Here is a 114,032-nt window from a genome sequence, read left to right as displayed (position 1 = left end):
GCGGCGGCCGACTCCCACACGCCCTGCTCGTCCTCGGTGCGGCTGGGCTTGTAGTCGAAGTGCCGGGGGCCGTCGTAGGCCGGGCCCCCGCCGGGGCCGCCGTGCTCGAGCAGGTCGACCAGCGCGAACGCGTTGTGCAGGTCGCCGTGGCCGAAGACCAGGTCCTGGTCGTACTTGATGCCGCGCTGGCCGTTCAGGTCGATGTGGAAGAGCTTCCCGTGATACAGGGCCTGGGCGATACCGGCCGCGAAGTTGAGGCCCGCCATCTGCTCGTGCCCGACCTCGGGATTCAGACCGACGAGGTCCGGGCGCTCGAGCGAGTCGATGAACGCGAGGGCGTGGCCGAGCGTCGGCAGCAGGATGTCGCCGCGCGGCTCGTTCGGTTTGGGCTCGATGGCGAAGCGGATGTCGTAGCCCCGGTCGGTCACGTAGGCGACGAGGAGATTCACCGCCTCGCGATAGCGCTCGAGCGCCAGACGGATGTCCTTGGCGGAATCGTATTCGGCGCCCTCCCGCCCGCCCCACATCACGAACGTGGTGGCCCCCAGCTCTGCCGCCAGGTCGAGGTTGCGCAGCACCTTTCGAAGCGCGAAGCGACGAACCCGACGGTCGTTCGAGGTGAACCCGCCGTCCTTGAAGACGGGAGCGCTGAAGAGGTTCGTCGTGACCATCGGGACGACCATGCCCGTGTCGGCGAGCGCGCCCGTCAGGCGATCGATCTGCCTTCGGCGCTCGAGGTCGGTCGACCCGAACGCGAACAGGTCGTCATCGTGGAAGGTCAGGCCGTAGGCACCGAGATCAGCGAGGTTCTCGACCACGCGCACGACGTCCAGCGGTGATCGCGTAGGGCCGCCGAACGGATCCGCCCCGTTGTACCCGACGGTCCACAGACCGAAGCTGAACCTGTCCTCTTTCGTCGGCTCCATGACCAGAATTCCCGCCTTCGCAAATTTGTTGTTGCGCACAACATATCATCGACGGGCGGCCCACCCAAGGACGGCCGCCGACCGGCGGATATGGTGGTGTCGCACGACGGCGGTGAGGAGACCAGATGAGCCGGCCCACCCCCGCCCCGCGCTCGGACGGCATCCGGCGGGCGAACCTCTCGGTCGTACTGCGCCTGATCCACGAGCGCGGACCCCGGTCGCGCGCCGAGCTCACCCGCGAAACCGGCTTGAACCGGTCGACCGTGGCTCACCTCATCGCAGCGCTCTCCGCTCGGGGACTGGTCGCCGAACGCGACCCCACCCCCCAGCGCCGCGTCGGGCGACCCAGCCCGGTGGTCGCCGCGAGCGACGACCTCGTCGCTCTCGCGGTGAACCCGGAAGTCGACGCCATCGAGGTCGCGGCCGTGTCCCTCGCGGGCCGTGTGCGGGAGCGCAGCCGGGTCCTCTGCCCTGAGGCGCCGACCGTCGCCGAGGTCGTGCGCGTCGTCGACTCCGTCCTCCGGGAGTGGCGCTCCGGCCCGCTCCGGGCGGCCCGACTGGCCGCGGTCGGCGTGGCCGTCCCCGGACTGGTCCAGGCTCGGACCGGAACGGTGAGATTGGCCCCGCACCTCGGGTGGCACGACGCGGATCTGGCGAGCCCGCTCGCGGCGGCGATCGGCGTCCCGGTCGCGGTCGACAACGACGCCACGCTGGGCGTGCTGGCCGAGCGACTGTTCGGCGCCGCCGCGCACGACGACGACGTCATCTATCTCAACGGTGGAGCGAGCGGCATCGGCGGCGGGATCGTCCTGCGCGGCATCCACATCCGCGGGGCGGACGGCTACGCCGGAGAGTGGGGCCAGGTCTCCCTCGGCGGGCCGGATTCCGGCGTGCTCGAGGACGAGGTCAGCCGCGCGCGGCTCCTGCGGATCGCTCGACTCGGCCCGGTCGACGACCACGCCCTCGCCGCTGCGCTCGCGGATGCCTCGCCCGCGCTCCGCGCCGAGGTGGACCGCCAGCGCTCGCTCCTCGCCGTCGCACTCGGCAACGCCGTCAACGTGCTCAACCCGTCGAAGGTCGTGCTCGGCGGCTTCCTCGCCCTCCTCCGCGAGCGCGGAGCGGACGAGTTCGATGCGCTCGTCCGCAGGCGGGCCATGCCCGCGCCGGCCGAACGCGTGACGCTGACGTCCGCGGCGCTCGGGGCGGACCGGCTCCTCATCGGCGCGGCCGAGGCCGCGTTCGCCGAGCTGCTGGACGACCCCCTGGCCATGTAGCGCGAGCCCGGCCCCGCCACGGCCCCGACCTTCCCGTCGCTTCAGCGGCTGCGGGGCCTCCGCCGCCGACGCGCTGCGGCGAGCGCGAGCGCACCGGTGCCGAGCAGGAGCACCCCCGCCGACATCGCGGGTGCGGTGAGGCCTGCGCCCGTCGCCGGGAGACCGCCGGCAGCGGGCGCCGGGCTCGGGCCGGGTGACGGGCTCGGCCCTGGTGACGGGCTCGGCTCGGGCGTCGGGGTCGGCGTCGGCGTCGGCGTCGGCGTCGCGGCGACGTAGAGCACGCGGACGACGTTGTCAGCGATCACCGGGGACGCTGCGGGGAAGCTCGCCGACCCGGGCCCGTATCCCGCGGGCTTTCGCGCGTCGACCCATCCCGCGCCGAGGTCGGCCGCGACCGTCTCCGCCGTCAGCGGTTCGATGTCGTCGGTGAGGAACGCCGTCCCGTCGGCCGCCGCCCCGATCTCATTGGCCGGGGCGATGCTGTCCTGGTAGTACTCCACCCGGTAGCTCGCCGGGATGTAGTCCACGTAGTGCCCGTCGTTCGTGCTCGCGTAGTCCACGAGGTGTTCCGGCTGCCCGTAGACGTACGGAGTGTTGTGGAAGTACTGCCCGACCGGGAGCGTGGAGAGCGCCGGGTCGTACGGCTGGTACTGGGTGTACACCGGGTCGTCCGTGCCGAGGAACTGGCGGATCGCGATGTTCCCGAGCGGCGCTGCGGCACCGCTCATGATGTCGGTGAAGGTGTTCTCGGTGATCGCCGGGTCGATAGCGGAGTAGTCGACCAGGATCGGGTACTCCGTCGCCCCGGAGAACTCGTTGCCCACGACCTTCACGTGGCCCCACCTCGGGTCGTACCAGCCCCAGGAGTTCGCGAGCGAGAACGGTGCGATGCCGTCGAAGCGATTGCCGGTCACGACGACGTTGCCGTCGAGGCCGGAGAACAACGACCCCGACAGATACGTGCCGGTGATGGTGTTGTCGGAGATCTCGGAGTCGGCCACCCCCGGGTTCACGACGATGGCCCGGTCAGCGCCGGTGGCCGGGTCGACCGGGTGGATCGTGTTGCCCGAGATCGTCAGGTTCGTGATGTAGATCGCGCCGGGCTGCGTGGGGTCCGCGATGTTCGTGATCGCGGTGACGATGCCCTGCCCCGAGTTCGCGCTCGGGTCGTCCCCGAAGAAGCCGGGCTGGATGTCGTTGTCGAGGATCTGGACGTTGTCGAGATACGAGGACGGGTCGACGGGATGGAACGGCGGGTCGTACGGCACCACGTAGATGCAGACCGACGCATCCTCCCCGGGCACCCCTGCGGGCTCGGGGTAGCCCTTGATCGTCAGGTTCTCGATGATGACGTCGCTCGATTCGACCCAGATGCCACGCGGGCCCGGCGCCGTGTACTCGGTCTGGATGACCGCGGCCTTGCTCGTTCCCGTCAGCGTCACCGGCTTGAGGATCCGGAAGCTCCCGACGTAGACGCCATCATCCACGTGGATCGTCTCGCCGCCGGTGGCGAGCGAGTTGTTCGCGTCGATCGCCGCGTTCACCGTGGTGAAACAGTTCGCGGCCGCAACGCCCGGCGGGCACACGCCCGCTTGGCTGACGTAGAAATCGGCGGGGTCGGCCGGATTCGGGAAGGCGGCCTCGGCAGCGACCGCGGGCGCGAGTGCACCCGCGACCACCCCGGCGAACATGGCGAGCAGCCCGACACCGACCCACCGCCTCGTGCGACGCCCATCCAATGACGTGATCATCTCGACTCCTCGCCGCCTATCGCGACGCCCCCCGGCGCGCGCCAAACTTTAGTCCTCTGTCTGCTCCGCGGAAAGGGCGAATTCTCGTCCCATCGGAAAAGGGGGGAGTTCCCAGTTTCATCTCCGCGGCCCTGGAGTACGCTACGGGGGTATGCGTCAGCAGGACCGGATGCGCCGACGCGCCACGCGATGAGGAGGTGACCATGGAGTTGAGTGCGATCCGCACCCTCGCCAGGCCTCGTCTCGACGGCGTCACCCGCACCCTCTTCGCAGTCCTCGGCATGGCGGCGATCCTCGCCGGCATCCTCGCGATGCACGCCGCCGGTGCCGGAGGCGAGCACGCGAACACCGCCGCCCCGATGTCGGCCGTCAGCGCGAACGCCACCCAGCAGAGTGCGCCCGAGACGGCAGCGGCGACCTCGCTGATCGGCGCGCACTGCGACGAAGCGTGCCTGCACGGCTTGATGGACTGCGCACTCATGGTGATGACGTGCGCCACGCTGCTGATCTTCGCCGCGCTCGCGCTCCTCGCCGACCGGCCGGCGATCTTCCGTCGACTCCTCGACGCCGGCGGCCGTGCCGTCGCCATCGTTCAGACCTTCCCGCTACACCTGCACCGCCCGAGTCTGGCCGTGCTCTCCATCAGTCGCACCTAGGCCGATCCTCGCGCCCGCCGACCCCGGGCGTGGCTTTGCCATGCCCGTCGGTCGACCTCGGAAACGACCCACCGAAGCCATCGTCGCCATGCAGACCGACGAGATCACCCGGATGCAGGAGCTCCTCGCGGGCCTCTGATCCCTCTTGACTGGGCGCGAATCCTCCCCCTGGGTATCGCGACTCAGAGGGCGGGGGCCCGCACGTGCCAAGTCCAGGCTCCCGCCCGCATCCCTCGACGCAAGGAACCCCCATGTGCACCCTCCCCGACGAAACGATCCCGCGTGGATAGCCGGCCCGTGCAGCCCACCACCCGCCGGGCGGCCCGCGAAGCCGAACGTCGCGGACGCAGATCGAATGCGACTCGCCAGCCCGGCCCCCGCCGGACCGGCTCCCACGCTCCGGCGACACCGACCACTCCGGCAGCACCGACCACTCCGGCAGCACCGACGCGTGCGCCCGGCCTCCGCCGTGCGGCGACGCCCGCCCGGCCGCTGCGGCGCCGCGCCACGGCGGCTGCCGCACTCGCCTCGGCGGCGCTCATGCTGATCAGCGTCTCCGTCCCCGCCCTCGCGGTCAATCCCGCCGACCCGCTCGCGTTCGCGAGCGACGACATGTTCCGTGACGGGCAGCGGCTGTCCATGGACGGCGATGTGATCAGCGCCCCGGCCGTCTCCTCCGAGAACTACACCACCGGATACGCCCAGACCTCCGGTTCCTACGCGCAGACGGCGTCGACGTTCGTGAACTTCTCCGGCCCGATCCAATGGCCGTTCCTCACCGGCGTGCCGATCAGCACCGACTTCGGCCCCCGGATCGCCCCGTGCGCGGGCTGCTCCACCTTCCACAAGGGCATCGACATGAACCCCGGCGACGGCTCGGCCATCCAGGCCGTCGCCGCCGGAACCGTCCGCGAGGTCTCCGCATCCGACAACGGCGGACTCGGCGTGTACGCGGTCATCGACCACATGATCGACGGGGAGCTGGTCTCCAGCGTCTACGCGCACATGCGGGAGGGCTCCCTCGCCCTCTCCGTCGGGCAGACCGTCGACGTGGGCGACCTCGTCGGCAACGTCGGCAACACCGGCCAGTCGACCGGCCCGCACCTGCACTTCGAGATCCTCCTCGGCGGGGACACCCCGACCGACCCGGTGGCGTGGCTCGAGGAACGAGTGGGACAGTGACCGCCCCCGATCGCCGGCGGCGCCGGTTCCTGCCAGCCCTCTCGATCATCGTCGCGGTCACGGTGCTCGGGAGCGTCGCGCCCGCGAGCGCGACCTCCGACTACCCGTCCTGGGCCGATGTCGAGAGCGCTCGGGCGTCCGAGTCGGCCAAGCAGGCGCAGATCGCCGAGCTGCAGTCACTGATCGCCGCGCTCACCGCCGAGGTGGCCGCTGCCGAGGAGCTCGCGACCACGCGGGGCGCCGAGTACGAGCAGGCGCAAGCCGCGGCCGACGAGGCCGGGTACCGCTCAGACCAGTTGGAAGATGCCGCCGCGGATGCGACGGCGAAAGCCGACGAGTCGGGGCGTCAGGCCGGGCAGATCGCCGCAATGCTCGCCCGAACCGGTGGGGGCGGGGACCTGTCGCTCTCCCTCTTCCTCGACGCCGACGGCGCGGACGGGCTGCTGTCCAAGCTCGCGTCGATGGACAAGCTCACGGAGCGCACGACGCAGATCTACATCCAGGCGGACGCCGATGCGAAGGACGTGGCGGCACTCACCGACCAGGCCAAGGTCGCCAAGCAGGCCCGGCTCGAGTTGGCCGCCGCTGCCGAGACCGCATTGCAGGCCGCGGTCGAAGCCCGCGATGCGGTGCGGACGAAGCTGCTGCAGCAGCAGGAGTCTCAGGCGACGATGCAAGCCCAGCTCGCCGTCCTGACCGACAACCGAGCAGCCACCGAAGCCGACTACGCGAAGGGCGAAGCCGCACGACGCGCCGCCGAGGAAGCCGCCCGCCGCAGTGGCGGCGGTGGCGGCGGCGGTGGCGGCCTGGACTCCGGGCAGCTGAGCGGGCAAGGCTGGGCGCTGCCCGTCTCTGGCTGGATCAGCGACCCGTTCGGGCCACGACCGAACCGGCCGGTCGCCGGCGTCGGCGCGTTCCACTACGGCACCGACCTCGCCGCCGGCTGCGGCCGCGGTGTCTACGCCGCGACCGGAGGCACGGTCGTCTACGCCGACTGGCTCGGCAGCTACGGGCTCTGGGTCCTCATCGACCACGGCAACGGCGTGCAGACCGGGTACGCCCACAACAGCGAGCTGTACGTGAGCCCGGGCCAGCAGGTGCCCGCCGGCGCGAACATCGCCGCGGTCGGCACCACCGGCGCGTCCACCGGCTGCCACCTGCACTTCGAAGTGCGCGTCGACGGCGCACGCATCGATCCCCAGCCGTTCATGAGCAACAGAGGAATCACCCTTGGCTAACCCCACCATCGCCCGCGTGCTGCCTGCCGCCGCCGTCCTCCTCGCCGGCGCGGTCGCCCTCTCGGGCTGCTCCGCCGGAGATCCCGGCGTCCCGTCCGCGGATCTCGGCCACGTGCACGGGCTCGGGGTGGACCCCTCGACCGGGGAGACCTACGCCGCCAGCCACAACGGGGTCTGGACCGTTCCCACGGCGCAGCTGCCGGACACCTACCCGGCCACGGAGCCGGACTCGTCCGGTGCCCCCCGCCGGATCGCCGACCGGGCGCAGGACACGATGGGGTTCGTCGTCGCCCGCCCCGGGCTTCTGCTCGGCTCCGGACACCCGGACCCGGCCGATCCGGGCCTGCCCGGGAACCTCGGCCTGATCTCCAGCACCGACCGCGCCAACACCTGGGACTCGGTCTCGCTCAGCGGTGAAGCCGACTTCCACGACCTCGACGTCGTGGAGCTGCCCGGCCAGCTCCGCGTCTACGGGTACCACGGCGGGATCGTGAAGGTCAGCGACGACAGCGGACAGACCTGGACGGACCGGGCCGGCATCGAAGCGCGCGACCTCGCCGCCGACCCCGGCAACCCCGACCGGCTGTACGCGACCACCGAGCAGGGGCTCATGGTGAGCGACGACGCCGGCGCCACGTTCTCCCGCGTCGACGGCGCGCCCCCGCTCTACCTCGTCACCGTCGCCTCCGACGGCACGGGCGTCATCGGCGTCGACACCGAAGGCATCATCTGGACCAGCGACGGGGCCAGCTGGTCCAAACGCGGCACCACCGTCGGCGTCCCCGAAGCCCTCGCCTTCGCCGGTGGCGACGGCGTGCACTGGCTCCTCCTCGCCGACGACCGCGGCGTCGTCGCCACCGACGACTTCGGCGAGACCGTCACCGTCCTCCTCGGCAAGAAGTGATGACCCTGTTCGCGACATCCAGCGCCCGAGCATCCTGGATGCCCTCATCGGAACCGTCCTGAAGGAGCAACCGTGATCTTCACCGCGATCCCCAGCCCCGACCTCACCGGCTTCGAGCTCGGCCCGTTCACCATCCGGTTCTACGCCCTGTTCATCCTCGCCGGCATCGTCATCGCCACCTGGCTCACCTCGCATCGCCTCACTCGGCGTGGTGCCGAACGCGGCGTCGTGCTCGACATCGTGCTGTGGGCGGTCCCGCTCGGCATCGTCGGCGGACGCCTCTACCACGTCGTCACCCATCCCACCGACTACTTCTACCCGGGTGCCGACCTGTGGAAGGTGCTCTACGTCTGGGAGGGCGGCCTGGCGATCTTCGGCGCGATCCTGCTCGGCAGCGTCGGAGCGTACATCGGGTGCCGCCGTGCCGGCATCCGATTCCTCTCGTTCGCGGACGCCCTCGCCCCAGGCATCCTGATCGCGCAGGCCATCGGCCGGCTCGGGAACTACTTCAACCAGGAGCTGTTCGGCACCCCGACCACCCTCCCCTGGGGTCTGCAGATCGACCCGTCGAGTCCCGCGTTCCCGCCCGGCCTCCCCGCCGACACCCTGTTCCATCCGCTGTTCCTGTACGAGATGCTGTGGAACCTCACCGGCGCCGCGGTCATCCTGCTCATCGAACGGCGGGTGCCGTTGCGATGGGGCAAAGCGCTCGGGGCCTACCTGATCATCTACGGCACCGGTCGGGCCTGGTTCGAGTCGTTCCGTCTCGACCCGACGGAACTCCTGGTGTTCGGGGTGAAGATCAACCTGCTGACCGCAGCCCTCGTCGCCGTCGCAGGTCTCGTGCTCGTCATCATGCAGACCCGCCGCCACCCGGAACCGGAAACCAGCCCCTACCTGCCCGGGCGTGAACCGGTCGCGGCGGCCCCTGCTGCCACACCGGCCTCGAGCCGCGCCCAGCAGTCCCCACCAGAACGGAGCGCCCCATGAAACGAACCGCAGGCAAGGACCTCGACGGGGCGGAGAAGTACCGTCGCCGCCGGCGCTATCTCCGCATCGGGCAAGGCATCATGGCGGTCGGCTTCGTCGTCGCCGCCGTGCACTGGCTCAGCCACCTCGAAGCCTTCGGCCCCGCACAGCCGGAAGGCTGGGTGGACCTCGTCGCCGGGTATCCGATGGGGATGCTGCTCGTCATCGCCGGCGCCATCGTCGCCAGCCGCAAACCGGCATGAACTCCACAGCCGGCTGCACCGGTCGGGGCGGGATGAGCGTCCGTGCGCACCTCGCCTGAGCTGAGCCCCGCGCCACCCGTCGCGGCGACCCGCCGGGACCTCCGCCGATGGTGGCCAGTGCCGGTGGCCGTGGCCGGCGGCCTCCTGAACGCGGCCGCGTTCCCCGGGCTCGGCTGGTGGCCGCTGATCCTGCTCGGCACCCCGCTGCTGCTGGGCGCGCTCACCGCCCGGCGACTCCCGGTCGCGCTGGCGTCCGCCGCAGCTGGAGCCGCGGCATTCTGGGGGACGCACACCTTCTGGTTGACGGTGTATCTCGGTGCTGCACCGTGGCTCGGGCTCGCCGGGCTGCAGACCCTGTTCAGCGCCGCCGCCGGCGTGCTCATCGCGATCACCTGGCGGGCGGCGGAAGTCGTCCTGCAGCGTGAGGCGGCCCGGCTGCTGGTCATCCCCGCCCTCGTCGCCGGGATCTGGGTCGCCCGGGAACTGGTCGCCGGGACCTGGCCGTACGGCGGGTTCGCGTGGGGCAAGCTCGCGTTCTCCCAATCCGAGAGCCCGCTCGGACAGCTCGTCGCGTGGGTCGGGGTGGGCGGGCTGAGCTTCCTCATCGCCGCCGTCAGCGCCCTGATCGTGCAGGTGGTGCGCGACCGGAGCCGGCTCCCGCGGCCGATGCTGCTGTCCCCCGTCGTGCTGCTGGCGGGGCTGCTGGCGGTCCCTCCGTTCCCGGTCGAGACGACCGGCACGCTCAGGGTCGGCGCGGTGCAGGGCAACTCCGAGGCGGGCCTGCTCGCGCAGAACCGGCCCGGCCGGATCCTGGAGGATCACCTGGAAGCGACTGCGCCGCTTCGAGGTGAGGACCTCGATCTGCTCGTGTGGCCGGAGAACGCCGCGGACCTGGATCCGCTCCGGGACCGGGCCGCCGCCCGGGTCCTCGACGAGCTCACCGCCGAGTTCGACGCCCCCATGCTGGTCGGGGCGATCACCGTCGACGGCGACCGCATGTACAACAGCGCGTTGCTCTGGGAGCCGGGCCGAGGAGCGACCGCCCAGTACGACAAGATGCACCCGGTCCCGTTCGCCGAGTACCTTCCCGATCGGGAGTTCTGGTATCCGCTCGCGCCGGATCTGTTCTCCATGATCCCTCGAGACTTCAGCATCGGCACCCGTCCGAACGTGCTCGACATCGAGGGGGTCCGCGCAGGCGTCGCCATCTGTTTCGACATCGTCGACGACGCGCTCATCCGCGAGATGGTCGAGGGCGGCGCCCAGCTGATCCTCGCGCCGACCAACAACGCCGACTTCGGCAGGACCGACCAGAGCGCCCAACAGCTCGCGATCGCCCGGCTCCGCGCCATCGAAGCCGGCCGGTCCGTCGTGAACGCGTCCACCGTCGGAGTGTCGGCGATGATCGACCCCTCCGGGGCCACCATCAGCCAGGTGGCCCCGTTCACCCCCGCCGCGATGGTGGGCGAGGTCCCCCTCAGCTCGACCATCACCCCGGCGATGTCGTTCGGCGCCTCGCTCGCGGCAGGACTGGCGGCGGTCGGGATCGCGGGCAGTGCGGCGTTGCTGCTTCGTGCGCGAGGGCGGGGTGGTCGCCTCCGTCGCCCCGGAGCGTGAGGATCGAGACCAGGTACGACGAAGGCCCCGGCATTCCTGCCGGGGCCTTCGTCTCATGGTGAGAAATTCACGAAACTCCTTGTGCCCTGTCATTCCGGGGCTGTTGCTGGGGCTTGAAGCTGGGGATCCTCCGCTAATGGACGGTGGATCCTCTCGTGAAACCATGTACGTGGTGAGTCACAGGAGCTGCGGTCTTCGACGTCGTGGAGTGCTTCTGCCGACTGATGATCGTTGCGATACGGCAATCGCGAGGACGCGATAGTTCGTGCGGTGTGGACCACCGCGCTTGCCATCCGGCACGATGGATCGGCAGGCGTGCTGGGGCAGTGATGGTCGCGGTAGTCGATATCATCTGGCCATGAGTAGGTGCACCGCCCCGATCCAGGGCCATCGAACGTCGAGCGCTGCGGCTGCCTGCCCCGCGTGTGGCAGCCGCGGATACGGCAGGTACTACTCGCCGCCCCCTTCGTACTATCGTCCGTCGGCAGTCGCCCCTCGGAGCAGCAGTGGAGGCGCCAGTTCAAACGGGGGCAGGACTCAGCCACGGTGGTCGCCAAGCGAGTCCTCCGTTACCTACACTCCGGCGGAGGTCCGGGCGCTAACGCCTGTCCGGCGGAAGGTTGAGATCCGTGCCAGGGAAGAGCCTGACCTGCGCGATGTGTTCCTCTGCCACGCGTGGGATGACCGGCGTGCAGCGGCGAAAGAGTTGCACGATCTACTCGTGGACCAGGGCGTGTCCGTCTGGTTCAGTGAGAAGGACATCGTTCTAGGTCAGCCATTCCTGCGGGAGATCGACCGGGGTCTGGCGAAGTCGCGGACCGGCTTGGTGCTCGTCACGCCGGCGCTGCTCAAGCGGGTCGACCAGCGAGGGATCTCGGACAAGGAGCTTTCGGAGCTTCTGGCTCGTGATCTGTTGATCCCGGTGATGCATGAGACAAGTTATGACGAGCTTCGGCGGGTCAGCCCGCTGCTTGGTTCTCGGAACGGTTTGGACACAGCGGAGGACTCGATGACAGACATCGCGATGAAGATCGCTGAGCTCGTCACTGTGGAGGAGGACCTGGCCGTCGCGGTCAGCTGATCCGCTGTGGCGTTCGTCTTGACGGGCTAGCTACGTCCAGAGGTGTTTGACGTCTTCCGGACGAATCGCGGTCCCCTCCAAGGCACCTTCCCATTGGTTGGGGGTGAGGCCGCTGACCCAGCCTCGAATGTCGTCGAAGGAGCGCGGGGCGTCGCGTCCTTCTTCTCGCCAGATGTCAGCAGCGCCTCGGGCGACATCGCGCGGTAGCCCTGCCATTCGCATCCAGGTGGCTTCCGGGGTGTTGACACCGTAGAACACCATGGTGGGGACGTAGCGTGCGGTTTCGTCCCTTGCGGGTTCTTTGCCTGCGAAAGCTACCTTCTCCAGGGCTCCGAGCCCCCAGCTCGCGTTCTGCGACAGCCTACCGAGTAGGTAGGTGACGAAAGACGCGTGGGTAGCGGCGGCATCCTTCCTCACCTTGGCGTGCTTTGCGACAAGTTCGGGCAGCGGCATGCCGTTCACCCAGTCGCGGAGGATGAGGGCGGCACGTCGCGGGTTGAAATCGCCTCGCTCTTCGTCGGGTGCCAGCCGGAGTTCAGGCATCTTGGACACGAGTTCGAGTCGTTGCGTGAGGGGGTCAAGACTTGATCCGAACAGCGCATGCGGTTCCCAGTTCTGAGGGTTTCGCATGTCGGGGTGCTCACGAAGCCCGCCCAGGAGCAGGTTGATCGCGGGCGTCGAGAATCCGGTGCCGTCGGCGAGTGAGACGAGTGAACCCTTGCCCTGCAAGGAGTCGAGGTAGCCACGGCACAGTTGCACGAGCTGCTGTGCCGCCTTCCGCGAGACGCGTTCGGTCTCCGCGAAGATCAGGCTGGATCGCAGGAGGTCTTCGATCTCATTGGCGGAACTCAATGCGCCGGATACACGCAGGGCATGCGCGAGGTACTGGAGGAACTCGGAAAGGCTCTCGACGTCAGAGCTTCGGTTCAACGCGCTGAGGAAGTCGGTTCCGATGCTGTCAGCGTGTTCAACGACGGCGGCGAGGCGGCTGGCGATGTCGGCGGCGTCGTCCTCGAAGAACGTCTGCCATTTGGCGCGTTGTTCGGCGGTGGTTACAGGGAAGCCGACGACCCCCATTCCGCTGAGCATGCCTCTTCCAGCGCGTCCCGCGATGTTCCAGAACTGGGCGTGAGTGATGTCACCGTCGCCCATCCGGAAAGACTCGATGATGACGTTCGTGAGGGGGAAGTTCGCCCCCTGGGCGAGGGTGGTCGTGCCGCAAACGACGTCTACATCGCCGTGCAGGACGAGTTCTTCGACAAGTCGTCGGGTATCGCCTGACATGCCTGCATGGTGATACGCGACACCGCGTCGGATGCACATCGCGAGCGGGCTGTCTTCACCGAGTTCGGTGACGACGTGGCGATGGACGGCTTCCGCACGCGGGCTGAGCGGGCGGTCCAGCCGCTCCTTCGCGATCTCCACGGCACGCTTGGTCGCTTTGGGTTTGCCGTTGCAGACCAGCAGGGTCGCGCCTCGACTCTCGAGTCGTTCGTGTGCGGCGGCGGCGATGTTCGCTAGCGATGCCGTTGGCATGGTGACTTGCCCGAGCTCGAGCACGCTATCCGATGGGAGATGGTAGTTGTCGGCGGCCTTGATGGGCGACAGGGTGAGGAAGCTGTCCTTTCGTCGGCCATCGTGGGGGTTTCTCTGCTTGCGGATGGCGAGCTCTCCGATGAGCTTCTTGTTCGGCTTCCAGTCGACGCGGATGCTGGAGCCTCGGTCGCCGCCCAGCCAGTCCGATAGGGACTTCGCGTTCGGCACGAACGGTGAAAGCAGGAGGAACCGAGCGGAGGGCTTGTCGCGGCGGATGGTCGCCAGGACGAGCTCTAGACGCGCGCCTCGGTTCGCTTCTCCGAGGTTGTGCGCTTCATCGACGACCACCATCGCGAGGTCCTCGATCACTGGGTGGGCGGTCCGCACGAGGAGGTCGAGCTTTTCAGGTGTGGTGACAAGCACGTGCGGGAGACTGTTCAGAAGCAGGTCTTCGGTCGGGTCGAGGTCAATGACCGGGATCGCTTGCTCAACCGAGTAACCGAGTGGTTTAAGGTCGCGTCGCAGCTCATCGGTGACCTGATTGACGAGTACTCGCGTCGGCACAATGTACGCGACGCGCCCCTTCTCGTTCAGTGAGAGCGTCTGCACTATGGAGAACTCGGCGAGCAGCGTCTTGCCGGCGCTGGTGGGCATCTGGACGACGACCGCCCGACGGTATGCGTCGAGCAGGTTCTTGTTCATCGCTTCGACTTGGCTGGGCCAGAGTTCGAGCATCGGGCTGGGGTTTTCGCGGTGTGCCAACGCTCCCGCCAAGCGTCCAACCTTAGACCCGAGAGTCTCAACTTGTGCCCAGATGGATCGCTCCACGAGCGGACGAAGACCGAGGTGGACCAGGTCGATGACCCGCGCCAACGTTCCGTCGTTGATTTCGGCAACGGCCCGAAGCGCCTGCGAGCGGTGGGTGTCCAGGCGCGTGACGGCCTGCTGGGTCGACCCTTGTCCGGTTTCGATGTACTTGCCTGCGGTCGTGGCCAGCTGAGCTAGGTGGTACCCAGCCACCAGCCGCATCACTCCGATACGCGGGTCTGCGCTGTCCTCACTCGCTTCTTCCGCGCCTGAGACTGGCGCCGTCTGCAATGGCTGGAGGAACGCCGGTTCGTGGTCTGCTTGACGGTCGCGGAGTGACTGGAGCAGCTCCAGCGCGAGCCCAACGTCGTTCCACCCACCGTGCTTTCGGGTGAGCAGGGCGAACGCAAGGACCGTATCGGAGATGACAGCTCGGGCCCAATCCGGGTCCTGAGATTGGATGAGGTCGGACGCTGGGGGCAGGAAGCGGATGAGCGCCTGCCTGGTCTCGGTTACCCGGTCAGCTGCAGTACCGGTCGCCGCGAGGTGCAGTACGACAGCGAGCTCTGCGGGCACGGCCCCATCCGCTAGCGGCGACAGGTCCTCGCCGAGCGCAAGCCGAATCCAGCAGGAGAACGCGTCTTCCAGCAGTTGCTTGCGGCGGGCGGGGTCGCGCTCGTCGAGAGCCTCGAGTTCGAGCATCTCAGCGCTGAGGACGAGGTCCTCAGCGTTCTCGCTCGCTGCCCCCTGCCCGAGCACGCTGACCAGTGTGGTGTCCCGCTCGGCGTCGGCCGCGACCGTGAACACGCCGGTGGCGTGGAGCATGCTGTCGAACTCAGACCGACGGTTCATGCTGCTTCCTGGCGTGCGAGGGCGAGGAACTCATCGACGAGCTCCTCGATGTCGCCGGTGTCGATGACCAGGATCGTGAAGTCGATGTGCCCGGATCGTAGTCGGACGGCGAAGCCCGGAACGACCCGAAGTCGGTGGGCTGATGGTTGCGGTCGCGGACCAGCATCGAGGTGCTGCGCAGCGTGACCTTGTCGGAACCCTGACGCCACAACATGCCGGCCGCGAACAGTTGCCGGGCAGTATCCCGATCCGCCGTGTGTCGGGCGGCGCCGAGGACCTTTTGGATCGACTCTGCAGACTCGGTGAGGTGTCCTCGATGCTGAACGCGAAGGCAGTCCTTCGAGCCGTCGACGACCGCGGGAGGTGAGTTCTTGTCGATAGAAACCTTCGCTTCGCCGAGCGAGAGGACGTAGGCGCGCTCCCCGTTGGTGAGATCCAGTTCGAGAACGCCGATCTGATCGATGCCGCGACCTGGGAGCTTCACCAGCTCACGGTCACGCACGGACCGGTACCCGTAGTTGTAGCCGTACTTCAGCTCTCCGATGAGCGCGAGCACGAGCTCGCCGATGTCAGAGCGTTCGACCGCCATGTGCTTCACCTTCGGCGATCCACTGTGGCGCGTAGGGACCTGTGTTGCGACGAGGGCAGCCTGGAGATCTTCGACATCGAATCCCTCAAGGCCGGTGAGGCCAAGGTCACCGATGGGAACACGAGAGGCGGTGCGCAGCTCTCGGTAGAGCTCGGCGAGTCCGGTCAGCCAATCGGCGTGATCCGGCGTGATCACCCTGAATCGGTGGACACCGTCGTCCCACTCGCCGACCGTCTTGAAGTACTCGCTGATCGCGGGCACGCGCACCTCCACCCCCCGGTTGCACGTCCTGCGTGCTTGAGGGCGAGTGTATCGGGCACGCCGGACGTGGTGGCGCGACCCACGTCCGGCGCGTCGAACCGTGTCTGTTTCCGCTAGTTTCATAGCGCTACTATTCTAGCGATGATGTCTGACATCCAGAAGGTTCGAGCCGGCGCTGCGCTTGGTGAATGTGTTCGCGGTGCACGGCGGGCCGCGGGGCTTCGCCAAGAGGATCTCGCCCGCAAGGCTGGGGTTGGGACGTCCACACTTCGCCTGATTGAGTCGGGGTCGGCAACGGGCACGAGCCTCTTCGCGATCTTCCGGCTACTCCAGGCCTGCGGCGTGCCGCTCGCTGCCTTGGAGGATGTGTACCGGTTGGCGGCGCCGCAGCCGGCGCGGGCGAAACCTCGGCCACGGGGTACTGCTGCTGGGGCTGTGGCGGGCGCGGCAGGTGGCCGACGGCAGCGCTGAGGTGGTGGACACGGTCGCTCCGATAGGCGACCTCGCAACGCTTCCGACTGAGGGGCGCCTGGCGGTGCGGCTACCCGAGCGTAACGCCGCGGTTCGCCACGGCGAGCTCGACGTACTGGCTCTCCACACTCAGCCCGCACTCGTTATCTGAATTCATACGCAGATATATGCATTTTGGGCCTGAGAACGCAAGCCTCCGGTTTGGACGAAGACGCCCGACCCGCGCGTATCCAGCGTCGAGACCAGGGCGGATCGCCGGCGCTCCGGTGATGAGGGACAATGGCTGCATGTCCGGTCGGTGGAGTCGCGTCGCCCGCGGCGTCGCCGTCGCCTTGGCCGCAAGCTACGTCGCGGTGTTCGCGCACGTGCTCGGAGGCGGGCCGGTGCCGTCCTGGCAGGGAATCCTAGCGACAGTAGTGCTCGGCGTCCCGATCTGCACCGCCCTGTCCGGGCGCCGGCTGCGGTGGCTCCAAACCGCCGCCGGGGTTGCCGCCAGCCAGTACCTGTTCCACGGGCTGTTCTCGGTCGCTCCGTCGCGCTTCGGCGATGAGCCCGCGGTCGGGCATGGTGCGCACGGCATGGTTCAGCTTCCGTTGGCCGCCGACCTCCCGGTGGACGGGATGGCGCTCTCGCATGCGGGCGCCGCGGTGCTCACGTTCGGCCTCTTGCAGCTTGCCGAAGCAGTCGCCGACTGGCTCAGCCGCGTCGCGACGCGCATCCACGAGCGGGTCGTAGCGTCGATTCGCCTCATCGCGGTCGCCCCGGTTTCGCGGCCAGTCCGCACACTCCTGAGCTGGCTTGAGCGTCCGGCACTCACCGCTCGAACGGTCCTCACCGCGCCACGACGTGGGCCACCGGTGGCCGCGTAGCCCGTTGCTTTCCTGAACGCGTCGCCCGACGCGTCCGTCCTGCGCGCCTGACGCGCCCACGGACTCTTCACGCTCACCCTCTCCATCAAGGAGCCCCGTTTGCCTGCACGTTCACGTGTGCGCGGGGCGGTTCTCACCGCGATAGCAGCGGCGGCATTCATCGCCGTCGCGCCTGCGGCGCCCGCCATCGCCCACGAATCCATTCAAAGCACCAGCCCCGCCGAAGGCGCTGTCGTCGATGTCTCACCGAAGGAGGTCGTGCTCGAATTCACCGATGAGGTCCTCCCGCTTGGGGCGATCATCATCGTCGACGACGCCGACGGCACTGACTGGGTCGACGGCGACGTCGTCGTCGATGCGAACACCGTCACGGCCGCGCTCGAGGACGGGATGCCCGACGGCGTCTACAGCGTCCGCTGGCGGGCCATCTCCGGCGACGGCCACCCCATCAGTGACATCTTCCAGATCGGCATCGGCGCAGACACGGTCATCCCGACCACCGCGCCGAGCGCGCCGGCGAGTGCCGACCCATCCAGTGCGGCCGGAGACGAGGAGAAGCCGGCGCCGTCCACGGACACCGGGTCCGAGACTTGGCTCCGGGTCGGCCTGGTCGCCGCGTTCGGCGCGGCCCTCGCGCTGGGCCTTGTCATCGTCGGGATCACGCTCGGCCGCCGCCGCCCCCGTTCCGACAACTCCGACAACTCCGACAACTCCGACAACTCCGACCAGTCCGACGGCTCCGAGCCGTCGGACTCACCCACCACTTCGAAGGACTGACATGAACCTCACCCGCCGCACCACCACCATCGCCGGCATCGCGATTCTCGCGCTTGCCCTCACCGGCTGCGCCGCCGCCGGAACCCCGGAGGCCACGGAGCCGAGCCCGGCGACCGCCGCCGAGTCGCTCACGGTGACGGACGCATGGGTCAAGGCGACCGATACCGACATGACCGGCGGTTTCGGGCTGCTCGAGAACACCGGCGACGCCCCGATCACCATTGAACGGGCCAGCGCGGACTTCGCCGGCATGATCGAACTGCATGAGACCGTCCAGAACGAGGGCGGCGAGATGGTGATGCAGCCGAAGAAGGGCGGCTTCGTCATCGAGCCCGGCGACACGCTCGCCCTCGAGCCGGGTGCCGACCACCTGATGATCATGGGACTGAGCGAACCGCTGGTGTCAGGCACCGACCTCACTGTCTCGCTGGAGTTCTCCGACGGGAGCACGTCCACGTTCTCGACCGTGGTGAAGGACTACTCCGGCGCGAACGAGAAGTACACCCCGGAGACCGAGATGGACATGGGCGATGCGCCGAAGTAGCCAGACCCAACCGGGCGGGTTGAGCCGCCGCCAACTACTCCTCGGCGGAGCGGTTGCCGGCGCCGGCGCCGTCAGCGCGGTGGCCGCGGATCAGGTCCTCAACCCCGCGCCCGCGAAGGATGCGGTCGCCGACGTGTTGAACGGCACCGGGGTGGTGCCGTTCCACGGTGCACATCAGGCCGGGATCGATACGGCGCCTGCCGCACACGCAACACTCGTCGCCCTCGATTTGCGCGACGGCGTCGACCGGTCCCAGCTCGCGTCCATGATGCGGTTGCTGTCTGATGATGCGGCCCGGATGGCCCAAGGGGTGAACCCGCTCGCCGACACCGAGCCCGAGCTGAGCTTCGTCCCAGCGAACCTCACCATCACTTTCGGGTTCGGGGCGGAGTTCGTCCGCCGTGCGGGGGCGGACCCGGCGGCCCACGCCTGGGTGCGCCCGCTGCCCGCGTTCAAAGTGGACCAGCTCGACCCGGCCTGGAACGACGGCGACTTGCTGTTGCAGGTCTGCTCGGATGATCCGCTGACGGTTGCGCACACCCTGCGGATGCTGCTGAAAGACGCCCGCCGGTTCGCGACGATCCGGTGGACGCAGCGGGGGTTCCGGCGGGCGTACGGTTCAGAACCGACCGGGACGACGATGCGGAACCTGTTCGGGCAAGTCGACGGCACCACAAACCCCGCGCTCGGCAGCCCGGAGCTCGCTGACGTCGTCTGGGTGAAGGATGCCAGCTGGCTTGCTGGCGGCACCGGGATGGTCGTTCGACGCATCCGGATGGATGTCGACAAGTGGGACCGGCTGGACCGGCCCGGGCGGGAGTTGGCCGTCGGCCGGCGCCTGAGCAACGGCGCGCCGCTGACCGGGACCGCGGAGCGCGACACCCCGGACTGGGAGGCCACAACAGCCATCGGATTCCCAGAGATTCCGGAGTTCTCCCACATGCGCCGCGCACGCCCGGAAACGGCGGACGAGGTGATCTTCCGCCGTTCGTACAATTACGACGACACCCCGGACGACCCGGAAGCGATCTCGAACACCGGGCTCGTGTTCATCTCTTTCCAGGCAGACGTCGACCGACAGTTCGTCCCGATCCAGACCCGGTTGGATGAGCTGGACCTGCTGAACGAGTGGACCACCCCCATCGGATCCGCGGTCTTCGCGATCCCGCCGGGCTGCGAGCAGGGCGGCTACGTCGGCGAGACCCTGCTCGCCTGACCTACGGCCCGGGCTATCGGGTTCCGCACCCTCATCTCATGGGTGCGGAACTCATGGGTGCGGAACCCGATGGCGTGCACGGCCTGCGCGGCCTCCATCGACGTCACGATTGGGGCCTAGGGCGCGCTCAACCCGTTTGGCTATTGGTCTGAGAGGCGGGGGACGAGTCACATCGACTGGGCGACTTCGCGGACCGGCTCCGGCCGGTTCCGCGAATGACGCGTCAAGACCCGCGGAAACAGGGACGAGCTAGCCCCTGACAGTGTCGAGATTAGTCAGTGAATGCTGTATGGTCATTGCGTGCTGACTATTGCGTCTCGACTTGATGTGCTCAACCGGCTTGGCCGGGCGATGGCCGATCCCACCCGGTCGCGGATCCTGCTTTCGCTGCTGGATGAACCCGGCTACCCGGCGGAGCTGGCCCGGCAGTTGGAGCTCACTCGCACGAACGTGTCGAACCATCTAGCCTGCCTTCGCGGCTGCGGGCTGGTAGTCGCCACGCCTGAGGGGCGACAGACGCGGTACGAGATCGCTGACCCTCATCTGACCCGAGCGATTGGCGAGCTCGTGAAGACTGTGCTCGCCGTCGACGATGGTGAGCCCTGCACGGACGAGTACTGCGACGTACCCCTCTGCTGCGGCCCGGGGGCTGAGGAGCTCACCGCCGGGACAGGCGTGACGGCATGAGCGAGGAGTGCTGCGGCCCAGACGTGCCGCGCGAGCCCAAGATCCGCCGACTTGAGCTGAGGGCCCGGCCCGTCGAAACTGACGCGTGCTGCCCGCCCGAGCCGGCCGAGACCAGCCGCCCGTCCCTCGCGCTACGAGCCCCCGTCGATGACGGGGACGCATGCTGCGGCCCAGGCCCCGCCTCCCAGCGGGAGGCGCCTGAGGCCACCGAACACGAAGTGCGCCCACCCTGGTGGCGCGACGTGGCGCTGCTTCCCTCAGCGATCTCCGGCATCACGCTCGCCATGGGATACACGCTCGAGTGGTCCGGGCTCGGTGTTCCCGCGCTGGTGTTCCAGTGGGTCGCGCTCATCGCCGGCGCCTACACGTTCGTTCCTGGAGCTGTTCGCCGTCTCGTGCGTGGCCGGCTCGGAGTTGGCCTGCTCATGACCATTGCCGCGGTCGGTGCCGTCGCGCTCGGTCATGTCGGAGAGGCCGCGGCGCTGGCGTTCCTGTTCTCGCTCGCCGAAGCGCTCGAGGACCGGGCCATGGATCGCGCGAAGGAAGGACTGCGCGCGCTCCTCTCGTTGATTCCCGACACGGTCCGGGTCTCGCGGCTAAGCGGAGACGTCACCATCCCCGCTGCCGACGTCCGTGAACTCGACCTCCTGGTCGTCGGTGCAGGCGAGCGGGTCGGCACGGACGGTGTCGTGGTGGATGGGCGCTCAAGCGTCGATACCTCGGCTGTCACCGGTGAGTCGATCCCTGTCGCTGTAGGACCTGGTGACGCGGTGCCCGCAGGGTCGATCAACGGCTCCGGCACTCTGCGGATCGAAGCCACCGCGGACGGCCGCGACAACTCGTTGACCCAGATCGTCGCCCTCGTCGAACAGGCTCATGCCCGGAAGGGTGAGCGAGCTCGTCTCGCGGACCGCATCGCCCGCCCGCTCGTCCCCATCGTGCTCATCGTCGCGGCCCTCGTCGCGGTGTTCGGTTTCGTGGTCGGCGACCCGTCGACGTGGCTCGAACGGGCGTTGGTGGTCCTCGTCGCCGCATCACCGTGCGCGCTTGCCATCGCCGTGCCGGTGACCGTCATCAGCGCTATCGGCTCGGCCTCAAAGCTCGGTGTCATCATCAAGTCCGGTGAAGCGTTCGAGCAGCTCGGCACCATCCGCCAGATCGCCCTGGACAAGACCGGCACGCTCACCCGCAACGAACCTCGGGTCGTCGACGTCCGCAGCAGCCCGGATGTCGGACGTGAGCGGGTACTCGAGCTCGCGGCCGCTGTCGAGGTCGGTAGCACGCATCCGCTCGCTGCTGCCATCCTCGCCGCGGCACCCGCCCGCCCGGCCGCCACCGGCGTCGTTGAAGACGCCGGGCACGGCCTAACCGGCCTGGTCGACGGTGCTGAGGTCCGCGTCGGCAACACCCGCTGGCTCAGCCCTGGCGTCCTCGCGGGCGACGCCGAGACCCTCGCAGCAGAGGGGATGACGGTTGTCGTAGTCCAGGTGGACGGGGAAGTCGTTGGCCTCATCGGCATCCGGGACGAACTCCGACCCGAAGCTGCCGAGACTGTGCGGATGCTGACCGATCAGGGCATCCGCCCCGTCATGCTCACCGGCGACAACACCCGAACCGCTCAGGCGTTGGCCGCGCAAGCCGGCATCACCGAGGTCCGCGCTGAACAGCTGCCGGCCGACAAGGCGACCGCGGTCACCCAGATGCTCACCGATGCGCCCACCGCGATGGTCGGTGACGGCATCAACGACGCCCCGGCGCTTGCAACAGCTACGGTCGGCATCGCGATGGGCGTCACCGGTTCCGCGGCGGCGGTTGAATCGGCTGACGTCGCGTTCACCGGGCAGGACCTGAGGCTGCTGCCGATGGCGTTCGCTCACGCCCGCCGTGGTCGACGCATCATGACGTGGAACATCGGCCTCGCCCTCGCGATCATCATCGGGCTCTTCCCGCTCGCCCTGTTCGGGGTACTCGGGTTGGCTGGTGTCGTCTTGGTGCACGAGATCGCGGAAGTCGTCGTCATCCTGAACGGCGTCCGCGCGGCTCGGCGGCCGGCACGGGCGAAGACGGCCGAGCTTCTTTCGGGAACTCCTGAACCCGCTCGGGTCTGAGCTGGCCACCGCGAACGAGGTCAGTTCCTCCCAGCATCCGTCTGTTATCTTGGCCGGGACCTCCCCGACAAATGAGGAACTGTGAACGCATCAACCCGATTGCTGACGCGGCTGCGTCACGCTCTCATCGCGTTGGTGATCGTTTTCGGCGCCAGTCTTGCGCTGCTGTTCTGTCACACGGCGGAGGCGGCCGAGCCGACGTCTGGGCAGGCTGCTCTCGCGCAGGTCTCCATCCCAACCATCGAGGTCGGTGACGCCGCGGCTGCCGAAACGCGAGTCGCTCCCGGCGAACGTTCGGCCCCGGACGTCTTGGCGCTCTGCGTCGGTCTGGCCTGCCTCGTCGCGTTGTTCGTAGTTGCGCTGGTCACGCGTGCACTCCCGCAGCTCGCGCTCCTCCTCCCAAGCTCCGAGCGTATGACGCTGCGTCCAGTTGGCCGTCGTCGCCCCATCCCCCTCGCGCTGAACCAGATCTGCATCAGCCGAACGTAGGCCGTACTCCGAATCGGCCTGCCGTCGCCAGGTGAGTTGCGACGGATAGGGCGCCACGTGCCATCCCATCGCCGAGGCACCCCCTCGCGAACTCCCTCCCCGCGATACACCGCGCGAGCTTGCAGTCTCGCGTCCATTCGGAGACCACATGCGTTTCATGTCGCGACGACCCGCTTCGTCGCAGTCCGCTGTCCATCCCGTTGCGCCGGCCTGGCGCAGAGCGGTAGCCGCCGCGATCACTACACTCGCCGCCACGAGCCTCGCCCTCGCAGGCTGCTCGGCCGCGTCGTCAACGTCCGGAGACTCCGCCGGCACGACATACGAGTCCGGCGATTTCAGGGTCGTGGAGATCCCGCCGGACAAGCGCGGCGAACCGGTGTCGTTCGAATCGACCACGGAGCGAGGTGCGCCCGTTTCCAGCACCGACTACCGGGATCGGGTGTACGTCGTGAACTTCTGGTACGCGGCGTGCGGGCCATGCATCGTCGAAGCGCCCTTCCTCGAAGAGGTGTGGCAGGAGTATCAGAACGACGACGTCGGCTTCCTCGGCGTCAACATCTACGACCAGCCGGCGACCGCGATCTCCTTCGCGGAGGAGAACGGCGTCACCTATCCCAGCGTCATCGACGTGAACGACGGCACCGTCAAACTCGCATTCGCCGCGGTGACTCCGATCCAAGCGACACCGACCACCCTGGTGATGGACCGCAGTGGACGCGTCGCAGCGCGGGTGATCGGGCAGCTGCAGTCGGCATCCATCCTCGCCTCACTTGTCGACACCGTCCTCGCGGAGAGCTGATGAACCCGTCGTTGCTGATCTTCGATGGGGCACTCTGGCTCGCCGCCCTCGTCGCATTGCTTGCCGGGCTGCTGTCGTTCGTCTCACCGTGTGTGCTCCCCCTCGTGCCCGGCTACTTCGGGTACCTCGGGAGCTCCCTCGGGGTCCGCGCCGACACTCGCCCGGACAGCAAATCGGGGCGGGAGCGGAACCGACTCCTGCTGGGTGTGTTGCTCTTCATCGGCGGGTTCACCCTGGTGTTCATCGCGGTCACCGTCGTCGGCGGAGTCCTCGGCCGCTTCTTCCTCGAGTACTCGAACGTCATCACCCGGTTCCTCGGCGTGATCGTGATCCTGCTGGGTCTGGCGTTTATCGGCGCGTTCCGCCCCATGCAGCGAGTGTTCCGGTGGCGGGCACCGGAACGCGTGGGCCTGATCGGGGCGCCGCTTCTCGGTATCGCCCTGGGCGTCGGGTGGACTCCGTGCATCGGCCCGACGCTCGCTGCGATCATGTCCGTCTCCTGGAACCTCGGCGACCCCGTTCGCGCTGGCCTGCTGGGCTTGGCGTACTCACTCGGTCTCGGCATCCCGTTCATACTGCTCGCCCTCGGCCTCGGATGGGCGAGCCGGTCCCTCGGCTTCCTTCGCCGGCACATCCGGGTCATCAACGTCGCCGGAGGGATCCTACTCATGCTCCTCGGTGCGCTCATGGTCAGCGGCGCTTGGACGGCACTGATGTCCTCCCTCCAGGGGGTGATGCTCCGTGTCACGCTCCCCCTCTGAACCCACCATGACCGATCCGGCACGTCCCGGGGATCACGTCGACGCGACCCCCTCTACCACCCCCGCGGCATTCGGCTGGCGTGGGTGGCTCCGGTGGGGCTGGCGGCAACTGACCAGCATGCGCACCGCATTGCTGCTGCTGGTGTTGTTGGCAACGGCTGCCGTTCCCGGCTCGATCTTCCCGCAACGTTCCGCCGACCCGAACGGGGTCGCCGCCTACTTCCGCAACAACCCGGGCATCGCGCCGGTCCTTGACGGGCTGCAGATGTTCGACCTCTACAGTTCAGCGTGGTTCTCCGCGATCTACCTCCTGCTGTTTCTGTCGCTGATCGGGTGCGTGATTCCCCGAATCCGGCACCACGCTCGTGCGCTGCGGTCCCGCCCGCCACGTACCCCACGAAACCTGGGGCGACTCGACCAGCACCTCGTCGACGAACACGAGTTCACCGAGCCCGCAGCAGCTCGGGACGCCGCGGACCGATCCATCGACGCCGCCGAACGAGTCCTCAAGGACCGCGGGTACCGGGTTGAGCGGTACTCCACCGCGGGTTCCGACTCCGTCTCAGCCGAACGCGGCTATTTACGAGAGACCGGGAATCTGGTCTTCCACGTGGCTCTGGTCGGTGTGCTCGTGGCCGTGCTCGTCGGCAGCGGAAACGCCTACACCGGGCAACGAGTGATCGTCGAAGGCACCTCCTTTGTAAACACGCTGAGTGACTACTCGTCCTTCTCACCCGGTCGTTTCGTCGACGACGGCGAGCTCGCCCCGTACTCGCTCACCCTGGACCGCTTCGATGTGACGTACGAGGCGCCCGGCACACCAGCGGCCGGGCAAGCCGGAAACTTCGCTGCCCAGCTCATGGTGCGCGACACGCCCACGGCGGAACCTCGGACGGCGACCGTGCGCGTCAACGCCCCCATCGACGTCCGTGGCGACCGCATCTATCTCCTGGGGAACGGGTACGCCCCCACGATCACGGTCCGCGGTGCCGACGGCACCGTCATCTACCGGGAGATGCAGCCGTTCCTGCCGCAGGACTCGATGATGACCTCACTCGGCACCATCAAGATCCCGGACGGGCTCCCCGAACAGGTCGGACTGGTCGGCTTCCTCTACCCCACCCAGGATGCGCTCGCCTCCGGGGCCTACACGTCCGTGTACCCCGCTCTGGTGAACCCAGTCGTGACGTTCAACGTTTTCGCCGGCGACCTCGGAATCGACGACGGCACGCCCCGCTCGGTGTACAGCCTGGACACCTCGGGCATGACACAACTCACCGGCGGGGACAGCGGGGCGGCGTCCATCGAGCTCCGGCCCGGGGAGACCGCCGACCTGCCGAACGGGTGGGGCACCGTCACCTTCGAGGACATGAAAGTCGAAGGCGCCCCCGAATCCGTGCTGCGCTTCGCCTCGCTACAGGTTCAACGAGACGCCGGCGCCACCTGGGTACTCGGGTTTGCGGTACTGGCAACGTTGGGCCTCATCACCGCGCTCCTAGTCCCCCGCCGCCGCATCTGGGTGAAGTGCAGCCTCGTCGAACCCACCACCGTGCGCACCGAGTTCGCGGCGCTCGCACGAGGTGAGGACCCAAGCCTGGGCCGTGCACTGTCCGACATCCAATCCCGCCACCACGCAGCCCTCACCTCCCAGACCCCAACCCAAGGAGCATCATGAACACCTCAAAATCCAAGCGCCCCTCGCCCGCAACTCAACCTCGCCGACGGATGACGCCGTTGAAGATCGGGATCATCACGGCAGCGGTCGCTATCATGCTGCTGCTTGTCGCACTCATCGTGGGGATCGCCGCGCAGCCACGCACTTCCTCGGATGGGCCCACGTCAACGACGCCCGCAGCAGCCGACGGCGAACTGCCGGGCACCCGCTCCAACACCCACGTGCTCGATGAGGTCGGTCCGGACGCACCAACGCTCGTCGAGTACCTCGACTTCGAGTGCGAGGCCTGCGGCGCGTTCTACCCGTACATCGAACAGATTCGGACGCAGTACGACGGGAAGCTGAACTACGCCTTCCGATACTTCCCGCTTCCTGGACACTTCAACTCGATGAACGCTGCCATCGCCGTCGAGGCCGCCGCCCAGCAGGGCCGGGTTGAGGACATGTACAACAAGCTCTTCCAGACCCAGACCGAGTGGAGCGAGCAGCAAGAGTCCAGGGCGGACACGTTCCGCGGGTACGCCGAAGCGCTCGGCCTGGACATGAGCGCGTACGACGCCGCGGTCGCCGACCCGGCAACACAGGCTCGTGTGCAGCAGGACGTTGACGAGGGACGCTCGCTGCAGGTCAGCGGCACGCCCACGTTCTACCTCGATGGCGAGTTGCTCGAGCTGTCCAAGTACACCGACCTCACTGATGCTCTCGACCGCGCCATCGCAGACTGAGGCCCGCCCCCAGCAGCGACGACCGCCGGCACCAGTTCTCAACCTCGCTCCGGCCGTCGCCGCTTCCACGGTGGGTGGGTTCCTGCTCGATGTCGCGTTCCCGTCGGTGGGTTGGTGGCCGGTTGTCTTCCTCAGCGTGCCGCTCGCGCTGGTCGCGCTGATTGGACGCACCGTTTCGGGTGCCGCCCTGGTCGGCTTCAGCTACGGTGCGGCGTTCTCGTTCGCGCACCTGGTTTGGATCGGCGAGTTTCTCGGCCCCCTGCCATGGGTCGCCTTGGCGGTGCTGCAGTCCGCTCTCGTCGCGTTCGGTGCGGTGCTGATCACGTTGACGTACCGGTGGCTGCCGGAACTGGCACCCGGCCGGGTCGGCCAGCTGCTGCTCACACCGGTGGTCGTCGCGGCGATCTGGACTGGGCGGGAACTGCTCGCCGGGGCGTGGCCGTATTCCGGCTTCCCTTGGGCGCGACTCGGGATGACCCAGGTGGAGAGCCCATTGGCGGAACTCGTCTCCTGGACTGGGGTGACCGGTCTCAGCTTCGTCCTCGTCTGGGCTGGCGCGGTCATCATTGAGGGCTTCCGCCACGCTCCTCCCGTTCGTCTTGCGATGCTCGGTGGTCTGACCGCGGTGTTGACGCTGATCGCGCTCGTCCCGCAGTTCCCGACGGTCACGGCGGGAACGTTCCGCATCGGGTGGGTCCAGGGCGACGGGCCAGCGGGGTACTTCGATGCGCGTCGCCCTGGCGACATCTTCACCGCGCAGGAAGAGGCGACTGAACCACTGCTCGGCACCCGGATGGACCTGCTCGTCTGGCCTGAGGGCAGCGTCGACGGCGACGCCGTGAACGACCCGGCGGTTGCCTCACGGCTCGACCGTCTCGCGACGCAGACCGGCGCCCCACTCCTGGTGAACGGCGCGACTGCCCGCGACGGGCGCACCTTCAACACGACCCTTCTCTGGGGGGACGGAAACGACGCCGGCCCGCAACTGCATGACAAGGTCAACCCGGTCCCGTTCGGTGAGTACGTTCCGGATCGCTGGTTCTACGAGCTTCTGGTCCCAAACCTCACCGAACTCATCCAGCGTGAGTATTCGCCCGGAAACAACCCGCCCCTCGTCGACGTCGGAGGCACACCGCTCGGGCTCGCGATCTGCTTCGACGTCATCTACGACGACGTCATTCGAGCGGGAGCTGTTGGCGGCGCGCAGGCGTACGTCTTCCAAACGAACAACGCGGACTTCCGCGGCACCGACGAGAACTTGCAACAACTCGCGTTCGCACGAATGCGGGCAATCGAGACCGGCCGAGCGGTCGTGAATGTATCGACGGTTGGCACCAGCCAGGCCATCGGCCCCGACGGATCGGTCCTCGACACGCTGCCAGCCGACGAACCCGGTGCGCGGGTCACGACCGTTCCGCTTCGAACCGGAGTCACCGCCGGCACGATCCTCGCCCCGTGGGCGGAATGGACCATCGGGGTGGCCGGCATCTTCGTGCTCGGGTTCGCCGGGCTGGTGCGCGCACGCAAACGCAACGAGAACAGGAGAACAACCGGATGAACACCCCAACGCTGGATTCGGCGTCGTTGCTGGCCGTATGGACTGCCATCGCCCTCTACGTCCTCGCGTTCACGGCCTACAGCATCGATCTGGCCCGCCGGGCCGGTGCGTCGCAGCCGCGCACGGCGGAACTTGTCGGCGCCCGGGCAGGTGGCGGGGATCGGCCAGTCTCTCAGTTGGACGAACCGGACCCGTTGCGACTCCCGCCGCAGCTGCGCCCGCGGGCGTTCTGGGCACGTCTGGGCACGGCATTCACTGCGCTCGGCCTGCTCTTCCATCTCGCCGGCACGGTGACACGCGGGGTGGCCGCGGCTCGAGTGCCGTGGTCGAACATGTACGAGTTCGCGCTCACTGGCACGACGTTGGTGATCGCGGTGTACCTGGTGGTGCTGCGTCGATACGACCTTCGCTTCCTCGGCTCGTTCATCGTCGGCATGGTGGCGCTTCTCCTTGGCGGGGCAACGCTCGCGTTCTACGTCGACGTGGTGCCGCTGATGGATCCGCTGAAGAGCATCTGGCTGGTCATCCACGTCTTCGTCGCCTCCCTGGCGACGGCACTGTTTGCCATCGCGTGCGGGCTCTCGGTGACCCAGCTGATCCAGGCACGGCGTGAACGGACGAGCATCCGGCCGTCCGACGCTCGACCCGGTGCGTTCCCTTCGGCTGACACCCTGGAAGCGTTGGCGTACCGATTCGCCATCGTCGGGTTCATCTTCTGGACGTTCACGCTGATCGCCGGTGCGATCTGGGCGAACGAATCGTGGGGCCGCTATTGGGGGTTCGACACGAAGGAGGTCTGGACGTTCGTGATCTGGGTCCTGTACGCCGGCTACATCCACGCTCGTGCCACCCGAGGTTGGCGTGGAACGCGGTCGGCGTGGCTGTCGATCATCGGTTTCGCCGCGGTGCTGTTCAATTTCACCATCGTCAACCTCTTCTTCAAGGGTTTGCACGCCTACTCGGGTCTCAGCTGATGAGCGACCAGGTCCTGACCGGACAGACCCGCCGGTGGTCGCGACGACGGGCGTTCCTCGTCACGGCACTCATCGGCCTCGCCATGGCACTCGTGGATCAGACCAGCAAACTCCTCGCGCTTGGCACGCTCTCCGAAGGTGAGCGGATCCCGCTCATTGGTGACGTGTTCGGCCTGCAGCTGGCGTTCAACCCCGGCACCGTCATGTCATTCGGCGCCGGGTCCACATGGGTGTTCACGACGATCAGCGCTCTGGCAACCATCGGGCTCGGCGTCGCCGCGACCCGGGTTCCGTCGCTTCCGTGGGCGGTTGCGGTCGGCCTGATCTGGGGCGGCGCGATGGGCAACCTCTGGGATCGCCTCGCGGCGCCGCCCGGCTTCGGGGTCGGCCACGTCACTGACTTCCTCGCGTACGGCGACCTGTTCATCGGCAACCTCGCTGACGTCGCACTGGGGGTCGGCGTCGCGCTCTCGTTCCTGCTCCGGCTCCTCGCCCGCCGAGACTCCCGGGTCCCAACACCGCAGTGAGTGGGTCACTCGTGCGGGTGCGCCTCCGTGGCTTGGTGGGCGACCGGCTCGAGTTGAAACGTGGAATGCTCCACGTTCACATCGAAGTGCTCGGCAACGCATTGTTGCAGGTCACCAAGAATCGCCGGAGCGTGCCCGTCGCGGAAGCACTCCGGTTGAACCACAACGTGAGCACTCAACACCGGAAGGCCCGTCGCGATCTGCGAGGCGTGCAGGTCGTGTACGGCGACCACATGTTCCATACCCAGGATGTGCGCACGCACTTGGCCCAGATCGAGCCCTTTCGGCGTGGACTCGAGGAGGACGCTGACGGACTCCTTCAAGAGAATGAGGGTCCGCGGGATGATCAGGGCGCTGATGAGCATTGCTGCGACGGCGTCGATCTGCACCCAGCCGGTGGTCGCGATGACGATGGCGCTGACGATGACGGCCACCGACCCAAGCGCATCGTTGATCACCTCGAGGAACGCGGCCCGCATGTTCAGGCTCGCTGAACGTCCGGACGTCAGCACCAGGATGGACGCGATGTTGCCGACCAGGCCCACGATGCCGAACACGAGCAGACCCGTCGAGGAGACATCCGGTGGCTCGAACAGCCGTTTGACGCCTTCGATGAACGCGTAGATCCCGACGGCGAGGAGCACTGACGCTTGCGCCAGCGCGGCAAGCACCTCCGCCCGTTTGAACCCCCAGGTGTGCCGCGGGGTCGGCGGTTTCAGCATCCATGAGGCCGCGATCAACGCCATCAGCAGTCCGGACGCGTCGGTCAGCATATGACCGGCGTCGACAAGGAGCGCCAGGCTTCCGGTCCAGATTGCACCGATGACTTCTGCAACCAGGATCGTCGCGGTGATCGAGAACGCGATGGCGAGTCGTGTGCGGTTGTTGGATACCGCGTGGTCGTGTTCGTGGGACATAGTGAGCCTTCTTCGCCGTTCAATCGAGCCGGTTGCGCCGGATCATCCGGAAGAACGCAATCCCGATACCCAGGAACACCACTCCGAAGACGCCGGCGAGAACAACCAGGCGAATGGTGGCGGCCTGTGCGCGCTGCTCATGGTCCGGCGCTGGCGAGCTTGGCGTGTCGACTTCGATGACCGAGGAGGCTGGTATCACAGCCGATTCGCCCGGGGCAGCTTGCGCTGGCAGCGGGGCGGCGAGGGACAGTCCGATGCAGAGCGTGAGGATCGGGAGGACGCGTCGGCGCCCGGTGTGGATAGGCATGGTGTTGGTTTCGTCGTGGCCGGCATTCGCCGGCGGAGGTGAACGGGGTCGTGTGCGCTACAGCGCGAACACGACGACCGGCGGGCCCCGACGACGAACCGATGCACCCAACCACCGAACCCGGAGCGGGCGGGGGACGCACTCAATGACCTGCCTGGTATCGGGCGTGAGGACCCGCGGCAGCCTGCACCATGCTCTGTGGGCGAGACGCCTAACCGCCGCGGCGATGACCGCCGTCAGGTGGTTCCCGAACCCCAGATAAGCGGCGGTGACAACAGACGCGACCACATGCGGGACCCAGAGGGCGGCGGCAACGGTGAACTGGTTACCTTCGACGATGAACGACGCCCCGCACACCCCCTCTCCGACGCGGAAGAACGCGTGGAAGACGAGCTGGCTGGCGACGACTCCAAGCAATGCCCGGGAGATCGTGAAGCTCCGACCGCGGAACACTCCGTACGCTGCTGCGGAGAACGCCACAGACAACGCGAACCCCACGAGCGTCGGCGCAGCCCCCACCAGGACCAGGTTCGCGAAAGCCATCATGCAGGCAGCCGTGACGGCGACGAGTGCACTCTCGCCGATCCGCCGGTGCATGCCGCCCATGCCGACTCCGCTCTCTTCCCCTCATCTAACCACCGGTGACCTGCTGATCGCGGTGAACGACAACTGCTCAGGATCGGCAGAATGTCGTCTGCTATCTTGACGGTGTTCCCGTCCAGTTGCGAGGTCCCCCTTGGCTACGCCCCCACGATCCCACGCGCGCCTGCGCAGGGTCCTGGTTGCTGCGCTGCTCATTTTGGGGACCTGCGTGGGATTGCTCCTGGCGCACTCGTCGGACTGGCAGCATTCGGGATCCGCGACCGCCAGCGTGACCTCCGCTGATCACGGTGTCGTCGACGAACCGGCGGTCTCTGCGAATCCGGCCGATCTGCTCGCGGGGTACGACTCACTCGCGCTGTGCTTGTCCATCGGGATCGGCTGCGTGATCGCGTTGCTGATTGCCGGTCTCACGTTCCGGCGAAGCCCGGTACTCGCGCGCGGCCCGTCCCCTCAACGCACGTCACCGGTGCGCGGAAGCACCCGGTTCACCGCGCTTTCGATCTCTCTCGACACCCTCTGCGTTAGCCGGGTATAGGACCCGGCGGACTCCGCCACCGACGCCGGCCTCGGACCGGCTGTTGCAGCGTCGTCCCGTCCCGGTCCTTGCCCATGCCGTCTCCGGCCTACCCGCAGAGAACCATGTCGTCAGATTCAATTCCCCCGCTTCCATCCCGCCGCGAACTGCGTGCCAAGCGTTCCCGGCCTCGGCGCGGTGCCCGGGCTCCTCGCCCACGACCCGAGCGGAGCCAGGGCCCTCGCCGGCAGACGGTACCGCCCCGGCGACCTCGCGCCCGGCCCCGCATTCAGGGGTTTCTCGGGCTGGTCGCGGCAGTCCTTCTCGCGAGCGCGACAATGCCGGCGGCCCTCGTCAGCGCGCCAGCGGTAGCGACGGCTGATACCTCGGTCCACGCGTCCCAGTCCGTCGAAGTCGACGCGTCAGCGCTGTCCGCCCCAGTCAACGGGGAGGCTTACGCGGCGACGTCCGGCAAGGAGCTCCGCGCGGCGGCGAACATGCGAACCGCCGACACCTTCGTCAACGATCTGAGCTCCCCCGTGCAGTGGCCGTTCCCCGTCGGGGTTCCGATCAGCGACGACTTCGGGCCGCGCGCGGCCCCCTGTTCCGGGTGTTCCACCCAGCACAAAGGTCTGGACATGACGCCCGGCGAAGGCACCCCGATCTCCGTGATCGCAGACGGCGTCGTGCTCGAGACGCAGGAGTCCGACTCGGGCTTGGGGGTCTCGGCGCGGATCGAGCACATCGTCGACGGCGAACGCTACGTCAGCGTGTACGCGCATATGGGGTTCGGGTCTCTGCAGATCCAACCTGGCCAAGTGGTCCGCGTCGGTGACCAGGTCGGCGAGGTCGGAAACTCAGGGCAGAGCACCGGCCCGCACCTTCACTTGGAGATCTGGCGCAACGGCACCGAGGCCATCGACCCGTACGCGTGGCTGACCGAGCAGGTCGGGCGATGACCGGCCCTGTTCGCGGGCGCAAGCGACCGCGACCTTCAGAACAGGAGAAGCCACCGAGACGCGCCCTCTGGACCACCCTCGCGCTCATCGGCTGTTTCCTCGCAGCCGTCGCCCTGATCCTGCTCCTCATGCGCCCAACCTCCGCGAACTCAGAACCGGCGAACTACGAGCCGTCAAGCCAGGCAACGCTCCAGGCCGGAGGGCCCCTGCTGTGACCGTGTCGCTGGCGTTTCCAGTGCGGCGCCGATTGGCTGCGACGTCAGCTGCGACGTTGGGGGTGCTCACCCTTGCGGCGGTGATCGCGGCCACGATAGCCACCGCTCTGACCGCCACCGACCCGGTGTTCCCGGTGCCGGAGGTGGTCGAGTTCGGGCTACCCCTCGTGAAGACGTTGACGACGTTGGCGGCCTCGGTCACCGTCGGTGCTATCGCAGTCGCCGCGTTCATGCCCCGAGCCAACCCGGCACGGGACGCTGCACTCGACATCGGCGCCAGCGCAGCGGTGGTGACGGCGGTACTCAGTGGCGGGACCGCGGTCCTCACCCTGCTGGCGCTCGCTGGGGAGGTTGCAGCAACGACGTTCGCTGCGACGCTCGGCCAGTTCTTCACGGAGATCGCTGTAGGCCAGGCGTGGCTTGCGACGCTCCTTGCGTTCGCAGGGCTTTCGGTCCTCTGCTTCGCGGTTCGTGAGGAGGGGGCAGTTCGGTGGATCGCGGTGATCGCCGTGCTCGCGTTGATCCCTGTCTCACTGCAAGGGCACGCCGCCGGCGCCGGCAGTCACACGGTCGCAGCGACCGCGCAGTGGCTGCACTCGGCCGCGAGTGCGGTCTGGATCGGCGGGCTCGCGGTGCTCGCCACGGTTCGGCACCGGCTAGGGAACTCGACCACGCAGGTGCTCGCCATCTACTCGCAGATCGCGCTTGTCTGCTTCATCGTAGTTGCCGCCGCCGGGGTCAGTGGCGCTGTAGTCCGCTTCGAAAGCCCGGGCCAGCTCTTCACCACGACCTACGGCGTCCTGCTGCTCGCGAAGGTCGCGTTGCTCACCGTGCTGGGCGTACTTGGCGCCTGGTACCGGCGGTCTCTGCTTCGGTCGAACCCGCCGAAGCCGGCGTTCTGGAGAACCGTCGCCGCCGAGCTGGTGATCATGGGCACCGCCATCGGACTTGCCGTGGTCCTCACCCGGACCGCACCGCCCGTCGGAGAACGGATTGCCGCGACCCCGGCACAACGGCTGACCGGGCTCGACCTTCCGGCCGAGCCGGATCAGTGGGCAAGTGCGACGAGTTGGGTGTTCGACCCGTTGTGGATCCTTCTCATCGGGTTCGCCGCGTTCAGATATGTCCGCGCGGTCATCACGGCTCGACGTCACGGACGATCCTGGCCCCTGCTTCGCATCATCGGCTTCCTTGCCGCGCTCATGCTGCTCCTCTTCGTGACCTGCGGCTGGGCCGGCGTGTACGACACGTACCTGCTCAGCGTCCGCATGGTGGTGCTCGCAGCACTGACCGTGGTGATTCCACTGCTGATTGTCCTCGCTGCCCCGCTCAAGCTGCTGCGCCCCTCCGAACACCCCGGCCCCGCGCTGGTCCATCCGTTGGTGTCAGCCGGGCTGCTCGCGTTCGTGGTGCTGCTCTGGGCATCGCCGGTCACGTTGAGGTGGGCTGTTGAGGATCCCGTCGGCTCGCAGTTGATGCTGCTTAGTTCATTGGCCGCAGGGCTCTACTTCTGGGCGTCGATGCTCGCTCCCGCCCGCCGGCACATCCGGGCGGTCGCGGCAGGTGCGGTCACCCTCGCATTCGCCGGTGCTGGCATCCAGCTACTGAGCGTTCCAGGGGTGTCGCCGGACTGGTACGCAGTCATCACCGAGGGATGGGAGCTCGACCTCGTTCAAGACCAGGCGAACGCCGGGATCGTCCTGTTCTCCGGTGCGGCGGCGGTGCTCGTCGCTGCCGCGTTCTTCCTCCGACGGAAGCTGAGCGATGCGGTGGACTGAACCATCCGCGGTCGAGCCACCAGACCTGGCCGCGTTCCTCGCCTGGACGCCGCCGGAGCTGCCGCTGCTCCCGGCGCTCGGCGGACTACTCGCTCTGGCATACATCGCCGGCTGGCTCCAAATGGTCCGAACGGAGCGGCGGTGGCCGGCCTGGCGAGGACTGCTGTTCCTACTCGGGTGTGCGCTCATCGTCGCGACAACGGGAAGCGGGGTCGACCGCTACGGCCAGGAACTGTTCTCAGTGTTCATGTTCCAGCAGCTGACGTTGATGATGGCCATCCCACCACTACTCGTGCTGGGGTCCCCGGGCACGCTTCTGCTCCGCGCGACACCGCGCCGCTGGCCGGGTAAACTTCCCGCGGTCGTCGCAGTCTGGGGCCTGCGGTCCAGGTTCACTCGCGTGCTGCTTCATCCCGGCTTCATGATCCCGCTGTTCCTGTTCACCTTCTACGGGATTTACCTCAGCCAGATCGGCGACGCCGCACTCCGCACTCCCACCGGTCACATCTGGCTCGAGCTGCTGTTCCTCGCCTCAGGAGTCCTGTTCACCGTCCCACTCATCTCCGCCGACCCGCTCCCGGTTCGGCAGACCCATCTCGGCCGGATGGTGGACCTATTCGCTGAGATGCCGCTGCACGCCTTCTTCGGGGTCATCGTCATGATGGCCGTCGCACCGCTCGTTCCATACTTCGGCGAACAAGGCAACCAACTCGGCGTCGACCCCGTCGTCGACCAACAGATCGCCGGTGGCCTTGCCTGGTCATACGGAGAGGCCCCCTCGCTCATCATCGCCCTCGTGCTGCTCGCACGCTGGTACACCGACGACACCCGACGCGCCCAGGCTCGCGACAAACGCGTGGAACGAGACGGGGATCCGGAACTGAGCGCCTACAACGAGTACCTCGAACGCCTCCACGAACGGGACCGCACATGAACAACAACCGGAATCACGCACTCGGCTTCGTCGCCGTCGTGAGTACCCTCGCGCTCCTCAGCGGGTGCGCCATCACCCGCGAGCTGAGGACCATCGACGGCGCCGTGCCAAGCTCCACACTGGGGGAAATCCACCGCATCGCCGCATCCGCCGAGGGAGACCAGCTGCTCATCGCCGCGCACACCGGTGTCTGGACGACCACCTTCGACGGCACGAGCTGGCAGGCACCACAGCCGTCAGGGTCAACCGAGGACCTCAGCGAGCTCGCCGTCCTGAGCGACGGCACCCTCGTGGGCATCCGTCACGAGGACGCCAGCCAACTGCTCACCAGCGACGACGCCGCGCGAACATGGACGACATCCCAGATGCCGGCCGGGGCCGCATACTCGGAACTCACCGCGGGCGGCGGCACCCTCTTTGCCTCCAATGCCGGCAAGCTCCAGACATCCGATGACCTCGGCGAGACATGGACCACCTTGGGCGAAACGGAGATCGGGTCGATGTCCGCGTCGCAAACCGATGGCCAGCTGCTCTGGATCATCGGTTCCGACGGTCTGGTCGAAAGCCGCGACGGCGGGGAGCGCTTCTCCGACGTTCCGGATTCCCCGCAAACAACTCTCGTCACCTCCACCGCAGACGAGTCACACCCCGGATCCATCGCGACCACCGGCGGCGACCGGCGGATCTGGACCCGCGAAGGGGCTGACGAGCCGTGGCGTGCGAAAGGCCGCTACGTCGGGACAGCGCGGCTGCTCACCTACGTTCCCGGTGACACCCCGTACCTCGCCATCGTCGACGACCGCGGCCTCATCGTTTCACCTGACTACGGATACAGCTGGACTGCGCTTACCGAGGGGACCAAGTAAATGCCAACCGAGAAACAAGCCGTGTATCAACGAAACGCCCTCGCACCCTCACTGCTGGCCGGCCTGATCCTCCTCATCGGCATCGCCGCGGTCGGCGGAGGCGCATTCCTCCTGTTCCAGTTCCTCATCACAATCCTCGCGCTCATCGTTGGGTGGTTCGCGATCCAAGCCAAACAGTGGTGGTGGGCCCCCGCCTTCCTTGCCGTCGCTGTCCTCTGGAACCCCGTGTTCCCGATCACGCTCCCCGAACAATGGTGGGTTGGTGTGCACTACGTGGCGCTGCTGCTGTTTGTGCTCGCAGGGCTGCTCATCAAGACGCCGCGCGCCACACGCGCCTGACGAACACGGAACCCCGGCCGCACCGGCCGACGCAGCCTCCGAATCCGCTGCAGGATTGAGGATTCGCCAGCGGAAGCGTAGCTTCTCCACCGCAAAGGCAATCCGGCTCCCGAACAGCCTGCGCGCCGGATAGCGCAAGGAACGCCCCCGCACGGCCCGCCCGGTCACCGCATCGGGCGGGTCGGGGCGTCTCGGCAGCCGGTCGCTCAGACAGACTCACCCGCACACGCAGGCCGATCCTGCACGAGGGCCTGGTCGTATGGTTCAGGTATGTCCAAGCTCACGGAGAAGTTGAAGTCGTTGTTTCGACGGCCTCGGCCGGTATCGAAGGAGGACGCCGCCGAGATCGCTGACTGGGTGAACGAAGGCGGCGCCGTATCCCCTGATGGACCGCCCCCGGTCGTCGAGGATGACACAGAAAAGAGCTGAAGCGACCCGCGAAGCAGATTCGGCAACCCCCGAAATCAGATGCCGCCCACCCCGGGCGGTAGGACCGGGTTTCTCTGGGCTTCTTCGGCGACCCTGTCGAACGCACCTCCTCGCAGGAGCTCGACCGCGTTCGCACCATCGAACTCGTCCCGCCGCACGCAGAGCCAGAGCGTGACGGACCAGTCAACATCCGGGTCGAGCGCCGGGTTCAATGCGACACGCAGCTGCCGGAGCCCAGGCACTGTACTCCTGTCTCCGAGGAACTGGAACGCGGGAAAGAACTCACGACCGCCACGCTCGAGGCGAAGGACCTCGGCCCGTTCGATGCGTGCGTCGAGTTCTGCTTCAGCGATGGCGAGGTCACGCAGGAGCGTTGCACGCGAGTAGAAGGGACCGACCGTACGGTTCCAGTTCCGGGCCGCACGGTGCCGGGCTTCGTCACCGTCCACCTTCGCCCTCCCGCTCCAGGCGCGGGAAAGCCACCCAGTCCCACTTCAACGCAGACAGCTCGAGAACGGCCAGATTCCCTCGCATCCATTCGCATCCCATCGAGTAGACCCTCCGCCCGTCCGAAAGCGTCCGCCCGCCCGTCACGTGCATGTGCCCATGCGCGAGTAGCCGCGGCCGCACCTCCTCCCACACGGCGGTGACCCGCGCCCGAACCATAGCCGAGTAGGCCTGTGCCTCAGGGCTCCATCGGCCGCGGGCGAGCTGCTCCGCGGCTTCCCGAGTGCCACCATCGACCATGTCGTGCGTCAGCAGCACATCGACCGGGCCGCCGGCCGCGGCGTACTCAGCCTCGAGCTCCGTTGGTGCTTCCTCGGCCCACCAGGATCTGCCCTCGATGCGGGCTTCGTAGTCCATCGACGCGGCCCCACCAAACGATAGGAAGACTCGCCCACCGATCTGGAATCGCAGGCCGCGCGGCAGCGCCCACACCCGATCACTCAGGGAAACGGCACGGCCGGGGGCGGTCGCGAACTCCGCCTCCAGCCAGTGCCAGTCGTCGTGGTTCCCCGGTGTCAGGAGGAGACGGTCGATCCCGCTACGTCCCAGCCAATAGTCCACGGTGCCGAGAAAGCCAGGCGGTCGTTCCTGGCTCCAGACTCCGAGGTCTCCGAGGTGCAAGATCGTCCGCACATCCGAATGCTGCCGCGCAAGCGCCGGCACCGCCCGCTGGACCCAGCGGACATCGCCATGCCAATCGCCGGCGACCGCAACACGTCGCTCAGTCGCGAGTCGGTCGTCCAGGCCAGAGGTCGACACCCAGGCCGAGCTCGAGCTTCGCGATGGTGGCAAGGTCCGGCCACGCCCGGCCGGCGAGGAGGCTGAGGATAGTGGTGTGGTCGACCCCGGTGTCTTTCGCGACCGCTCTGACGCTCCGGTCACCGATGGCGTCGGCGACGTTCCGGGCGAAGAGACGGGCGACCTCACCAACGGGGTCTACCGCCTCCACGTCCGGCCATCCGGGCGCGACTTCGCGCGGGGACGGTCGAGGTGGCCTGGCCATGATCCGAGCGTAGAGCACGACCATCCAGCCAGCGGGTGCCACCTCGACCAGATGGGGGCGATTCCACGCATACGGTTATTCTAATAACCGACCTGGGGTTGTCAAGGTAGCCACCGCGGGGACCTCGTCGAACCACCGCGCATAGCAGGAGCAGCGGGCCACCCCGCTACCCAGATTGGTAGAATTGTGCTGCTCTCGCGGCACCGAGCGAAAGGAGCAGAGTCGCCATGTCGACCACTCCTCATGAAGATGCCCCGATGAGCGAAGCGGAGATCACCGAGCATCTCGCCGCCGCAGATGCCGCCCTCGCACTGGCAGGACACCATGCCTCCGCGGAATCGGAGGAACTGGCGCGTCGCGTCGGCCGGGGAGAGCTGACCATCGACGAGGCGGTCGAGCTCACTCGCCGTCGCATTCAGGGCGACAGCTGACGTGCCGGGCGCATTCAAAGCCTGGGACGACTACTTCATCCCCGGCACGGAGGTTCTGCGCAACCGACCAGGTTTCTCGGACGCTGCGATGCTCGCCCGCTTCGAACACGACGTCACGCGGCTGCGGATCTTCGAACTGTCCGCGAAACCGATCCCCGGCGACTTCGACTACGCCCACATGAAGGCCATCCACCGGCACATCTTCCAGGACGTGTACGACTGGGCGGGACAGGAGCGGGTCGGGCCAGGGCGGATGACGAAGTCAGGCGTGAACGTCGTCACCGGCAGTGGCGAGGCTGCGTATGCGTACTTCCCCGCCGAGTACATCGCCGAGAACGCCGAGGATCGCTACGCGCTGCTCGCTGAAGAACACCTCCTCGTCGGCCTCCCGCAGGCCGAGTTCGTGGACCGGCTGGCTGACCACTGGGGCGAGATCAACGTGATCCACTCCTTCCGGGAGGGGAACACCAGGGCCCAGTTCGTGTTCTTCAAACAGCTGAGCGAGAACGCCGGATACCTGCTCGACGCGGCGCAATTCCGAATCGGCAGCCCGCTCCGAGACGAGTTCGTCGCTGCACGTTTCGAGAACCAAGCCAGCGGCTCGCATCGGCGTCTGGCCGCCGTACTGGCGCGCGCGGTGCGGCCACGCGAACCGAAGCGAAACACGTCCGTCGGAGCATCCACCGAACGCCAGCCACGTCGGGGCACGCTCGGCCTCCCCGGGAACGCTGGTGAATTCGCTCCCAAGCAACACTCAGACCCGGAGGTCTCGCTCGGCTAGATGCCGCCGCAACGAGCGTTGCACCTCACCACCAGAGCGCGTATTTTAATACCCGTCGTACGTTGGCGGACCCCAGTCCGGGACCGCGCATGGATCCGCCCATGGATAGCTGCGCTCTGCATGGAAGCGACGGTCCGCGATGAGCGCGAACCGCATCGGCGCCTTCACGCCTGCGATGCCGGCGACACACTGGACGCGGATCGCGCCGTTCGTGCGCGCCGCGGTGCTCGAATCGCACGCCCAGATCCCGTACTCGACGCAGCAACTGATGAAGACGGTCGCCGCGCACGTGCACTGGTGCGTGTTCGTCGCAGGCCTCGAACTCGACCGGGCGGAGGTGTTTGACCGCGCGATCATCGTGCATGCGGTCCACCACGCCGAGCGGCTCTCCGAGGCAAGCCGCGGGAACACCCGCTCGCAACTGCTGCGTGTCGCCGAGATCCTGCTTCCCGACGCGCACCCGGCACGGCTGCCGGCGCTCTCCTCGGCTGAACCATCCGCGCCGTACACGCAGGCGGAGCTCAATTCGTTCAACTCCTGGGCACGAACCCAACCCACCGAGGTCGCCCGGCAGTCTGCGGCCGCGCTCGTCACCCTCGGCGCCGGCGCCGGGCTCGCAGCTCGCGAGCTCGCTGCCGTCGTGCCTGAGGACATCGTGGTCGACGATGAAGGAACGCTCATCCATGTCCGTGGTGAACGGCCGCGCACGGTCCCGCTGCTGCGCTCCTGGGAAGAACTGCTCGAGCAGACGCGGCGGAGTTCTCGTCCAGGGGTCCCGCTCTTCCGCCCCGGGCACGGGAAGTTCTACCCGAACATCGTCACGAACTTCGTCGCCCGCAGCGCCGGCATCGGGTTGAAGCCGCAATCACCGCGACTCCGAGCAACGTGGATCGTCACGCTACTTGCTTCCGGGGCTCCGCCGCTCGCGCTGCTGGAGGCCGCTGGCGTGAGCTCCCTGGAGGCGCTCACCCGCTACATGCGTTTTGTTCCGCCGCCGAGCCCGGGCGCGGCGAGGTTCGCGCTCCGGCATGCCGAGCTTCAGGATGCCGGCTGATGCATCGGCGCCAGCCGGAGGTCGAAGCTGAAGAACTCCGCAGCGAGGAACAGGTCCTCGAACTTCGCGGGGATCTCACCTCTGAGTATCCGGCCGAACCGGTCGTAGTCGGTACCGACGGCAGTCGTGTACCTGCCGACCGTCCACCCACCTGACTGAAGGCTCCGCCACACGAGGTATGAGAAGTGGTGCTGCAGCTTCGCCGCCCGCAGACGCGCCTCCGCATCACGACCGGAGACGGGGTTCCAAACGATCTCCTTCTCCTTCCCGAACAGCTTCGGCAGCGCCGCGAAACTGCGCGGTTCGAACCTCGGTGCCCCCATAGACACGCACCCTACGTGGATTGCGTCTTTTCCGCATCTTCTGCGCCTCAGACGCAGAAGAATGCTCAGAATACCGGCGTGTCGCGACACCTCGCCAAAACCGAGCGCACAGAACCCCACGTGAATGCATCTTCCATCGACACTCTCATCGGCACCTACACCCCGAACGCTCCGGCGACCCACTGGGCCCCGGTCGCTGAGTTCGTCCGCGACGCCATCCGCGCGACGACGCTCGACGACGCCGAGCAGGTCCGCCGCGCCCTCATCTTCACCACCCAGTTCGTCATCTGGGCGGTCCGAGTGGCGGGCATGCCCCTGACCCGAGACGGCATCTTCGACACCGCCCTCATCGAAGAACACATGGCGACCCGCACCGGACTCTCGCAGACGAGCCAGGTGCGTCAACGTTCCCTCCTTCTCCGCATCGCCCACGACCTCGTCTCTGCGCCCGCACCCGCGTCCACGACCTCGCGAACGTCGGCGCAGCAGCCATACACACGGGCTGAACTCGCGCACTTCGCCGCGTGGGCAACCAGTCAGCCCAGCGAACGTCAGCGGAACAACGCCCTCGCCGTACTGACCCTCGGTGTCGGGTGCGGTCTCACGCCCGACGAGGTGCGAAACGCGCACGCCGACCACATCAAGCCCGCGGGCCTCGGCCTGCACGTGCCGGGCCGGGTACCGAGATTCGTCCCGGTCCTCGACGGATGGGAAGAGTACTTCCGCGCCGTCCGCGACGCGAACCCGGCAGCCTACCTCTTCCGAACCAATGGAGCGCGCGACCAGCACACGCTCAAGGTCTTCATCAGAGACACGCAAGGAATGGGCCCCAAGCCGCGCCCGTCGCGGCTCCGCGCGACCTGGATTCACGCGCAGCTTCGCGCAGGGGTTCCGCTCAACGTGCTACTCCCCGCCGCCGGCCTCACGTCCACCACCTCGCTACAGCACTACCTCGCGTACCTCCCCGACCCCGCAGACAGCGACGCGGTACTCACCTCGGCGAAGGCGGGTGCATGATGAGCCGGCCCACCCCGAACCGTGCTGGTCTCGCCGCCATGCTCGACACCCAGGCGAAAGTCAATGCCCAACGACGGAAAGACCCCATCCCGCTCGCCAGAGTGAACCGTATCGCGCAGTTCATCGACAACGCCGGCATCATCGAGCAGCTCGAAACCTGGCGGCGAGCGGACCGGACGAAGACCGCGCCCGGCGGCCGCCCGGGCACCACCACCATCCGCACCATCCTGCTGCTGATGTTCCTCCTCGCCGACGAGGACAACGCGCTCCTCATCCGGAACATGGTCGACATCGTCATCGACCGGTTCGACGACAAAACCCGCGAACGGTACGGCATCGCCCTGGGCAAGAACTACCGGGCCACGTACGGGCGGATCTGGCGCGCTTGGGAAACGCTCCGCACGCTCCTGGACCCTGAGCCCCTCCCGCGCGGCCGCCGGAAGCGCCTCGACGTCCACACGTACCTCCAGCTGGCCGAATCCGCCCGCAGTGAAGAGCTCTGGCGCGAACGCAAGGACCGCATCGACTGGTTGTGTAACCAGATGCTCGAGGCCACCATCCACGTCCTCCCTGCCGAGTACCAGAAATGGGGCGGCGGCGTCGCCGCCGACTCGACCTTCGTCGAAGCGTTCGGTCGCTACCACTCGCCACGGTCAGTCAAGGGCATCTCCACGGACCCCGACGCCGGCTGGTACATCCGCGACCCCGACCTGCGCGACGCGTACGCGAAGTACACCAGCACGAGCAAGGACCGCCCGCCCCTGAAGACCGCCAAATGGGGATTCGAAGCCTGCTACATCGTCCAGGCGACGAACGACCCCACCAAGCCCGCCGACTTCCCCCAGCTCGTCATCGGCATCGCCTTCCACCGGCCCGCGAAGAAGGCAGCCCAGGAAGCGCTCAGCGCCCTCCGCTCCGTCGCCGACCGCGGCCACCCAGCCGGGTACCTCATCGCCGACCGGCTCTACCTGCCCGGCGCAAAGCCGGAGAACTTCCAGCTCCCCATCCGCGCCCTCGGCTACCTCCCAATCAACGACTACGACAAGAACGAGGTCGGCCGCCAAGGCCACCACGAAGGCGCCATCCTCGTCGACGGCAGCTACTACTGCCCCTCCATGCCCGAATCACTCATCAACGCGACCCGCAACAACCAACGGCGGCCCGATCACCCCGACTACATCGACGACGAAACACACCGCAACTACATCAAGCGGCGCGAGCTCTACCGCTTCCGCCCCAAGGAGAAGCCCGACAAGCACGGCAACACCCCGATGATGTGCCCCGCCGCCGGCCCAAACCCGACCGCGAACTGCCCACTGAAGCCCCGCGACGGCAACACCGGCTCTCGCAAAGTCTCCGTCGAACTCACCATCAGGAAGCCGCCGAGCATGCCCCCAAAGGTCTGCACCGCGAAGTCCTCGACCAGCTTTCCCGCCGAAGCCGGCGCCAAGTACTGGCAGCCCATCCCGCACAAGAGCGACGAATGGCGCCGCTGGTACGCCCACCGCAACGTCGTCGAGGCCTACAACGGCGACATCAAGGACGACTCCCGCACCGGCCTCGGAAGCAAGCTCCGTCGCCGGTTCCGCGGCTACGCCGCCACCTACCTCGTCACCGCCGTCCTCACCGCCGCGACCAACCTCCGTCGCATCGCCAGCTTCCTCCACGACGCCTACGAGAAACACCTCGCCCCGGCAGGACGCCGAACCGCGAAGAAGCCGCGGCCACCCCGCACCAAACACAGCCTCACCAAGTGGGCGAACACCGGCACCATCCCGTACGAGCCCCCACACGAACACGAACGCTGGCAGGAGTAGCCCACCTGCTCAACAGACACCCGGCTGAGACGGCCACCACCCCAGCTCAACGAAGGCGGCAGCATGCCCGGAACCGGGTGCGGGCGCTGCTCGCAGGACTGTAGCCGGGTCGGGCGGGGCCATCGGGCGTCTGAACGGGCCTGAGAAGGAGGAAAGCCCCGGCACTCCTGCCGGGGCTTTCCTTCTGTATTGAGATTCGTGAACCAAATCGCTTGGTTTCGTGAATCTCTCATGGTGCGCAAGGGGGGAGTTGAACCCCCACGCCCTTTCGGGCACACGGACCTGAACCGTGCGCGTCTGCCTATTCCGCCACTTGCGCATGCGGGCACTCGCGTGCCAGCCGGTCGAGACTAACACTTCACCGCCACGAACTCCATTCGGCGGCCAGCCGCCTTCGTCCCGCCCCGCCCAGTCCGGCTGCGAGTTGCACGACGCATGCGGCGGCACGCCGGGACCTCCCCGGCGTGCCGGAGGATTCGTCGTGCAACTCGCACCCCGGCGCCCGCCGCATGACGCTCCGAACCCGCTGAGCGTCCGCCCCGCCCCTCGCGGGCCGCACGCCTCCGGGCATAGCATCGGACGCGGGTGTTGACGCCCAGACCGACGTGACGACGATGACGTGACGAAAGGACCGGCGTGACTACCGTCGACCCCTCCCCTGACCTCTCCCCCATCCGCGCCTGGCTCTTCGATCTCGACGGGGTGCTGACGCCGACCGCGGTGGTGCACATGCACGCCTGGGCGCGGCTCTTCGCCCCGTACCTCGCCGAGCACGGCGCGGCCCCGTACACCGAGGCCGACTACTTCGCGTACATCGACGGCAAACCTCGCTACGACGGCGTCCGCAGCCTGCTCGAGAGCCGAGGCATCCGCGTCCCCGAGGGCGAGCCGAGCGATCCGCCGAGCGCCGACACGGTGCACGGGCTCGGCAACCGCAAGAACGCCGTCTTCACCGACACCCTCGCCGAGGAGGGCGTCTCCGCCTATCCGGCGAGCGTCGCCTTCCTCGACGCGATCGAAGCGGCCGGATGCCTCGCCGCGGTCGTGTCGAGCTCGAAGAACGCGCCCGAGGTGCTCCGCGCCGCCGGCCTCGCCGACCGCTTCGAGGTCGTCGTCGACGGCGGCTACGCGGCCACCGAGCACCTGCCCGGCAAACCGGCACCCGATACCTACACCCGCGCCGCCGAGCTCCTCGGGGTGCCCTCGACGGTCTGCGCGGTCGTCGAGGACGCCGAGTCCGGCGTGCAGGCCGGCGCCGCCGGCGACTTCGGCCTCGTCGTCGGCGTCGATCGGGGCGTCGGACGCGATACGCTGCTGCGGCTCGGTGCCGACGTCGTCGTCGACGAGCTCGACGAGCTCGTTCCCGCGCTCAGCACCGCACCGCCCTCCCCCGACCCCACGACTCGAAAGCGCCCTGCATGAGGTTCGCCGACACCGACCCACTGAACCGCACCCGGTTCCCGCTCGACGAGTGGGCGCTGGTCGAGACCGATTTCCAGGCCGACGACCAGGGCCGCACCGAGACGCTGTTCGCCGTCGGCAACGGCTACCTGGGCCTCCGCGGCAACATCGAGGAGGGCCGCGACGGCTACGCGCACGGCACCTTCGTGAACGGCTTCCACGAGACGTGGCCGATCCGGCACGCGGAGGAGGCCTTCGGCTTCGCCCGGGTCGGGCAGACGATCGTGAACGCGCCCGACGCGAAGATCATCCGCCTCTACGTCGACGACGAGCCCCTCGTCATCACCGAGGCCGAGATCCTCGCCTACGAGCGTCGGCTCGACTTCCGCACGGGCGTGCTCAGCCGCTCGATCGAGTGGCGCACGCCGGCGGGCAAGCGCGTGCTGATCACGAGCCGCCGGATGACGAGCTTCGTCGACCGGCATCTCGCGGTGATCGACTACGAGGTCGAGCTGCTCGACGCCGACGCGGCGGTCACCATCACGAGCCACATCCTGAACCGCCAGGACGGCCGCGACGAGTACCGCTCGGGCGTCACCGAGGCGCCGGGCGCCTTCGACCCGCGCAAGGCCGAGACCTTCACCGAGCGCGTGCTGCAGCCGCGGGTGAAGCGGCAGAACGGCGACCGCTACCTGCTCGGCTATCAGACCACGAACTCGGGGATGACCATCGCGGTCGGCGCCGAGCACGCCATCGCGACCGACAATCCGTACACCGAGACCGGCACGATCGCCGACGACCTCGCGAAGCACACCTACCGGGTGCAGGCGAAGCAGGGCCACCCGATCCGGGTCACGAAGCTCGTGAGCTACCACTCGGCGCGCTCGGTGCCGGCCCGGGAGCTCGGCGACCGCGCGGACCGCACCCTCGACCGGGCGCTCGAGCTCGGCGTGACCGAGCTCTTCGTGCAGCAGCGCGACTGGCTCGACGACTACTGGACCCGCTCCGACGTCGAGGTCGGCGGGCAGCCGCTGCTGCAGCAGGCGATCCGCTGGAACCTGTTCCAGCTCGCCCAGGCCTCGGCGCGCACGGACGGCGGCGGCGTGGCGGCGAAGGGCGTGTCCGGTTCCGGCTACGGCGGGCACTACTTCTGGGACTCCGAGGTCTACGTGATGCCGTTCCTCACGTACACGGCGCCGGTCGTCGCACGGAACGTCATGCGCTTCCGCCAGAAGATGCTGCCGGCGGCGCGCGCCCGTGCGCTCGAGCTGAACCAGCAGGGCGCCCTCTTCCCCTGGCGCACGATCAACGGCCTCGAGTCGAGCGCGTACTACGCGGCGGGCACGGCGCAGTACCACATCGACGCCGACATCTCCTATGCGCTGATGCACTACGTGCAGGCGACCGGTGACGAGGACTTCCTGGCCCGCGGCGCGATCGACATCCTCGTCGAGACGGCGCGCATGTGGGAGGACCTGGGCTTCTGGCGGCACAACGCCGACGACGTGTTCCACATCCACGGCGTGACCGGACCCGACGAGTACACGACGGTCGTGAACGACAACCTGTACACGAACGTGATGGCGCGGGCGAACCTCGAGGATGCGGCGAGCGCCGTCGACCAGTTGCAGGTGCGGCATCCGCTCGAGTACCACAAGCTCGTCGAGCGACTCGGAGTGACCCCGGCGGAGGTGGCCGGCTGGCGCCGCGCGGCGGCGCACATGCACATCCCCTTCGATGCGAAGCTCGGCGTGCACCCGCAGGACGCCGCGTTCCTCGACAAGGAGCTCTGGGACCTCGGGCAGACCCCGGAGCAGCTGCGCCCGCTCCTACTCCACTACCACCCGCTCGTCATCTACCGCTTCCAGGTGCTGAAGCAGGCGGACGTCGTCCTGGCGCTGTTCCTCCAGGGCGACCGGTTCACGACCGAGCAGAAGCTCGCCGACTTCGAGTACTACGACCCGCTGACCACGGGCGACTCGACGCTCTCGGCCGTGGTGCAGTCGATCATGGCGGCCGAGGTCGGGTACCACGAGCTCGCGCTGCGCTACTTCCGTTCCGCGCTCTTCGTGGATCTCGCCGACCTGCACCACAACGCGTCCGACGGCGTGCACGTCGCGTCGACCGGCGGCGTGTGGGGGGCGCTCGTGTTCGGCTTCGGCGGGTTCCGCGACCATCAGGGCAAGTACAGTTTCGACCCGCGGCTCCCGGACGGCTGGGACGAGCTGACCTTCCGCATCACGCTGCGCGGCACCCGGATCCGCGTCACGGTGCAGCCGGACGCGATCCGCTTCGTGCTCGAGACGGGCGAGCGCGCCGAGCTCTCGGTGCGCGGCTCCTCGGTCGTCGTGACGGCCGACGCGGAGGTGACCGTGCCGCTCGACGGGCAGGGCCCGCGCATCCTCGGCCGCCCGACGATGCGCGACGTGGAGGGCGCCCGGCGGGCCGACGGCACGCTGCTCACGGCCTCGGTGCCGACCCTCTCCCTCGACGTCGACGAGGGCGATGCGACCATCCCCCTGGACTGATCGCCCAGCATTTTCAGCCGCTCGCGCTAACATGACGCGAAGTCAGACACCGGAATCGGGAGACCTGTGGGCCTACTGGACAACTTCGAGAAGGGTCTCGAGCGCGCCGTCAACGGCGCGTTCGCGAAGACCTTCCGTTCCGGTCTCCAGCCGGTGGAGATCACCTCTGCCCTGAAGCGCGAGATCGACACGAAGGCCGCGGTCGTCTCGCGCGACCGCGTCCTGGTGCCGAACACCTTCACGGTGCGGATGTCGCCGGAGGACTACGACCGGATGTCGCGGCTGGGCCCCGCACTCACCGACGAGCTCGTCGACCTCGTGCAGAAGCACGCGGCGAGTCAGCGCTTCCAGTTCGCGGGCGGCATCACGATCGCGCTCCAGCCCGACGACGCGCTGAGCGTCGGCATGGTGCAGGTGGACTCGCAGAACGTGAAGGGCCAGGTCGCCTGGACCCCGGTGCTCGACATCGACGGCAAGCGGTACCCGATCATCAAGGGCCGCACGGTGCTCGGCCGGGGCAGCGAGGCCGACATCCCGCTCGGCGACACCGGCGCCTCCCGGCGGCACGCCGAAGTGCAGTGGGACGGCTCGCGCGCCCGGGTGCGCGACCTCGGCTCGACCAACGGCACCCAGCTCGACGGCGCCCCGGTCTCCGACTCCGTGCTGGAGCCGGACTCCGTGATCACCATCGGGCGCACCCGCATCGTGTTCCGCATCCTCGCGCAGGCCGCGACCGCGCCGCGCCGCGAACCTGCGACCGAGCGCCACGACATGAACGGGTTCTGGGGGCCGGCCGAATGAGTCAACTCACCCTGCTCGTCCTCCAGATCGGCTTCCTGCTGCTGATGTGGGTGTTCGTGTTCGCGATCGTCTACGCCCTGCGCAGCGATCTGTTCGGCCAGCGCGTGCGCAAGCTCCAGCCCGATGCCGCGCAGGCGGGCACGCCCGCCGCATCCGGGTTCCCCAGCTCCCCGATCACCCCCGGCGGCGGCACCCGGAAGCCGGCGCCCGCGGCCGCGCCGCCCGCGAACGGCGAGATCGCGTCCGCGCAGAACGCGCGCACGCTCGTCATCACCTCCGGCCCGAAGGTCGGCGCGGAGTTCCCGCTCGGCCGCGACGAGATCACGATCGGCCGTTCGGCCGACTCGGCGATCATCATCCGCGACGACTACACCTCGACCCACCACGCCCGGCTCATGCTGTGGAACGACCGGTGGATGATCCAGGACCTCGATTCCACGAACGGCACGTTCCTCGACGGCTCCCGGGTGAGCGTGCCGACCCCGATCCCGCTCGGAGTCCCGGTCAAGGTCGGCGCGACGACGTTCGAGCTCCGGCGGTAGCCCCATGACGCACGTCAAGGCGAGCGCGGCGGTCTCCCACGTCGGCCGGGTCCGGAGCAACAACCAGGACTCCGGCTTCGAGGGCAACCACCTCTTCTTCGTGGCCGACGGCATGGGCGGCCACGCCGGCGGCGACGTCGCCAGCGCGATCGCGACCCACCGGATCGCGGAGGTCGACCGCGCCTTCGACGACCCGACCGAGGCCGCCGCGACGCTCGAGGGCGCGCTCATCTCGGCGAACCGCCGGCTCGCGGAGACCGTCGCCGAGCACTCCGAGCTCACCGGCATGGGCACGACCGTCAGCGCGATGATGCTGACCGGCGACCGCGTGGTCATCGCGCACATCGGCGACTCCCGCATCTACCTGCTGCGCTCGGGCGAGCTCAACCAGGTCACGATCGACCACACCTTCGTGCAGCGCCTGGTCGATGCGGGCCGCATCACCGCCGAAGAGGCCATGGTGCACCCCCGGCGCTCGGTGCTGATGCGGGTGCTCGGCGATGTCGAAGCGTCGCCCGAGATCGACACGATGGTGCTCGAGACCCGCCCCGGCGACCGGTGGATGCTCTGCTCCGACGGCCTCTCCGGCGTCGTCTCCTTCGAGGAGATCCACGACTTCCTCGCCGCCGACCAGAGCGCCAAGCCCGTCGCGGAACGGCTCGTCAAGGCCTCGCTCGACGGCGGCGCCCCCGACAACGTCACCGTCATCGTCGTCGACATCGGCGAGCCGCCGGCGCCGGAGACCCCCGGCGTGATGGTCGGTTCCGCCGCCGCGCCGCTCGCGTTCAAGACGCCCGAGCCGGCGCGGCCCCGCGGCATCCGCCTCACACCGTTCCGCCCGCACCCCGTGCAGGAGACGCACTTCGAGCCGGACTCGGTCGACTACTTCGACGAGCTGATCGAAGAGGACGAACGGCGTCGCCGACGACGGCGCATCGTCTGGGGCGCGTGGATCGTGCTGCTCGTCGGCGCGATCGTCGCGGCCTTCGTCATCGGCTACCAGTGGACCCAGACCCGGTTCTACGTCGGGGAGCACAACGGCCGCGTCGCGATCTACCAGGGGATCCAGCAGAACCTCGGACCGATCTCACTGAACGAGCTGCACACCGAGACCACGATCGACGTGTCCGAGCTGCGCACCTACGACCAGCAGCGGGTCGAGCAGACCATCAGCGCCGACTCCTACTCCGAGGCGTCCCGCATCGTGCAGCGATTGGAGGCGTCGCTTGACTGAGCCCATCGCCCCCATCTCGTCCGGTTCCCGGAGCTCGTCCGGTTCCCGGATCTCGTCCGGTTCCCCGAGCTCGTCTGGTTCCCCGAGCTCGTCGAGGGGCCGGCGTGCCGCCGGCAGCGCCACGCCGCCGTCCGGCATCCGCCGCATCCGCCTGCCGCAGAAGCTCCGCAACCTCGAGCTCGCGCTGCTGCTGTTCGCGTGCGCCATCAACGCCGGGGCGATCGTGCTCGTGCAGCTCGGCGCGCTCGGTGCCATCGACACCCAGCTGATCCTGCTCGGCGCCGGGCTCTCGGCGCTCGTCCTCGCGCTGCACATCTCGATGCGCTTCGTCGCGCGCGACGCCGATCCCTTCCTGCTGCCGATCGCGACCCTGCTGAACGGCATCGGCATCGCGATGATCTACCGCATCGACATCGCCGAGGGCGACACCGGCTGGGACAGCGCCGCCGTGCGCCAGATCGTCTGGAGCGCGATCGCGATCGTCTGCGCCATCGCGACGATCCTCGTCATCCGCAACCACCGGGTGCTGTTCAAGTACACCTACCTCTCCGGGCTCGTGGCGATCGTGCTGCTGCTGCTCCCGCTCGTGCCCGGGCTCGGCGACGACCACGACGGCGCGCAGGTGTGGATCTCGATCGCCGGCGTCATGAACTTCCAGCCCGGCGAGATCGCGAAGATCGCCCTCGCCGTGTTCTTCGCCGGCTACCTCGTGCGCAATCGGGACTCCCTCTCGATGGTCGGCCGCACTTTCCTCGGCATGCGCTTCCCGCGCGCCCGGGACCTCGGCCCGCTGCTCGTCGTCTGGGCGCTTTCGATGGCGGTCATCGTGTTCCAGCGCGACCTCGGCACCGCCCTGCTCTACTTCGGGCTGTTCCTCGTCATGCTGTACGTCGCGACCGGTCGGCTGTCCTGGATCGTGCTCGGCCTCTCGATGTTCCTCGCCGGCGCCCTCATCGCGAGCCAGGTGCTGGAGTACGTCGGCAACCGATTCGCGAACTGGCTGAACCCGTTCGACCCGGCGCGCTACGAGGCCGAGGTCGGCGGCAGCTACCAGCTCGTGCAGGGCCTGTTCGGGCTCTCCAACGGCGGGCTGATCGGCACCGGCTGGGGCCAGGGGCGCCCCGACATCACCCCCGTGCCGCAGTCGGACTACATCATCGCGAGCCTCGGCGAGGAGCTCGGCCTCGCCGGCATCTTCGCGATCCTCGCCCTGTATCTGCTGTTCGTCTCCCGCGGCTTCCGCATCGGCTTCGCCGGCCAGGACGACTTCGGCAAGCTGCTCGGCGTCGGGCTCTCCTTCGTCGTGGCGCTGCAGGTGTTCATCGTGGTCGGCGGCGTCATGCGGGTCATCCCGCTCACCGGTCTCACGACGCCGTTCCTCGCGGCCGGCGGATCCTCGCTGGTCGCCAACTGGATCATTGTGGCGCTCCTGCTCCGGCTCTCCGACACGGTCCGAAACCATCCGAGGCTGGTGATCGACGGATGAACCGTGAACTGAAGCGCATCACGATCCTCGTGTTCGTCATGTTCCTGTCGCTCTTCGTCGCCTCGACGATCGTGCAGTACGCCCAGGCGGAGGCCCTCGCCGAGGACCCGCGCAACTCGCGCACGCTGTACGAGAGCTACTCGGTCGAGCGCGGGCCGATCCTCGTCGGCGGCGAGCCGATCGCGTACTCGCAGCCGTCCGACGACGACTACAAGTTCCAGCGCGTCTACGCGAACGGCCCGCTGTACGCGCCGATCACCGGATTCCTGCCCGTCAACGGCGAGGCGACGGGCCTCGAACGTTCACTGAACTCCTATCTGAGCGGGCAGTCCTCGACCCAGTTCTTCGACCAGCTGAATCGACTGATCTCCGGGCAGGACCCGATGGGCGCCTCCGTCGAGGTCGCGATCGACCCCGTCGCCCAGCAGGCGGCCTGGGACGCGCTCGGCGACTACACGGGCGCGGTCATCGTCACGGAGCCCTCGACGGGACGCATCATCGCGATGGTGACGAAGCCGACGTACGACCCCAACACGCTCGCCGTGCACAACAGCGCGCAGGTGCAGGAGAGCTACCAGGGCCTCATCGACGATCCGTCCGACCCGCTCTTCAACCGGGCGACCGGCGGCGACATGAATCCCCCTGGCTCGGTGTTCAAGCTCGTCGTGACGGCCGCCGCCCTCGAGTCGGGCAAGTACACGCCGGACAGTACCTTCCCGAACCCGGCCACGCTGACGCTGCCGGGCACGGACTCCGTCGTCCGCAACACGGATGGCGGCGCGTGCGGCGGCGGCGCCGCCCAGGTGACGCTCGCGGATGCGCTCCGCCTCTCGTGCAACATCCCGTTCGCCGAGCTCGGCATGGCCCTCGGTGACGACGCGATCCGCGAGCAGGCCGAGAAGTTCGGCTTCGACACGGAGTTCGACATCCCCACGGCGACCCAGCCCAGCACCTACCCGCGCGTGCTCGACGAGCCGCAGACCGCGCTGACCGCGTTCGGGCAGGGCGACGTCCGCGCGACGCCGCTGCAGATGGCGATGGTGTCCGCGGCGATCGCGAACGGCGGGATCGTGATGAACCCGAATCTGGTCGATCAGATCACGGCTCCCGACTTCGCTCCCCTGCAGGAGTTCCAGAAGAGCGAATTCGGCCGTGCGATCAGCAAGGAGACGGCGGACACCATGGTGCAGATGATGGTGAACGGCGTCGAGAACGGCGCCGCGAGTAATGCAAGAATAGACGGCGTCAGCGTGGCTGGGAAGACGGGCACCGCGGAGAACGGCGAGAGTGACCCGTACACTCTCTGGTTCACCGGTTTTGCCCCGGCCGACGCCCCCCAGTACGCGATCACGGTCCTGGTGGAAGACGGCGGGGGACAAGGGCAAGAGGGGTTCGGCAACGGGATTGCCGCACCGGTGGCGAAACAGGTACTAGAGGCGGTGCTGAACAAATGAGACCGAGCGCAGGGCTCACCTTCGGTGGGCGCTACGAACTGCAGTCGCGCATTGCGATCGGCGGCATGGGCGAGGTGTGGCAGGCCACCGATCTCGTCATCGGCCGCCAGGTCGCCCTCAAGATCCTGAAGGACGAGTACCTCGGCGACCCGGGCTTCCTCGAGCGCTTCCGCGCCGAGGCCCGCCACGCGGCGCTGGTGAACCACGAGGGCATCGCCAACGTCTTCGACTACGGCGAAGAAGACGGCAGCGCCTACCTCGTGATGGAGCTCGTGCCCGGCGAGGCGCTCTCGACCATCCTCGAGCGGGAGCACGTGCTCTCGACCGACAAGGTGCTCGACATCGTGGCCCAGACCGCCGCGGCGCTCCAGGCCGCGCACGCGGCCGGCCTCGTGCACCGCGACATCAAGCCCGGCAACCTGCTGATCACGCCCGACGGGCGGGTGAAGATCACCGACTTCGGCATCGCCCGCATCGCCGACCAGGTGCCGCTCACGGCCACCGGCCAGGTGATGGGCACGGTGCAGTACCTCTCGCCCGAGCAGGCCTCCGGCCACCCGGCGTCGCCGACGACCGACATCTACTCGCTCGGCATCGTCGCGTACGAGTGCCTCGCCGGCCGTCGCCCGTTCACGGGCGAGTCGCAGGTCGCGATCGCGATGGCCCAGATCAACGAGACCCCGCCCGAGCTGCCGGTGACGGTCTCCGAGCCGGTGCGCAACCTCGTCTACGCGTGCATCGCGAAGAACCCCGCCGACCGTCCGCAGACCGCGGCGCATCTCGCGCGCGCGGCGACGGCGCTGCGACGCGGCGACGTGCAGGCGGCCGCGGCCGCGGTGCCGGCGGTGCTCGGCACCGGCGACGGCACGGCGGCGACGCTGCTGCTCCCGCAGCAGGGCGCTCCGACCGCGGCGACGACCGTGCTCGCTGCGGGCGCCGGTGCGGCCGCGGGCACCGCGCTCGCAGCCGACGGATCGGCCGAGGGCGACGAGACCGAGGGCGGCAAGAAGAAGCGCAGCAAGTGGACCTGGCCGCTCATCATCCTGATCACGATCCTCGCGATCGTGCTGATCGGCATCATCGTCGCGCTCGCGCTGAACGGTGGCGGCAAGGCGGCCCCGTCGACCTCGAGCACGCCCCCGGCCACCTCGAGCTCCCCGCCGAGCTCGACGCCCCCGCCGACCTCCGAGGCGCCCGACACCATCCAGATCGACCGGACGCACTTCATCGGCATGAACATCGATGCGGCCCGCTCCGAGATCGACGCCCTCGGCCTGCCGGTCAACGCCGTCGAGGGCGGGCCCGCCACCGAGCCCGGGCTCGCCAACACCGTGTCCGACGTCAACCCGAGCGGCCCGGTGCAGCCCGGCACGACGATCACGCTGACCTACTACGGTGAGCCCGAGACCCCGTCGGCCCCGGGCTCGGCGCCGACGGTCGATCCGGATTCGGTGACGCCCGGTCAGTCGTTCACGGTGTCGTGGCCGGCGGCGAGCTGCCCCTCCGGGCAGACCCTCTCGGGCTACAGCATCACCGTCGACGGCCCGGCGGCGCAGCCGTCGCCCGTCTCGGCCGACGTGCGAAAGGTCACGATCGCGACGAACGGCGACGCCACCGGTCAGGTGAACGTGAGCTACAGCTACTTCTGCGGTCAGCTGAGCTCGCCCTCGTCCCCGGCGGCGACCGTGACCATCGACGACTCGCCACTGCCCGGCAACGGGCAGTCCGGCGGAAACTGACGCGGACCCCCGCCGCTCCACCGCGCGCGAGCATCTTCGCGCCGAGGAAAGGAACTGCACGACGTGAACGATGAAGGACGCATTCTCGCGGGTCGCTACCGCGTGGGCGCGCTCATCGGGCGCGGCGGCATGGCGGACGTGCACGTCGGCACCGACTCCAGGCTCGGCCGCCAGGTCGCCATCAAGCTGCTGAAGCCGCAGCTCGCGACCGACCCGGCGTTCCGGATGCGGTTCCGGCAGGAGGCGCAGTCGGCGGCGCGGATGGCCCACCCCACGATCGTCCGCGTCTTCGACGCCGGCGAGGAGACCGTGGTCGACGCGTCGGGCCACGAGGTGCAGCTCCCCTTCATCGTCATGGAGTACGTCGAGGGTCGCCTGCTGAAGGACGTCATCAACGACGGACCGCTCGAACCGCAGGCCGCGGTCCGCGTCGCGGAGGGCGTGCTCACCGCGTTGGAGTACTCGCACCGGGCCGGGGTGGTGCACCGCGACATCAAGCCCGGCAACATCATGATCACCACCACCGGTCAGGTGAAGGTCATGGACTTCGGCATCGCCCGCGCGGTCTCCGACTCGTCGACGACGGTCGCGCAGACGACGGCGATTCTCGGCACGGCCTCGTACTTCTCGCCCGAACAGGCGAAGGGCGAGGTCGTCGACGCCCGCACCGACCTGTACTCGATGGGCGTGGTGCTGTTCGAGATGCTCACGGGTCGACCGCCGTTCCGCGGCGACACCCCCGTGGCCGTGGCCTACCAGCACGTCAGCGAACGCCCGGTCAAGCCGAGCGTCATCAACCCCAAGGTCTCGCCGGCGCTCGACGCCGTCGTGATGCACGCGCTCGCGAAGAACCGCGACGAGCGCTACCAGACCGCGGCGGAGTTCCGCGCCGACGTCGAGACCGCCGCTTCGGGCCGGGTGCCGGTGCATCGCGAGCCCGACAGCACGGCGATGCTCTTCGATGCCCCCACCGGCTCGCTCTCGAGCTCGGAGCTCGCCCTCCGCCAGCTCACCGAGGACGAGACGATGGCCCGCACCCAGCGGCGCCCACCGGCGGTCTGGATCTGGTCCGGCATCGTCGCCATCATCGTCATCGTCATCGCGGTCATGTACTGGGCGCTGAACCTGCAGCCGAACTCGGAGCTGCCCAGCGACGTCGCCCGCATCCCAGACCTCAGCGGCCAGACCTACGAAGAGGCCGCCGCCACGCTGAAGGACCTGAAGCTCCCCGCGACCCGGATCGACCAGACCGACCCGAGCGTCGAGGCCGGCAAGGTGATCAACACCGACCCGCCGTCCGGCGAGACCGTCGCCAACGGCACCGTCGTCACCGTCTACGTCTCGACCGGCCGGGAGGCCGTCGAAGTGCCCGACGTCACCAACATGACGCTGGACCAGGCGAAACAGGCGCTCACCGATGCCGGGCTCGTGCCCGGCAGCGAGACCCGGGACAATTCGCCCACCGTGGCCGAGAACACCGTGCTCTCGACCGACCCCGCGGCGAAGACCAAGGTCGAGGCCGGTGCCACGGTGAAGCTCACCGTCTCCAGCGGCAAGGTGACGCTCACCGACCTCACCGGCCAATCGCTGGAGGCGGCCAGCTCGATGCTGCAGTCGCAGAGTCTGCAGCTCGTGCCCGTGCCCGTGCCCGACTCGGATTGCCCGTCGGAGCCCGGCTCGCCGGTCATCCAGCAGTCGCTCGCACCGGGAGACGTGCCGCAGGGCTCCGAGGTGCAGCTGACCTACTGCGCGGGCTGAGCGCTACTTGAGCAGCGGGTTCAACCCGGTGGCGCGCTCGCGCGCCTCGGGCAGCCCGGCGGCCGCCAGCCAGTTGCCGAGCATGCGGTAGCCGCCCACGGTGAGCACCGACTCCGGATGGAACTGCACTCCGTAGATCGGCGCGCGCTCGTGACGCAGCCCCATGATCACGCCGCCCTCGGTGCGGCTCGTGACGACGAGCTCGGGCGGGAGCGTGCCGTCCACGACGGCGAGCGAGTGGTACCGCGTGGCGGTGAATGGCTGCGGGACCCCGTCGTAGAAGGCTCCGTCGTCGTGACGGACGTTCGAGGTCTTGCCGTGCATGAGTTCTTCGGCGTTCGTGACGACGCCGCCGAAGGCCTCGGCGATCGCCTGGTGGCCGAGGCACACCCCGAGCAGCGGCTGACCGCTCGCGAGTGCGGCGTGGACGACGGGGATGGAGATGCCGGCGTCGGCCGGCTTGCCCGGGCCGGGCGAGACGAGCACCGCGTCGAACTCCGCGAGCCGCGCGGGCACGTCGGCGACGGCGATGTCGTCGTTGCGGACGACCTCGGTCTCGGCACCGAGCTCCTGGAGGTAGCCGTTCAGGGTGTAGACGAAGCTGTCGTAGTTGTCGATGACGAGGACGCGGAACATTTACTCCACCGTGACGTTGATCGGGTTCAGGATGAGGTCGACCCAGGGGAACACCCAGGTGAAGAGGGCGTAGACCGCGGCGGCGGCGAGCACGAGCAGGATCAGCAGCCGCAGCCACCAGGGGCCGGGCAGAATGCGCCAGAGGGCTCCGTACACGTCACTGCTCCCATCGTGCGACGTCGGCCGCGATCTCGGCCGGGGGGCCGGCGGACAGCGGCTGCCAGGACTCGAGCACGCCGTACGCGATCAGCCGTTCGGCCGTGGAGTACAGCGGGTTGCAGGTCGTCAGCGTGATCAGGCGCTCGCTCGGCTGCAGCTCGGGGCGATGCGGCACCGGAGCGAGCACCTCGACGGCGTCGGGCGTGACGTATTCGAAGTCGCGGAAGCGGTAGGTGTACCAGCCGTCCTTCGTCTGGATGAAGATGCCGTCGCCGAGCTGCAGCTGCTCGATCTCGTGCATGCCGCCGCCGTAGGCGCTGCGGTGCGCGGCGATCGCGAAGTTACCGACCTCGCCGGGCATCTGCGTCTCGGGGTAGTGCCCGACGCCGAGCTCGAAACTGTTCAGCACGTCGAGGCCGTAGCCCTCCGCCACGGTGCGCACCGAGTCCACGGTGCCCGGGCTGTTGAACCGCGGCACGTACATGATGGCGAACGGATCGGCGTTGCCGTACTCCGTGGTGTCGACGACCGGGTCGCCGTAGTCGGCGGGGTCCGGCGGCGGAGCGTCCCCGCGGGCGGCGCGCTCGTCCTCGATCCACTTCAGCGACTGATTGGACGCGGCCTGCGACTGCTGACCCGCCATGATCGCGTCGTTCCACCACAGCTGCCAGCCGAGGAAGAGCAGGATCACCACGCCGGCCGTCACGAGCAGCTCGCCGAACACGCCGACGACGCTCACACGCGGGCGCGGCTTCGCAGAGCGACGCGCGGCGCGTCGCCCACCATCAACCGATGCGGGCGCGGTCATATCCGTGAGTCTACTGCTGCGGTCCTGTGTCGGAACCGAGTCCTCCCCGGCGCGGGATGGGCGCAGCGCCCGAGCTCGGTTAGAATCTCGGGCATGGCACGTGCGAAATCCTCAAGGCCCGCGAATGCGGAGCAGCCGAGCAGCGAAGAGGCCCCGAACCCCGTCTGGTTCAAGCCCGTGATGTTCGGCTTCATGCTGCTCGGACTGGCCTGGATCATCGTCTTCTACGTCTCCGGCGGCGCATGGCCGATCGCCGACCTCGGGCCGTGGAACATCCTCATCGGCTTCGGCATCGCCTTCATCGGCTTCCTCATGACCACCCGCTGGCGCTGACGTCGGCCGACCGGCTCCGACCGCAACGGGGGCGAGTGCTTCGGCACTCGCCCCCGTTTCACGTCTCCGCCACGCGATCGAACTGCTTTCCACAGCTCTCCACAGTGTTCCGCCTGTTCTCCACAGCAGCCTGTGGAATCTGGGGATAACCGTTCAGCACGCCCGATTCCCGTGATTCCGGGCCTCTGGAGCGGCATCCGCTGAATCACACCTCTGTAATTCTCCCCAGGCTGTGGAGAGGGTGTGGATAACTCAGAACGCGCCGATCTTCCATCGCGCCACGAGGAAGCCGAGCACGAAGAGCGCGACGACGAGCCCGATCAGCAAGCCGATCTGCAGGCCGCGGCGGGAGCGGTCGCGCGTCTCGAGGTAGATCAGCCCGACGAGCGCACCGCCGACGAGCCCGCCGAGGTGCGCCTGCCACGAGATGTTGGCTCCGGGCAGGAACCCGATCGCCAGGTTGATCGCCAACAGCACGTAGAGCTGCGTCAGATTGCCGCCGAGCCGGCGCTGGATCACGACGAACGCGCCCATCAGGCCGAAGATCGCACCGGAGGCGCCGAGCACCCAGGTGAACGGGTCGGCGAGCACCACCACGCCGATGGAGCCCGCGAGGCCGGCGATCAGGTAGAGCGCGAGGAACCGCCACCGGCCGAGCATCGACTCCAGCAGCTGTCCGAACAGCCACAGCGTGTACATGTTCAGCAGCACGTGCAGGATCGAGCCGTGCAGCAGCAGGCTGGTGATCGCCCGCCACGGCTCGATCGAGAGCACGAACGCCTGCGGCGTGAACGCGAACAGGTTCGTCAGCAGCGATCCGGTGAGGAACTGCAGCAGGTAGACGACGAGCGTCACCCCGATGATCGAGTACGTGACCACCGGAGCACCGCGACCGGCGGCGCTGCGGATGCGCGTGAAGGCGGCCGGCTTCGTGCGCGGCGCCTGCGCGCGCTGCTCACGCATGCACTCCGGGCAGATCACTCCGACGGGCGCGGGCGTCTGGCACTCACCGCAGACGGTGCGGCCGCAGCGCTGGCACAGTACGTAGCTCCGCCGATCGGGATGCCGATAGCAGAAGTCCTCGCGGGACGGCGCGCCGTCGCTCACCCGATGCTCGAGCGTCTCGTGCGGGTCAGCGCTGCTCGACGGAGATCGACTCGATCACCACGTCGTCGAGCGGCTTGTCGCGACCGTCGGTCGGGACCGCGGCGAGCTTGTCGACCACGGCCTGGCTGGCGGCGTCGGTCACCTTGCCGAAGATGGTGTGCTTGCCCTGCAGCCAGGTGGTCGGGCCGACCGTGATGAAGAACTGCGAGCCGTTGGTGCCGCCACCCGTGATGCGGTCGGGGCCGGCGTTGGCCATGGCGAGGACGTAGGGCTCGGTGAAGTCGAGCTCGGGGTTGATCTCGTCGTCGAACTGGTAGCCGGGGCCGCCGATGCCCTGGCCGAGCGGGTCGCCGCCCTGGATCATGAAGCCCGGGATGATGCGGTGGAACACGACGCCGTCGTACAGGGGCACGCCGGTCTGCTTCTCACCGGAACCCGGGTGCGTCCACTCCTGCTCCCCGGTCGCGAGACCGATGAAGTTGCGCACCGTCTTCGGCGCGTGGTTGCCGTAGAGCTCGACCTCGATCGGGCCGTGGTTCGTCGTGATCGTCGCAACAGCGGTGGGGAGAGCAGCCATGTCGGCCATTCTCTCATGCACGAAGCGGCATCCGGTGGCAACCCCCGACGACTCCCACCTCGTTTCCAGGCGGTTCGGTGGCAAGATGGAGGAGTTCGCTGCACAACGATGGAGGTCGACATGAGCCTGTCACGCAAGCGCCGGAAGGAACTCAAGCGGCTGCGGGGGAGTGCGGAAGAACTGTGGGGGAACCAGCAGGCCGTGCTCGAGCACGCGAATTCCGTCGCCCGTGAGGCCAGCCGCCAGCTCGGCAACCTGACGCGCGAAGAGGTCGTTCCGCGGGTGAGAGACGGCTACCAGACGTATGTCCGTCCGGGACTCGACACCGCGCGGGTCGCCGCCAGGCGCGCCGGCGACACCGCCGAGCGCACCCTCGGGGGCTTCCTCGGCTCGGTGCTCTCGGTCGGCGACATCGCCAACGACACCCGCGTGCGCCGTGCCCTCGAGCGCGTCACCCCGCGTGCCGCACTCGTCGAGCAGAAGAAGGGCCCCGGCGTCGGCACGATCCTCGCGATCGGCGCCGGCGTGGTGGTCGCGGCGGGGGTCGCGTACGCCGTCTGGCAGACGTTCCGCGCCGACGACGAGCTGTGGGTCGCCGACGACGAGCCCGAGGGCCCCGCGGCATCCTGATTCCCCGCGTCCGTTCCGACGCGCAACCGCACGATGGCCCCGCCGAACCGGCGGGGCCATCGGCGTTTCTCGGCACGATCCGCGCCGATTCCGCCCCAGGCAGGTGCAGTCTCGTCGAACTGTGTAGCATAAACCGGTTCAAATCACCGAAGACTGCTACTCGTGAGGTTCGATCATGACGACACCGGTCGCCGAACAAGTTGTGCTCGCCGTCGATATCGGCGGCACCAAAGTGGAAGCCGCGCTCGTCGACGGCTTCGCCAGGGTCCGTGGCGAGGTGTACCGGCGCCCGACTGGGCGAACGAGCGACACGACCACGCTGCCGCACGCCATCCGTGACGTGGCGACGCGGGCATTGGACGCCGCTCCCCCAGGCGTCGTCGTCGCCGCCGTCGGCGTCGGGTCCGCCGGTCCGCTCGATGTGGCGACGGGCACGATCCACCCCGTGAACATGCCGGCGGCGAACGGGCTCGACGTGGTCGGGCTGCTCCGAGCGATCGCCCTGGCACCCGTCCGACTGGCACTCGACGGACAGTGCATCGCCCTGGCTGAGTCGTGGGTGGGTGCCACCCGTGAGGCGAAGAGCTCGCTCGCGATGGTCATCTCGACGGGCATCGGCGGAGGCCTCGTGGTCGATGGCGACGTCGTCGCCGGCGGGACCGGCAATGCGGGGCACATCGGTCAAATGCTCGTCACCGAGCGCTCGGGGCAGGTGAGGATGCTCGAGGAACTGGCCTCGGGCCCGGGCACCGTCGCATTCGCACGGGAGCTGGGATGGTCGGGCACGACGGGCGAGGAACTCGCCGCGGCGTATGCGAACGGCGACACCGCAGCCGTGGAAGCCGTGACGAGGTCGGCCCGAGTCGTCGGTTCGGCCATCGCGTCGGCTGCCGCTCTCCTGGACCTCGATGTCGTGGTGATCGCCGGCGGCTTCTCGAAGGTCACGCCGCACTATGTGGACGACGTGGCCGAGGCGTTCCGCGCCGTCGTCCCGTTGCCGCATCTTCGCGGGACCCGGATCGTCAAGTCCGAGATCGCCGTGCAGGGCCCCCTGATCGGTGCCGCCGCGCTCGCGTTGAGATCGCTGCGCTGAGGTCCGGTCGGACTCCGCGAGCGCCAGCCGATCACCTCGGGCTTTACAAACTCTCTAAACCGGTTCTACTATCGTCCACAACCATTTGAACCGATTTAGATCCGAGGGTCCGAGATGGCACGAGCCACGATCGCCGACGTTGCACGTCGGGCCGGCGTCAGCAAGGGACTGGTGTCGCTCGCGCTCAACGACCGCCCGGGCGTGAGCGCGGAGACGCGTACGCGGATCCAACGGATCGCCGAGGACATGGACTGGCGGCCGAACCCCGCGGCCCGGGGATTGTCGGCCGGTCGGGCGTTCGCGCTCGGGCTCGTCGTCCACCGGGAGCGCCACACCGTCGAGGTCGACCCGTTCTTCGCCTCCTTCATCGCCGGCGTCGAGGAAGCCCTGTCACAGGACAACCGGGTTCTCGTACTCAGCGTGGTCACCGATGCGGACACGGAGGCTGAGACCTACCGCCGCCTGAGCAAGGACCGTCGAGTCGATGGGTTCCTGCTCACCGACTTCCTGACCGACGATCACCGCGTCGCACTCCTCCGCGAGTTGGACACGCCCGCGGTCATCCTCGGCGATCCCGCCGAGAACATCCCGTTCCCCGTGGTGAGCCGCGACTACGCACGAGGCGTCGAGTCCCTGCTCGCGCATCTTGCCGAGCTCGGCCACCGCCGTATCGCCCACGTCACGGGAGACCTGCAGATGCAGCACGCATCCAGGCGGCGGGATCATTTCCTCACGCACTGCCGCGCGCTGGGCCTCGAGGCGCTGATCGCGGAAGCCGACTTCTCGCCCGAGCGGGGAGCCCAAGCCACCGTCGAACTGCTCGACGGGGATCACCGCCCGACGGCGATCGTCTATGCGAACGACCCGATGGCGATCGCCGGAATCGCGGTCGCCCACGAGCGCGGCCTGAACCTCCCGGCAGACCTCTCGGTCGCCGGCATGGACGGATCCGACATCGGCCGGTACACCTATCCGTCCCTGACCACCCTCAACAACGACCCGGCCGGGTGGGGCCGCCAGGCCGCGGCCGTGCTGCTCGAGCTGATCGAGCAGGGCGAGGCCGCCGACGCCGCGCTCCCGGGCGCGGACCTCATCATTCGCGGCTCGACGGGCGCGCCCGCCTAACCGCGTCGCCCGAAACTCCCCATCGAGCCGCATCCCCCGTACGAACGCGCCCGAAAACTCTCCAAAGGAGGAGAACACATGAAGAAGAAGCATTTCGCGATCGGCATCTCCGCGATCGGCATCGCGAGTCTCGCCCTCACCGCTTGCTCGAGTGGCGACACCGGCGCTGCGAGCGAGGAAGCTCGGGGCCCCATCACGATCTGGTATTCGAACAACGCTCAGGAAGTCCAGTGGGGACAAGCGACGGTCGACGCCTGGAATGCGGAGCACCCCGACGAGCAGGTGAAGGGCCAGGAGATTCCGGCCGGCAAGAGCGGCGTCGAGGTGATCGGCGCGGCGATCGTCGCCGGAACCACCCCGTGCCTCGTCTTCAACAACCTCCCTGCCGCGACCGGCCAGTTCCAGAAGCAGGGCGGGCTGGTCGACCTCTCGTCGTTCCCCGACGGAGACTCGTACATCGAGGCCCGGAGCGGCGCGGCATCCGCGGATCAGTACCGATCCGCGGACGGTGACTTCTACCAGCTGCCGTGGAAGTCCAACCCCGTCATGATCTTCTACAACAAGGACCTGTTCGCGAAGGCCGGCCTCGACCCCGAGAACCCGAACCTCTCGACGTACGACGAGTTCCTCGACAGCGCACGAGCCATCGTGAGCAGCGGGGTCGCGCCCTACGCGATCTACCCGTCGCCGACGAGCGAGTTCTTCCAACCGAACTTCGACTTCCTGCCGCTCTACGCGGCGGAGACGGGCACCTCCATCATCGAGGACGAGGTCGCCACGATCGACAGCCAGGCCGGCCTCGATGTCGCCGAGTTCTGGCGGACGATCTACGCGGAGGATCTCGCCGGGAAGGAGCCCGCGCAGGCGGACTCCTTCGCGAACGGGCAGTCGGCGATGGCGATCGTCGGACCGTGGGCGATCCCGGTGTACGAGGGCAAGGTGAACTGGGGCTCGGTCCCCGTTCCCACGAAGGACGGCACGGCGCCGGAACAGACGTACACCTTCCCCGACGCGAAGAGCGTCGGCATGTACACCTCGTGCAAGAACCAGGGAACGGCGTGGGACTTCCTGAAGTTCGCGACGAGCGTCGAGCAGGACGGCAAGCTGCTCGAGGCGACCGGTCAGATGCCCATCCGGGCAGGGCTCTCGACGGAGTACGCGTCCTACTTCGAGGAGCACCCGGCGTACGTCGCATTCGCGAGCCAGTCGGAGCGCACCGTGGACGACCCGACGGGTCCCAACACGATCGCGACGCTCCAGACGCTCCGAGACTTCTACACGAAGGCAGTGATCAGCGGCGAGGGCGACCTCCAGGCCGAGCTCTCGCAGGCCGCCGACGACCTCACGGCGGAGTGGACCAGGAAGTAATCATGTCGAGCAGTTCGATCCACGCTGCGGCGGCCGCCGGGGCGACCCGGCGGCCCGCCCAGCCGGACGCTCACGGCACGCGGCGGCGACGCTTGCGGAAGGTGCTCGGTCCGCATCCCCTCGGCTGGCTGTTCAGCGCACCGTTCCTCGTGTTCATCGCCGCGATCTTCGCGTACCCGCTCGGGTTCGCGATCTACATCTCCTTCCACGACTACTTCTTCACCGCCCCGGGGGTGGTGGTCGATCAGCCCTTCGTCGGCTTCGACAACTACGTCCGGGTCTTCACCGACCCGAAGGTGCTCCAATCCCTCGGGAACATCGCGATCTTCGTCCTCATCAACGTTCCGCTGACCGTCGTGCTCTCGCTCGTCCTCGCCGCGGCGTTGAACTCCGTCGTCCGTTTCCGCACGTTCCTCCGGGTGAGCTACTACGTCCCGTACGTCACGGCGAGCGTCGCCGTCGTCGGGGTGTGGTTGTTCCTGTTCAGCGGCAACGGTCTCGTGAACCAGATTCTCGGTCCGCTCGCCCCGGAACCGTCGTGGCTCTCGAACGCCTCGCTCGCGATGCCCACGATCGCCTTCTTCGTCACCTGGAAGGAACTGGGCTTCTACATCCTGCTGTACCTCGCCGCGCTGCAGAACGTGCCGAAGGATCTCTACGAAGCGGCGGCGATGGATGGCGCGGGCAAGGTCCGGTCGTTCTTCACCGTCACGGTTCCCGGCGTACGCCCGGCGACGGTCCTGGTGCTGCTGCTCTCGACGATCACCGGGGCGAACCTGTTCACCGAGCCGTATCTCCTCACCAGTGGGGGCGGCCCGAACGGCGCCTCAGCCTCCCCCGTACTCGTGATGTACCAGGAGGGCATCGAGCAGGGCCACCCCGGGTACGCCTCCGCGATCGGCATCGTGCTCGTGATCGCCGTCCTCCTCATCGCCTTCCTGCAGTACCGCTTCGCCGGCGGAAAGGAGAGATAGTGTCTCGCACCGTCCCACGCAGGCGCCGTTCGACGACCGCGGTCTCATTGACCCGGACGCAGGCCGTCGTTCGCGGCAGCGTGCTCGCCCTGGGGGCCATCGCGTTCCTGTTCCCCTTCTACTACATGCTGATCGGGTCGTTGCAGGCCGAGCCCGACACCTCGATCGCCGGGGCGTTTCCCGATCCGACGAATCTGACGTTGGGAAACTACGCCGCCATCGACTCGCGCATCGACCTGTGGAGCGGCCTCGTCAACTCCGGCATCTTCACCGGCGGCGTGCTCCTCTGCACGGTGGTGTTCGGCATGCTCGCCGGGTATGCGCTCGCGATCATGCGATGGACGGGACGCGGCGCCACCTTCGCGCTGACGCTGCTCATCCAGATCGTGCCGTTCCAGCTGCTTCTGATCCCGCTCTACGTCCTCATCACCCGGAGCTACGGTCTGGGCGACACGTATCTCGGCATGATCCTCCCGTTCGCGATCAACGCCACGGCCGTCATCATCTTCCGGCAGTACTTCCTGCAGATCCCTGGTGAACTGTTCGACGCCGCCCGCATCGACGGCGCGGGCGAGATCGGTCTCCTGTGGCGGATCGCCGTCCCGCTGGTCCGTCCGGCCCTCGTCACGGTCGTCCTGCTCACGTTCATCGGGCCATGGAACTCGTATCTCTGGCCGTTCCTCGTCACGAAGGAGGCGGGCATGCAGCCACTCGCGGTGTCACTCGCGAACTACATCAGCAATGTCGCGGCCTCCACGGCGAACCCGTTCGGCGCCACGCTGGCCGGCGCCGTCGTCCTCGCGGCTCCCGTGGTCGTGCTGTTCATCGTGTTCCAGCGGTATTTCATCTCGACCGACATCGGTTCCGGAGTGAAGGGCTAACCCTCCCATGCAGAAACTCTCACGCGAAGCGCTCGACCGCTCGTTCCGCTCCGCGCTCCAGCACACGAACGCGTTGACGGACGTCATCTCCACCGACGACTTCTCCGCCGCATACCCGGAGGACTCGGACTGGGCGATCGGACCCTTCGCGCGCGACGACGCCCAGACGTTCCGACTCGATCGGCAGTGGCCCGATCCCACCGGCGTCGGCTGGGAGAGCTCCTCGCTCTTCAACCCGTCACTGATCCAGCGCGGCGACGACCTTCACCTCTTCTATCGGGCGTCACCACGGAAGGAGTCGCTCGCGAGCCGCATCGGGCATGCCGTGCTCGACGGGGCCACCGGGCGCTGGCGCGACGACGAGCGGAACCCCATCGTCTATCCGACCCAGGACAACGAGCTGTACGGCTGCGAGGACCCGAAGGTGTACGCGGCCGAGGGCCGGTACTTCCTCTTCTACAACGGCATCTGGCCGCTCGCCGGCACCGAGGAAGCGGCCGCGTACGGCGTGCCGGCGTCGGCGGGCGAGGTGGGGTGCGACATCAACCTCGCCGTCTCCGACGATCTCGTCAACTGGGAGAAGCTGGGGCTCGTCGTCCCGCACGAGGTGTCGAAGCTGTGGGCCAAGGGGGCGGTGATCCCGACCGATGCGCAGGGAAACGCCGCCCGAATCCATGGCGAGTACGTGATGTACCTGTCGGAGGGCTGCGGCGACCAGCTGACGCTCGGCCGCTCCACCGACATGGTCAACTGGCGGTTCGAGGCGGTCGACTACCTCGACATCTCCGAGCTCGGCGCCCTCCACGAAGTCGCCTGCGCCGTCGTCGACGGAGCGAACGTGGTGCTCGACTTCTTCTATCGCGACCACTCCGACGGCTTCGCGGCCGGCCAGGCGCGATACGAGCTCGCGGAGCCGTTCGTGCAACGCGAGCTCCACCGCGGCGGCTCGCTCGCCTGGGGCGGCCTTCGCCGCTGGCGCGATGCCTGGACGTTCGCCCAGGGCTGGGATGCGCCCACCGGCAGCCGCGAGCTGTACCTCTACCGCACCGCCCAAGAGCCGTCCGAGCCATCCGCGCCGTCCGAGCCATCCGCGCCGTCCGAGCCATCCGAGCCGTCCGCGCCGTCCGAGGCAGCCGAGGACGCATCCACCTGGAGGAACCCCGCATGACTGATTCGTTTCCGTACCGACTGACCAGGCTCGGCGTCGTGATGTCGCCCGTGCCCGGCGACCGCGGCGAGGTCGAAGGGGTGCTGAACCCCGGCAGCGGGACAGCAGCGGACGGGTCGGTCTATCTCCTGCCGCGGCTCGTCGCCGAGGGCAACGTGTCGAGCATCGGCCTCGCCCGGGTCGTCGTCGAGGCCGGCGTCCCGGTGGCGGTCGAACGCGAGGGCGTCGTGCTCCGTCCCGAGCGGACCTGGGAGCGCGGCGCTCAGAACGCGGGCGTCGAAGACCCGCGCGTCACCCGCATCGAGGCGATCCGCCTGCATGTCATGACGTACGTGGCGTTCGGGCCGCTCGGGCCGTACACGGCGATCGCCGTGTCGGAGGATCTCCGCGACTGGACGCGGCTCGGGCCCGTGACGTTCGACTTCGACGACGGACTCGACGTCGACCTGGGCCTGTTCCACAACAAGGACACGGTCTTCTTCCCGACCCCCGTGCACGACCCGAACGGCGTCGTGAGCCTCGCGGTCCTGCATCGCCCGGCGTGGGACCTCAGCGACATCCGTCCCGGCGAACGCCCGCCGTTGCCCGGCTGGCTGCCCGACGAACGCCCCAGCATCTGGATCGGGTTCGTCCCCCTCGCGGACGTGCAGCACGACGTGCGCGCGCTCACCCGATGGCAGCACAATCGCTTTCTCGCCGGCCCCGAGTTCGACTTCGAAGCGCTCAAGATCGGATCGGGACCCGCCCCGTACCGGGTGCCGGAGGGCTGGCTGCTCATCCATCACGGCGTCACCGGGCGCATCGAGCGATCGATCGCGCCGCAGCAGAACGTCAACTACGCGGCGGGCGCGATGATCCTCGACGCCGACGAGCCGTGGCGGGTGCTCCGCCGTACGTCGACGCCGCTCATGACCGCGGAGACCGACGACGAGCGAGCCGGCACCGTGCCGAACGTCGTGTTCCCCACCGCGATCGAGGAGATCGACGGAACGCCGTTCGTGTTCTACGGGATGGCGGATGCGAAGATCGGGGTGGCGCGCCTCGAACGCGTCGCCACGTCGAGCTGAAACGGCGGTCGAACGATGCGCACTCGCGAACGTCCGCCCAGTGTCATCTGGGTGCTCACCGATCAGCTCCGCGCGCAGGCCACCGGGTACGCGGGCGACCCGAACAGCTCGACGCCGAACCTGGACAGATTGGCCGCTGAGGGCGTCGAGTTCACCAGGGCCGCGGCGACCGCGCCGCTCTGCACCCCCGCGCGAGCGGCGCTGCTCACCGGCCGGCGGCCCGAGGCCACCGGGGTGCTCGGCCATCAGTGGCCGCTCGATCCGTCCGTCAGCACCGTCGCCGACGCGTTCAACGCGCACGGCTTCAGCACCTGCTACATCGGCAAGTGGCATCTCGACGGAAAGCGCCCCGAGTTGGCGGGCACCGAGTTCACCGAGCAGGAAGCGCGCGAACGCATCGTTCCGGCGGATCGCCGCGGCGGTTTCCGCTGGTGGTGGGGCTACGAGAACAGCAACCAGCCGTTCAGCTGCCTGCTCCATTCAGCACCGGAGCATGTGCCAGCGGGGGCGAGGCCGATTCGCGAACGCGACGGCGCGGTGCAATTCGAGCTGCCCGGCTACGAAACCGATGTGCTGACCGACCTCATGATCGATTGGCTCGAGCACCGCGAGGAGACCGAGCCGTTCTTCGCCGTGCTGTCGGTGCAACCTCCGCACGACCCCTACGTCGCACCCGCCGAGGCGATGCGCATCGCACCGGCGCAGATCGAACACCGCCGGAACGTCCCGCCGATCCCGCGAATCCGCGACCGTGCCGCCCGCGATCTCGCCGGATACTACGGCGCGATCACCCAGCTCGACCTGAACGTCGGGCGCATCCGCGACTGCCTCACGCGGATCGGCCGCGATCACGACACCTACCTCGTGTTCCTGTCGGACCATGGCGACATGCACGGCTCGCACGGCCAGTTCCGCAAGACGAGCCCCTGGGAGGAGTCGATCAGGATCCCGCTGCTGATCGGCGGCCCGAGCCGATCGACCCGCCGCGGAGTGGAGACCCTCGTCACCCACACCGACATCGCCCCGACGACCCTCGGGCTCGCGGGAATCGAACCGCCCGAGCCGATGGACGGCCTCGACCTGAGCGCGCTCGTCACGGGCTGGTCGTCCGACCCGCCCGTTCGCGATGTCCTCGTCGAGATCCCCGTCCCGACCAGTGATCACGCGAGCGTCGACCGGCCCTGGCGTGCACTCCTCACGCACGAAGGCTGGAAGTACGTCGAGCTGGACTCCACCCCATGGCTGTTGTTCGATCTCAACGAAGACCCGCTGGAGCTCGCCAACCACGCGCACGACCCCGAGTACGCCTCCGTCCGCAGCGAGATGGTCGAGCGGATGCGGCAGCTGGAAGCAGATCTCCCGACCCGAACCTCGTGAGCGCGAGGAGGCACCAGCATGTTCGTCCGAATCGACAACACACCCCGTGACTATGCCTGGGGTGCCGACGGGGCGATCGGAGCGTTCCGGGGCCGCCCCGCAACCGGGCGGCCCGAGGCCGAGCTCTGGCTCGGCGCGCACCCCGGCTCGCCGGCAAGACTCGTCGACGCCGGCACGACCGGTCCGAGCGATCTCGCGGAATGGATCGCCGCGGACCCCGAGCGGGTGCTCGGCGCCGCCACCGTGCGCGACTACGCCGACGAGGGCCGGCCGCGGCTGCCCTTCCTCATGAAGGTGCTCGCCGCGGCGGCGCCGCTGTCGCTGCAGGCGCATCCGACGCGCGAGCAGGCCATGGCGGGCTTCGCGCTCGAGCAAGCCGAGGGTGTCCCGCTGGACTCGTACGAGCGCAGCTACAAGGACCGGTTCCACAAGCCCGAGCTCATCGTCGCGGTCAGCGAACGGTTCGAGGCACTCTCGGGCTTCCGCCCAGCGGTCGAGGTGACCGGCATCCTCGACGTGCTCGTCCAGGCGGATGCCGCATCGTCCGAGCCCGCGCCGAGCGCGATCGCGTCGCTGTCCGAGCGCCTCACTGCCGGTGGGCTCGCCGAGACGGTCGCGTGGCTGCTGCGGGAAGGTCGCAGCAGCCACGACGGTTGCGTGGAGCGTCTCGTCGAACACGTCACGGACCTCGCGGTGTCCGAGGTCGCGGCCGCCTCCCCGTACGCGGCATCGTTCGCCACCGTCGGCGACCTTGCGGCGGCGTACCCGGGAGATCCAGGCCTCGTGATCTCGCTGTTGCTCAACCGCGTCACCCTGCGCCGAGGCGAGTCGCTCTCCCTGGCCGCGGGCAACATCCATGCCTACCTCGGTGGCGTGGGCATCGAGGTCATGGCGGCCAGCGACAACGTGCTGCGAGGTGGGCTCACGCCCAAGCACGTCGACGTCGACGAACTCGCCGCGGTACTCGACTTCACTCCGATGCCGCCGCCCCGTCTCGAGCCCGAGCGCCCAACTCCCGGCATCCGGACCTACCGTCCCGGTGTGCCCGATTTCGTGCTCCACCGTCTCGAGGCATCCCTCGACGACCGGGCACCCCGCGTCGAGCTCGACGGCCCGGCGATCGTGCTCGCCGAGGGCGATCCGGTGCGCCTGACCGGGGCGAGCGGATCGATCGAGCTCGGCCGCGGCGACGCCGCGTACGTCACGCCCGATGAACGCGAGCTGAGCGGGGGCGGACCCGGGATCGCCTGGATCGCATCCGTCGGCAGAAGACCCACCCCCACCGAACCCTGACGTTTTCGGGCCCGATTTCGCCCAGGCACTTGCGCCACCGCCGCGATCACCGATAGGTTCGTGACCGTTCGTTTCCGCCGAGTTTCAGAGAGGAGTGATGACCGATGATGAAGCAGACTTCCCAGTCGCCCGCCGGCCACTCCTTCCTCGGCGCAGCGTTCGCGGCCTCCGTCGCCGCCTGCTGAGCCCGAGCTGAGCGCCACCGGTTCCCACGGTCACGCCGCTCGAGAAGGCTCTAGCCCCACGGGCGTGACGCGCCATCCGTGCGCACCGCCCACCACCGAGTCGCTGACTCGGACGCCGTCCGCTGCGGCTCCCCGCCCGGGTGATCCCGGTGCGGCCCGCGATGCGCCCAGCCGGGTGCGTCGCGACTGAGACCCGGCGCGCTCATGCGCGTCGACCCCGGCTCCGAGCATCCTCGGCGCCGATCATCCTGAAACGAAGGAACCATCTCGTGAATCCCACGACCATCACCACCCTCGGGGCCACCGAGTCCCGTGCGAGCGACGTGCGCACCGGCGCGCGGATGCTCCGCGAGCGATTGGCCGCACGGCTCGGGCTCGCACTCATCGAGTGGAGCCGTCGCCACGACGAGCGACGCACGCACCGAGCGGTGGCGCACCACCGCGAGGCGCAGCGCATCGCCACGGCGCTCCGCGACGACGAGTTCGCCCGCATCGCACTGAGCGTCACCGCGCGGTGACCCGGTGACCGCCGTACGTCCCGCCGGGCCCGTCCCGGCGCCGATCCAACGGCCCCGTCCGCTCGGACGGGGCCGTTCCCTTCTCTCCAGCTCCTCGCGAGACTGAACTCAGCGCCGACGACCGTCGGCGGGCTCCTCACTGTTGAGTCGCAGCCCGATGTCCAGCAGGCTCACGCGCTTCAGCCGTGGGATCTCCTCGAGCCGCACCCACCGTGCCTCGTCGCTCGAGCCACCCACCTCGTTCCGCAGCTCACCGGCGACCACACGCGCGCGGTAGACCACGCGCATGGCGTACAACGGCGCGGATCCCGTGTTCCGCCGCTCCGCGGGGATCACCATCGTGTCGATCCCGAGCAGCCGCTCGATCTCGGCGTCGTAGCCGGTCTCCTCTCGGATCTCGCGCACCGCCGCCTCGAGCGGATGCTCCGACCCCTCGATGCCGCCCCCCGGGAGCGTCCACCCCGACCGGCCGTGCTCGTTCCAGTGCGAGAGCAGCATGCGCCCCTGGTCGATGATGACGCCATACGCCGCGATGCGGATGTCCATTCGGTCACTGTACCCGCACCCGGATACGGCACCCCGGCGCCCGCACTGCACGCGGACGCCGGGGCGGTCTGGATGCCGGGGCCTCGCTAACCCAGGCGACGACGGAGGACCGTGGCACCGCCGATGGCGAGCAGCGCCACCGCGAGCGCCCCGAGCGCGGCGAGGGCCGCACCGTCCACGCCCGTCTCGGCGAGGCCCTCGCCGGCGCCGTCACCGGGGTTCGCGGGCGCGCCGGGGCCGGGGGTTCCGGGGCCCGGGGTTCCGGGACCGGGGGTTCCGGGGCCGCCGGGCTCGGAGGCTTCGGTCACGGTCAGTGTCGCCTCGCCGAGCACGTCGCCGACGGCGAGCGGGCCGAGGAGTGCCGCGACGGGCTGCACGGGAGGCACCGGGGCGAAGCCGGGTCCCTCGACGAGCTGGACGAGGTACTCGCCGGGTGCCACGTCCGGAACGCTGAACCCGAGCGATCCGGTGCCCGTCGGCGAACTGGTGAACGCGCCGACCTCGTCGCCGTCGAACAGCACCCGGACCGGGAGACCGGCGGGCAGTCCGTCGACCGCGAGGGTGACGCCGTCGCCCTCGAGCTCGTCGGCGCGCAGCTCGCTCGGCGTGAGCACCACCTCGGCCGGCACCGCGGGATCAGCGGTGACGACGAGCTGCGCCGATGCCTCCCACTCCCCGCTGCTGAGCAGCACGGTCGAGGTGCCGACCGGCGCGCCGGGCCTGGTGAGCCGGGTCGAGATCGCCCCCGAGGCATCCGACCGCACCGTGGTGACGAGCGTCCCGTCGAAGCGAAGCTCGACCGCGGCGTCCTCGGGGAATCCGGTTCCGGTGACGGCGACGCCCGACTCGGCGAGCCCCGACTGTGTGATGGAACCGGGCGAGACGGCGGCCTCGGGCTCGTACCCGATCGGATCCTCGGTGACCACGAAGGCCGTGCTCGCGCTCCACCGCCCGCTCGTGAGCGTGACCGCGTGGGACCCGACGGCGGCCCCGGTTCGGACGAATCGGTGCGACAGCTCACCGCTCGCGGAGGCATCCACCGTGGCGACCGTCTCGCCGTCGACGGCGACGACCACGGGCGCGCCCGGCGGGAAGTCGGTGCCCGCGAGGGTGACGCCCATCGAGCCGAGCTGTTCGACGGTGAGCGACGCCGGCGAGGCGCTCGCCTCCGGGTCGTACTGCACCGGGTCGGCCTCGACGGTGAGCGCGGCCTCGGCCGACCACTGGCCCGCGGTGAGCTTCACGGTGTGGGCCCCCGGCGCCACGCCGGGGCGGATCAGGGTCGTCGCCACCGAGCCGTCGGCGCCGCTCGTCACGGTGGTGACCGCGGCTCCGTCGAAGGCGAGCTCGACGGCGGTGGCGGGCGGGAAGTCGGTGCCGCTCACCGCGACGCCGGCGCCCGCGAGGCCGGAGACCGTCACCGTGGACGGCTCGACGGCGGCGGTCGGCGAGAAGCTCGGGTCCTCGACGATGGTGAGCGTGGTCTCGGCAGACCGCGAACCGCTCACGAGCCGCAGCACGTGCTCGCCGACCGTGGCGTTCAGCCACGCGAGCTGCACCGCCACCTCGCCGTCGCCGTCCGCCGTGCGCTCGGCCGCATCCTCACCGTTCACCGTCAGCGTGACGGTCGAGCCCGGGACGAAGCCCGAGCCGGAGACGGCGAGTGCGCCCGACGGGTCCTGCGCCTGCGAGAGCGTCGCCGGGTTCGGCGTGACCGCGATCTCAGGGGCGACGCCTGCCGCGGCCGCGTCCCAGCTGAACTGCATGCCCGCGCAGGCGAGCCCCACGCCGATCATGTCGGCGGCGTTGGATCCGGAGCTGGTGACCGTGCCGTCGTCGTGGAAGACGCCGCCGAGCCAGTACTCGGCGGAGTAGTCCGCGTCGATCTGGTACGTCCAGTTCGCCGAGAAGGAGCCGTCGGCGGCGATCGGCGTGACCGGGATGTCGTTGAAGGGCACCGGCGTGCTGATCGGCGGGACTCCGCACGCGGCGTACGACGTCGTGACGACCTCGGTGACCGCTCCCCCGCTCACCGTGATCGAGAAGTCGAAGCCGTGGCTGTTCTCACCGGTGTACACGCCGTCCTGCGGGGCGGCGTTCGCGGGCAGCGCGACGGCCAGGCCGCTCGCGCCCACCGCGAGCACCGTCCCGGTGAGCGCGGCGAGCAGTCGGGACCATCGTGGTCGGCGGGTGATCGTCATTCGTGTTCCTCACGGTCTGGCGGACGCAATCAGGCACACGCTACGGCGACCCCCGTCCGAGGCACATCCGTAGAACCACGCAAGTACCGGAAGGTCACCCCCGGGGGTGAGCCGCGAGGTCCCGAGCGCCGGATAGCCTGCTGGCCGACCGTGATGGAGGAGGCCCGATGGAGTCGGTGGACGGCGGCGGTGCACTGGATGCCGGGGCGGGCCCGATCACGTCGTCCCCGATCGCGGGCGGTGGCGCCGTGGGCCTCACGCCGCGCGAACGCACCGTCGCCGAACTCGTCGCCGACGGGCACAGCAATCGGGACATCGCCGCGCAGCTCCATCTCAGCCCGCGCACCGTCGAGACGCACGTCTCCCGCATCCTGCGGAAGACCGGGGTCCGCTCTCGTGCGGGCATCGCGCGCCGGCTCGACGGGCAGCGGTGAGCGGTCGGCCCAGCGACGCTCGGCCGAGTCCGCCGCTCTGACAGGTCATGCGGGAGACCCCACCCTGCACTGCCCGCCATCCCCCACCACCGATCCAGACAATGTCTGGCCCATGGCCCGACTGCTCGCACACGGCGGACCGTGGCGGCCAGGGGTCAGTCGGCGACGGCACCGGCGGTGATGTTGATGGATGCGGCGGTGATGGCGGCGGCTTTGTCGGAGCAGATGAAGGCGGCAACGTCGCCGACGTCGGTGAACGTCGCGGTCCGGCCGAGCATGGTCGGCGCGGTGATCATGTCGACGATGCTTTGCCGGTCGGGGTCGTTCTCAGGGATGGCTTCGGCGATGCCGCCGGACTGGAGCGTAACGGCGCGGATGCCGTGCGGGCCGAGTTCAGCGGCGAGCTGCCGACGCAGGGTATCGACGAGGCCCATCGCGACCTGGAAACCGCCGATGTTGTAGTCGCGGACCGGGTCGCGCCCGCCGTCGCCGCCGAAAAAGAGCAGCACGCCGGAGCCCTGGCCGATCATGTGCCGTGCGGCGGCCTGGGTGGTGAGGAACATGGTGCGTGCGGCGGTGATGACTGGTCGCTCGAAGACCTCCAATTCCATCTCGGCCAGCGAGGTGCCGTGGACGTCGCCGAGTCCGATGGCGTTGAAGCTGATGTCGATGCTCCCCGCTGTCTCGGCGACGTGGTCGGCGTGACGGGTGATCTGGTCCGGGTCAAGGGCGTCGAGCGCCGCAGTGTGCACCGTTCCCCCGGCTGCCTGCACGCCTGCGTCGGCGAGGATCTCGGCGGCAGCGGCATCGAGAGCGGACGGGCGTCGCCCGGTGAGGTGGACGGTGGCACCTTCTCGAGCGAAGCCGGTCGCCACCGCGCGACCGATGGGGCCGGTGCCGCCGTAGATGATGGCCTTCCTGCCGTGCAGCAGCATGGTGTTCTCCCGTCGCGCGCTCATTTAGAACTATTCAGTTCCAGAACTAGAAGGTTCTATAATGCATGGCCAACCGCCGCGCGTCAAGAGAGGGGGTCGCGCGCCCTGGGTGCAGATTCACCCTCTTGACGGCAGCCATTGGTCGATGCACTATGGAACCAAATGGTTCCCGAACAGAATGGTGCTTGATGATGGCGACTGATCAGTTGACCCGGACCTTCGCTGCGCTCGCAGACCCGACCCGGCGAGCGATCCTGACCACGCTGCGTGAGCGAGGCGAGGCCTCCGTCACTGAGCTGGCGACCCCGTTCGACCTGACGCCACGCGCGATCTCGAAGCACATCAGCGTGCTCGAATCGGCCGGCCTGGTCTCACGGGGCCGCGATGCGCAACGACGCCCGAGCCGGTTGCGGGTCGACCCGCTGGTGGAGGTCGATGCGTGGCTGGAGGACTACCGGGCGGTGTGGGAGCACCGCTTCACCGCACTTGAGGCGGATCTCGACGCCGACAACACCCCGACTGACGATTCTGAGGAGTCATCATGACCACCACCGCGCGCCATCACGACGATCGCGGACTCGTGATCGAGATCGAGCAGGAGTTCCCCGCGACTCGCGAGCGAGTGTTCCGGCGCTGGACCGATGCCGACGCGCTCGCACGCTGGTTCGCCCCGCCCGGCTACACGACCGTGCATTCGGAATCCGATCCCCGGCCCGGCGGCAGGTGGCGGCTGGACTTCCAGGAGCGGACTGGCCCGCACCGCTACACGGAACAGGGCGCGTTCCGCGAACTCGACCCCTTCGGAAGGCTGGCGCTCACCCTGACCCAAGTCGACGGCGGTCACCCGAACCCCGAGACGCTCGTGTCCGTCGAACTGGACGACATCGGCACGGCCGACGCGCCGCGCACCCGGATGCGGTTCACTCAGAGCGGCTACCGTTCACTCGCCCTTCGCAACGACAATGAACAGGGCTGGCTGGGCTGCTTCACCTCCCTCGTCCACGACCTCACCAGCGAGACCGGTGGGTGGCCGTGAACAGCGAGGCCGGCGAGCGACTGCAGGCGCACCCGCATTGGAAGCGCAACGCCGTCCTCTTCCTCTCCGGCCAGACCTCCTCGATGTTCGGATCGCTGGTGGTCCAGCACGCGGTCATGTGGTGGATCACGTTCGAAACGAAGTCCGGGCTGGCCATCGCGCTCTGGGCTGTTGCCGGGTTTCTCCCGCAAGGACTGATCTCCATCTTCGGCGGGGTGCTCGCTGACCGGATGAACAGGAAGGCGCTGGCGATGATCGCGGACGGCGGCATCGCCCTCGCCACCCTCGTTCTGGCGCTCCTGATGAGCATCGGCATCACCGAATTGTGGATCATTCTGCTCGCCGTCGCCGTGCGCTCGGTCGGCGCCGGATTCCAGGCCCCGGCTGTGCAGGCGATGATCCCGCAGATCGTCCCGCACGATCAGCTACTGCGCATCAACGGTCTGTTCCAGACCATCCAGTCCGCCATGATGCTGCTCGCGCCCGTCGCCGCCGGTGTCGTGTTCGCCGCGTTCGGACTCATCCCGGTCTTCTTCATCGACGTCATCACCGCGCTCATCGGCATCGGACTGCTCGCGATGGTCGCCGTCCCCACCCTGACGACGATCGCCGATAAGACCACCGGTTACCGCGCGGACCTCGCCGAGGGCGCCCGCTACATCTGGACGCACCGGATCGTGCGCTGGCTGCTGATCGTGTTTGCGATCATTTTCCTCCTCACCGTCGCACCCATGTTCGTCACCCCGCTCATGGTCGCCCGGTCCTTCGGCAGCGAGGTGTGGATGGTCGCCGTCCTGGAGATCGTCTTCAGCATCGGCATGCTCCTCAGCGGCATCCTCGTCTCCACCGTCTTCGCCGGCCGCTCCAGAATCGGCCTGATCCTGCTCTCCACCATCGGCTACGGCGTGGTCACCATCGGGCTCGGTCTCAGCCCCAACCTCTGGGTCTTCTACGTCTTCATGTTCGGGTTCGGCTTGCTCACCCCGCTGTTCTCTGCCCCGTTCATGACCCTCATCCAAGAGACCGTCGAGCCCGACAAGCACGGCAGAGTCTTCAGCTACCTGAACATCGTCATGGCCACCGCAGCACCCATCGGGCTCGTCGCGTTCGGCCCACTCGCCGACCTCCTCAGCATCGAGCATCTCCTCGTCATCGCCGGGATCGTCACCATCCTCGTCACCGCCATCGCCGTCTTCGTCCCCTCCGGCCGCGCAGCCATGCGGCTGAGCCGCACCACACAGTCCACCGCCGCCGCAACCTCCGGCCGCCAGCCCGGCGACTCACGCGCGCCGATGACTACCGACACCGTCGACACCGAACGCGCGGGCTGAGCTCGAAGGATCCTCCTCGATGCCTCCGGGGACGCAGGCGCCTAGCCCGTCGGCCCGGAGGCTCCGAGTGCAGCCTGGAGCTCGCGAATCGTCGTGGCGAGCACGCCCGTCGCGAGCAGCCCGGGTCCCAACGGGCCCGCTGAGTCCGTGCCGAGCAGCGGCAGCCGCCGCAGCGCAGCGCGCGCCTCCGGCGTGAGCCGGCGAAGCTGCCACTCGACCTCCTGCCGGCGGGCGGGCTCCGGCTCGGTGGCGGCGAGGGAGGCCGCCTTCGCCGCGTACGCGGCCGCGCCGAGCGCGTGCGCGCCCATGTGCGCGACGCCCGCGGCCTGACCGGCCGCACGCGCGGCGGCGACCGCAGCGGGCGTTTCCGCGGAGCCGGCCGCACGACCGGCGACGAAGCGGATGCGGATCTGCTCGGCGGTGTCGAGCTCGCCGCGACCGAAGGCCCGTGCGCGGGCGATGCCGTCGCGGGCGCGATCGTCGTCGGGGGCCTCGGCCTCGAAGAGCGGCAAGACCCGTTCGGCGCAGTCGGCCGCCCAGGATGCCACGATCCTGCGGTCGGCCTCGCTGAGTGCCTGCGGGGTGGTCATGCGGATGCCTCCCGTGACCGGAGCCGGTGGGGCCGAAGTGTGGATCCTAGGAGAATCGAACTCCTGACATCCTGCTTGCAAAGCAGAAGAGGAGCTCGTGTTGCTGCGGCTGTTTGGAGGCCTGGGGCGCGCTTGGGGCGTAGATAAAATGGCAGGGACGTTCTGCGCCTTCAGTCATTGTACGGGCGGATGAGGTCGGCGATGAGCTGATTGATCTCGTGGTGCTTGTGCCCGACGCAGGATGCGTGGCCTGCATCGGGTACGAGGGTGAAGTCCCCCGTTGGCGCGAGTTCGGCAACTTCTCGGCCCCACCTTGGAGGCGCCTGGACATCCTGCTCGAAGCCGATGACGTGAAGCGGAACGCGGCAGGTAGCCAGGCTTTGCCTCCCGTCGTAGTCGTTGCACGCCTGCCATTGGGCGATCAGCGAGTCCTCGAGATCGCTCTCATACTCAGGGGTGGTCATGTATGCCATCTGCTCCGCGCAGAATTCGTCGTCGCTCAAAGCAGACGCAGGGTAGAGCTGCGCAAGCCCGTGGGCTGCGCCCATCGCCCCGGACAGACGGTTGCCGGCTTTTCTCCACTGGATCTCCGCATCCATGTAGGTGAAGACCCACCCGGTCGCGCGCGCGATCGTGCCCATCACCACCGCGGCCTTGACGAGGTCGGGCCGGCGCACAGCAAGTTCTTGAGCGATGATCGAGCCCATCGATAGACCGACGCAGATCACAGGTCCGTCGCACAGAGCCTCGATGAGAGCAGCCGCGTCGTCGGCGAAGTCACCGATCGACACGACCTCGCCGTCGTTCAGCGCCGTTCCACCGACACCTCGGTTGTCGAACGTGGTGTTCCGATAGCGATCGTCGAATGCAGGCGTCTGGTAGAGCCGCCATTCGCTCCCGGGCATCCCGCCGCCACCGATCCAGACGATGTCCGACCCTTGGCCCGACTGCTCGTACTGAAAGGACCTGCCCCCGATGTCGAGTGTCGGCATCTTTCATCCTCCGATTCGTGCCCACGTTGAGCAGTTAATACAACAGGCGTCACGATAACTGTCGGACACTCTTCGTCGCAACACTTCCGCCCGGGCGACGAGGGTCGATGACCGTTTGACGAACTCGACCTGCTGGAGGTAACTTCGCATCCAATCATTGATACAACGACCGTTGTATTAATCTGCCTCAAAGGAGAGTGCCACATGGAGCAGACCCTCACACGCCCCAGGACGTTCGCGGGCCTCCCGCGCACCCTCTACCCGGTTGCAGGCCTCACCGTCTTCGACACCACCACATTCTTCGGCCTGCAGTCGCTGCTCGTCTACTACATCTACTTCGCGACCGATGAAGGTGGCCTGGGATTCAGCGTGGACAGCGCGATCGCCATCTCCGCGGCATTCGGTGCCTGCACCTACCTTGCGACGATCGTCATGGGCTGGTTCGCCGACCGTGTGATCGGAGCAGGACGGGCCTTGGGCTGGGGAGCTTGGATCGCGGCGGTCGGCTACCTGGCGATCGGCTTGATCCCGGGCCCCATCGGACTCGCGATCGGGCTAGTAGGCGTGGTCATCGGCGCCTCTTCGATGTGGGTCGGCGAGAGTGCGCTCGTCGGCGGGGCCCTGAATGACTTCCCGACGAAGCGGGAGTCCGGCTTCACGATCTATTACGTCGGCGGGGCGAGCGGGGCATTCATCGGTGTGCTGCTGGCAGGCATCCTGCAGTCGAGCGTCGGCTTCACGATCGGGTTCGTCATTTCGGCAGTCGTGCTCGTCACCGGTCGACTCCTGTATTCACCGTTCCGCCGGCGAGTCGAGCTGACCGCTCCGCGGGTCGCGCCCGAAGCCCGTGCGACACCCGGTCAGATTGTCGCGGTCGCGGCGGTGGTGTCGGCCGCCGCGATCATCCTCGTGGCGGTGGTCGCTTCCGGGCTGAATCCTGCGACCGTGATCGGTGCCGTTTCGGTCGTGTACGCGATCGTCTTCTTCACGAAGCTCTTGAGAGACCGGTCCCTCGACGCGGAAGCCAAGCGGAGCATCGTTGGATACCTGCCCTTCTTCGTCGCGACCTTCGTCTTCAACGGTCTCTACCAACAGCTCTACGGGTCGGTTGCGGTCTACTCAGAAGGCTCCACGGACCGCGCGGTCCTCGGCATGGAACTGCCACCATCGACGATCCTCGCGGCAGCGCCGCTCTGCTCGATCTTCCTCGCGCCGATTCTCGCGATCATCTGGGGAAAGCTCGGGAGTCGACAGCCAAGCCTTGCAGTCAAGTTCGGGACGTCGTTCGCCATCTGCAGTTCGGCGCTCCTCCTGCTCGCCCTCTCGTCCGCGAGCGGCGAGAAGACCCCGGTCGTGATCCTCGCCCTCATCGTGCTCGCCTTCGGCGCTGCCGACATCGTGGTGACGCCGTCCGGGCTCTCACTCGCCAGCCTCGTCGGACCGCCCGCATTCAGCACCCGGATGATCGCCGTGCAGTATCTCGGGATCGCCGGCGGCATCGCCCTGGCCGGCACCGCTGGTGAGTGGTTCAATCCCGGCAGCAATGAAGCGATGTACTTCGGAATCTGCGCCATCGTCGGCATCTCTGTCGCGGTCGGGATGTTCGCGACACCCGCGCTCCTGCGCCGTTTCTCCGGATCCAGGGTGGAGGGAGACGCGGCCGGCTCGACGAGGACGACGTCGGTTGGTCGATGAACCCTGCAGGATGCCGTATCGTCACGGTCGACGTAGGGGCATCCCGCCTGTCCTTCGAACTCGACGCGACAGGTCACGCGCGTCCCGCCCGCGATCGCCTACCGCCCAATCCGAAGGAGGAAGATGTCCAGACCGTTTGCTCCTGAACGGCGCGCCGAAATCCTCGACCAGGTCATCGAGTACCTTGCACAGTACGGGCTCTCGAACCTGTCCATCCGGAAGCTCGCTGCCGCACTCGGCACGAGCACCACGGTGATCACCTATCAGTTCGGATCGCGGAACGACCTCGTCAGCGCAGCGCTCGGCAGAGCTCGAGAGGCGAACCTCACGTTCCTCGACACCTACCGTGCAACCCACTCGGGCATCTCGACCGGCGCCGGACTCATCGTGCTCTGGGATTGGTGGGGCGCAGACCCAACCAATCTCGCCTTCTCTCGGATCGACATGGAAGCGATGATGATCGACGGGAGAGTCCCAGCCGACGTGCGCGAGGACTTGCTCCTCTTCTGGCTCCGCTACTTCACTGCCTGGCTGGAAGCCGACGGACACTCGAATGCAACAGCGGAGATCCGCGCATCTCTCACGCTCGCTACCCTGAGCGGCCTCACCATCGATCTACTGAGCACCGGAGACGCAAGCCGCACCCGCTCCGCACTCGAGGCCTTCGCGGCAATGATCGACGAGCGGCCATAGGGCTGACCGGCACGGAGAAACGAAAAGAACCCCAGTCGAATGACTGAGGTTCTCGACCGTGTGGAGCCTAGGAGAATCGAACTCCTGACATCCTGCTTGCAAAGCAGGCGCTCTACCAACTGAGCTAAGGCCCCGTACCGGTGGCGATGCCGCCGGCGAGTGTGGAGTTTTGGAGTGGGGATACGAGGACTTGAACCTCGGACCTCTTCGTTATCAGCGAAGCGCTCTAACCGCCTGAGCTACATCCCCGAATCGGTGCCGGCCCGTGAAGGCCGAAGGACAGCCTACCCGACCGTGCGTGAAACACCGAATCGAGCTGGGCGCCGCCGGCACCGGCGACTCAGTTGTTCGTGAAGCCCACCAGGATGCCGCCCGTGATCTTCACGCTGAGGTTGTAGAGCACGGCCATGATGGCACCGAGAGCCGTCGTGACGACGAGGTTCAGCAGCGAGACGACGATGGCGAAGCCCATCACATTGCCGAGCGACAGGATCGCGGTCAGGTCGCCGCCCTGACCGGCGACGTCGCGGACGAGCTCGTTGAGCTTGCTGAAGATGCCGGTCGAGTTCAGCACCGTGTAGACGAGGAACGTCGCGACGATGTTCACGACCGCAAGGCAGACCGCGATCAGGAAGGACAGTTTCACGGCCGACCAGAAGTCGATGTAGACCAGACGCAGGCGGACCTGCTTGGCCGGGGCCTTGCGGCCGGACTTCTTGGCCAGCTTCTCGGCGACGCTACTCATCGGTGGTGATTCTCCCTTAGGCGGTTACTCGGCGTCCGTCGACTCCACCGACTCTTCGGTTTCCTCGTCGAGGTTCCTCTCTGAATTCTTCGCGATCGCGATGATGCGGTCGTCGTTCGCGAACTTCGCGAACACGACGCCCATCGTATCCCGGCCCTTGGCCGGGACTTCGGCGACATGGGAGCGTACCACCTTGCCACTGGCAAGAACCACAAGGACCTCGTCGCTCCGCGAGACCATCAGGGCCCCCGCGAGATCGCCCCGATCGTCGGAGAGCTTGGCGACCTTGATGCCGAGTCCGCCGCGGTTCTGCTTGCGGTACTCCTCGATGCGGGTGCGCTTCGCGTATCCGCCCTCGGTCACGACGAAGACGTACGCGTCGCTCGGGCTGAGCTTCTGACCGGCCGAATCCTCCGGGGCATCCGCCTCGTCGTCGTCGTCGGACGACGGGACGACGGATGCCGCGAGCAGCGCATCCCCGGCGCGGAAGGACATGCCCTTCACGCCGGAGGTCGCACGGCCCATGGGTCGCAGCGCCTCATCGGTCGCCTCGAAGCGGAGCGACATGCCCTTCTGCGAGACGAGCAAGATCTCGTCGGTCTCGTTCGCGAGCATCGCGGAGACGAGCTCGTCGCCCTCGCGGAGGTTGATCGCGATGACCCCGCGCGAACGGTTCGTGTCGTACGCGGCGAGCTCGGTCTTCTTCACCAGCCCGTCGCGCGTGGCGAGCACGAGGTAGGTCGCCACCTGGTAGTCGCGGATGTCGACGATCTCGGCGATCCGCTCGTCGGGCTGCATCTCGAGCAGGTTCGCGACGTGCTGGCCCTTCGCGTCGCGGCCGGCCTCGAGGATCTCGTACGTCTTCGCCCGGTAGACGCGGCCCATGTTCGTGAAGAACAGCAGCCAGTGGTGCGTCGTCGTGACGAAGAAGTGGTCGACCACGTCGTCGGCGCGCAGCTGCGCCCCCTTCACGCCCTTGCCGCCGCGGTGCTGCGAGCGGTAGTTGTCGCTGCGGGTGCGCTTGATGTAGCCGCCACGCGTGACGGTGACGACCATCTCCTCCTCGGGGATCAGGTCTTCGACCGACATGTCGCCGTCGTAGCCGGGCATGATGTGGGTGCGCCGGTCGTCGCCGAACTTCGCGACGATCTCGGTGAGCTCATCGGAGATGATGGTGCGCTGGCGCCCCTCGTCGGCGAGGATCGCGAGGTACTCGGCGATCTCGAGCTCGAGCTGCGCGAGGCGGTCGATGATCTTCTGCCGCTCGAGCGCCGCGAGGCGGCGGAGCTGCATGGTGAGGATGGCGTCGGCCTGCAGCTGGTCGACCCCGAGCAGGTTCATCAGGCCGGTGCGGGCCTCGTCGACGTCGGGCGAGCGGCGGATGAGCGCGATGACCTCGTCGAGTGCGTCGAGCGCCTTCACGTAGCCGCGCTGGATGTGCGCGTCGGCCTCGGCCTTCTTCAGGCGGAAGGTGGTCCGGCGCACGATCACGTCGATCTGGTGCGCGATCCAGTGCGTGATGAAGCCGTCGATCGAGAGCGTGCGCGGCACGCCGTCGACGATCGCGAGCATGTTCGCGCCGAAGTTCTCCTGGAGCTGCGTGTGCTTGTAGAGGTTGTTCAGCACGACCTTCGCGACCGCGTCGCGCTTCAGCACGAGCACGAGCCGCTGGCCGGTGCGGCCGGAGGTCTCGTCGCGGATGTCGGCGATGCCGGCGAGCTTGCCGTCCTTCACGAGCTCGGCGATCTTCACCGCGAGGTTGTCGGGGTTCACCTGGTACGGCAGCTCGGTGACGACGAGGCAGGTGCGGCCCTGGATCTCCTCGACGCTGACGACCGCGCGCATGGTGATGGAGCCACGGCCCGTGCGGTACGCGTCGTGGATGCCCTTGACGCCCAGGATCTGCGCGCCGGTCGGGAAGTCCGGCCCCTTGATGCGCTCCATGAGCGCCTGCTGCAGCTCCTCGTGCGAGGCATCCGGGTGCTCGAGCGCCCAGAGCGCGCCCTCGGACACCTCGCGCAGGTTGTGCGGCGGGATGTTCGTGGCCATGCCGACCGCGATGCCGACCGAGCCGTTGACGAGCAGGTTCGGGAAGCGCGCGGGGAGCACGGTGGGCTCCCGGGTGCGACCGTCGTAGTTGTCCTGGAAGTCGACGGTCTCTTCCTCGATGTCGCGCACCATCTCGAGGGCGAGCGGCGACATCTTGGTCTCGGTGTACCGGTGGGCGGCGGCGCCGTCATTGCCGGGCGAGCCGAAGTTGCCCTGACCGAGGGCGAGCGGGTAGCGCAGCGACCACGGCTGCACGAGACGCACGAGCGCGTCGTACACCGAGCTGTCGCCGTGCGGGTGGAACTGGCCCATGACGTCGCCGATGACGCGCGTGCACTTCGAGAACGCACGGTCGGGGCGGTAGCCGCCGTCGTACATCGTGTAGATGACGCGGCGGTGCACGGGCTTCAGGCCGTCGCGGACGTCGGGCAGCGCGCGCCCGACGATCACGCTCATCGCGTAATCGAGGTACGAACGCTGCATCTCCAGCTGCAGGTCGACCTGGTCGATCCTGCCGTGGTTGTGCTCGCCGTCTGCGGCTTCGGTGCTGAATTCGTCAGTCATGTCTTCTCGTCGGTTCGAACTGCTCGCGGATCGCGCGCCGGGTCACGGCGCGCGCTCAGATGTCGAGGAAGCGGACGTCCTTCGCGTTCTTCTGGATGAAGGAGCGACGGCTCTCGACGTCGTCGCCCATCAGCGTCGAGAAGATCTCGTCGGCGGCCGCGGCGTCCTCCATCGTGACCTGCAGCAGGGTGCGGGTCTCGGGGTTCATGGTCGTGTCCCACAGCTCCTGGTGGTTCATCTCACCGAGACCCTTGTAGCGCTGGACGCCGTTCTCCTTCTGGAGCCGCTTGCCCGCAGCCTGGCCGGCGGCGAGCAGGGCATCGCGCTCGCGGTCGGAGTAGACGTACTCGTGCTCGGAGTTGGTCCACTTCAGGCGGTACAGCGGCGGCTGCGCGAGGAAGACGTACCCCATCTCGATGAGCGGTCGCATGAAGCGGAACAGCAGCGTCAGCAGCAGTGTCGTGATGTGCTGGCCGTCGACGTCGGCGTCGGCCATGAGCACGATCTTGTGGTACCGGGCCTTCTCGGGGTTGAAGTCCTCGCCGATGCCGGTGCCGAAGGCGGTGATCATCGCCTGGATCTCGGCGTTGCCGAGCGCCCGGTCGAGTCGGGCCTTCTCGACGTTCAGGATCTTGCCGCGCAGCGGCAGGATGGCCTGGGTCGCCGGGTCGCGTCCGGTCTTCGCCGAGCCGCCGGCCGAGTCGCCCTCGACGAGGAAGATCTCGGAGATCGTCGGGTCTTTCGAGGTGCAGTCGCTCAGCTTGCCGGGCATGCCGCTGGTCTCGAGGAAGCCCTTGCGCCGGGTCGCCTCGCGCGCCTTGCGGGCCGCGAGGCGGGCGGTCGCCGCTTGGATGGCCTTGCGGATGATGTCGCGGGCCTGGTTCGGGTTGCGCTCGAACCAGTCGCCGAGCTGATCGCCGACGATGCGCTGCACGAAGGACTTCGCCTCGGTGTTACCGAGCTTCGTCTTCGTCTGGCCCTCGAACTGCGGCTCGGAGAGCTTCACCGAGATGACCGCGGTGAGGCCCTCGCGCACGTCGTCGCCGGAGAGGTTGTCGTCCTTCTCCTTGAGCAAGCCCTTCTCGCGGGCGTAGCGGTTGACGAGGGTCGTCAGCGCCGCACGGAAGCCCTCTTCGTGCGTGCCGCCCTCGTGGGTGTTGATGGTGTTCGCGTAGGTGTGCACCGACTCGGTGTACGCCGTGGTCCACTGCATCGCGACCTCGAGCGCGATCTTGCGCTCGGTGTCCTCCGACTCGAAGGAGATGATCTCCTCGTTCACGAGCTCGGCGCGCTTCGACTTGTTCAGGTACTCGACGTAGTCGCTGAGGCCGCGCTCGTAGAGGAAGGTGTCGCTGCGCGGCACGAACGTCTCGGGGTCGGCGTCGGCCTCGACGTCGGCCGGGTCGAGGGGCACCCCGCCGTTCGGACGGAGGTCGGTGAGCTTGATGGTGAGGCCCTTGTTGAGGAACGCCATCTGCTGGAAGCGGGTGCGGAGCGTCTCGTAGTCGAAGACGACCGTCTCGAAGATGTCGGGGCTCGGCCAGAACGTGATGGTGGTGCCGGTCTCGTCGCTCGCCTCGTCCTGCGAGAGCGGGGCCTCGGGCACGCCGATGTTGAAGGCCTGACGCCAGACATGGCCCTCGCGCTTCACCGCGACCTCGAGCCGCGTCGACAGCGCGTTCACGACCGACGAGCCGACGCCGTGGAGGCCGCCGGACACGGCGTAGCCGCCGCCGCCGAACTTGCCGCCGGCGTGCAGCACGGTGAGCACGACCTCGACCGTGGACCTGCCCTCGGTCTTGTGCATGCCGACCGGGATGCCTCGGCCGTTGTCGATCACCCGGACGGCACCGTCCTCGAGGATCGTCACGTCGATCTCCGTGGCGAAGCCCGCGAGCGCCTCATCGACGGAGTTGTCGACGATCTCGTACACGAGGTGGTGCAGGCCGCGCGGACCCGTCGAGCCGATGTACATGCCGGGACGCTTGCGGACCGCTTCGAGGCCCTCGAGTACCTGGATGTCGTCGGCGCCGTATTCGGACGCGCCCTGGGCCTTCGTCGGTTCCGCTGTCATGGGTGAATCGAGGCTCCGCTCTGTCGTTCTGGCGACTCTCGATCCTATCAAACCGACCGCCCCAAAAGGCCGGAAACGCCGATCTGAGGCAATGAACGGGGCAGGTTGACCGAATTTGTCGTCTCAGCCGTAGGTGTCGCGCGGACCGCGGCCTGGAACCGATCTGGGGCCGCGTTTCCAGGTGGGGGCGTCCGGCCCCTGGAAGCGGATGGATTCGACGCCGGCCCCCGGGTGCACCTCGGCGATGCGGGCGAGGAGCTGTTGGCGCATCAGCCGCAGCTGCGTCGCCCAGGCTGTGGAATCGCAACGGACCTGCAGCGTGCCGCCCTCGATCGCGATGGGCTCCGAGTGTCGGGCGGTCTCTTCGCCGGCGATGTCGCGCCACGTGGTGAGCAGGTCGGCCTGCGAGAGCGGGCCGCTCCAGCCGAGCTGCGAGGAGAGCTGGTCGATCGCGGTGCCGAGCGGACGCGGGTCGCGACCGGGGGTGAACGGTTCACTGCCCGAGGTCTCGCGCGTGCGGCGCGCACGGCCGGGGCGGTAGCGCGTCTCGCCGCCGAAGATCTCGCGGAAGTGCTGGTAGACCCGCACGGCCTCCGAGGCGTCGCTCATGCCTTCGCCTCCTCTTCGGCGGCGAGGGCGGATGCCGGCGCTGCCGCCGGCGCGTCGACGATGCGCCCCGCCTCGATGTGCACGACGGTCGCGGTGAGCGGCTCGGGCACGTCTTCGAGCACCGCCGCGGTGACGAGCACCTGTTCGTAGCCGCTGATCGCCGCAGCCAGGCGCTCCCGCCGAAGGCGGTCGAGCTCGGCGAACACGTCGTCGAGCACGAGCACGGGATCGCCCGTCGCCGAGTCGCGCCGGAGCAGCTCGGCGGCCGCGAGCCGCAGCGCGAGGGCGAACGACCACGACTCGCCGTGGCTCGCGTAGCCCTTGGCCGGCAGACCGTTGAGCAGCAGCAGCACGTCGTCGCGGTGCGGGCCGGCGAGCGTCACGCCGCGCTCGAGCTCCTTGCGGCGGAGGCCGCGAAGCGCCGCAGCGAACCGCTCGGCGGTCGGGACGGTCGACGATTCGGTGTCGCCTGCGTCGGCCGAGGCATCCGAGCGCTCGGCGCCCGCCGCCGTGCGCGGCTCGTCGTCGTCATCGGCGACCGCGCCGTCGATGGAGAGCACCGGCTGCAGCGCGGGCCCGTGGTCGGCGTCGACGATCGAGTGGTACGCGGCCGCGAGCGGGTCGGCGAGCTCGGCGACGAGTGCGAGCCGCTGGTCGATGAGTTCGGCACCGAGGGCGACGAGCCGCTCGTCCCAGATGTCGAGGGTGGTGAGCTTGTCGGCCCCGAGCCCCCGCGCGCGGGCGCTTTTCAGCAGGGTGTTGCGCTGACGGAGCACCCGGTCGTAGTCGCCCATGACGCCCGCGAGCCGGGGCGAGCGCTGCACGAGCAGTTCGTCGAGCATGCGGCGCCGGACCCCCGGTTCGCCGCGGACGATGGCGAGGTCTTCGGGCGCGAAGAGCACGGTGTGCGCATAGCGCGGCAGCTCGCGCGTCTTCACCGGCGATCGGTTGAGCTGCGCTCGGTTGGCGCCCTGGCGGTTGAGCTGCAGCTCGAGGAGGAGCTGACGGTCGCCGTGCACGAGCAGCGCGCGGACGATGGCCGACTCGGCGCCGGCTCGGACGAGCGCCTGGTCACCGGAGACGCGGTGCGAGCCGAGGGTCGCCAGATAGCCGATGGACTCGACGAGATTGGTCTTGCCCTGACCGTTTCGGCCCACGAGCACCGTGGCCCCCGGGCCGAGGTCGAGCTCGGCCCGCTCGTAGTTGCGGAAGTCGGTGAGGGAGAGGCGGGCGACGTGCACCGGCACCACTCCTCTCGCTCGACCTCCGTCTACGGTACCCGCGACCGCCGACAGCGGCGCGGGCTCAGCGGAGCAGCAGGTTCGGCTGCAGCAGGTAGCGGTAGCTGTCGCTGCCGGCCTGCTCGCGCGACGTCTGGCTGGTGATGAGCACCGGGCCCGGCTTGTTCGGGTTCTCGGTCTTCGTGAACGAGACGCGGACGAACTCGGAGTGCACGGCGCCGAGGCCGTCGAGCAGGAACTGCGGCTTCAGCGAGACGACGGTCTCGTCGCCGGTGAGGATCGCGTCGATCGACTCGGACGCCTGGGCCTGCTCGCTGCCGATCGCCTCGAGGGTGAGCCCGTCGGGCGTGAACGAGTAGCGGAGCGCCGCCTCACGCTCGAGCACGAGCGCGACGCGTCGGGTCGCCTCGATGAGTTCGGCGGTGTTCACCACGGCGTAGTTGTCGACGACCTCGGGGAAGAGTCGGCGCACCGGCGGGAAGTTGCCCTTGATGAGCAGGCTCGTGACGGTCTTCCGGTCGGCGCTGAAGGCGATCAGCTCCCGGTCGTCGCGGCTCGTGATCGAGACCGAGATGGTGCCCGAGTGGCCGAAGGTCTTGCCGACCTCCTGCAGGGTTCGAGCCGGCACCAGCGCGGTGAGCGCTTCACCGGCCGTGGCGACGGCGCCGCCGTCCCAGTCGATCTCGCGCACGGCGACGCGATAGCGGTCGGTGGCGACGAGGCCGAGGCTATTCTCGCGGACCTCGAGCTGCACACCGGTGATGACCGGGGTGACGTCGTCCCGGGAGGCGGCGACCGCCACCTGCGCGACGGCGGCCGCGAACTCCTCGGCGGGGACGACGCCGGACTGATCGCCGATCTCGGGGATCGACGGGTACTCCTCGACCGGCATCGAGAGCAGCGTAAAGCTCGCGGAGCCGCAGCTCACCTGGATGCGGTTCTCCTCCGTCGCGATGCGCACGGGCGCGTTCGGGAGGCGGCCGGCGATCTCGGCGAGGAGGCGCCCCGAGACGAGCACGGTGCCGGGCTCCTCGACGTCGGCCTGGATCTCGGTCTGGCTGGAGACCTCGTAATCGAAGGAGGAGAGGACGAGCCCGTCTTCGTTCGCCTGGATCAGGACGCCGGAGAGGATGGGCAGCGTCGTCCGCTGCGGAAGCAGCTTGACCGCGAACGACACGGCCTCGCTGAAGACGTCGCGGTTGACCTGGAACTTCACGGCTCTCCTGTCGTCATGGCGCGTGCTCCGCACGACCGTGCCCTCCCGCGTCGGTGGACGCGGGTTCCCATGCTATCGAGCGACCTTCGAGGCATCCACACCGTCAGGTTGCTGAATCTCCGTCATTGAAGGCTTAAGTCTCTTAACGGTGTTAACCGCTGTGGAAACTGTGGATGGTGTTCGGAGATCCGCGGAGTGATGCCGATCGGGGCCGATTCCATCTGTGCACACCGTGTGGGAATCGCCGACGGGACACTGAACGGCGTACTGGGACGAATCACGGTTGTGCACAGGCCGAGGCTGCGTCTCAACAGCTCGGGGCCGGTTGCTCGTTAACAATCCACAGGCTTTCCACAATTGTGGGGAACGCCTCGAACGACCCGCAGAACGCCGCGTGCGCGCGCCCCCAGGCATCCGTCGAGCGCGCCGCGACGCCCGGAAACTCAGCGGTAGCGCGCGGTCTGCTTGATCCGGGCGGTGAGCTCGGTGACCTGGTTGTAGATCGATCGGCGCTCCTTCATGAGCTCCGAGATCTTCTTGTTCGCGTACATGACGGTGGTGTGATCGCGGTTGCCGAAGAGCTGACCGATCTTCGGCAGGGACAGGCTGGTCAGCTCGCGGCAGAGGTACATCGCGATCTGCCGGGCCGTCGCGACCGCCTGCGAGCGACTCGAGCCGTACAGGTCGTCGACCGTGAGCTTGAAGTAGTCGGCCGTCGCCGTGATGATGTCGACCGGCGCGATGACGTTGTCGGAGTCGTCGGTGATGAGGTCCTTCAGCACCGTCTGCACGAGCGGCATGTCGACCGGCGTGCGGTTCAGACTTGCGAAGGCCGTGACGCGGATCAAGGTGCCCTCGAGCTCACGGATGTTGCTCGACACCTTCGAGGCCATGTACTCGAGGATGTCGTCGGGCACCTGCAGCCGCTCCGACTGCGCCTTCTTGCGGAGGATCGCGATGCGGGTCTCGAGGTCGGGCGCCTGCACATCGGTGATGAGCCCCCACTCGAAGCGGCTTCGCATGCGGTCCTCGAACCCGGTGAGGTGCTTCGGCGGCACGTCGCTCGTGATCACGACCTGCTTGTTGTGGTCGTGCAGGGTGTTGAACGTGTGGAAGAACGCCTCCTGCGTCTCCGCCTTGCCCTGCAGGAACTGGATGTCGTCGATCAGCAGGATGTCGATGTTGCGATACCGCTGCTGGAAGAGCGAGCCGCGGTTGTTCGCGATCGAGTTGATGAAGTCGTTCGTGAACTCCTCGCTCGACACATAGCGCACGCGGATGCCGGGATAGAGGCTCATCGCGTAGTGCCCGATGGCGTGCAGGAGGTGCGTCTTGCCGAGTCCGGAGTCGCCGTAGATGAAGAGCGGGTTGTACGCCTTGGCCGGCGCCTCCGCCACGGCGACGGCGGCCGCGTGCGCGAAGCGGTTCGACTGACCGATGACGAAGCTGTCGAAGGAGTACTTCGGGTTCAGCCGCGAGTCGCGGGGGCGGTCCTGCGGGGAGCTCTCGAAGACGGCCGGCGGGGCGGCATGGAGCTCGACGGGTTCCGCGTACTCGTCCCCCGCGCTCTGCAAGTCGGCCGGTCGCACCTCTTCGAGCTCCGGATTGACGACGACGTAGAAGGACGTGACGGGTGACGGCACGTCGAGTTCGGACATCGCGGCGAGCAGCGGCACTCGCATGCGCTGGTTCAGCATGCTCGCGGTGAACTCGTTCGGCACCTCGAGGTAGAACGTGCCGGCGGCGATGCCCTTCGGCTCGACGAGGTTCAGGAAGCCCTGCAGCATGGGGGTGATCGCGTCGTCCTGCGAGAGTCGCTCGAGCACCGTCGCCCACGTCTCGGAAATGGGCTGTTCCGTCATTGCTCCCCGCAATCTGCCGCATTCGGCTGAGCGCCGTCGATCGAACGCACTCTCCGGTCCCCCTCCGGAGCGCGAAACGGCGCCAGGCGAATTGTTCACAATGTTGTCCACCGCCTGTGAGCAGATCGGCCGGAAACCCGATGATTCCGCGTTCGAGGCTGGGGATAACTGGTCACTCACGCTAGCGAATGGATGTGCCGCCGACAAATGCCGCGAACGGGATTCGACGGCCCCGGCGTGTCGATCCTCAGCGCTCGCGCAGGATGGCGGGATACTGTGTGGTTCGATCGCCGAAAGTCTCGGGCGTGGTCGGTTTGACCCCGGCGCGTCGAGGCCGTAGTTTTAATAGGTTGACCGCCGCCCTTTGGGCACCCAGTTTTCCCGCAGACGCACCGTTGACGCGTCGCGAGGAGAGTCCGACAGCCGGAGAGAAGAATGAGCAAGCGTACCTTCCAGCCCAACAACCGTCGTCGTGCCAAGAAGCACGGCTTCCGTCTGCGCATGCGCACCCGTGCCGGCCGCGCCATCCTGGCCGCTCGTCGTCGCAAGGGCCGCACCGAGCTCTCCGCGTAGTTCTTCCGGTGCTCGCCAAAGCCAATCGCCTCACGAGCGCCGATGACTATCGAGTCGTCGTGCGCCGTGGAGCGAAGGCGGTCGGCCCGCACACCGTGAGCTATCTGCGCTCACGCGAACCGGGATCGGCGCCGCGCTTCGGCTTCATCGTCTCGAAGAAGGTCGGCACCGCGGTGCGACGCAACCTCGTGAGACGCCGCCTCAAGGCGGCATGTTCCGAGCTCGTCGCCAGCGGTGCCGTCGGCGTAGACATGGTGGTGCGAGCACTCCCGACCGCGGCCGATGCCGACTGGGCGTCGTTGCGTGCGGAGGTCCTCTCGGCGTACGAGCGCCGGGGCCATCGCGTCGCAGCCCAGGCATCCGCTCCCTCCCGAGACGTGTGACATGCGAAACCTTGCGCGATTCGTGCTGCTGCTCCCCCGCAACGCCGGGGTCCTGCTGCTCCGCGGCTACCGCGCGCTGATCTCGCCGCTCTACGGCGACGTCTGCCGGTACTACCCATCCTGCTCGGCCTACGGACTCGGGTCGGTTCAACAACGCGGCCTCGTCGTCGGGTCGGCGCTCACCGCGTGGCGCATCCTTCGCTGTAATCCATGGTCGGCCGGAGGCATCGACGAGGTGCGTGCCGCCCGCCACGATCGCGATCGCATCACCCGCTTCGGGTGGGTCGTCCCCGCCGGCATGTTCCCGAAGGCCGAGGCCGCCGCCGAGGCGGCACGCCGGGCCCACGTGCTCGAGCACCTCCGCGTCGACGAAGCCGCGGCGGCCCAGTCGGCAGTCTCCGTTTCCGCAGTTCTCCGCACGCCGGCCCTCGGCGCCGCCGCGCTCGCGACCTCTTCCTCCACCTCGTCCCGGAAGGACTGATCCTTGGATCTCATCGGCACGCTCCTCTGGCCCATCAAATGGGCCATCGAGCTGATTCTCGTGGCGTTCCACTGGCTGTGGACCGCCATCGGCATGGACCCCGACGCGGGGGTCACCTGGGTGCTGTCGATCGTCGGCCTGGTCATCGTCGTCCGTGCCGCGCTCATCCCGATCTTCGTCAAGCAGATCAAGAGCCAGCGGCGCATGCTCGAGGTGGCGCCGCAGCTCAAGAAGATCCAGGACAAGTACAAGGGCAAGAAGGACCAGTTCTCCCGCGAGGCCATGTCGCGCGAGACCATGGACCTCTACAAGCGCACGGGCACCAACCCGCTGTCGTCCTGCCTCCCCCTCCTGCTGCAGATGCCGATCTTCTTCGGCCTGTTCTCGGTGCTGAACGACGCGCAGCACGACAAGGCCGGCGTCGGCCTGTTCACCCAGCAGCTCGCGAATTCGTTCGCCAACGCCGAGTTCTTCGGCGCGCCGCTGAAGTCCACCTTCATCGGCGAGTGGAACAACATGACGGCAGGGCAGCCGTTCAGCCTCTCGGTGATGCTGATCGCGCTCACCATGATCGTGCTGATGACGGCCTCGCAGTTCATCACCCAGCTCCAGATCGTCTCGAAGAACATGTCGCCGGAGACCAAGGCGAGCCCGATGTTCCGTCAGCAGCGCATCCTGCTGTACCTGCTCCCCCTCGTGTTCGCCTTCTCGGGTGTGGCCTTCCCCCTCGGCGTCATGTTCTACTGGCTCGTCTCGAACTTCTGGACCATGGGCCAGCAGTTCGTCGTGATCCGCAATATGCCGACCCCGGGTAGCGAGGCGGCGAAGGCTCGCGAGGCTCGCCTCGCGAAGAAGGGCAAGCTCGTCGCCCCTGATGCTCCGGCGATCGAGGCTGAGGAGCAGGCGAAGCCGAAGACCACGCAGCGCCAGCAGCCCATCAACAAGTCGCGCGCGAAGAAGCAGGGTGGAAAGTGACCGACATGACCGACGTGAAGCAGGATCAGGACACCGAGGAGCGCACCCTCTCTCAGATCGAGGAAGAGGGCGACATCGCGGCCGACTACATCGAGGAGCTCCTCGATATCTGCGATCTCGATGGCGACATCGACATCGATGCCCGCAACGGGCGGGCCTACGTCTCGGTCAACGCCGGTGACGACGCGAACCTCGAGCTCCTCTCGAAGCCCGATACGGTCAACGCCCTCCAGGAGCTCACGCGTCTCGCGGTGCAGAGCCGCACTGGAGCGTTCTCGCGCCTGATCCTCGACATCGGTGGTTCGCGTGATGCGCGTCGCACTGAGCTGGCGGCCCTGGTCTCCCGCGCGGCCGAGCGGATCGAGGGTGGCGCGGCGGAGGCCGCCCTTCCGCCCATGTCGTCGTACGAGCGCAAGCTGGTTCACGATCTCGTGGCCGAGCGGGGCCTGCACTCGGCATCCCGTGGCGAGGGCGCCGACCGTCATACGGTCATCACTCGCGTCGGCTAAGCGCCGACGTGGCGGATGTTTCACGTGAAACGATGATCGAGAATCTCGAGCCGGAACCGGCCTTCGCCGCGGAGCTCTTCGGCGAGACCGCTGGGAAGGCCCGGGCGTTCACCGAGGCGCTGGCGAAGCACGGTGAGGAGCTCGGCCTGATCGGCCCCCTCGAGTTGCCGCGTCTGTGGACCCGCCACATCATCAACAGCGGCCTTGTGGCGCCGTTGCTGCGGCCGGGGCGCGTGGGTGATGTCGGATCGGGCGCCGGACTGCCGGGCCTGGTGCTCGCCATCGCGCGCCCGGACGTCTCGTTCACCCTCATCGAACCGATGGAGCGTCGGGTGGCCTGGCTGGAGCAGCAGGCCGCGGAGCTCGAGCTGACGAACGTCACCGTGTTACGGGCGCGGGCGGAAGACGCCAAACTCAAGGGCGAGCTCGACCAGGTGACTGCCCGAGCGGTGAGCGCGCTGCGCACGCTGATTCCCCTCACCGCTCCCCTGCTGAAGCCCGGCGGTGAACTCGTCCTCATGAAGGGCGCCAGCGTCGAGCAGGAAATCGCCGGTGCGGAGAAGGCGATGCGCAAATTCCACCTCCGCGACCCCGAGGTACTCGTGCTCGGCGAAGGCAAGGTCGACGAGCGCGAAGTGACTCGAGTGTTCCGCGCCACGGTCGCCAAGGGCTGATCCGAGCGAGCCACTCCCCCATTGCTCTGCCGTGCTGTGTGCGGAGAGGGTTCGTTGGACCGCCGTCAAGCGGTCTCGGCGGGCGGGTGGATGCGTGCGTGGTGCGGCGTGGCCGAGGGTTTCACGTGAAACGGTTCTAGTCCGCGCTGGAGTGGGTAGCTGTGCCGATGCCGCGGCGTCGGGCGCTCTCGTCCATGGGTGCGGTAGTCAGGAGGCGGAGTTCGCCGCCTGGCTGCGTCGGAATGCGGGAGCGGGTCTTCGCGTGCGCGTTTCAGCTGCTACCGCACTGCCCTGCTTGGCCTGCCGCGTCTTCGTTCCGTGGGGGTTGCGGTGGCGTCGTTGGTCATTCTTGTGCTGGAGCGGTGCGGGTGGCTGGGCGGCGTGGGTGGCTGGGGCGGCTGGGCGGCTGGGGTGGCTGGGGCGGCTGGGGTGGCGCGGCTGGCCGGGGTGGCGCGGGAGGTTGGGGCGCCAGCCAGCATGCGTTTCACGTGAAACGTGGTGGCCCTGGTCACTCTCGTGCGCCCGGAGGAGTGACTGGCCGCGGTGCGCTGATTCGCGTTGAGGGCGGGAGGGGGGAACTCGGTGTCCCCCGACGAGTGCCCGGTGCTTCGGCGAGCGACTCCGAAAGCCGTGGCCGGCACCACGATCACCACACGTTCGTGGCGGCGTGCAGACATATCACGTGAAACACCACACCGGCCCCTCCTTCGCATTGCTTGCTCGGCCGCTTGCGGACACTGACCGATCCTGTGCTCGGGAGCTGGGTGGTGGTTCTCGGTAGGGGGCCTGCCTGGCGCTGGTCAGCGTGGACCTCGCTCGCCGATCACGAGCAGAGCATGCGAGTGCGCCGCCGAGATTGGAGCGCTGACTGGCGATCGGCGACGGTCAACCCTTCCTCGAGGCTGCCCAGCGACAGGTTCGCGTCGGGCCGGCGGGCGCGGGTGTGGGCGATCTATCGCCACCCGCTCTTGCCCTCGGCTCATGAGGTCTGCCTCGCGCTCGTCCCCCGTCTTCCTGGTGCGCGATCTGCCCGTCAGGAGGAGGGCAGCTCTTGCAAGAGTGGGCCTTCGGGCGTTTCACGTGAAACATCACCTGGCGATGCTTTCGCGTGAGCGGGCGCGAACCCTACGGGCGGCGGCCGCAAGTGTGGGGCAGCCGTTGCCGTCCGCTCTCGCCTTCGGCTCATGTGGTCTGCCTCGAGTTTGTCGTCCGGGGTCCTGGTGCAGATCCAGTCTGGCGTGGGCGACCTCCCCGCCTGAAAGAGGGCAGCTCGTGGCAAGAGCGGGCCTTCGGGCGTTTCACGTGAAACCTCATCTGGCGCTGGCTTTCGCGTGAGCGGGCGCGAACCCGACGGGCGGCGGGCGCCGGTGTTGGGCCAGCTGTTGCCGTCCGCTGTCACCCACGACTCGTGGGGGCCTGCCTCGCGCTCGTCGCCCGGGTTCCTGGTGCAGATCCAGTCCGGCGTATGCGAGCTCTCCGTCAGGAGGGGGGCTCCTGGCAAGAGTGGGCCTTCGGGCGTTTCACGTGAAACATCACCTGGCGGTGCTTTCGCGTGAGTGGGCGCGAACCCTACGGGCGGCGGGCGCCGGTGTTGGGCCAGCTATTGCCGTCCGCTCTCGCCCACGATCCGTGGGGGGTCTGCCTCGCGCTGGTCGTTCGGGTTCCTTGGTGCCAGATCCAATCGGCGTGGGCGAGCCTGCCGCCAGGAGGGTGGCATCTCCGGGCGAGAGGGGGGAACCGGGCGTTTCACGTGAAGCATCAGCCAGCGATCGCTTCTCGTGAGCGGGCGTGGAGCAGTGCGTTCGCGTGCACCGACCGTCGCCCGTACCGGCCGGTGGTTCGGGCCCGGCTACCTCACGTTCGTCGGCGCGAAGGCTCGTCGGATAGCCAGAGGGGACTGCACGAGATCCCGTCCCGGGGAAGGTCGCATCCATCGACAAGCAGGCGGTTCAGATGTTTCACGTGAAACGCTCGTCCGCATCTGTCCACAATTGCCCTGGGCTGCTCACAATCCCACCCTTCACCTCCCTGGCGGGGGCGCAGACGGTTAGGCTTGGGAGGGTCGTCGTTGAGCTTCAACGCCGGCCGATTGATGGGTACGAGATCGAGTTTCGGGAGTCACGCCATATGGCACAAAGCGGGGGTCGCGGCTGGTTCCGTCGCCGCACCCACGCCGACGGCCAGCATGACGATCATGACGGTCAGCTGGAACACCCCGCTCCCCCGGTAGCCGACGCGTCGGGGCTTCTCCATGATGAGGGCGATCCGATTCGCGAAGCTGCTGCTGCCGACGACGGGGCCGATTCCGCATCTTCGAGTGTCTCCGATGCGCAGCACGCCGAGCGACAAGGGCCCGACTTGGCTCAACCGGTTGCGGGTGGGGTCTCCCCCGCGTCGTCTGATGTACCGAAGAGCCTTCAGCCTCGCGTCGATTGGGATGCAGTGACCGCGGCTGCGCTTGCAGACGACACTGCTGCCGGCCAGCTTCCCGCCCCTCCTCGGCAGTCTGCAGACCCGATGCTCGAGGACATCATCCGTGAGATCGTCGGCGATGCCGCGGTCGACACGGTCGAGTCGCTGCAGCCGCGCGCGGCGAACCCCTCCTCGGCGCCTGGCGGCGAGGCCGTGTCGAACGCAGAAGGGTCGGTACCGCCCGAGCTCGGCTCGACTGCGGCGCAGATTCCGGGTTCCACACCGATGGGGTCCTCCGAGGGATCGGTTGCTCCTCGATCGGGCGCAGAGGACGAAGCGTCCGGCACGCCGGACTCGGCGCCTCGTGCTGCCACGCAGGCGACGGTCGCTCCGACTCCGCCGACGCAGGTGACGGTCGCTCCCACTCTCCCGACGCAGGCCGGGGTCGCTTCCACTCCCCCGACGCAGGCCGGGGTCGCTCCGGCCCCTCCCACGCAGGCGGCGGTCGCTCCCACTCCCCCGACGCAGGCCGGGGTCGCTCCGGCCCCTCCCACGCAGGCGGCGGTGGCCCCCGCTCCCCAGACACAGGAAGCCCCTGAGCCGAACGTCACCGCCGACGAAGTCGAGCGCGACGTCGCTCCCGTCGGCGAGGACATCGACGACGAAGCCGCGCTCGACGAGGCATCCGAGTCGAGTGGGAGTGGCGACGCCGATCTGCATACTGGACCTACGACCAACACCGAGCAGCTCAGACTCGCGATCTCCGGCGCGCTCGATCGAAGCCTGGGTCCCGCGCCCGTGCGTGTTCCAGACGCCGTCGTCGATGCCGCGTCAGAGGCGAGCGGCAGCGAGGCCGCACCTGCTTCGATGATCGTGCCTGTCGAGCCCGCCCGTCCGGACGGCGCTGAGATCCTCGAGGCCCTTGACGACCACACCGTGGACGGCGCTGAGCCGACCACCACCCGCGATGTTTCACGTGAAACATCGATCATCTCTGGAGGAACTCCCCTGGCAGACGCATTGGCCGACGAGACCCGACGTCGGATCGCACTTGAAGAGGCGGTGCTCCCGCTTCCCCCGCAGACTCGGGTGCTCACGATCTCGAACCAGAAGGGTGGCGTCGGCAAGACGACCACGGCCGTCAACCTCGCCGCTGCGCTGGCTCGGGCTGGTGCCAAGGTGCTCGTGATCGACCTCGATCCGCAGGGCAACGCCTCGACCGCGCTGGGGGTCGACCACCGCTCCGAACAGCGCAGCGTGTATGAGGTCCTCGTGTCAGACCTCGCACTCAGCGAAGTCATCCGGTCCTCCACCGAGCACGAAATGCTCGACTGCGTGCCCGCGACCATCCATCTTGCGGGCGCCGAGATCGAACTCGTCTCCCTGGTTGCGCGGGAACAGCGGCTGCGGCGTGCCCTCGACGCTCACCTCGCGACCATGGAGCGCCCATACGACTACGTCTTCATCGATTGCCCGCCGTCGCTGGGGTTGCTCACGATCAACGCCTTCGTCGCGGCGCGGGAAGTCCTGATCCCGATTCAGTGCGAGTACTACGCCCTCGAGGGACTCTCGCAGCTGCTCAGCAACATCGAGCTGATCGAAAAGCACCTGAACCCGGAACTGCGGCTTTCGACGATCCTGCTCACCATGTACGACTCCCGCACGAACCTCGCACAGCAGGTCGCGCAGGAGGTGCGCAACCACTTCCCCACCCAGACCCTGCAGACGATCATCCCGCGCTCCGTTCGCGTCTCCGAAGCGCCGAGCTACGGCCAGAGCGTGATCAGCTACGACTTCGGGTCCACCGGCTCCCTCTCGTATCGTGAGGCGGCCGCGGAGATCGCAAAGCGGGGCGCCGCAAAGGCCGGCGCATCGAACAAGGAGCACCACTGATGGCGAGCAAGCGCACCGGACTCGGACGCGGAATCGGCGCACTGATTCCCACTGGTGACGAAGCGCCGAAGGCGAATCGTCCCGTCGACGTCTTCTTCCCCGACTCGTCTGAAAGCTCGAAAGCCACCGCCATTGGGGCGGTCGAACAGGCCGCCTCTGCGGAGGGACTCCTGACGGTTCCGGGTGCTCGTCTCGCTCGGCTCGATCCGAACACGATCGTTCCGAACGCGAACCAGCCTCGTAGCGTCTTCGACGCGGAAGACCTCGCCGAGCTGGTCCACAGCATCCGAGAGTTCGGCGTCCTGCAGCCGATCGTGGTGCGCCCCCACCCCACCGACGCGGGCAAGTACGAGCTCGTCATGGGCGAGCGGCGACTTCGTGCCACGAAAGCGGCCGGCCTCGAGACCATCCCCGCGGTGGTCAAAGACACCGCAGATGACGCGATGCTCCGCGACGCGCTGCTCGAGAACCTGCACCGCTCGCAGCTGAACCCGCTCGAAGAGGCATCCGCTTACCAGCAGCTTCTGGCCGACTTCTCGATCACACAGGAAGAGCTCGCGAGCCGCATCGGACGATCGCGACCTCAGATCTCGAACACTCTCCGTCTCCTCAAGCTGCCGGAGGCCGTGCAGCTGAGGGTTGCCGCCGGGGTGCTGAGCGCCGGCCACGCGCGGGCCATTCTCGCGATGCCCGATGCGGAGTCCATGCAGAAGCTGGCCGACAAGATCGTCAACGAAGATCTGTCCGTTCGGCAGGCCGAAGCGATCGCTGCGTCCGCGCCGAAGCCGAATCGTGTCAAGCCGGCCGCCGGCAAGCGCCAGGAGTTCCTCGATGACCTCGCCGTACGGCTCGGCGATCGCCTGAACACCCGGGTCAAGATCGCTCTTGGAGCCCGAAAGGGCCAGATCAGCATCGATTTCGCAACGGTTCAAGACCTGCGCAGGATTCTCACGGATCTTGGCGAAGAGCTCGAAGGCGTCTGAGCGTCACGATCTCGAACGCGGCGATCCGGAGCAGCCGATCGAGACCGCAGGATCGTTCCTGACGAACTGAAACGGCCCGGTTTCGACATCGAAACCGGGCCGTTTCGCGCTCGGCCGCAGTGTGCGCGACGAGGCGGAGCCTGGGTCAGCCGCGAGCGATCGCGGTGCGCACGAGATCCGAGTACAGTGCGGCCGTTTCGAGACCGGCGGCTTCGGCCGCGAGCGGCAGGAGCGAGGTCTCGGTGAGTCCGGGGAGCACGTTCGCCTCGAGGAACCAGGGCGTGCCGCGGTCGTCGACGATGAGATCGACCCGGGAGATGTCCCGAAGGCCGAGTTCGAGATGCGCGCGGATCGCGACAGCCTCCACCTCGCCGAGCACCTCGGGCGACAAGCGAGCCGGCACGTAGAACGTGGTCTCACCCGCGTTGTACCGCGCGTCGAAACTGTAGACCCCGGCGGTCGGCACGATCTCGACCGGCGGCAGGGCACGCGGACCCTCCCCCGTGTCGACGATCGAGACGGCGAGCTCGGTGCCGATGATGCGCTGCTCGACGATGGCGACGTCCGCGTAGGTGAACGCCTCGACCATGGCGCGCGGAAGCCCATCCGGCTCGGTCACGACCGTCACGCCCTGTGCCGAACCGCCGGATGCCGGCTTCACGACGAGGGGGCCGGGCAGCGCGTTCCGCACGACCTCGAGCACGCTCGCCGCGCCGAGCTCGCGGAACGATTCGTGCGACAGCACGATCGACTCCGGCACCGGGAGACCAGCCGCCTGCACGATCGAGCTCGCGGCGGGCTTCGACCAGGCCAGGCGCGCCGCCTCTGCCGCGGAGCCGACAGCGGGGATGCCGAGGGCGGCGAGGAGCTCGAGGAGCGCGCCGTCCTCACCGCTCGAACCGTGCAACGCGGGGAAGATCGCATCCGGCCGGTGCTCGGCGAGGAAGGGCAACAGCGAGGCATCCGGATCCCGAAGAACGACCCGGTGACCCGCCTCCGTGAGCGCATCGGCGACGCGGCGGCCGGAGCGCAGCGACACATCGCGCTCATGGGAGATGCCGCCCGCGAGGACGACGACGGTGAGTGCTCCGGATTCGGTCATGATCTGGGGTTTCTCCGATCGGATCAGGTCGGCTGCGGCATCCGCGGCCATGGAACCGGACAATATGGTTACGGCGCTACTTGAGGTCGCTCGGCGGGGCGGACTCGATTCCCGGCGTCGGCGGCAGCTGCAGCGTACCGGTGCCGGCGAAGGTGTCGAGGAGGTCGAGCTCGCCGTTGATGACCGTCGCGAGACGGCGGATGCCGAGGCGGATCGCCTCCGGCGTCGGGTAGCAGTAGGACAGCCGCATCGCGTGCCGGCCGCGGCCGTCGGCGAAGAACGCGGTTCCCGGCGTGTAGGCGACGAGTTCGCGCACGGCGCGCGGCAGCATCTGCTTCGAGTCGAGGACGTCCGGCATCGTGACCCACACGTAGAAGCCGCCGTTCGGATTCGTCCAGCGCAGCTGCGGCAGGTGCTCACCGAGGGCGTCGATCATGGCGTCCTTGCGCTCGCGGTAGACGCCGCGGAAGGTGTCGATCTGTGCGCGCCAATCGGCTGTGGAGAGGTACTCCGCCACGACGAGCTGGCTGAATGAGGATGGCGAGAGGATCGCCGACTCGGCGGCGAGGATGAGCTTCTCGCGGATCGCGTGCGGCGCGAGGGCCCAGCCCACGCGGAACCCGGGCGCGAGCGTCTTCGAGAAGGAGCCGAGGTAGATGACGCCCTCGGGGTCCATGGAGCGCAGCGCGTTCGGCGCCGGCTCGTCGAAGTGCAGCAGACCGTAGGGATTGTCCTCGAGGACGAGGATCTCGTTCTGACGGCAGATCTCGAGGATCTCGGGGCGGCGTTCGGCCGAGAGGGTGACTCCCGCCGGGTTGTGGAAGTTCGGGATCGTGTAGAGGAACTTGATGCGCCGACCCTGGCTGCGCAGGAAGCCGATCGTCTCGCGCAGGGCTTCCGGGATGAGCCCGTCGTCGTCGGTCGCGACGTGCACGACCGCCGCCTGGTACGAGCGGAACACGCCGAGCGCGCCGACGTACGACGGAGCCTCGGCGAGCACCACGTCGCCCGGGTCGAGGAACAGCTTCGCGACGAAGTCGAGCGCCTGCTGCGAACCCGTCGAGGTGACGACGTCGTCGACGGACGCCCCGCGGATGCCCTCCAACGACATGACGTCGAGGATGTGCTCGCGGAGCGCCGGGACGCCGGCTCCCCCGCCGTACTGGAGGGCGGTCGGGCCCTGCTCACGCATGACTCGGTCCATCGAGGAGGTGATGAGGTCCTCGGGGAGCGCCGAAACGAACGGCATGCCGCCGGCGAGCGAGACCACTTCGGGCCGCGACGCGACGGCGAACAGAGCTCGAACCTCGGATGCGGCGAAGCCGGCGGCTCGCTCGGCGTAGTTCGCATACCAGGGGTCGAGGTTGTTGCCGGTCCGCTCGGGGACGCCGTCAGTGCTCACGTGCCATCCGTTCTGTTCAGGGTTCTCATGCTAGTCATCGGTGGGTGGCCTCGAAGACCGCGTGACGCGCTCGCTCGCCGCGGAGAACTCAGGAAGGCATCGGCCGCGGGGCCCGGAATCTCGCGGATGCCGCGAATCCTCGTCAGGCATAACCGCCACTTGTTCCTGAGTTGTGTGAGGCGGGGGGCGAGGGGGAACGCGAAGGACCCGCCCGGCGGGTGCCGGGCGGGTCCTTGGGTCGTTCGAGGATGCCGGCTACTGGAGGTAGGCGGCGAGATCGGCCTCGAGGGCCGGCTTCGGCTTGGCGCCGACGAAGCTCTGCACGACCTCGCCCTGCTTGAAGACCTTGAACGCCGGGATGGCGGTGATCTGGTACTTCATGGCGAGCTGCGGGTTCTCGTCGACGTTGAGCTTCACGATGTCGATCTTGTCGGCGTGCTCGGTCGCGATCTGGTCGAGGATCGGGCTGACCGCGCGGCACGGGCCGCACCACTCGGCCCAGAAGTCGACGATGACGGGCTTCTCATTCTCGAGCACCTCGGCCTGGAAGGTGGCCTCGGTCACTGCACGTGCGGACATTGCTTTCTCTCCTTCGGTGAAACGCCTGGTGATCACGTCGAACGACGCGAAACCGGATGAACTGGTGTCGCTACTCGGCGACGGTCGCGAGCTCGGCCACTGGGGCAGGCTCCTCGGCCGCGTCGTCGAGTGCCGCGAGGTAGTGCTCGGCGTCGAGCGCCGCGACGGTGCCCGAGCCGGCGGCCGTGACGGCCTGCCGGTAGTGCGGGTCGATGACGTCGCCGGCGGCGAACACGCCCGGCACCGAGGTGCGCGAGGAGCGGCCGTCGACCGCGATCGTGCCCTCGGCGGTCAGATCGAGCTTGCCGTGCACCAGGTGCGTGCGCGGGTCGTTGCCGATCGCGACGAAGAGCCCGTCGAGGTCGAGCGCGCGCACCTCGCCGGTGACCGTGTCGCGCAGGCTCACGCCCGAGACCGCATCGGTACCGTGGATCGCGGCGATCTCGGCGTTCCAGATGAACTCGATCTTCTCGTTGTCGAAGGCACGCTGCTGCATGATCTTCGACGCCTTGAGCGAGTCGCGGCGGTGGATCACGTAGACCTTGTCGGCGAAGCGGGTGAGGAAGGTCGCCTCCTCCATCGCCGAGTCGCCGCCGCCGACCACCGCGATGGTCTTCTGGCGGAAGAAGAAGCCGTCGCACGTCGCGCACCACGACAGCCCGTGACCCGACAGGGTCGCCTCCTCGGGCAGGCCGAGCTTGCGGTAGGCCGAACCCGTGGCGTAGACGATGGCGCGCGCCTCTTCGACGCCGCCGTTGCCGAGCTTCACGCGCTTGACCGGACCGTCGAGCTCGAGCTCCACGACGTCGTCATAGACGATCTCGGTGCCGAACTTCTCGGCCTGCTCCTGCATCTTGGTCATGAGGTCGGGGCCCATGACCGCCTCGGGGAAGCCCGGGAAGTTCTCGACCTCGGTGGTGTTCATGAGCTCGCCGCCGATCTCGACGGAGCTCGCGATGAGCAGCGGTTTGAGCTCGGCGCGCGCGGCGTAGATGGCGGCGGTGAATCCGGCCGGGCCGGACCCGATGATGATGATGTCGCGCAAGGGGCGCTCCCTCGAGTGCTGTCGGTGAAAGCGGCATCCGACGGAAATCGGATGTCACGACGTGGTCAACACAGTCTAGGCGGCGGGTATTCCGCCCGAGGAGGCGACGAGCGGCGGATGCAGCGGGTGCTCAGCCTCGGCGGAGGCGCCGGAGCACCGGCTCTGCGAAGCCGCGGAGCTCCGGGGTGCGGATGAGCCAGAGCGTGCCGAGGTACGCGAGCGACATGACGATGCCGATGAGCGCCATCGAGACGATCGCAGGCACGAGCCCCGACATCGCGAAGCCGTCTTCCGAGATGCCGCCGAGCAGCACGAGCGCGACGAAGCCGACGATCACGGCGGGCACCGCACCGATCGTGTACCGCACGAAACTCGAGGTGATGTGCCAGCCGTCGATGCCGCCGAGCCGTCGGCGCAGCAGGATCGTCGCGAGGGTCACCTGGGCCACGCAGGCGAGCGAGGTGAGCAGGGCGATGCCGATGGCGATGAACTCGGGGAGCACGTTCAGCAGCAGCAGTGCGCCGCCCGAGAACAGCACGACCTGGAAGAGGGTGAAGAAGAACGGCGTCTTCGTGTCGCCGAGCGCGTAGAAGGTGCGCTGCACGATGAAGAGCATGCTGAACGGCAGCAGGCCGATCATGTACGCGACGACGACGTTGCCGAAGACGAGCTTGGTATCGAAGGATGCGCCGCTCACGAATGCGGTCGCGAAGGGGTAGCTGCAGAGCACGAGCACGATCGAGGCGAGCACGATGATGAGGCCGATCCCGCGCGTCGCGCTGGAGAAGTCGGCGCGCACGCGGTCGAGGTCGCCGATCGAAGCGTGCTCGCTCATGCGCGTGAAGTACGCGGTGGCGATCGAGACGGTGATGACCGAGTGCGGCAGCATGAAGAGGAGCCACGCGTTGCCGAGCGCCGCGACGGACGCCGAGCCCGGCCCGGACGCCCCGCCGACGACGTTCGTCTCGACGAGTCCCGCGAAGGTGGTGAGCAGCAGCATGCCGAAGGTCCAGCTCGCCATCCGGCCGGCGTCGCCGAGGCCGACCCCGCGCCAGCGGAAGTCCGGGCGGTAGCGGAGTCCGATGCGCCGCCAGAACCAGAACAGCACCACGGCCTGCACCGCGATGCCGAGCGAGGCCGAACCGGCCAGCACCGCGATCATCGCCGGGTCCCAGCTGCCGGCGTCGCGGAGGCCGTCGGGGTCACTCCCCCAGACGGCCATGAAGATCACGAGGCCGGCGATCGCGACCACGTTGTTGAGCACCGGCACCCACGTGAACGGTCCGAAGCTGCGGCGTGCGTTCAGCACCTCGCCGAGCAGGGTGTACAGCCCGTAGAAGAAGATCTGCGGCAAGCACCAGTAGGCGAAGAGCGTTGCGAGATCGCGGGTCGACTGGTCGAGCTTGATGCCGTAGAGCAGGGTGAGCAGCGGCGCCGCGAGGGTGGCGAGGAGCGTGATGCCGACGAGGATGACGAGGGCCAGCGTGAGCAGCCGGTTGATGTAGGCGCGGCCGCCGTCGGCGTGCAGTCCGGCGCGCACGATCTGCGGCACGAGCACCGCACTGAGCACCCCGCCGGCGACGACGACGTACACCGTGTTCGGCAGCTGGTTCGCGACGGCGAACGCATCGGCGCTCGCCCCGGTGATGCCGATCGCGCTCACGAGCACCGCGGCCTTCACGAACCCGAGGATCCGAGACACCACCGTGCCGGAGGCGAGGAAGAGGCTCGCGCGGCCGATGCGGTCGTCACTCATCGCGTGGGTCCTCGTCCTTCTGCGACGCGGCGCCGGGCTCCGGGTCGGCTTCGGCTTCGGCTTCGGCTTCCGGGTCGGCTTCGGCTTCGGCTTCGGATGCCTCGGCCGCGCGGGCCTTGCGGCGGCGGCGGATGTTCCGCCAGATGCCGATCCCGAAGAACAGCACGACGATCGTGGCGAGCACGGCTGCGCCGACACCCTCCCAGTCGGCCTGCACGTTGGCGGAGAGGTAGGTCGGGGAGCCGATCTCGACGCCTTCGTCGGAGAAGAGCGAGACCGTCAGCATGACCTCGCCGCTGCCGACCCCCGCGGCGACGGGGACGACGACGCTGGCGCGGGACTCCGGCTCGACGGTCACCGTCTGCCGGCCCTCGACGATCAGCCGTCCGTTGGAGGGGGCGACATCGACCTCGAGCGTGACCGCGTACGGCAGGGTGTTCTCCACCGTGGCGGGAACGCCCGACTCGCGGGAGATGACGTTGATGGTGCTCGACGGGACGACCGAGATGCCTGCGCGGGTCTGCACCTGCGCCGTGAGCCAGTCGTTCGCCGCGGACTGCCAGTCGTTGGGCGTGCGCGTCCAGCCGGCATCGAGGAGGGCGAGCAGATCGCGACGGGTGGGATCGGTCAGCTGACCGGGATCGTTCAGCGCGGTCGCGAACGACACGGTCTGCGCCTCCGAGTCGATCAGGCGCTGTACGGTTGCACGACGTTCGTCGGGCTCGGGCGAGCTCGCCAGGGTCCGTGCGACGGGCGGAGCGCCGATCGCATCGGACAGGCTGGCCGGTCGCGCCCACGCGACCGTCGCGAGCGCCTGGATCGTCGCCTCCACCCGGTCGGCGTTGCTCCCGCCGAGCCGGGCGAAGCTCGCGAGCAGCGAGCTCGCCGAGGCATCCTGTTCGGCGTAGGCCGCGAGCTCGGCCGCCAGCCGGCCCATCGCCTCGCGCCACTCCGCGTCGCTGGTCGACGCCGCAGCGGCACGGAGCGCCGCCGTCAGTCGCGCGTCGGCCACGACGGCGGTGCCGCCGTCGATCGAGCTCGCGGCGTTGCCCGGCACCGGCGATGCGGGCACCTCCTCGCCGTCCTCGTCGACCTCGGGGGCCGGCGGCTCGACGTTGCCGGGCGAGAGGAGACTCGTGGTGAGGCCGCCCGCGGCGAGCCAGGCGAGGTCGCCGGCGGCGACCGTGTCGTCCGCCGGCCACGCGATGTCCGCGCGGGTGTACGGCCACGACAGGAGCTGCTCGGTGGTGGGCACCTCGTCGACGGTGCCGTCGCCGTCGACATCACCGGGGGTGGGCGTCGGCGTGGACTCCTGGGTCAGTGCGCGGCCGTCGAGGCTGGCCGGGCCGGACACGGGCGCCTGGGTCGGCGGTGTGGCCGGCACCCCCGGCATGCCGTTCAGGAAGTCGGCGGGGTCGAGCACGTCGGCGAACGACTCGGGCTTCAGCCGGCCGGGCAGGCCGAGCTGGGACTGCACGGCGACGTCGGCGTCGGCGTAGGCGAGCGGGAACACGACATTGTCGACGGCGCCGAGACGGTCGAGCCAGGCCGTCGCCGACTCGGGTGCGCGAGCGCCGAGGACGCGGACCGAGGCGATGATGCGCGGGTCGACGCCGATCGCGACCGGGCGATCGGCGACGGCGTCCAGCTGGCGGCTGAGCAGACCGTCGGGGGCGGTCCAAGCCTCGAGCTGCTCCGCGTCGATGAGCCCGCCGGTGTCGTCGGGAACAGTGAGCGGGTAGGCGAGGGCGAGGCCGGGAGCCCCGGCGGACGCTGCGCGGGGAGCAGGGAACGCCGCGTCCTTCGTCGCCACCACGACGCCGTCGACGACGAGTTCCGCGCGAAGGCCGGTCACCGGGGCGGATGCATCGAGCGCCCCCGCGGGGATGCTGACCAGCACCTGGCTCGTGCCGCCGCTGACGACGCCCGGCGCCTGTGCCTCGCCCACCACGGTCGCGGTCGCCGCGACATCGCCGAGCCAGGCGTCGAGCGCGTCGGCATCGTTCGGCGTCTCGTCGGCGACGCTCAGCCGGATCACGCCCTGGCTGAGGAGCTCGGTCGAGCCGTTCGCGATCTCGACGCCGACCGTGGACGCGGCCGCGGGGTCGAGCACGAAGGCACCGGCGGGCGCGAGGTGCAGGGAGACGGCACCGGGGTCGCTCGCGGCCGCTGCGAGCGGCGCCGTCTCGCGCTCGACCGCGCCGACCGCGGTCGACGGGTCGGCCGGCGCCGACTGGACCGCCGCGGCGAGCGGCACGGCGGCGCCGATCGAGCTGAGAGCGACGACGCCGATGACGCCCGCCACGAGGGCGCGGCGGCGCGGTGTCGAGGTGGCCTGCCTGACGAGTCGGCGGAGTCGACGCGCAGGGTTCGACTCGGCCACCATGCACGCGATTCTACGGTGTACCGCAGGGTGGAACGTGGGCGGGAGCCGGGGGCTCCGGGCATCCGTCTCCCGCCACCGCGGCGCCCGTGTTGCGTACGATGGTCGGCATGCAGAGCGTGGCCGAGGCCCTCGATCGACTCGGCGAACTGGCCGCGTCGACGACCGTGTCGACCCTCTCCGCCGCGTTCGACCGCGCGGGCCACGAGCTCGCCCTCGTCGGCGGGCCGGTGCGTGACGCGTTCCTCGGCCGACCGGTGCACGACCTCGACTTCACGACCGATGCGACGCCCGAGCAGATCCTCGAGATCGTGAAGCCGATCTCCGACGCGCACTGGGACATCGGCCGCGACTTCGGCACGATCGGCGCTCGCGTCGCCGGCGAGACGGTCGAGATCACCACGTACCGCGCCGACAGTTACGACGGGCAGTCGCGCAAGCCCGAGGTCGTCTTCGGCGACTCGCTCGAGGGCGACCTCGTGCGTCGTGACTTCACGGTGAACTCCCTCGCCCTGCGGCTGCCGAGGATCGAGCTCGTCGATCCCTCCGGTGGCGTCGAGGACCTGCTCGCCGGCGTGCTCCGCACGCCCTCCGCCCCGCAGACCTCCTTCGGCGACGACCCCTTGCGCATGATGCGGGCGGCTCGCTTCGCCGCGCAGCTCGGCTTCGAGGTGGAGGAGTCGACGCTCGCCGCCCTCGAGGAGCTCGCCCCCGCGATCGACCGGATCTCGGCCGAGCGGGTGCGCGAGGAACTCTCGAAGCTGCTGCTCGCCGATCGCCCCGTGCCGGGCCTCCGCATCCTCGTGGACTCGGGGCTCGCGCAGCGCGTGCTGCCGGAGCTGCCCGCGCTGCGTCTCGAACGCGACGAGCACCACCGGCACAAGGACGTCTACGAGCACAGCCTGAAGGTGCTCGACCAGGCGATCGACTACGAGCGCGCGCGGGGCACGCTCGACTCCCCCGACCTCGTCGTCCGCCTCGCGGCGCTCCTGCACGACATCGGGAAGCCGGCGACCCGACGCCTCGAGCCCGGCGGCGCGGTCAGCTTCTACCACCACGACGTCGTCGGCGCGAAGCTCGCGAAGAAGCGGTTGCGGGAGCTGCGCTACGACAACGACACGATCGCGGCCGTGGCGCGGCTGATCGAGCTGCACCTGCGCTTCTTCGGGTACACCGACGGGGCGTGGAGCGACTCGGCGGTGCGCCGCTACGTGCGCGACGCCGGCACGCCGGAGCAGCTCGAACGGCTGCACATCCTCTCCCGCGCGGACGTGACGACGCGGAACAAGCGCAAGGCCGACATGCTCGCCTTCGCCTACGACGACCTCGAGCAGCGCATCGCCGAGCTCGCCGAGCAGGAGGAGCTCGCCGCGGTGCGCCCCGAGCTCGACGGCGAGCAGATCATGGCGGCGCTCGGCATCGGCCCCGGCCGCGAGGTCGGCGAGGCCTACCGCTTCCTGCTGGAGCTGCGGCTCGACGAGGGCCCGATCGGCGAGGATGCTGCGCGCGAGCGCCTGCTCGCCTGGTGGAGCGCCCGCGAGGCCTGAGCCCGCCGCGCTCCCGCGCTCACCGCGCTCCCGAGCTCCGCGCTCCCGCGCTCCGCGCTCCCGCGCTCCCCGCGCTCCCGCGCTCCCCGCGCTCACCGCGCTCCGCTCACCTCGCTCCGAGGGGGTCGAATCCCGACAATTCGGCCGCGCAGTGCTCACGTGGCGGTCGGAATACGACCCCCACGGAGGGGAGGCGGGAGGAGGGAAGCGGGAGGCCTCCACAGGGGCCGTCGACGGCGCGGTATCCACAGAGGTCGGTGCCCAGGGCTTCCGCGCCGAATCCGACTGCGATCGTCAACGGATGCTCGCATTCGAACCCCGGGAACCCGACGAGCTGCTGTTCTCCCGCCACGCCGACGCCGGCACCACCTCTTCGAGAACGCTGGAGCGGGATGCCTCGGACGGCCGCATCCACCGGATCAGACCCGGAGTGTTCGGCGCGCGAACGGCCTGGGCAGAGGCATCCGATCGCCGCCGGGCGATCCTGCGAACCGCAGCCGTCGTCGGAACCCGGCGCGATCGCGCAGTCCTCTCCCACGAGTCGGCGGCACTGCTCTGGGGGCTGCCCCGGCTCGGCCGCTGGCCAGAAGCCGTCGAGCTGGCCGACGCCCGCGGCACGACGCCCCGCTCGCGCAACGGCGTCGTCTGGCGTCGTACTCGGTTCGATCCGGACGAGGTCGTCGAGATCGATGGCTTCCTCGTCACTGGGCTGGGGCAGACGCTCATCGATATCGCGAGAACGCGAGACTTCGTGGGAGCGGTGGTCGCGCTCGATGCGGGGGTCTCGACGTTCCTGTGGAACGACGACCGGGTGGTCGCGCGCGGGGCCGGCCGGGGCGCGCTGCTGCATCGGCTCGATCGCGTCGGGAGCGCGCGGGGAGTGCGAGGCGCGCGGCGGGCCGTGGCATTCGCCGACGGGCGGTCGGAATCACCTGGCGAGTCGCTGAGCCGAGCCCGGATGCACGAACTGGGGTTCCCTCCCCCGAGGCTGCAGGTCGAGTTCCCTCGTGATTCGGGCGGATTCGACCGAGTGGACTTCGACTGGCCCGAGTTCGGCCTCTTCGGCGAGTTCGACGGGGATGCGAAGTACCTGGATGCCCGAATGCGCGCGGGACGGCCGATCGAGCGGGTCATCCTGGCCGAGAAGAAGCGAGCGGAACGGATCACGCGGCGGTGGGGCCGCAGGGAGGTTCGATGGGACTGGCGCACGGCGTGGTCGCCGGACCGGCTCCGGCGGTGCCTGTTGGAGGCCGGTCTGCCCATCGTGCGCGCCGACGGGGTCGGATCCCGACCGCGATGAGTGGAAACGGCGATGCGGATGTCGGGATTCGACCCCCTCGGCGGGGAGACGCGGGGGAAGGGGGCGCGGGGAGAGGGGGGCGCGGGGGACGGGGGGCGAG

107 protein-coding genes and 3 tRNA genes (1 of these 110 running past the window's edge) are annotated in these 114,032 nt (G+C 68.5%); 72 read left to right on the top strand and 38 right to left on the bottom strand.

The genetic code is table 11. The annotated features are described in order from the left end of the window. A protein-coding gene (gene xylA / locus M3147_RS13410; RefSeq protein WP_439954201.1) for a xylose isomerase crosses the window boundary here: on the bottom strand, positions 1-926 show its 5' portion. 262 nt of this gene lie to the left of the window's left edge; the window shows 926 of its 1,188 coding nt (coding positions 1-926); the start codon lies at positions 924-926; the stop codon falls past the left edge of the window. Positions 927-1,051: 125 nt separating this feature from the next. Between xylA and M3147_RS13405 the strand changes: the two genes are divergently transcribed. Then, positions 1,052-2,200 (top strand): ROK family transcriptional regulator, encoded by a 1,149-nt coding sequence (locus M3147_RS13405; protein ID WP_251203967.1) that lies wholly within the window; start codon positions 1,052-1,054, stop codon positions 2,198-2,200. Positions 2,201-2,241: 41 nt separating this feature from the next. Here the strand turns inward: M3147_RS13405 and M3147_RS13400 are convergent, their stop codons facing one another. Then, entirely contained in the window at positions 2,242-3,951 is a 1,710-nt protein-coding gene (locus tag M3147_RS13400) for a right-handed parallel beta-helix repeat-containing protein (protein WP_251203966.1), read from the bottom strand. A gap of 203 nt (positions 3,952-4,154) precedes the next feature. Here M3147_RS13400 and M3147_RS13395 point away from each other — a divergent pair, with 203 nt between their 5' ends. From M3147_RS13395 to M3147_RS13360, 8 genes are all read left to right on the top strand, one after another. Next, entirely contained in the window at positions 4,155-4,607 is a 453-nt protein-coding gene (locus M3147_RS13395; RefSeq protein WP_251203965.1) for a hypothetical protein, read from the top strand. A gap of 540 nt (positions 4,608-5,147) precedes the next feature. Beyond that, complete coding sequence (locus M3147_RS13390; RefSeq protein WP_251203964.1) at positions 5,148-5,789, top strand: M23 family metallopeptidase; 642 nt, start codon at positions 5,148-5,150, stop codon at positions 5,787-5,789. Further along, complete coding sequence (locus M3147_RS13385; protein ID WP_251203963.1) at positions 5,786-7,027, top strand: M23 family metallopeptidase; 1,242 nt, start codon at positions 5,786-5,788, stop codon at positions 7,025-7,027. Before M3147_RS13390 ends, M3147_RS13385 begins: the two co-directional genes overlap by 4 nt. Next, positions 7,020-7,931 carry a F510_1955 family glycosylhydrolase gene (locus tag M3147_RS13380; RefSeq protein WP_251203962.1) on the top strand — a complete coding sequence of 304 codons (912 nt, stop codon included), beginning with the start codon at positions 7,020-7,022 and terminating at the stop codon, positions 7,929-7,931. Before M3147_RS13385 ends, M3147_RS13380 begins: the two co-directional genes overlap by 8 nt. A 72-nt stretch (positions 7,932-8,003) precedes the next feature. Beyond that, positions 8,004-8,921, top strand: coding sequence for a prolipoprotein diacylglyceryl transferase (gene lgt, locus M3147_RS13375; protein ID WP_251203961.1), 918 nt, complete (start codon positions 8,004-8,006; stop codon positions 8,919-8,921). Continuing rightward, positions 8,918-9,163 carry a hypothetical protein gene (locus tag M3147_RS13370; RefSeq protein ID WP_251203960.1) on the top strand — a complete coding sequence of 82 codons (246 nt, stop codon included), beginning with the start codon at positions 8,918-8,920 and terminating at the stop codon, positions 9,161-9,163. The genes lgt and M3147_RS13370 overlap by 4 nt, the downstream gene beginning before the upstream one ends. Before the next feature lie 42 nt (positions 9,164-9,205). Further along, positions 9,206-10,780, top strand: coding sequence for an apolipoprotein N-acyltransferase (gene lnt, locus M3147_RS13365; protein ID WP_251203959.1), 1,575 nt, complete (start codon positions 9,206-9,208; stop codon positions 10,778-10,780). 301 nt (positions 10,781-11,081) lie between these two features. Next, on the top strand, positions 11,082-11,861 hold the full coding sequence (locus M3147_RS13360; protein ID WP_308201070.1) for a toll/interleukin-1 receptor domain-containing protein: 780 nt from the start codon (positions 11,082-11,084) through the stop codon (positions 11,859-11,861). 30 nt (positions 11,862-11,891) lie between these two features. Here M3147_RS13360 and M3147_RS13355 read toward each other — a convergent pair whose 3' ends face one another. Together M3147_RS13355 and M3147_RS13350 are read right to left on the bottom strand one after the other, a co-directional pair. Next, entirely contained in the window at positions 11,892-15,056 is a 3,165-nt protein-coding gene (locus M3147_RS13355; protein WP_251203957.1) for a DEAD/DEAH box helicase, read from the bottom strand. Then, on the bottom strand, positions 15,040-15,906 hold the full coding sequence (locus M3147_RS13350) for a hypothetical protein (protein ID WP_251203956.1): 867 nt from the start codon (positions 15,904-15,906) through the stop codon (positions 15,040-15,042). The genes M3147_RS13355 and M3147_RS13350 overlap by 17 nt, the downstream gene beginning before the upstream one ends. Positions 15,907-16,047: 141 nt before the next feature. On the opposite strand from M3147_RS13350, the gene M3147_RS19645 reads away from it, so the two are divergent. From M3147_RS19645 to M3147_RS13320, 7 genes are all read left to right on the top strand, one after another. Next, positions 16,048-16,377 carry a helix-turn-helix domain-containing protein gene (locus tag M3147_RS19645; RefSeq protein WP_368859831.1) on the top strand — a complete coding sequence of 110 codons (330 nt, stop codon included), beginning with the start codon at positions 16,048-16,050 and terminating at the stop codon, positions 16,375-16,377. Between the two features lie 287 nt (positions 16,378-16,664). Next, positions 16,665-17,246 carry a hypothetical protein gene (locus M3147_RS13345; protein WP_251203955.1) on the top strand — a complete coding sequence of 194 codons (582 nt, stop codon included), beginning with the start codon at positions 16,665-16,667 and terminating at the stop codon, positions 17,244-17,246. 117 nt (positions 17,247-17,363) lie between these two features. Beyond that, positions 17,364-18,023 carry a copper resistance CopC family protein gene (locus M3147_RS13340; RefSeq protein WP_251204086.1) on the top strand — a complete coding sequence of 220 codons (660 nt, stop codon included), beginning with the start codon at positions 17,364-17,366 and terminating at the stop codon, positions 18,021-18,023. Position 18,024: 1 nt separating this feature from the next. Beyond that, on the top strand, positions 18,025-18,567 hold the full coding sequence (locus M3147_RS13335; RefSeq protein ID WP_251203954.1) for a copper chaperone PCu(A)C: 543 nt from the start codon (positions 18,025-18,027) through the stop codon (positions 18,565-18,567). Further along, positions 18,554-19,783: a Dyp-type peroxidase gene (locus tag M3147_RS13330; RefSeq protein ID WP_251203953.1), complete on the top strand. Its 1,230-nt coding sequence runs from the start codon at positions 18,554-18,556 to the stop codon at positions 19,781-19,783. Before M3147_RS13335 ends, M3147_RS13330 begins: the two co-directional genes overlap by 14 nt. Before the next feature lie 300 nt (positions 19,784-20,083). Next, entirely contained in the window at positions 20,084-20,470 is a 387-nt protein-coding gene (cmtR, locus tag M3147_RS13325; RefSeq protein WP_308201069.1) for a Cd(II)/Pb(II)-sensing metalloregulatory transcriptional regulator CmtR, read from the top strand. After that, positions 20,467-22,578: a heavy metal translocating P-type ATPase gene (locus M3147_RS13320; protein ID WP_285873853.1), complete on the top strand. Its 2,112-nt coding sequence runs from the start codon at positions 20,467-20,469 to the stop codon at positions 22,576-22,578. The genes cmtR and M3147_RS13320 overlap by 4 nt, the downstream gene beginning before the upstream one ends. Before the next feature lie 90 nt (positions 22,579-22,668). On the opposite strand, the gene M3147_RS13315 is transcribed toward M3147_RS13320, so the two are convergent. Beyond that, positions 22,669-23,124, bottom strand: a complete 456-nt coding sequence (locus tag M3147_RS13315) for a hypothetical protein (protein ID WP_251203952.1) — start codon at positions 23,122-23,124, stop codon at positions 22,669-22,671. 286 nt (positions 23,125-23,410) lie between these two features. On the opposite strand from M3147_RS13315, the gene M3147_RS13310 reads away from it, so the two are divergent. The 7 genes from M3147_RS13310 to M3147_RS13280 are packed head-to-tail and all read left to right on the top strand — an operon-like array spanning position 23,411 to position 30,086. Further along, positions 23,411-23,866 (top strand): TlpA family protein disulfide reductase, encoded by a 456-nt coding sequence (locus tag M3147_RS13310; protein ID WP_251203951.1) that lies wholly within the window; start codon positions 23,411-23,413, stop codon positions 23,864-23,866. After that, entirely contained in the window at positions 23,866-24,627 is a 762-nt protein-coding gene (locus M3147_RS13305; protein ID WP_251203950.1) for a cytochrome c biogenesis CcdA family protein, read from the top strand. The genes M3147_RS13310 and M3147_RS13305 overlap by 1 nt, the downstream gene beginning before the upstream one ends. Positions 24,628-24,634: 7 nt before the next feature. Next, the gene (gene resB, locus M3147_RS13300; protein ID WP_251203949.1) at positions 24,635-26,302 is read left to right on the top strand and encodes a cytochrome c biogenesis protein ResB; all 1,668 of its coding nucleotides are present in this window, start codon (positions 24,635-24,637) and stop codon (positions 26,300-26,302) included. Beyond that, positions 26,299-27,027, top strand: coding sequence for a DsbA family protein (locus M3147_RS13295; RefSeq protein ID WP_251203948.1), 729 nt, complete (start codon positions 26,299-26,301; stop codon positions 27,025-27,027). The genes resB and M3147_RS13295 overlap by 4 nt, the downstream gene beginning before the upstream one ends. After that, a complete protein-coding gene (gene lnt / locus M3147_RS13290) occupies positions 26,999-28,585 on the top strand; it encodes an apolipoprotein N-acyltransferase (protein WP_251203947.1) in 1,587 nt (528 codons plus the stop codon). Before M3147_RS13295 ends, lnt (M3147_RS13290) begins: the two co-directional genes overlap by 29 nt. Next, positions 28,582-29,559 (top strand): c-type cytochrome biogenesis protein CcsB, encoded by a 978-nt coding sequence (gene ccsB, locus M3147_RS13285; protein ID WP_251203946.1) that lies wholly within the window; start codon positions 28,582-28,584, stop codon positions 29,557-29,559. The genes lnt (M3147_RS13290) and ccsB overlap by 4 nt, the downstream gene beginning before the upstream one ends. Then, positions 29,559-30,086 (top strand): signal peptidase II, encoded by a 528-nt coding sequence (locus tag M3147_RS13280; protein WP_251203945.1) that lies wholly within the window; start codon positions 29,559-29,561, stop codon positions 30,084-30,086. Before ccsB ends, M3147_RS13280 begins: the two co-directional genes overlap by 1 nt. Positions 30,087-30,091: 5 nt before the next feature. Here the strand turns inward: M3147_RS13280 and M3147_RS13275 are convergent, their stop codons facing one another. The 3 genes from M3147_RS13275 to M3147_RS13265 are packed head-to-tail and all read right to left on the bottom strand — an operon-like array spanning position 30,092 to position 31,916. Further along, positions 30,092-31,003, bottom strand: a complete 912-nt coding sequence (locus M3147_RS13275) for a cation diffusion facilitator family transporter (RefSeq protein ID WP_251203944.1) — start codon at positions 31,001-31,003, stop codon at positions 30,092-30,094. Between the two features lie 19 nt (positions 31,004-31,022). After that, complete coding sequence (locus M3147_RS13270) at positions 31,023-31,310, bottom strand: hypothetical protein (protein ID WP_251203943.1); 288 nt, start codon at positions 31,308-31,310, stop codon at positions 31,023-31,025. 57 nt (positions 31,311-31,367) lie between these two features. Further along, positions 31,368-31,916 (bottom strand): hypothetical protein, encoded by a 549-nt coding sequence (locus tag M3147_RS13265; RefSeq protein WP_251203942.1) that lies wholly within the window; start codon positions 31,914-31,916, stop codon positions 31,368-31,370. A gap of 205 nt (positions 31,917-32,121) precedes the next feature. Here M3147_RS13265 and M3147_RS13260 point away from each other — a divergent pair, with 205 nt between their 5' ends. The 7 genes from M3147_RS13260 to M3147_RS13230 all read left to right on the top strand — a co-directional run bounded on the left by M3147_RS13260 (position 32,122) and on the right by M3147_RS13230 (position 37,947). Next, positions 32,122-32,448, top strand: coding sequence for a hypothetical protein (locus M3147_RS13260; RefSeq protein WP_251203941.1), 327 nt, complete (start codon positions 32,122-32,124; stop codon positions 32,446-32,448). Positions 32,449-32,924: 476 nt separating this feature from the next. Beyond that, positions 32,925-33,386 carry a M23 family metallopeptidase gene (locus M3147_RS13255; RefSeq protein WP_251203940.1) on the top strand — a complete coding sequence of 154 codons (462 nt, stop codon included), beginning with the start codon at positions 32,925-32,927 and terminating at the stop codon, positions 33,384-33,386. 211 nt (positions 33,387-33,597) lie between these two features. Then, on the top strand, positions 33,598-35,379 hold the full coding sequence (locus tag M3147_RS13250) for a cytochrome c oxidase assembly protein (RefSeq protein WP_251203939.1): 1,782 nt from the start codon (positions 33,598-33,600) through the stop codon (positions 35,377-35,379). Then, complete coding sequence (locus tag M3147_RS13245; RefSeq protein WP_251203938.1) at positions 35,366-36,313, top strand: cytochrome c oxidase assembly protein; 948 nt, start codon at positions 35,366-35,368, stop codon at positions 36,311-36,313. Before M3147_RS13250 ends, M3147_RS13245 begins: the two co-directional genes overlap by 14 nt. Beyond that, positions 36,310-37,179, top strand: coding sequence for an exo-alpha-sialidase (locus M3147_RS13240; protein ID WP_251203937.1), 870 nt, complete (start codon positions 36,310-36,312; stop codon positions 37,177-37,179). Before M3147_RS13245 ends, M3147_RS13240 begins: the two co-directional genes overlap by 4 nt. After that, on the top strand, positions 37,180-37,518 hold the full coding sequence (locus M3147_RS13235; RefSeq protein ID WP_251203936.1) for a DUF6804 family protein: 339 nt from the start codon (positions 37,180-37,182) through the stop codon (positions 37,516-37,518). Between the two features lie 270 nt (positions 37,519-37,788). Then, the gene (locus M3147_RS13230) at positions 37,789-37,947 is read left to right on the top strand and encodes a hypothetical protein (RefSeq protein ID WP_251203935.1); all 159 of its coding nucleotides are present in this window, start codon (positions 37,789-37,791) and stop codon (positions 37,945-37,947) included. A gap of 35 nt (positions 37,948-37,982) precedes the next feature. On the opposite strand, the gene M3147_RS13225 is transcribed toward M3147_RS13230, so the two are convergent. From M3147_RS13225 to M3147_RS13215, 3 genes are read right to left on the bottom strand one after another with little or no spacing between them, the layout of a single operon-like run. Then, positions 37,983-38,396: a hypothetical protein gene (locus M3147_RS13225; RefSeq protein ID WP_251203934.1), complete on the bottom strand. Its 414-nt coding sequence runs from the start codon at positions 38,394-38,396 to the stop codon at positions 37,983-37,985. Further along, the gene (locus M3147_RS13220) at positions 38,386-39,213 is read right to left on the bottom strand and encodes a metallophosphoesterase family protein (protein ID WP_285462283.1); all 828 of its coding nucleotides are present in this window, start codon (positions 39,211-39,213) and stop codon (positions 38,386-38,388) included. The genes M3147_RS13225 and M3147_RS13220 overlap by 11 nt, the downstream gene beginning before the upstream one ends. Next, positions 39,176-39,457: a helix-turn-helix domain-containing protein gene (locus M3147_RS13215; protein ID WP_251203933.1), complete on the bottom strand. Its 282-nt coding sequence runs from the start codon at positions 39,455-39,457 to the stop codon at positions 39,176-39,178. The genes M3147_RS13220 and M3147_RS13215 overlap by 38 nt, the downstream gene beginning before the upstream one ends. A 257-nt stretch (positions 39,458-39,714) precedes the next feature. On the opposite strand from M3147_RS13215, the gene M3147_RS13210 reads away from it, so the two are divergent. The 3 genes from M3147_RS13210 to M3147_RS13200 all read left to right on the top strand — a co-directional run bounded on the left by M3147_RS13210 (position 39,715) and on the right by M3147_RS13200 (position 41,723). Then, a complete protein-coding gene (locus M3147_RS13210; protein WP_251203932.1) occupies positions 39,715-39,888 on the top strand; it encodes a hypothetical protein in 174 nt (57 codons plus the stop codon). Position 39,889: 1 nt separating this feature from the next. Next, on the top strand, positions 39,890-40,669 hold the full coding sequence (locus tag M3147_RS13205) for a Fic/DOC family protein (RefSeq protein ID WP_251203931.1): 780 nt from the start codon (positions 39,890-39,892) through the stop codon (positions 40,667-40,669). Positions 40,670-40,808: 139 nt separating this feature from the next. Then, complete coding sequence (locus M3147_RS13200; protein ID WP_251203930.1) at positions 40,809-41,723, top strand: site-specific integrase; 915 nt, start codon at positions 40,809-40,811, stop codon at positions 41,721-41,723. Here M3147_RS13200 and M3147_RS13195 read toward each other — a convergent pair. Further along, positions 41,708-42,046 (bottom strand): hypothetical protein, encoded by a 339-nt coding sequence (locus tag M3147_RS13195; protein WP_251203929.1) that lies wholly within the window; start codon positions 42,044-42,046, stop codon positions 41,708-41,710. The two genes, M3147_RS13200 and M3147_RS13195, sit on opposite strands and share 16 nt — an antisense overlap. Before the next feature lie 15 nt (positions 42,047-42,061). Here M3147_RS13195 and M3147_RS13190 point away from each other — a divergent pair, with 15 nt between their 5' ends. Next, positions 42,062-43,063 (top strand): hypothetical protein, encoded by a 1,002-nt coding sequence (locus tag M3147_RS13190; protein WP_251203928.1) that lies wholly within the window; start codon positions 42,062-42,064, stop codon positions 43,061-43,063. Then, a complete protein-coding gene (locus tag M3147_RS13185; RefSeq protein WP_251203927.1) occupies positions 43,063-44,880 on the top strand; it encodes a hypothetical protein in 1,818 nt (605 codons plus the stop codon). Before M3147_RS13190 ends, M3147_RS13185 begins: the two co-directional genes overlap by 1 nt. A gap of 232 nt (positions 44,881-45,112) precedes the next feature. Here the strand turns inward: M3147_RS13185 and M3147_RS13180 are convergent. Further along, positions 45,113-45,199 (bottom strand) — tRNA-Leu (locus tag M3147_RS13180). A 317-nt stretch (positions 45,200-45,516) separates the two neighbouring features. On the opposite strand from M3147_RS13180, the gene M3147_RS13175 reads away from it, so the two are divergent. The 9 genes from M3147_RS13175 to pknB all read left to right on the top strand — a co-directional run bounded on the left by M3147_RS13175 (position 45,517) and on the right by pknB (position 57,823). After that, positions 45,517-46,302: an HAD family hydrolase gene (locus tag M3147_RS13175; RefSeq protein ID WP_251203926.1), complete on the top strand. Its 786-nt coding sequence runs from the start codon at positions 45,517-45,519 to the stop codon at positions 46,300-46,302. Next, positions 46,299-48,809, top strand: coding sequence for a glycoside hydrolase family 65 protein (locus M3147_RS13170; RefSeq protein WP_251203925.1), 2,511 nt, complete (start codon positions 46,299-46,301; stop codon positions 48,807-48,809). Before M3147_RS13175 ends, M3147_RS13170 begins: the two co-directional genes overlap by 4 nt. A 66-nt stretch (positions 48,810-48,875) precedes the next feature. Then, complete coding sequence (locus tag M3147_RS13165; RefSeq protein ID WP_251203924.1) at positions 48,876-49,610, top strand: FhaA domain-containing protein; 735 nt, start codon at positions 48,876-48,878, stop codon at positions 49,608-49,610. Next, positions 49,607-50,152 carry an FHA domain-containing protein FhaB/FipA gene (locus M3147_RS13160; protein ID WP_251203923.1) on the top strand — a complete coding sequence of 182 codons (546 nt, stop codon included), beginning with the start codon at positions 49,607-49,609 and terminating at the stop codon, positions 50,150-50,152. Before M3147_RS13165 ends, M3147_RS13160 begins: the two co-directional genes overlap by 4 nt. A 4-nt stretch (positions 50,153-50,156) precedes the next feature. Further along, the gene (locus tag M3147_RS13155) at positions 50,157-51,386 is read left to right on the top strand and encodes a Stp1/IreP family PP2C-type Ser/Thr phosphatase (RefSeq protein ID WP_251203922.1); all 1,230 of its coding nucleotides are present in this window, start codon (positions 50,157-50,159) and stop codon (positions 51,384-51,386) included. A 151-nt stretch (positions 51,387-51,537) separates the two neighbouring features. After that, positions 51,538-52,872, top strand: coding sequence for an FtsW/RodA/SpoVE family cell cycle protein (locus M3147_RS13150; RefSeq protein WP_285873859.1), 1,335 nt, complete (start codon positions 51,538-51,540; stop codon positions 52,870-52,872). Further along, a complete protein-coding gene (locus tag M3147_RS13145; protein ID WP_251203921.1) occupies positions 52,869-54,326 on the top strand; it encodes a peptidoglycan D,D-transpeptidase FtsI family protein in 1,458 nt (485 codons plus the stop codon). The genes M3147_RS13150 and M3147_RS13145 overlap by 4 nt, the downstream gene beginning before the upstream one ends. Further along, positions 54,323-56,065 (top strand): serine/threonine-protein kinase, encoded by a 1,743-nt coding sequence (locus M3147_RS13140; protein WP_251203920.1) that lies wholly within the window; start codon positions 54,323-54,325, stop codon positions 56,063-56,065. The genes M3147_RS13145 and M3147_RS13140 overlap by 4 nt, the downstream gene beginning before the upstream one ends. Before the next feature lie 63 nt (positions 56,066-56,128). Further along, complete coding sequence (gene pknB / locus M3147_RS13135) at positions 56,129-57,823, top strand: Stk1 family PASTA domain-containing Ser/Thr kinase (RefSeq protein ID WP_308201068.1); 1,695 nt, start codon at positions 56,129-56,131, stop codon at positions 57,821-57,823. A gap of 3 nt (positions 57,824-57,826) precedes the next feature. Here pknB and M3147_RS13130 read toward each other — a convergent pair whose 3' ends face one another. From M3147_RS13130 to M3147_RS13120, 3 genes are read right to left on the bottom strand one after another with little or no spacing between them, the layout of a single operon-like run. Beyond that, positions 57,827-58,459 (bottom strand): anthranilate synthase component II, encoded by a 633-nt coding sequence (locus M3147_RS13130; protein WP_251203919.1) that lies wholly within the window; start codon positions 58,457-58,459, stop codon positions 57,827-57,829. Beyond that, positions 58,460-58,615 carry a hypothetical protein gene (locus M3147_RS13125; protein ID WP_251203918.1) on the bottom strand — a complete coding sequence of 52 codons (156 nt, stop codon included), beginning with the start codon at positions 58,613-58,615 and terminating at the stop codon, positions 58,460-58,462. 1 nt (position 58,616) lies between these two features. After that, positions 58,617-59,426 (bottom strand): class E sortase, encoded by an 810-nt coding sequence (locus M3147_RS13120; RefSeq protein ID WP_251203917.1) that lies wholly within the window; start codon positions 59,424-59,426, stop codon positions 58,617-58,619. 93 nt (positions 59,427-59,519) lie between these two features. Here M3147_RS13120 and M3147_RS13115 point away from each other — a divergent pair, with 93 nt between their 5' ends. Then, positions 59,520-59,759, top strand: coding sequence for a cell division protein CrgA (locus M3147_RS13115; protein WP_251203916.1), 240 nt, complete (start codon positions 59,520-59,522; stop codon positions 59,757-59,759). A gap of 252 nt (positions 59,760-60,011) precedes the next feature. Here the strand turns inward: M3147_RS13115 and M3147_RS13110 are convergent, their stop codons facing one another. Both M3147_RS13110 and M3147_RS13105 read right to left on the bottom strand, forming a co-directional pair. After that, a complete protein-coding gene (locus tag M3147_RS13110) occupies positions 60,012-60,722 on the bottom strand; it encodes a rhomboid family intramembrane serine protease (protein ID WP_251203915.1) in 711 nt (236 codons plus the stop codon). A gap of 169 nt (positions 60,723-60,891) precedes the next feature. Further along, complete coding sequence (locus M3147_RS13105; protein WP_251203914.1) at positions 60,892-61,443, bottom strand: peptidylprolyl isomerase; 552 nt, start codon at positions 61,441-61,443, stop codon at positions 60,892-60,894. Positions 61,444-61,563: 120 nt separating this feature from the next. Here M3147_RS13105 and M3147_RS13100 point away from each other — a divergent pair, with 120 nt between their 5' ends. The 11 genes from M3147_RS13100 (at position 61,564) to M3147_RS13050 (ending at position 73,122) form a co-directional block, all read left to right on the top strand. Beyond that, complete coding sequence (locus tag M3147_RS13100; RefSeq protein ID WP_251203913.1) at positions 61,564-62,073, top strand: DNA helicase; 510 nt, start codon at positions 61,564-61,566, stop codon at positions 62,071-62,073. 175 nt (positions 62,074-62,248) lie between these two features. Continuing rightward, positions 62,249-63,166 (top strand): ROK family protein, encoded by a 918-nt coding sequence (locus M3147_RS13095; protein WP_251203912.1) that lies wholly within the window; start codon positions 62,249-62,251, stop codon positions 63,164-63,166. 114 nt (positions 63,167-63,280) lie between these two features. Next, the gene (locus tag M3147_RS13090; protein ID WP_251203911.1) at positions 63,281-64,291 is read left to right on the top strand and encodes a LacI family DNA-binding transcriptional regulator; all 1,011 of its coding nucleotides are present in this window, start codon (positions 63,281-63,283) and stop codon (positions 64,289-64,291) included. 78 nt (positions 64,292-64,369) lie between these two features. Continuing rightward, positions 64,370-65,659, top strand: coding sequence for an ABC transporter substrate-binding protein (locus M3147_RS13085; RefSeq protein WP_251203910.1), 1,290 nt, complete (start codon positions 64,370-64,372; stop codon positions 65,657-65,659). A gap of 2 nt (positions 65,660-65,661) precedes the next feature. Continuing rightward, a complete protein-coding gene (locus M3147_RS13080) occupies positions 65,662-66,633 on the top strand; it encodes a carbohydrate ABC transporter permease (RefSeq protein ID WP_251203909.1) in 972 nt (323 codons plus the stop codon). Positions 66,634-66,758: 125 nt separating this feature from the next. Next, positions 66,759-67,514, top strand: coding sequence for a carbohydrate ABC transporter permease (locus M3147_RS13075; RefSeq protein ID WP_439954203.1), 756 nt, complete (start codon positions 66,759-66,761; stop codon positions 67,512-67,514). A gap of 7 nt (positions 67,515-67,521) precedes the next feature. Continuing rightward, positions 67,522-68,682 (top strand): hypothetical protein, encoded by a 1,161-nt coding sequence (locus tag M3147_RS13070; protein ID WP_251203908.1) that lies wholly within the window; start codon positions 67,522-67,524, stop codon positions 68,680-68,682. After that, positions 68,679-69,749: a glycoside hydrolase family 130 protein gene (locus M3147_RS13065; RefSeq protein WP_251203907.1), complete on the top strand. Its 1,071-nt coding sequence runs from the start codon at positions 68,679-68,681 to the stop codon at positions 69,747-69,749. The genes M3147_RS13070 and M3147_RS13065 overlap by 4 nt, the downstream gene beginning before the upstream one ends. 15 nt (positions 69,750-69,764) lie before the next feature. After that, positions 69,765-71,126 carry a sulfatase family protein gene (locus M3147_RS13060; RefSeq protein WP_251203906.1) on the top strand — a complete coding sequence of 454 codons (1,362 nt, stop codon included), beginning with the start codon at positions 69,765-69,767 and terminating at the stop codon, positions 71,124-71,126. An 18-nt stretch (positions 71,127-71,144) separates the two neighbouring features. Then, entirely contained in the window at positions 71,145-72,419 is a 1,275-nt protein-coding gene (gene manA / locus M3147_RS13055) for a mannose-6-phosphate isomerase, class I (RefSeq protein ID WP_251203905.1), read from the top strand. Positions 72,420-72,873: 454 nt separating this feature from the next. Beyond that, the gene (locus M3147_RS13050) at positions 72,874-73,122 is read left to right on the top strand and encodes a hypothetical protein (protein WP_251203904.1); all 249 of its coding nucleotides are present in this window, start codon (positions 72,874-72,876) and stop codon (positions 73,120-73,122) included. A gap of 108 nt (positions 73,123-73,230) precedes the next feature. Here the strand turns inward: M3147_RS13050 and M3147_RS13045 are convergent, their stop codons facing one another. Together M3147_RS13045 and M3147_RS13040 are read right to left on the bottom strand one after the other, a co-directional pair. Further along, a complete protein-coding gene (locus tag M3147_RS13045; RefSeq protein WP_251203903.1) occupies positions 73,231-73,668 on the bottom strand; it encodes an NUDIX hydrolase in 438 nt (145 codons plus the stop codon). 86 nt (positions 73,669-73,754) lie between these two features. Further along, a complete protein-coding gene (locus tag M3147_RS13040) occupies positions 73,755-75,869 on the bottom strand; it encodes a hypothetical protein (RefSeq protein WP_251203902.1) in 2,115 nt (704 codons plus the stop codon). Between the two features lie 167 nt (positions 75,870-76,036). Between M3147_RS13040 and M3147_RS13035 the strand changes: the two genes are divergently transcribed. Continuing rightward, positions 76,037-76,303, top strand: a complete 267-nt coding sequence (locus M3147_RS13035; protein ID WP_251203901.1) for a helix-turn-helix domain-containing protein — start codon at positions 76,037-76,039, stop codon at positions 76,301-76,303. 155 nt (positions 76,304-76,458) lie between these two features. Here M3147_RS13035 and M3147_RS13030 read toward each other — a convergent pair whose 3' ends face one another. Then, a complete protein-coding gene (locus M3147_RS13030) occupies positions 76,459-77,238 on the bottom strand; it encodes an SDR family NAD(P)-dependent oxidoreductase (RefSeq protein ID WP_251203900.1) in 780 nt (259 codons plus the stop codon). A gap of 188 nt (positions 77,239-77,426) precedes the next feature. On the opposite strand from M3147_RS13030, the gene M3147_RS13025 reads away from it, so the two are divergent. From M3147_RS13025 to M3147_RS13015, 3 genes are read left to right on the top strand one after another with little or no spacing between them, the layout of a single operon-like run. Next, the gene (locus M3147_RS13025; protein WP_251203899.1) at positions 77,427-77,783 is read left to right on the top strand and encodes an ArsR/SmtB family transcription factor; all 357 of its coding nucleotides are present in this window, start codon (positions 77,427-77,429) and stop codon (positions 77,781-77,783) included. Continuing rightward, complete coding sequence (locus tag M3147_RS13020) at positions 77,780-78,274, top strand: SRPBCC family protein (RefSeq protein ID WP_251203898.1); 495 nt, start codon at positions 77,780-77,782, stop codon at positions 78,272-78,274. The genes M3147_RS13025 and M3147_RS13020 overlap by 4 nt, the downstream gene beginning before the upstream one ends. Next, on the top strand, positions 78,265-79,605 hold the full coding sequence (locus tag M3147_RS13015; RefSeq protein ID WP_251203897.1) for an MFS transporter: 1,341 nt from the start codon (positions 78,265-78,267) through the stop codon (positions 79,603-79,605). The genes M3147_RS13020 and M3147_RS13015 overlap by 10 nt, the downstream gene beginning before the upstream one ends. 41 nt (positions 79,606-79,646) lie before the next feature. On the opposite strand, the gene M3147_RS13010 is transcribed toward M3147_RS13015, so the two are convergent. After that, positions 79,647-80,195, bottom strand: coding sequence for a putative immunity protein (locus M3147_RS13010; RefSeq protein WP_251203896.1), 549 nt, complete (start codon positions 80,193-80,195; stop codon positions 79,647-79,649). Positions 80,196-80,365: 170 nt separating this feature from the next. Continuing rightward, positions 80,366-81,187: an alpha/beta fold hydrolase gene (locus M3147_RS13005; protein ID WP_251203895.1), complete on the bottom strand. Its 822-nt coding sequence runs from the start codon at positions 81,185-81,187 to the stop codon at positions 80,366-80,368. 204 nt (positions 81,188-81,391) lie between these two features. Between M3147_RS13005 and M3147_RS13000 the strand changes: the two genes are divergently transcribed. Then, complete coding sequence (locus tag M3147_RS13000) at positions 81,392-82,882, top strand: peptide MFS transporter (protein WP_251203894.1); 1,491 nt, start codon at positions 81,392-81,394, stop codon at positions 82,880-82,882. Positions 82,883-83,005: 123 nt separating this feature from the next. Beyond that, a complete protein-coding gene (locus M3147_RS12995; RefSeq protein WP_251203893.1) occupies positions 83,006-83,575 on the top strand; it encodes a TetR/AcrR family transcriptional regulator in 570 nt (189 codons plus the stop codon). Positions 83,576-83,636: 61 nt separating this feature from the next. Here M3147_RS12995 and M3147_RS12990 read toward each other — a convergent pair. The 9 genes from M3147_RS12990 to dnaA form a co-directional block, all read right to left on the bottom strand. Beyond that, positions 83,637-83,709, bottom strand: a tRNA-Ala gene (locus M3147_RS12990). A gap of 41 nt (positions 83,710-83,750) precedes the next feature. Beyond that, a tRNA-Ile gene (locus M3147_RS12985) sits at positions 83,751-83,824 on the bottom strand. A 91-nt stretch (positions 83,825-83,915) separates the two neighbouring features. Next, complete coding sequence (locus tag M3147_RS12980) at positions 83,916-84,320, bottom strand: DUF3566 domain-containing protein (protein ID WP_251203892.1); 405 nt, start codon at positions 84,318-84,320, stop codon at positions 83,916-83,918. Between the two features lie 24 nt (positions 84,321-84,344). Beyond that, complete coding sequence (gene gyrA, locus M3147_RS12975; RefSeq protein ID WP_251203891.1) at positions 84,345-86,933, bottom strand: DNA gyrase subunit A; 2,589 nt, start codon at positions 86,931-86,933, stop codon at positions 84,345-84,347. A gap of 55 nt (positions 86,934-86,988) precedes the next feature. Continuing rightward, a complete protein-coding gene (gene gyrB / locus M3147_RS12970; protein ID WP_251203890.1) occupies positions 86,989-89,007 on the bottom strand; it encodes a DNA topoisomerase (ATP-hydrolyzing) subunit B in 2,019 nt (672 codons plus the stop codon). Positions 89,008-89,130: 123 nt separating this feature from the next. Further along, positions 89,131-89,616 (bottom strand): DUF721 domain-containing protein, encoded by a 486-nt coding sequence (locus M3147_RS12965; protein WP_251203889.1) that lies wholly within the window; start codon positions 89,614-89,616, stop codon positions 89,131-89,133. Beyond that, positions 89,613-90,857, bottom strand: coding sequence for a DNA replication/repair protein RecF (recF, locus tag M3147_RS12960; protein ID WP_251203888.1), 1,245 nt, complete (start codon positions 90,855-90,857; stop codon positions 89,613-89,615). The genes M3147_RS12965 and recF overlap by 4 nt, the downstream gene beginning before the upstream one ends. A 64-nt stretch (positions 90,858-90,921) precedes the next feature. Further along, positions 90,922-92,073 carry a DNA polymerase III subunit beta gene (gene dnaN / locus M3147_RS12955; RefSeq protein ID WP_251203887.1) on the bottom strand — a complete coding sequence of 384 codons (1,152 nt, stop codon included), beginning with the start codon at positions 92,071-92,073 and terminating at the stop codon, positions 90,922-90,924. A 443-nt stretch (positions 92,074-92,516) separates the two neighbouring features. Beyond that, positions 92,517-93,935 (bottom strand): chromosomal replication initiator protein DnaA, encoded by a 1,419-nt coding sequence (gene dnaA / locus M3147_RS12950; protein ID WP_251203886.1) that lies wholly within the window; start codon positions 93,933-93,935, stop codon positions 92,517-92,519. A 435-nt stretch (positions 93,936-94,370) separates the two neighbouring features. Here dnaA and rpmH point away from each other — a divergent pair, with 435 nt between their 5' ends. The 8 genes from rpmH to M3147_RS12910 all read left to right on the top strand — a co-directional run bounded on the left by rpmH (position 94,371) and on the right by M3147_RS12910 (position 102,818). Further along, positions 94,371-94,508: a 50S ribosomal protein L34 gene (gene rpmH, locus M3147_RS12945; protein WP_021010601.1), complete on the top strand. Its 138-nt coding sequence runs from the start codon at positions 94,371-94,373 to the stop codon at positions 94,506-94,508. Between the two features lie 8 nt (positions 94,509-94,516). Further along, positions 94,517-94,891 carry a ribonuclease P protein component gene (rnpA, locus tag M3147_RS12940; protein ID WP_251203885.1) on the top strand — a complete coding sequence of 125 codons (375 nt, stop codon included), beginning with the start codon at positions 94,517-94,519 and terminating at the stop codon, positions 94,889-94,891. Between the two features lies 1 nt (position 94,892). Further along, the gene (yidD, locus tag M3147_RS19870) at positions 94,893-95,372 is read left to right on the top strand and encodes a membrane protein insertion efficiency factor YidD (protein WP_439954200.1); all 480 of its coding nucleotides are present in this window, start codon (positions 94,893-94,895) and stop codon (positions 95,370-95,372) included. A 3-nt stretch (positions 95,373-95,375) separates the two neighbouring features. Continuing rightward, positions 95,376-96,347, top strand: coding sequence for a membrane protein insertase YidC (gene yidC / locus M3147_RS12930; RefSeq protein ID WP_251203884.1), 972 nt, complete (start codon positions 95,376-95,378; stop codon positions 96,345-96,347). A gap of 5 nt (positions 96,348-96,352) precedes the next feature. Further along, on the top strand, positions 96,353-96,856 hold the full coding sequence (locus M3147_RS12925; RefSeq protein WP_251204079.1) for a Jag family protein: 504 nt from the start codon (positions 96,353-96,355) through the stop codon (positions 96,854-96,856). 32 nt (positions 96,857-96,888) lie between these two features. Beyond that, complete coding sequence (gene rsmG / locus M3147_RS12920) at positions 96,889-97,530, top strand: 16S rRNA (guanine(527)-N(7))-methyltransferase RsmG (protein ID WP_251203883.1); 642 nt, start codon at positions 96,889-96,891, stop codon at positions 97,528-97,530. Between the two features lie 3,279 nt (positions 97,531-100,809). Further along, positions 100,810-101,835, top strand: coding sequence for an AAA family ATPase (locus M3147_RS12915; protein ID WP_439954202.1), 1,026 nt, complete (start codon positions 100,810-100,812; stop codon positions 101,833-101,835). Then, positions 101,835-102,818 (top strand): ParB/RepB/Spo0J family partition protein, encoded by a 984-nt coding sequence (locus M3147_RS12910; protein ID WP_251203882.1) that lies wholly within the window; start codon positions 101,835-101,837, stop codon positions 102,816-102,818. Before M3147_RS12915 ends, M3147_RS12910 begins: the two co-directional genes overlap by 1 nt. A 145-nt stretch (positions 102,819-102,963) precedes the next feature. Here M3147_RS12910 and M3147_RS12905 read toward each other — a convergent pair whose 3' ends face one another. The 6 genes from M3147_RS12905 to M3147_RS12880 form a co-directional block, all read right to left on the bottom strand. Further along, positions 102,964-103,920 carry a D-alanine--D-alanine ligase family protein gene (locus tag M3147_RS12905; RefSeq protein ID WP_251203881.1) on the bottom strand — a complete coding sequence of 319 codons (957 nt, stop codon included), beginning with the start codon at positions 103,918-103,920 and terminating at the stop codon, positions 102,964-102,966. 76 nt (positions 103,921-103,996) lie between these two features. Then, positions 103,997-105,322: an aminotransferase-like domain-containing protein gene (locus tag M3147_RS12900; protein WP_251203880.1), complete on the bottom strand. Its 1,326-nt coding sequence runs from the start codon at positions 105,320-105,322 to the stop codon at positions 103,997-103,999. 255 nt (positions 105,323-105,577) lie between these two features. Next, positions 105,578-105,901 (bottom strand): thioredoxin, encoded by a 324-nt coding sequence (gene trxA, locus M3147_RS12895; protein WP_251203879.1) that lies wholly within the window; start codon positions 105,899-105,901, stop codon positions 105,578-105,580. A gap of 70 nt (positions 105,902-105,971) precedes the next feature. After that, entirely contained in the window at positions 105,972-106,946 is a 975-nt protein-coding gene (trxB, locus tag M3147_RS12890) for a thioredoxin-disulfide reductase (protein WP_251203878.1), read from the bottom strand. 130 nt (positions 106,947-107,076) lie between these two features. Beyond that, positions 107,077-108,702, bottom strand: coding sequence for a murein biosynthesis integral membrane protein MurJ (murJ, locus tag M3147_RS12885; protein ID WP_251203877.1), 1,626 nt, complete (start codon positions 108,700-108,702; stop codon positions 107,077-107,079). Beyond that, the gene (locus tag M3147_RS12880) at positions 108,695-111,088 is read right to left on the bottom strand and encodes a DUF6049 family protein (RefSeq protein ID WP_251203876.1); all 2,394 of its coding nucleotides are present in this window, start codon (positions 111,086-111,088) and stop codon (positions 108,695-108,697) included. The genes murJ and M3147_RS12880 overlap by 8 nt, the downstream gene beginning before the upstream one ends. A gap of 107 nt (positions 111,089-111,195) precedes the next feature. On the opposite strand from M3147_RS12880, the gene M3147_RS12875 reads away from it, so the two are divergent. After that, on the top strand, positions 111,196-112,632 hold the full coding sequence (locus tag M3147_RS12875) for a CCA tRNA nucleotidyltransferase (protein ID WP_251203875.1): 1,437 nt from the start codon (positions 111,196-111,198) through the stop codon (positions 112,630-112,632). Positions 112,633-112,933: 301 nt separating this feature from the next. Beyond that, the gene (locus M3147_RS12870) at positions 112,934-113,932 is read left to right on the top strand and encodes a hypothetical protein (protein WP_251203874.1); all 999 of its coding nucleotides are present in this window, start codon (positions 112,934-112,936) and stop codon (positions 113,930-113,932) included. Positions 113,933-114,032 lie beyond the last annotated feature (100 nt).

Source organism: Agromyces mediolanus (assembly GCF_023715325.1).
Classification (GTDB): domain Bacteria; phylum Actinomycetota; class Actinomycetes; order Actinomycetales; family Microbacteriaceae; genus Agromyces; species Agromyces mediolanus_A.
The sequence above is the reverse complement of the archived record's forward strand: the minus strand, read 5'-3'. Positions and strand labels throughout refer to the sequence as shown.

Excerpts from the sequence above, each read along its gene's own strand:
- M3147_RS13360 (WP_308201070.1), top strand. The coding sequence starts at position 11,082 with ATGGATCGGCAGGCGTGCTGGGGCAGTGATGGTCGCGGTAGTCGATAT.
- murJ (WP_251203877.1), bottom strand. The coding sequence starts at position 108,702 with ATGAGTGACGACCGCATCGGCCGCGCGAGCCTCTTCCTCGCCTCCGGC.
- M3147_RS13405 (WP_251203967.1), top strand. The coding sequence starts at position 1,052 with ATGAGCCGGCCCACCCCCGCCCCGCGCTCGGACGGCATCCGGCGGGCG.
- M3147_RS13400 (WP_251203966.1), bottom strand. The coding sequence starts at position 3,951 with ATGATCACGTCATTGGATGGGCGTCGCACGAGGCGGTGGGTCGGTGTC.
- M3147_RS13245 (WP_251203938.1), top strand. The coding sequence starts at position 35,366 with ATGCGGTGGACTGAACCATCCGCGGTCGAGCCACCAGACCTGGCCGCG.
- M3147_RS13295 (WP_251203948.1), top strand. The coding sequence starts at position 26,299 with ATGAACACCTCAAAATCCAAGCGCCCCTCGCCCGCAACTCAACCTCGC.
- M3147_RS13065 (WP_251203907.1), top strand. The coding sequence starts at position 68,679 with ATGACTGATTCGTTTCCGTACCGACTGACCAGGCTCGGCGTCGTGATG.
- yidD (WP_439954200.1), top strand. The coding sequence starts at position 94,893 with ATGCGAAACCTTGCGCGATTCGTGCTGCTGCTCCCCCGCAACGCCGGG.
- M3147_RS13010 (WP_251203896.1), bottom strand. The coding sequence starts at position 80,195 with ATGACCACCCCGCAGGCACTCAGCGAGGCCGACCGCAGGATCGTGGCA.
- lnt (WP_251203947.1), top strand. The coding sequence starts at position 26,999 with ATGCTCTCGACCGCGCCATCGCAGACTGAGGCCCGCCCCCAGCAGCGA.
- M3147_RS13200 (WP_251203930.1), top strand. The coding sequence starts at position 40,809 with ATGAGCGCGAACCGCATCGGCGCCTTCACGCCTGCGATGCCGGCGACA.
- M3147_RS13320 (WP_285873853.1), top strand. The coding sequence starts at position 20,467 with ATGAGCGAGGAGTGCTGCGGCCCAGACGTGCCGCGCGAGCCCAAGATC.
- M3147_RS13270 (WP_251203943.1), bottom strand. The coding sequence starts at position 31,310 with ATGCCTATCCACACCGGGCGCCGACGCGTCCTCCCGATCCTCACGCTC.
- M3147_RS13155 (WP_251203922.1), top strand. The coding sequence starts at position 50,157 with ATGACGCACGTCAAGGCGAGCGCGGCGGTCTCCCACGTCGGCCGGGTC.
- M3147_RS12915 (WP_439954202.1), top strand. The coding sequence starts at position 100,810 with ATGATCGTGCCTGTCGAGCCCGCCCGTCCGGACGGCGCTGAGATCCTC.
- M3147_RS13395 (WP_251203965.1), top strand. The coding sequence starts at position 4,155 with ATGGAGTTGAGTGCGATCCGCACCCTCGCCAGGCCTCGTCTCGACGGC.
- M3147_RS13090 (WP_251203911.1), top strand. The coding sequence starts at position 63,281 with ATGGCACGAGCCACGATCGCCGACGTTGCACGTCGGGCCGGCGTCAGC.
- M3147_RS13100 (WP_251203913.1), top strand. The coding sequence starts at position 61,564 with ATGAGCCTGTCACGCAAGCGCCGGAAGGAACTCAAGCGGCTGCGGGGG.
- M3147_RS13005 (WP_251203895.1), bottom strand. The coding sequence starts at position 81,187 with ATGCCGACACTCGACATCGGGGGCAGGTCCTTTCAGTACGAGCAGTCG.
- M3147_RS13105 (WP_251203914.1), bottom strand. The coding sequence starts at position 61,443 with ATGGCTGCTCTCCCCACCGCTGTTGCGACGATCACGACGAACCACGGC.
- M3147_RS12905 (WP_251203881.1), bottom strand. The coding sequence starts at position 103,920 with ATGACCGAATCCGGAGCACTCACCGTCGTCGTCCTCGCGGGCGGCATC.
- gyrB (WP_251203890.1), bottom strand. The coding sequence starts at position 89,007 with ATGACAGCGGAACCGACGAAGGCCCAGGGCGCGTCCGAATACGGCGCC.
- M3147_RS13305 (WP_251203950.1), top strand. The coding sequence starts at position 23,866 with ATGAACCCGTCGTTGCTGATCTTCGATGGGGCACTCTGGCTCGCCGCC.
- M3147_RS13060 (WP_251203906.1), top strand. The coding sequence starts at position 69,765 with ATGCGCACTCGCGAACGTCCGCCCAGTGTCATCTGGGTGCTCACCGAT.
- resB (WP_251203949.1), top strand. The coding sequence starts at position 24,635 with ATGACCGATCCGGCACGTCCCGGGGATCACGTCGACGCGACCCCCTCT.
- M3147_RS13080 (WP_251203909.1), top strand. The coding sequence starts at position 65,662 with ATGTCGAGCAGTTCGATCCACGCTGCGGCGGCCGCCGGGGCGACCCGG.
- M3147_RS12995 (WP_251203893.1), top strand. The coding sequence starts at position 83,006 with ATGTCCAGACCGTTTGCTCCTGAACGGCGCGCCGAAATCCTCGACCAG.
- M3147_RS13235 (WP_251203936.1), top strand. The coding sequence starts at position 37,180 with ATGCCAACCGAGAAACAAGCCGTGTATCAACGAAACGCCCTCGCACCC.
- M3147_RS13255 (WP_251203940.1), top strand. The coding sequence starts at position 32,925 with ATGCGAACCGCCGACACCTTCGTCAACGATCTGAGCTCCCCCGTGCAG.
- M3147_RS13185 (WP_251203927.1), top strand. The coding sequence starts at position 43,063 with ATGAGCCGGCCCACCCCGAACCGTGCTGGTCTCGCCGCCATGCTCGAC.
- M3147_RS13335 (WP_251203954.1), top strand. The coding sequence starts at position 18,025 with ATGAACCTCACCCGCCGCACCACCACCATCGCCGGCATCGCGATTCTC.
- M3147_RS13160 (WP_251203923.1), top strand. The coding sequence starts at position 49,607 with ATGAGTCAACTCACCCTGCTCGTCCTCCAGATCGGCTTCCTGCTGCTG.
- M3147_RS13275 (WP_251203944.1), bottom strand. The coding sequence starts at position 31,003 with ATGTCCCACGAACACGACCACGCGGTATCCAACAACCGCACACGACTC.
- M3147_RS13070 (WP_251203908.1), top strand. The coding sequence starts at position 67,522 with ATGCAGAAACTCTCACGCGAAGCGCTCGACCGCTCGTTCCGCTCCGCG.
- M3147_RS12880 (WP_251203876.1), bottom strand. The coding sequence starts at position 111,088 with ATGGTGGCCGAGTCGAACCCTGCGCGTCGACTCCGCCGACTCGTCAGG.
- M3147_RS13170 (WP_251203925.1), top strand. The coding sequence starts at position 46,299 with ATGAGGTTCGCCGACACCGACCCACTGAACCGCACCCGGTTCCCGCTC.
- M3147_RS13035 (WP_251203901.1), top strand. The coding sequence starts at position 76,037 with ATGGAGTCGGTGGACGGCGGCGGTGCACTGGATGCCGGGGCGGGCCCG.
- M3147_RS13370 (WP_251203960.1), top strand. The coding sequence starts at position 8,918 with ATGAAACGAACCGCAGGCAAGGACCTCGACGGGGCGGAGAAGTACCGT.
- M3147_RS13215 (WP_251203933.1), bottom strand. The coding sequence starts at position 39,457 with ATGGCCAGGCCACCTCGACCGTCCCCGCGCGAAGTCGCGCCCGGATGG.
- M3147_RS12870 (WP_251203874.1), top strand. The coding sequence starts at position 112,934 with ATGCTCGCATTCGAACCCCGGGAACCCGACGAGCTGCTGTTCTCCCGC.
- M3147_RS12910 (WP_251203882.1), top strand. The coding sequence starts at position 101,835 with ATGGCGAGCAAGCGCACCGGACTCGGACGCGGAATCGGCGCACTGATT.
- rpmH (WP_021010601.1), top strand. The coding sequence starts at position 94,371 with ATGAGCAAGCGTACCTTCCAGCCCAACAACCGTCGTCGTGCCAAGAAG.
- M3147_RS13045 (WP_251203903.1), bottom strand. The coding sequence starts at position 73,668 with ATGGACATCCGCATCGCGGCGTATGGCGTCATCATCGACCAGGGGCGC.
- gyrA (WP_251203891.1), bottom strand. The coding sequence starts at position 86,933 with ATGACTGACGAATTCAGCACCGAAGCCGCAGACGGCGAGCACAACCAC.
- M3147_RS12980 (WP_251203892.1), bottom strand. The coding sequence starts at position 84,320 with ATGAGTAGCGTCGCCGAGAAGCTGGCCAAGAAGTCCGGCCGCAAGGCC.
- M3147_RS13230 (WP_251203935.1), top strand. The coding sequence starts at position 37,789 with ATGTCCAAGCTCACGGAGAAGTTGAAGTCGTTGTTTCGACGGCCTCGG.
- M3147_RS13110 (WP_251203915.1), bottom strand. The coding sequence starts at position 60,722 with ATGCGTGAGCAGCGCGCGCAGGCGCCGCGCACGAAGCCGGCCGCCTTC.
- M3147_RS12925 (WP_251204079.1), top strand. The coding sequence starts at position 96,353 with ATGACCGACGTGAAGCAGGATCAGGACACCGAGGAGCGCACCCTCTCT.
- M3147_RS13210 (WP_251203932.1), top strand. The coding sequence starts at position 39,715 with ATGAGCGAAGCGGAGATCACCGAGCATCTCGCCGCCGCAGATGCCGCC.
- M3147_RS13265 (WP_251203942.1), bottom strand. The coding sequence starts at position 31,916 with ATGGGCGGCATGCACCGGCGGATCGGCGAGAGTGCACTCGTCGCCGTC.
- M3147_RS13030 (WP_251203900.1), bottom strand. The coding sequence starts at position 77,238 with ATGCTGCTGCACGGCAGGAAGGCCATCATCTACGGCGGCACCGGCCCC.
- M3147_RS13040 (WP_251203902.1), bottom strand. The coding sequence starts at position 75,869 with ATGACGATCACCCGCCGACCACGATGGTCCCGACTGCTCGCCGCGCTC.
- M3147_RS13025 (WP_251203899.1), top strand. The coding sequence starts at position 77,427 with ATGATGGCGACTGATCAGTTGACCCGGACCTTCGCTGCGCTCGCAGAC.
- M3147_RS13075 (WP_439954203.1), top strand. The coding sequence starts at position 66,759 with ATGCTGATCGGGTCGTTGCAGGCCGAGCCCGACACCTCGATCGCCGGG.
- M3147_RS13345 (WP_251203955.1), top strand. The coding sequence starts at position 16,665 with ATGTCCGGTCGGTGGAGTCGCGTCGCCCGCGGCGTCGCCGTCGCCTTG.
- M3147_RS13020 (WP_251203898.1), top strand. The coding sequence starts at position 77,780 with ATGACCACCACCGCGCGCCATCACGACGATCGCGGACTCGTGATCGAG.
- trxA (WP_251203879.1), bottom strand. The coding sequence starts at position 105,901 with ATGTCCGCACGTGCAGTGACCGAGGCCACCTTCCAGGCCGAGGTGCTC.
- M3147_RS13085 (WP_251203910.1), top strand. The coding sequence starts at position 64,370 with ATGAAGAAGAAGCATTTCGCGATCGGCATCTCCGCGATCGGCATCGCG.
- M3147_RS12875 (WP_251203875.1), top strand. The coding sequence starts at position 111,196 with ATGCAGAGCGTGGCCGAGGCCCTCGATCGACTCGGCGAACTGGCCGCG.
- dnaA (WP_251203886.1), bottom strand. The coding sequence starts at position 93,935 with ATGACGGAACAGCCCATTTCCGAGACGTGGGCGACGGTGCTCGAGCGA.
- M3147_RS19645 (WP_368859831.1), top strand. The coding sequence starts at position 16,048 with ATGATGTCTGACATCCAGAAGGTTCGAGCCGGCGCTGCGCTTGGTGAA.
- M3147_RS13280 (WP_251203945.1), top strand. The coding sequence starts at position 29,559 with ATGAGCGACCAGGTCCTGACCGGACAGACCCGCCGGTGGTCGCGACGA.
- M3147_RS12965 (WP_251203889.1), bottom strand. The coding sequence starts at position 89,616 with ATGAGCGACGCCTCGGAGGCCGTGCGGGTCTACCAGCACTTCCGCGAG.
- M3147_RS13330 (WP_251203953.1), top strand. The coding sequence starts at position 18,554 with ATGCGCCGAAGTAGCCAGACCCAACCGGGCGGGTTGAGCCGCCGCCAA.
- M3147_RS13140 (WP_251203920.1), top strand. The coding sequence starts at position 54,323 with ATGAGACCGAGCGCAGGGCTCACCTTCGGTGGGCGCTACGAACTGCAG.
- M3147_RS13145 (WP_251203921.1), top strand. The coding sequence starts at position 52,869 with ATGAACCGTGAACTGAAGCGCATCACGATCCTCGTGTTCGTCATGTTC.
- M3147_RS13115 (WP_251203916.1), top strand. The coding sequence starts at position 59,520 with ATGGCACGTGCGAAATCCTCAAGGCCCGCGAATGCGGAGCAGCCGAGC.
- M3147_RS13130 (WP_251203919.1), bottom strand. The coding sequence starts at position 58,459 with ATGTTCCGCGTCCTCGTCATCGACAACTACGACAGCTTCGTCTACACC.
- M3147_RS13000 (WP_251203894.1), top strand. The coding sequence starts at position 81,392 with ATGGAGCAGACCCTCACACGCCCCAGGACGTTCGCGGGCCTCCCGCGC.
- M3147_RS13390 (WP_251203964.1), top strand. The coding sequence starts at position 5,148 with ATGCTGATCAGCGTCTCCGTCCCCGCCCTCGCGGTCAATCCCGCCGAC.
- ccsB (WP_251203946.1), top strand. The coding sequence starts at position 28,582 with ATGAACACCCCAACGCTGGATTCGGCGTCGTTGCTGGCCGTATGGACT.
- M3147_RS13095 (WP_251203912.1), top strand. The coding sequence starts at position 62,249 with ATGACGACACCGGTCGCCGAACAAGTTGTGCTCGCCGTCGATATCGGC.
- M3147_RS13195 (WP_251203929.1), bottom strand. The coding sequence starts at position 42,046 with ATGGGGGCACCGAGGTTCGAACCGCGCAGTTTCGCGGCGCTGCCGAAG.
- M3147_RS13240 (WP_251203937.1), top strand. The coding sequence starts at position 36,310 with ATGAACAACAACCGGAATCACGCACTCGGCTTCGTCGCCGTCGTGAGT.
- M3147_RS13120 (WP_251203917.1), bottom strand. The coding sequence starts at position 59,426 with ATGACCGCGCCCGCATCGGTTGATGGTGGGCGACGCGCCGCGCGTCGC.
- M3147_RS13355 (WP_251203957.1), bottom strand. The coding sequence starts at position 15,056 with ATGAACCGTCGGTCTGAGTTCGACAGCATGCTCCACGCCACCGGCGTG.
- manA (WP_251203905.1), top strand. The coding sequence starts at position 71,145 with ATGTTCGTCCGAATCGACAACACACCCCGTGACTATGCCTGGGGTGCC.
- rsmG (WP_251203883.1), top strand. The coding sequence starts at position 96,889 with ATGATCGAGAATCTCGAGCCGGAACCGGCCTTCGCCGCGGAGCTCTTC.